98 protein-coding genes and 2 tRNA genes (1 of these 100 cut by a window edge) are annotated in these 114334 nt (G+C 70.2%); 27 read left to right on the top strand and 73 right to left on the bottom strand.

Going from position 1 to position 114334, the window contains the following annotated elements:
- Together ACGFY9_RS18640 and ACGFY9_RS18645 are read right to left on the bottom strand one after the other, a co-directional pair.
- Positions 1-855, bottom strand: partial view of an SCO2524 family protein gene (locus ACGFY9_RS18640; RefSeq protein ID WP_393755369.1) — the 5' end (the start) only. The gene continues 987 nt to the left of window position 1, outside the view; only the first 855 of its 1842 coding nucleotides appear in the window; its start codon is at positions 853-855; the stop codon falls past the left edge of the window.
- 75 nt (positions 856-930) lie between these two features.
- A complete protein-coding gene (locus ACGFY9_RS18645; RefSeq protein ID WP_393755371.1) occupies positions 931-1728 on the bottom strand; it encodes an SCO2525 family SAM-dependent methyltransferase in 798 nt (265 codons plus the stop codon).
- Between the two features lie 343 nt (positions 1729-2071).
- On the opposite strand from ACGFY9_RS18645, the gene ACGFY9_RS18650 reads away from it, so the two are divergent.
- The gene (locus tag ACGFY9_RS18650) at positions 2072-2539 is read left to right on the top strand and encodes a GNAT family N-acetyltransferase (protein ID WP_393755372.1); all 468 of its coding nucleotides are present in this window, start codon (positions 2072-2074) and stop codon (positions 2537-2539) included.
- On the opposite strand, the gene ACGFY9_RS18655 is transcribed toward ACGFY9_RS18650, so the two are convergent.
- The gene (locus ACGFY9_RS18655; protein WP_393755374.1) at positions 2491-3669 is read right to left on the bottom strand and encodes an abortive phage infection protein; all 1179 of its coding nucleotides are present in this window, start codon (positions 3667-3669) and stop codon (positions 2491-2493) included. The genes ACGFY9_RS18650 and ACGFY9_RS18655 overlap by 49 nt on opposite strands.
- Before the next feature lie 147 nt (positions 3670-3816).
- On the opposite strand from ACGFY9_RS18655, the gene bla reads away from it, so the two are divergent.
- The gene (gene bla / locus ACGFY9_RS18660) at positions 3817-4779 is read left to right on the top strand and encodes a class A beta-lactamase (protein ID WP_393755376.1); all 963 of its coding nucleotides are present in this window, start codon (positions 3817-3819) and stop codon (positions 4777-4779) included.
- Here the strand turns inward: bla and ACGFY9_RS18665 are convergent.
- The 3 genes from ACGFY9_RS18665 to ACGFY9_RS18675 are packed head-to-tail and all read right to left on the bottom strand — an operon-like array spanning position 4772 to position 6182.
- On the bottom strand, positions 4772-4942 hold the full coding sequence (locus ACGFY9_RS18665; RefSeq protein WP_393755378.1) for a helix-turn-helix domain-containing protein: 171 nt from the start codon (positions 4940-4942) through the stop codon (positions 4772-4774). The two genes, bla and ACGFY9_RS18665, sit on opposite strands and share 8 nt — an antisense overlap.
- 45 nt (positions 4943-4987) lie before the next feature.
- Positions 4988-5425, bottom strand: a complete 438-nt coding sequence (locus ACGFY9_RS18670; protein ID WP_393755380.1) for a protein-tyrosine phosphatase family protein — start codon at positions 5423-5425, stop codon at positions 4988-4990.
- Positions 5426-5468: 43 nt separating this feature from the next.
- On the bottom strand, positions 5469-6182 hold the full coding sequence (locus ACGFY9_RS18675) for a FadR/GntR family transcriptional regulator (RefSeq protein WP_393755382.1): 714 nt from the start codon (positions 6180-6182) through the stop codon (positions 5469-5471).
- 212 nt (positions 6183-6394) lie between these two features.
- Here ACGFY9_RS18675 and ACGFY9_RS18680 point away from each other — a divergent pair, with 212 nt between their 5' ends.
- The 5 genes from ACGFY9_RS18680 to ACGFY9_RS18700 all read left to right on the top strand — a co-directional run bounded on the left by ACGFY9_RS18680 (position 6395) and on the right by ACGFY9_RS18700 (position 13140).
- A complete protein-coding gene (locus ACGFY9_RS18680; protein ID WP_393755384.1) occupies positions 6395-8029 on the top strand; it encodes an ABC transporter substrate-binding protein in 1635 nt (544 codons plus the stop codon).
- Between the two features lie 18 nt (positions 8030-8047).
- Positions 8048-9007, top strand: a complete 960-nt coding sequence (locus ACGFY9_RS18685) for an ABC transporter permease (protein WP_393755385.1) — start codon at positions 8048-8050, stop codon at positions 9005-9007.
- A complete protein-coding gene (locus ACGFY9_RS18690) occupies positions 9007-10995 on the top strand; it encodes a dipeptide/oligopeptide/nickel ABC transporter permease/ATP-binding protein (RefSeq protein WP_393755387.1) in 1989 nt (662 codons plus the stop codon). Before ACGFY9_RS18685 ends, ACGFY9_RS18690 begins: the two co-directional genes overlap by 1 nt.
- 190 nt (positions 10996-11185) lie before the next feature.
- Complete coding sequence (locus tag ACGFY9_RS18695; RefSeq protein ID WP_393755389.1) at positions 11186-12208, top strand: oligopeptide/dipeptide ABC transporter ATP-binding protein; 1023 nt, start codon at positions 11186-11188, stop codon at positions 12206-12208.
- Complete coding sequence (locus ACGFY9_RS18700; protein ID WP_393755390.1) at positions 12205-13140, top strand: dihydrodipicolinate synthase family protein; 936 nt, start codon at positions 12205-12207, stop codon at positions 13138-13140. Before ACGFY9_RS18695 ends, ACGFY9_RS18700 begins: the two co-directional genes overlap by 4 nt.
- Positions 13141-13230: 90 nt before the next feature.
- Here the strand turns inward: ACGFY9_RS18700 and ACGFY9_RS18705 are convergent, their stop codons facing one another.
- From ACGFY9_RS18705 to leuA, 6 genes are all read right to left on the bottom strand, one after another.
- Positions 13231-14424 carry an exo-alpha-sialidase gene (locus tag ACGFY9_RS18705; RefSeq protein WP_393755392.1) on the bottom strand — a complete coding sequence of 398 codons (1194 nt, stop codon included), beginning with the start codon at positions 14422-14424 and terminating at the stop codon, positions 13231-13233.
- 54 nt (positions 14425-14478) lie between these two features.
- A complete protein-coding gene (locus tag ACGFY9_RS18710; protein ID WP_393755393.1) occupies positions 14479-15144 on the bottom strand; it encodes a response regulator in 666 nt (221 codons plus the stop codon).
- The gene (locus ACGFY9_RS18715) at positions 15141-16295 is read right to left on the bottom strand and encodes a sensor histidine kinase (protein WP_393755946.1); all 1155 of its coding nucleotides are present in this window, start codon (positions 16293-16295) and stop codon (positions 15141-15143) included. The genes ACGFY9_RS18710 and ACGFY9_RS18715 overlap by 4 nt, the downstream gene beginning before the upstream one ends.
- Positions 16296-16337: 42 nt before the next feature.
- Positions 16338-18410, bottom strand: a complete 2073-nt coding sequence (locus ACGFY9_RS18720) for an MMPL family transporter (protein ID WP_393755395.1) — start codon at positions 18408-18410, stop codon at positions 16338-16340.
- Between the two features lie 151 nt (positions 18411-18561).
- Entirely contained in the window at positions 18562-19266 is a 705-nt protein-coding gene (locus ACGFY9_RS18725; RefSeq protein WP_393755396.1) for a TerB family tellurite resistance protein, read from the bottom strand.
- A 196-nt stretch (positions 19267-19462) separates the two neighbouring features.
- The gene (gene leuA / locus ACGFY9_RS18730; protein ID WP_393755398.1) at positions 19463-21196 is read right to left on the bottom strand and encodes a 2-isopropylmalate synthase; all 1734 of its coding nucleotides are present in this window, start codon (positions 21194-21196) and stop codon (positions 19463-19465) included.
- Positions 21197-21542: 346 nt separating this feature from the next.
- Here leuA and ACGFY9_RS18735 point away from each other — a divergent pair, with 346 nt between their 5' ends.
- From ACGFY9_RS18735 to ACGFY9_RS18750, 4 genes are read left to right on the top strand one after another with little or no spacing between them, the layout of a single operon-like run.
- Complete coding sequence (locus ACGFY9_RS18735; protein ID WP_393755399.1) at positions 21543-22610, top strand: M4 family metallopeptidase; 1068 nt, start codon at positions 21543-21545, stop codon at positions 22608-22610.
- Positions 22611-22645: 35 nt separating this feature from the next.
- Entirely contained in the window at positions 22646-22912 is a 267-nt protein-coding gene (locus ACGFY9_RS18740; protein ID WP_019074114.1) for a protealysin inhibitor emfourin, read from the top strand.
- Between the two features lie 46 nt (positions 22913-22958).
- Complete coding sequence (locus tag ACGFY9_RS18745) at positions 22959-24284, top strand: GH1 family beta-glucosidase (RefSeq protein ID WP_393755401.1); 1326 nt, start codon at positions 22959-22961, stop codon at positions 24282-24284.
- Positions 24281-25576, top strand: a complete 1296-nt coding sequence (locus tag ACGFY9_RS18750; RefSeq protein ID WP_393755402.1) for an MFS transporter — start codon at positions 24281-24283, stop codon at positions 25574-25576. The genes ACGFY9_RS18745 and ACGFY9_RS18750 overlap by 4 nt, the downstream gene beginning before the upstream one ends.
- Before the next feature lie 6 nt (positions 25577-25582).
- On the opposite strand, the gene ACGFY9_RS18755 is transcribed toward ACGFY9_RS18750, so the two are convergent.
- Positions 25583-26437, bottom strand: coding sequence for an NAD-dependent epimerase/dehydratase family protein (locus tag ACGFY9_RS18755; protein ID WP_393755404.1), 855 nt, complete (start codon positions 26435-26437; stop codon positions 25583-25585).
- A 119-nt stretch (positions 26438-26556) separates the two neighbouring features.
- Between ACGFY9_RS18755 and ACGFY9_RS18760 the strand changes: the two genes are divergently transcribed.
- Positions 26557-27429: a helix-turn-helix transcriptional regulator gene (locus ACGFY9_RS18760; RefSeq protein WP_393755405.1), complete on the top strand. Its 873-nt coding sequence runs from the start codon at positions 26557-26559 to the stop codon at positions 27427-27429.
- Between the two features lie 118 nt (positions 27430-27547).
- Here the strand turns inward: ACGFY9_RS18760 and era are convergent, their stop codons facing one another.
- Positions 27548-28507, bottom strand: coding sequence for a GTPase Era (era, locus tag ACGFY9_RS18765; protein ID WP_199811129.1), 960 nt, complete (start codon positions 28505-28507; stop codon positions 27548-27550).
- Between the two features lie 153 nt (positions 28508-28660).
- Here era and ACGFY9_RS18770 point away from each other — a divergent pair, with 153 nt between their 5' ends.
- Both ACGFY9_RS18770 and ACGFY9_RS18775 read left to right on the top strand, forming a co-directional pair.
- Positions 28661-30004 (top strand): ammonium transporter, encoded by a 1344-nt coding sequence (locus ACGFY9_RS18770; RefSeq protein ID WP_393755407.1) that lies wholly within the window; start codon positions 28661-28663, stop codon positions 30002-30004.
- Entirely contained in the window at positions 30001-30339 is a 339-nt protein-coding gene (locus ACGFY9_RS18775) for a P-II family nitrogen regulator (RefSeq protein ID WP_393755408.1), read from the top strand. Before ACGFY9_RS18770 ends, ACGFY9_RS18775 begins: the two co-directional genes overlap by 4 nt.
- On the opposite strand, the gene ACGFY9_RS18780 is transcribed toward ACGFY9_RS18775, so the two are convergent.
- The 5 genes from ACGFY9_RS18780 to ACGFY9_RS18800 all read right to left on the bottom strand — a co-directional run bounded on the left by ACGFY9_RS18780 (position 30233) and on the right by ACGFY9_RS18800 (position 34823).
- A complete protein-coding gene (locus tag ACGFY9_RS18780) occupies positions 30233-31258 on the bottom strand; it encodes a WxL protein peptidoglycan domain-containing protein (protein ID WP_393755410.1) in 1026 nt (341 codons plus the stop codon). The two genes, ACGFY9_RS18775 and ACGFY9_RS18780, sit on opposite strands and share 107 nt — an antisense overlap.
- Positions 31259-31336: 78 nt before the next feature.
- A complete protein-coding gene (locus ACGFY9_RS18785; RefSeq protein ID WP_393755412.1) occupies positions 31337-32653 on the bottom strand; it encodes a beta-xylosidase in 1317 nt (438 codons plus the stop codon).
- 184 nt (positions 32654-32837) lie between these two features.
- Positions 32838-33323 (bottom strand): hypothetical protein, encoded by a 486-nt coding sequence (locus ACGFY9_RS18790; RefSeq protein WP_033285965.1) that lies wholly within the window; start codon positions 33321-33323, stop codon positions 32838-32840.
- A 302-nt stretch (positions 33324-33625) separates the two neighbouring features.
- On the bottom strand, positions 33626-33979 hold the full coding sequence (locus ACGFY9_RS18795) for a cytidine deaminase (RefSeq protein WP_393755414.1): 354 nt from the start codon (positions 33977-33979) through the stop codon (positions 33626-33628).
- A 28-nt stretch (positions 33980-34007) separates the two neighbouring features.
- On the bottom strand, positions 34008-34823 hold the full coding sequence (locus ACGFY9_RS18800) for a helix-turn-helix transcriptional regulator (RefSeq protein WP_393755948.1): 816 nt from the start codon (positions 34821-34823) through the stop codon (positions 34008-34010).
- 144 nt (positions 34824-34967) lie between these two features.
- Between ACGFY9_RS18800 and ACGFY9_RS18805 the strand changes: the two genes are divergently transcribed.
- Complete coding sequence (locus ACGFY9_RS18805; protein ID WP_393755416.1) at positions 34968-36392, top strand: MFS transporter; 1425 nt, start codon at positions 34968-34970, stop codon at positions 36390-36392.
- 4 nt (positions 36393-36396) lie between these two features.
- Here the strand turns inward: ACGFY9_RS18805 and ACGFY9_RS18810 are convergent, their stop codons facing one another.
- The 5 genes from ACGFY9_RS18810 to ACGFY9_RS18830 are packed head-to-tail and all read right to left on the bottom strand — an operon-like array spanning position 36397 to position 40737.
- Positions 36397-37431 carry a S66 peptidase family protein gene (locus tag ACGFY9_RS18810; RefSeq protein WP_393755418.1) on the bottom strand — a complete coding sequence of 345 codons (1035 nt, stop codon included), beginning with the start codon at positions 37429-37431 and terminating at the stop codon, positions 36397-36399.
- Between the two features lie 43 nt (positions 37432-37474).
- A complete protein-coding gene (locus tag ACGFY9_RS18815) occupies positions 37475-37834 on the bottom strand; it encodes an MmcQ/YjbR family DNA-binding protein (RefSeq protein ID WP_393755420.1) in 360 nt (119 codons plus the stop codon).
- Complete coding sequence (locus ACGFY9_RS18820; RefSeq protein ID WP_393755422.1) at positions 37831-39138, bottom strand: hemolysin family protein; 1308 nt, start codon at positions 39136-39138, stop codon at positions 37831-37833. The genes ACGFY9_RS18815 and ACGFY9_RS18820 overlap by 4 nt, the downstream gene beginning before the upstream one ends.
- Positions 39139-39171: 33 nt before the next feature.
- Positions 39172-39669: an rRNA maturation RNase YbeY gene (ybeY, locus tag ACGFY9_RS18825; RefSeq protein WP_393755424.1), complete on the bottom strand. Its 498-nt coding sequence runs from the start codon at positions 39667-39669 to the stop codon at positions 39172-39174.
- 12 nt (positions 39670-39681) lie between these two features.
- Complete coding sequence (locus ACGFY9_RS18830) at positions 39682-40737, bottom strand: PhoH family protein (protein WP_393755426.1); 1056 nt, start codon at positions 40735-40737, stop codon at positions 39682-39684.
- 283 nt (positions 40738-41020) lie between these two features.
- Here ACGFY9_RS18830 and ACGFY9_RS18835 point away from each other — a divergent pair, with 283 nt between their 5' ends.
- A complete protein-coding gene (locus ACGFY9_RS18835; protein WP_393755428.1) occupies positions 41021-41746 on the top strand; it encodes an FAD binding domain-containing protein in 726 nt (241 codons plus the stop codon).
- 82 nt (positions 41747-41828) lie between these two features.
- Here the strand turns inward: ACGFY9_RS18835 and ACGFY9_RS18840 are convergent, their stop codons facing one another.
- The 3 genes from ACGFY9_RS18840 to ACGFY9_RS18850 form a co-directional block, all read right to left on the bottom strand.
- Positions 41829-42986 carry a carbohydrate kinase family protein gene (locus tag ACGFY9_RS18840; RefSeq protein ID WP_393755430.1) on the bottom strand — a complete coding sequence of 386 codons (1158 nt, stop codon included), beginning with the start codon at positions 42984-42986 and terminating at the stop codon, positions 41829-41831.
- 196 nt (positions 42987-43182) lie between these two features.
- Positions 43183-44472, bottom strand: coding sequence for a glucarate dehydratase family protein (locus ACGFY9_RS18845; protein ID WP_393755432.1), 1290 nt, complete (start codon positions 44470-44472; stop codon positions 43183-43185).
- On the bottom strand, positions 44469-45365 hold the full coding sequence (locus ACGFY9_RS18850) for a 5-dehydro-4-deoxyglucarate dehydratase (protein ID WP_393755949.1): 897 nt from the start codon (positions 45363-45365) through the stop codon (positions 44469-44471). The genes ACGFY9_RS18845 and ACGFY9_RS18850 overlap by 4 nt, the downstream gene beginning before the upstream one ends.
- Before the next feature lie 147 nt (positions 45366-45512).
- Between ACGFY9_RS18850 and ACGFY9_RS18855 the strand changes: the two genes are divergently transcribed.
- Together ACGFY9_RS18855 and ACGFY9_RS18860 are read left to right on the top strand one after the other, a co-directional pair.
- Positions 45513-46298, top strand: coding sequence for an IclR family transcriptional regulator (locus ACGFY9_RS18855; protein ID WP_393755433.1), 786 nt, complete (start codon positions 45513-45515; stop codon positions 46296-46298).
- 404 nt (positions 46299-46702) lie between these two features.
- Positions 46703-48046, top strand: coding sequence for an MFS transporter (locus tag ACGFY9_RS18860; protein ID WP_393755435.1), 1344 nt, complete (start codon positions 46703-46705; stop codon positions 48044-48046).
- A 579-nt stretch (positions 48047-48625) separates the two neighbouring features.
- On the opposite strand, the gene ACGFY9_RS18865 is transcribed toward ACGFY9_RS18860, so the two are convergent.
- The 12 genes from ACGFY9_RS18865 to hrcA form a co-directional block, all read right to left on the bottom strand.
- Positions 48626-49219, bottom strand: coding sequence for a TetR/AcrR family transcriptional regulator (locus ACGFY9_RS18865; RefSeq protein ID WP_393755437.1), 594 nt, complete (start codon positions 49217-49219; stop codon positions 48626-48628).
- Between the two features lie 93 nt (positions 49220-49312).
- Positions 49313-50635, bottom strand: a complete 1323-nt coding sequence (locus ACGFY9_RS18870; protein ID WP_393755438.1) for an MFS transporter — start codon at positions 50633-50635, stop codon at positions 49313-49315.
- Positions 50636-50781: 146 nt separating this feature from the next.
- Positions 50782-51771 carry an adenosine deaminase gene (locus ACGFY9_RS18875; protein ID WP_393755440.1) on the bottom strand — a complete coding sequence of 330 codons (990 nt, stop codon included), beginning with the start codon at positions 51769-51771 and terminating at the stop codon, positions 50782-50784.
- A gap of 20 nt (positions 51772-51791) precedes the next feature.
- Positions 51792-52697, bottom strand: a complete 906-nt coding sequence (locus ACGFY9_RS18880) for a ribonuclease Z (RefSeq protein WP_393755442.1) — start codon at positions 52695-52697, stop codon at positions 51792-51794.
- Positions 52698-52703: 6 nt separating this feature from the next.
- Positions 52704-53057 (bottom strand): histidine triad nucleotide-binding protein, encoded by a 354-nt coding sequence (locus ACGFY9_RS18885; protein ID WP_393755444.1) that lies wholly within the window; start codon positions 53055-53057, stop codon positions 52704-52706.
- A gap of 96 nt (positions 53058-53153) precedes the next feature.
- Complete coding sequence (locus ACGFY9_RS18890; RefSeq protein WP_393755446.1) at positions 53154-56387, bottom strand: S41 family peptidase; 3234 nt, start codon at positions 56385-56387, stop codon at positions 53154-53156.
- A 45-nt stretch (positions 56388-56432) separates the two neighbouring features.
- Complete coding sequence (locus tag ACGFY9_RS18895) at positions 56433-56993, bottom strand: hypothetical protein (RefSeq protein WP_393755448.1); 561 nt, start codon at positions 56991-56993, stop codon at positions 56433-56435.
- An 88-nt stretch (positions 56994-57081) separates the two neighbouring features.
- Complete coding sequence (locus ACGFY9_RS18900) at positions 57082-57474, bottom strand: VOC family protein (RefSeq protein WP_393755450.1); 393 nt, start codon at positions 57472-57474, stop codon at positions 57082-57084.
- A 16-nt stretch (positions 57475-57490) separates the two neighbouring features.
- Positions 57491-58249: a 16S rRNA (uracil(1498)-N(3))-methyltransferase gene (locus ACGFY9_RS18905; RefSeq protein ID WP_393755452.1), complete on the bottom strand. Its 759-nt coding sequence runs from the start codon at positions 58247-58249 to the stop codon at positions 57491-57493.
- On the bottom strand, positions 58246-59322 hold the full coding sequence (locus ACGFY9_RS18910) for a nitronate monooxygenase (protein ID WP_393755453.1): 1077 nt from the start codon (positions 59320-59322) through the stop codon (positions 58246-58248). The genes ACGFY9_RS18905 and ACGFY9_RS18910 overlap by 4 nt, the downstream gene beginning before the upstream one ends.
- 144 nt (positions 59323-59466) lie before the next feature.
- Positions 59467-60603, bottom strand: coding sequence for a molecular chaperone DnaJ (gene dnaJ / locus ACGFY9_RS18915; RefSeq protein WP_362970311.1), 1137 nt, complete (start codon positions 60601-60603; stop codon positions 59467-59469).
- Positions 60604-61620 (bottom strand): heat-inducible transcriptional repressor HrcA, encoded by a 1017-nt coding sequence (gene hrcA / locus ACGFY9_RS18920; protein WP_393755455.1) that lies wholly within the window; start codon positions 61618-61620, stop codon positions 60604-60606.
- A 173-nt stretch (positions 61621-61793) separates the two neighbouring features.
- On the opposite strand from hrcA, the gene ACGFY9_RS18925 reads away from it, so the two are divergent.
- The gene (locus tag ACGFY9_RS18925; RefSeq protein WP_393755457.1) at positions 61794-62513 is read left to right on the top strand and encodes an MBL fold metallo-hydrolase; all 720 of its coding nucleotides are present in this window, start codon (positions 61794-61796) and stop codon (positions 62511-62513) included.
- A 34-nt stretch (positions 62514-62547) separates the two neighbouring features.
- Positions 62548-63345: a DUF3097 domain-containing protein gene (locus tag ACGFY9_RS18930; protein ID WP_393755459.1), complete on the top strand. Its 798-nt coding sequence runs from the start codon at positions 62548-62550 to the stop codon at positions 63343-63345.
- Here ACGFY9_RS18930 and ACGFY9_RS18935 read toward each other — a convergent pair.
- From ACGFY9_RS18935 to ACGFY9_RS18945, 3 genes are all read right to left on the bottom strand, one after another.
- The gene (locus ACGFY9_RS18935; RefSeq protein WP_393755461.1) at positions 63335-63901 is read right to left on the bottom strand and encodes a Uma2 family endonuclease; all 567 of its coding nucleotides are present in this window, start codon (positions 63899-63901) and stop codon (positions 63335-63337) included. The genes ACGFY9_RS18930 and ACGFY9_RS18935 overlap by 11 nt on opposite strands.
- 100 nt (positions 63902-64001) lie before the next feature.
- Entirely contained in the window at positions 64002-65234 is a 1233-nt protein-coding gene (gene hemW / locus ACGFY9_RS18940) for a radical SAM family heme chaperone HemW (protein WP_393755463.1), read from the bottom strand.
- Between the two features lie 28 nt (positions 65235-65262).
- On the bottom strand, positions 65263-67188 hold the full coding sequence (locus ACGFY9_RS18945; protein ID WP_393755465.1) for a SpoIIE family protein phosphatase: 1926 nt from the start codon (positions 67186-67188) through the stop codon (positions 65263-65265).
- Positions 67189-67290: 102 nt separating this feature from the next.
- Between ACGFY9_RS18945 and ACGFY9_RS18950 the strand changes: the two genes are divergently transcribed.
- Together ACGFY9_RS18950 and ACGFY9_RS18955 are read left to right on the top strand one after the other, a co-directional pair.
- Positions 67291-71430, top strand: a complete 4140-nt coding sequence (locus ACGFY9_RS18950) for a HAMP domain-containing protein (protein WP_393755467.1) — start codon at positions 67291-67293, stop codon at positions 71428-71430.
- 12 nt (positions 71431-71442) lie between these two features.
- Entirely contained in the window at positions 71443-72027 is a 585-nt protein-coding gene (locus tag ACGFY9_RS18955; protein ID WP_393755468.1) for a two-component system response regulator, read from the top strand.
- A gap of 86 nt (positions 72028-72113) precedes the next feature.
- Here ACGFY9_RS18955 and ACGFY9_RS18960 read toward each other — a convergent pair whose 3' ends face one another.
- Both ACGFY9_RS18960 and lepA read right to left on the bottom strand, forming a co-directional pair.
- The gene (locus ACGFY9_RS18960) at positions 72114-73988 is read right to left on the bottom strand and encodes an AMP-dependent synthetase/ligase (RefSeq protein ID WP_393755470.1); all 1875 of its coding nucleotides are present in this window, start codon (positions 73986-73988) and stop codon (positions 72114-72116) included.
- 284 nt (positions 73989-74272) lie between these two features.
- Positions 74273-76147, bottom strand: a complete 1875-nt coding sequence (lepA, locus tag ACGFY9_RS18965) for a translation elongation factor 4 (protein ID WP_393755471.1) — start codon at positions 76145-76147, stop codon at positions 74273-74275.
- 525 nt (positions 76148-76672) lie between these two features.
- Between lepA and rpsT the strand changes: the two genes are divergently transcribed.
- Positions 76673-76939 (top strand): 30S ribosomal protein S20, encoded by a 267-nt coding sequence (gene rpsT, locus ACGFY9_RS18970; RefSeq protein ID WP_019064182.1) that lies wholly within the window; start codon positions 76673-76675, stop codon positions 76937-76939.
- A gap of 201 nt (positions 76940-77140) precedes the next feature.
- On the opposite strand, the gene holA is transcribed toward rpsT, so the two are convergent.
- From holA to leuS, 8 genes are all read right to left on the bottom strand, one after another.
- A complete protein-coding gene (holA, locus tag ACGFY9_RS18975) occupies positions 77141-78130 on the bottom strand; it encodes a DNA polymerase III subunit delta (protein WP_393755473.1) in 990 nt (329 codons plus the stop codon).
- Between the two features lie 171 nt (positions 78131-78301).
- Positions 78302-78547 (bottom strand): hypothetical protein, encoded by a 246-nt coding sequence (locus ACGFY9_RS18980; RefSeq protein WP_033285933.1) that lies wholly within the window; start codon positions 78545-78547, stop codon positions 78302-78304.
- Between the two features lie 69 nt (positions 78548-78616).
- Positions 78617-79444, bottom strand: a complete 828-nt coding sequence (locus ACGFY9_RS18985; RefSeq protein WP_393755474.1) for an arylamine N-acetyltransferase — start codon at positions 79442-79444, stop codon at positions 78617-78619.
- Between the two features lie 4 nt (positions 79445-79448).
- Positions 79449-82130 carry a ComEC/Rec2 family competence protein gene (locus tag ACGFY9_RS18990; RefSeq protein WP_393755475.1) on the bottom strand — a complete coding sequence of 894 codons (2682 nt, stop codon included), beginning with the start codon at positions 82128-82130 and terminating at the stop codon, positions 79449-79451.
- On the bottom strand, positions 82127-83314 hold the full coding sequence (locus ACGFY9_RS18995; RefSeq protein ID WP_393755951.1) for a helix-hairpin-helix domain-containing protein: 1188 nt from the start codon (positions 83312-83314) through the stop codon (positions 82127-82129). The genes ACGFY9_RS18990 and ACGFY9_RS18995 overlap by 4 nt, the downstream gene beginning before the upstream one ends.
- A 284-nt stretch (positions 83315-83598) precedes the next feature.
- Complete coding sequence (locus ACGFY9_RS19000) at positions 83599-84444, bottom strand: DegV family protein (RefSeq protein ID WP_266856636.1); 846 nt, start codon at positions 84442-84444, stop codon at positions 83599-83601.
- A gap of 108 nt (positions 84445-84552) precedes the next feature.
- Positions 84553-85284, bottom strand: a complete 732-nt coding sequence (locus ACGFY9_RS19005; RefSeq protein WP_393755476.1) for a hypothetical protein — start codon at positions 85282-85284, stop codon at positions 84553-84555.
- 186 nt (positions 85285-85470) lie between these two features.
- Positions 85471-88350, bottom strand: coding sequence for a leucine--tRNA ligase (leuS, locus tag ACGFY9_RS19010; RefSeq protein WP_393755478.1), 2880 nt, complete (start codon positions 88348-88350; stop codon positions 85471-85473).
- A 430-nt stretch (positions 88351-88780) separates the two neighbouring features.
- Here leuS and ACGFY9_RS19015 point away from each other — a divergent pair, with 430 nt between their 5' ends.
- Entirely contained in the window at positions 88781-90115 is a 1335-nt protein-coding gene (locus ACGFY9_RS19015; RefSeq protein WP_393755479.1) for a cytochrome b/b6 domain-containing protein, read from the top strand.
- The gene (locus tag ACGFY9_RS19020; RefSeq protein WP_393755480.1) at positions 90112-91725 is read left to right on the top strand and encodes an NADH-ubiquinone oxidoreductase-F iron-sulfur binding region domain-containing protein; all 1614 of its coding nucleotides are present in this window, start codon (positions 90112-90114) and stop codon (positions 91723-91725) included. Before ACGFY9_RS19015 ends, ACGFY9_RS19020 begins: the two co-directional genes overlap by 4 nt.
- A gap of 123 nt (positions 91726-91848) precedes the next feature.
- Here the strand turns inward: ACGFY9_RS19020 and ACGFY9_RS19025 are convergent.
- The 4 genes from ACGFY9_RS19025 to ACGFY9_RS19040 all read right to left on the bottom strand — a co-directional run bounded on the left by ACGFY9_RS19025 (position 91849) and on the right by ACGFY9_RS19040 (position 93911).
- Positions 91849-91921 (bottom strand) — tRNA-Ala (locus tag ACGFY9_RS19025).
- A 133-nt stretch (positions 91922-92054) separates the two neighbouring features.
- A complete protein-coding gene (locus ACGFY9_RS19030; protein WP_003976229.1) occupies positions 92055-92288 on the bottom strand; it encodes a hypothetical protein in 234 nt (77 codons plus the stop codon).
- 3 nt (positions 92289-92291) lie between these two features.
- Positions 92292-92465, bottom strand: a complete 174-nt coding sequence (locus ACGFY9_RS19035) for a hypothetical protein (protein WP_019063265.1) — start codon at positions 92463-92465, stop codon at positions 92292-92294.
- A gap of 69 nt (positions 92466-92534) precedes the next feature.
- Positions 92535-93911 (bottom strand): MFS transporter, encoded by a 1377-nt coding sequence (locus ACGFY9_RS19040; RefSeq protein ID WP_393755482.1) that lies wholly within the window; start codon positions 93909-93911, stop codon positions 92535-92537.
- Between the two features lie 187 nt (positions 93912-94098).
- On the opposite strand from ACGFY9_RS19040, the gene ACGFY9_RS19045 reads away from it, so the two are divergent.
- Entirely contained in the window at positions 94099-94965 is an 867-nt protein-coding gene (locus ACGFY9_RS19045) for a helix-turn-helix transcriptional regulator (RefSeq protein ID WP_393755483.1), read from the top strand.
- Positions 94966-95035: 70 nt separating this feature from the next.
- Here the strand turns inward: ACGFY9_RS19045 and ACGFY9_RS19050 are convergent.
- The 7 genes from ACGFY9_RS19050 to ACGFY9_RS19080 all read right to left on the bottom strand — a co-directional run bounded on the left by ACGFY9_RS19050 (position 95036) and on the right by ACGFY9_RS19080 (position 99455).
- Positions 95036-95108: transfer RNA gene (locus ACGFY9_RS19050), tRNA-Ala, on the bottom strand.
- Between the two features lie 93 nt (positions 95109-95201).
- The gene (locus ACGFY9_RS19055) at positions 95202-95867 is read right to left on the bottom strand and encodes a histidine phosphatase family protein (RefSeq protein WP_393755485.1); all 666 of its coding nucleotides are present in this window, start codon (positions 95865-95867) and stop codon (positions 95202-95204) included.
- On the bottom strand, positions 95864-96307 hold the full coding sequence (gene rsfS, locus ACGFY9_RS19060; protein WP_393755486.1) for a ribosome silencing factor: 444 nt from the start codon (positions 96305-96307) through the stop codon (positions 95864-95866). Before rsfS ends, ACGFY9_RS19055 begins: the two co-directional genes overlap by 4 nt.
- 155 nt (positions 96308-96462) lie before the next feature.
- Entirely contained in the window at positions 96463-98217 is a 1755-nt protein-coding gene (locus ACGFY9_RS19065) for an LCP family protein (protein ID WP_393755488.1), read from the bottom strand.
- A gap of 16 nt (positions 98218-98233) precedes the next feature.
- On the bottom strand, positions 98234-98923 hold the full coding sequence (gene nadD, locus ACGFY9_RS19070; protein ID WP_026151393.1) for a nicotinate-nucleotide adenylyltransferase: 690 nt from the start codon (positions 98921-98923) through the stop codon (positions 98234-98236).
- Between the two features lie 67 nt (positions 98924-98990).
- Complete coding sequence (locus ACGFY9_RS19075; protein WP_033285922.1) at positions 98991-99152, bottom strand: hypothetical protein; 162 nt, start codon at positions 99150-99152, stop codon at positions 98991-98993.
- 141 nt (positions 99153-99293) lie between these two features.
- Positions 99294-99455, bottom strand: coding sequence for a hypothetical protein (locus ACGFY9_RS19080; protein ID WP_327404136.1), 162 nt, complete (start codon positions 99453-99455; stop codon positions 99294-99296).
- A 101-nt stretch (positions 99456-99556) separates the two neighbouring features.
- On the opposite strand from ACGFY9_RS19080, the gene ACGFY9_RS19085 reads away from it, so the two are divergent.
- The gene (locus ACGFY9_RS19085; protein WP_393755491.1) at positions 99557-100687 is read left to right on the top strand and encodes a M48 family metallopeptidase; all 1131 of its coding nucleotides are present in this window, start codon (positions 99557-99559) and stop codon (positions 100685-100687) included.
- 251 nt (positions 100688-100938) lie between these two features.
- On the opposite strand, the gene ACGFY9_RS19090 is transcribed toward ACGFY9_RS19085, so the two are convergent.
- The 10 genes from ACGFY9_RS19090 to ACGFY9_RS19135 all read right to left on the bottom strand — a co-directional run bounded on the left by ACGFY9_RS19090 (position 100939) and on the right by ACGFY9_RS19135 (position 114273).
- A complete protein-coding gene (locus ACGFY9_RS19090; RefSeq protein WP_393755493.1) occupies positions 100939-102027 on the bottom strand; it encodes a hypothetical protein in 1089 nt (362 codons plus the stop codon).
- A gap of 185 nt (positions 102028-102212) precedes the next feature.
- Complete coding sequence (locus tag ACGFY9_RS19095; protein WP_393755495.1) at positions 102213-102821, bottom strand: hypothetical protein; 609 nt, start codon at positions 102819-102821, stop codon at positions 102213-102215.
- 93 nt (positions 102822-102914) lie between these two features.
- Entirely contained in the window at positions 102915-104201 is a 1287-nt protein-coding gene (locus ACGFY9_RS19100) for a glutamate-5-semialdehyde dehydrogenase (protein WP_393755497.1), read from the bottom strand.
- Between the two features lie 94 nt (positions 104202-104295).
- The gene (locus ACGFY9_RS19105; RefSeq protein WP_033285916.1) at positions 104296-104754 is read right to left on the bottom strand and encodes a hypothetical protein; all 459 of its coding nucleotides are present in this window, start codon (positions 104752-104754) and stop codon (positions 104296-104298) included.
- 190 nt (positions 104755-104944) lie between these two features.
- On the bottom strand, positions 104945-106051 hold the full coding sequence (proB, locus tag ACGFY9_RS19110) for a glutamate 5-kinase (RefSeq protein WP_393755953.1): 1107 nt from the start codon (positions 106049-106051) through the stop codon (positions 104945-104947).
- Positions 106052-106316: 265 nt separating this feature from the next.
- Positions 106317-107507 carry a glycosyltransferase family 2 protein gene (locus ACGFY9_RS19115; RefSeq protein WP_393755499.1) on the bottom strand — a complete coding sequence of 397 codons (1191 nt, stop codon included), beginning with the start codon at positions 107505-107507 and terminating at the stop codon, positions 106317-106319.
- A gap of 155 nt (positions 107508-107662) precedes the next feature.
- Complete coding sequence (locus tag ACGFY9_RS19120; RefSeq protein WP_393755501.1) at positions 107663-109747, bottom strand: hypothetical protein; 2085 nt, start codon at positions 109745-109747, stop codon at positions 107663-107665.
- A gap of 58 nt (positions 109748-109805) precedes the next feature.
- Positions 109806-111299 carry an SDR family NAD(P)-dependent oxidoreductase gene (locus ACGFY9_RS19125; protein ID WP_393755503.1) on the bottom strand — a complete coding sequence of 498 codons (1494 nt, stop codon included), beginning with the start codon at positions 111297-111299 and terminating at the stop codon, positions 109806-109808.
- A gap of 150 nt (positions 111300-111449) precedes the next feature.
- Positions 111450-112613: a hypothetical protein gene (locus tag ACGFY9_RS19130; protein WP_393755505.1), complete on the bottom strand. Its 1164-nt coding sequence runs from the start codon at positions 112611-112613 to the stop codon at positions 111450-111452.
- A gap of 109 nt (positions 112614-112722) precedes the next feature.
- On the bottom strand, positions 112723-114273 hold the full coding sequence (locus ACGFY9_RS19135; RefSeq protein ID WP_393755507.1) for an alkaline phosphatase D family protein: 1551 nt from the start codon (positions 114271-114273) through the stop codon (positions 112723-112725).
- Positions 114274-114334: the final 61 nt, after the last annotated feature.

Consider the following 114334-nt stretch of genomic DNA (forward strand, 5'->3'; position numbering starts at 1 on the left):
GTAGAGGTACGGCACGGGGTTGGCGACGCCGACGGGCTGCGTCCCGATGGCCTCCTCGGTCTCCACCTCGGGCGCGTCCCGCACCAGGCTCCAGGCCCAGCCGCACTCGAAGAGCTGGCTCTCGTCCTTGAGTGCCTCCTGGACGTCGAGGCCCAGGATGAAGCTCTCGATGATGGCGGCGCGCAGCGGCCGGAACCGGCGCTGGAACTGCTCCAGCACCTGACGCTGCGACAACTGCCCCTGGCCGAGGAGTTCGCAGAGCGTCTGGCCCTGGGAGGAGTCGGTGTCGTAGACGTTGACCGTGAACGACCGCAGCAGACTCACCATGGCGGCGGTGAGCCGGTTGCTGGTCGCGGCCTTCAGCTCTTTGATCGTCTCCTGCATGTCGCCGCGGCGGGTCTTGGACTCGTAGACCTTGAGGAAGCCGAGCAGGGCGAGACAGAGGGTGATCGACATGGAGAACGAGTCGGTGACGCCGAGTTGGCGCTGCTCCTCGGTGAGGTCCTGCTCCTTGTCCCGGGACTGGAAGTAGTAACCGCCCGCGAACGTGGGCCTCTTGTCGTCGGTGTGGGTGCGCATGAACTCGACCGCGGCCATGACGAGGTTGGCCGGGATCTCCAGCCGTCCACCGGCCCGCTTCAACGTCTGCTGTACGTCGGTCAGCGTGGTGTCGGGGTCGTCCAGCCGGAACGACGGCAGCTCGGTCGCCGGATACAGCAGGCAGAGCAGCCGCTCGGCGTCGGCGACGCTGCTCTCACCGCCCCATTTTCCCCACGCCCACTCCCCTCCGTCGAAGGAGTGGCGGGCGATCGCCTGCCAGATGTCCAGCAGGTGCTGCCGCGGCTTGATCTCCATTCCATGCCCCTCACACAGACCGCACTGCCCTCAGCCGAGGAATATCCCTCTTCTGTTGTTCACCGATCACCCCGGTCAGCGAATCGGAACAGCTACGTCCGAATTCCCGCGCCGGCCACAGGAGAGGATCATTCCGGAATATCCGGAGCGCAGCTTGGGCTCGGTTTTCAGCCGGTACACGTCGAGATCGCTCGCGAATGGCTCAAGACTCGCACGCACCTCGGATTCTCCCACGTCGCACGCCGGAAAGAACTTCTTTCCTGTGTAATAACCCTTTGAATGTTCCATGAAAGCCGCCGCGAAGGGGGCGCCCGGGGCCAGGGCCCGCATGAAGCGCTTCACACCCAGCGTGAACTCCCGGCAGGAGGAGGTCATCGACTCGGCGACGAAGAACATCGTCCCCACGGACCGCAGCGACCCGCCGAACCGCTCAAGATCGAAGATGTTGCCCTTGACGACCTTGACGACCTTGCGAAACTGCAGACGCGGGTCGACGAGGAAGGAGCCGTACTCCTCGTTCTCGCACAGGACGTCCCAGAACTGGTCCCAGTTCGGATCGTAGGAGTCGAGCTGACGCTTGAGGTACCTCACGTTCGCGGACGAACGCTCAAAGAGCGTGACCTCGTCACACCACGGCATCATGGACAGCGCGGGGTAGAGGTTGGCACCCGCACCTACATCGATACCGGAAACCGGGCCGACTCCCTGGTTCCGGAAATGACCAGCGAAATGATCCCGGACAATGTGCAGGATCTCCGCGTCCTCCGCCTGTAAGTCGCGGTAATTATGATCCACATAGGCGATCGGGTCGAACTCGCCCCAGGCGACTTCCGAATTCTTCACCTGGGCGGCCCCCGAAGATCTCAAGGTCATTCGACCAGCGTACCAACATCGCAGGCACGAAGGACCCTCCTCGTCAATTTGCGAGCCACTCTACGCAAAGTCACAGCCACCGCCGGGGCGCACGGGGGGCGCATCGTGGCGAATGCATTCATGCCCTGATTCGGCCTTGAACTGCCGGATTGCCCCCACTCAAGATGGGTGGAACCCTGCCGAACACACCAGAAAGGCAGGGCGCACACGTCTCGCCCGTACCACCCGTACGAGTCGCACGAGCCGTCAACGCGCAATTGACTTCCTACCCTCAGGAGGCAGTATGACGCCCTTTCCGGAGGAACGTTTCCCTTCTGCGGGCCGCCGCGCTGACCAGGCATTCTTGGCCGACCGCACCGACCGACACCTGACCCTGAGAGGCATCACCGAGGCCGACCTGCCCGAGCTCCTGCGCGTGGACAGGGAGGCTTTCCCCGAGGAGCCGTACCCCGCCTTCGTGCTCCGGCAGTTCTGCGACATCCACGGCGACCGCATCCTCGTCCTCGACGACGGTGAGGGCCTTCTCGGCTACATCCTCTTCGTCAACACCTCGGACGGCTACGTGAGTTGGATCATGAGTCTGGCCGTCACGCCCCACCAGCAGGGCCATGGGCTGGGCCGGCGCCTGATGGTCGAGGCCCTGCGCCGGCTGCGCACGGAGAGCGTCCACCAGGTCCGCCTGACCGTGGAACCGACGAACGCCGCCGCGATCGTGCTGTACCGCTCGCTGGGTTTCTCGTCCGAGCAAGGAGTCCTCAAGGACTACTTCGGGCCGGGCGAGCACCGCCTCCTCATGACACTCGCCCTGTGACGGTACTGCCGCGCCAGCGCGTGGAACGCCTCCTTCGGCTCCCAGTGCCAGGGTGAACCCGGGTCGTACGGACGGTCCTTGATGGTCCTGGTGATGGAGTAGCTCGCCATGTCGAGGTCGTGACGGGGATCGTGGGCGCGGTGCGGGGCGTCCGGGGTGACGAACTCGAAGGCCATCGCGCCGTAGAGGTTCATCGACTCGAAGACCTCCAACAGATCGACCACGTACGCCGCTTGGGTGTGTTCGCTGCGGACGAGGTGGCCCTTGATCTCCTCCGGGTCCTTGTCGTGGTCGACGACGTTCCAGCCCATGCCGGCGGTCTTCTCGGCGCCCTTGTACGCGCAGGTGCCGAACTCGGTGATGGCCACGGGCTTGCCCCAGCGCTGGTAGGCCATCAACTCCCGCACATAGTCGGCTGGTTGGCGGAAGTAGGAGTAGTAGTCGATGCCCACGATGTCGAAGAGGTTCCAGTCCACCTCGTCGTCCTGGGCGGCGGCGTAGCTGAGGCCGCCGTGGAAGACGGAACGGCCCATCGCCGCCGCCTTCTTGGTGAACGCGTTCAGCCCGCGCTGCGTCTTCGCCGGGTCGAACGTGCCGTTCAGGATGTTCTGGACGCGATCCAGGACCGTCGCGCCGGGCACGATCCCGGGTACGAACAGCCAGAACTCGCAGCCCACACTGAAGTCGACGCTCGCGCCCTGCCGCCGGAGGCGTTCCGCGAACCGGCCCGTCTCCGCGAGGTGTTCGAGGATGTCCCGCTCCGGGACGTCGGCGAGGGTGGGCTGGAGCCAGATGTGCAGGCCGAGTTCGGCGGCTTCGGCGGCGGTGGCCGCGAGGCGGTCGACGCCGTCGCCGGTGACGTCGACCGTGTCGGCGTGCAACTCGTCGCGGATCGCGCGGAGGTCGGCGCGCATCCGGCGCGGGTTCCAGGCGGTGGCGGGGGTCTCGCCCTCGCCGACCGTGTAGACGACGCCGTGGTGGCGCAGGCCGGGACGCCGGGCATGTGTCGCCTGTGGAGGTGTACGCGGCTGCGCTGACGCCTGTCCCGACGGGAGCAGCGCGCCCGCCGCCCCGAGGGCCACCGACCCCGCCAGGAACTGCCCCCGAGTGATCCCCTGTGTGTTCACCATGCGCCCACTGTGCCGATCCGGCACCCGTACGAGGATCGCCCGATGGTCTACGGCGACGCAACCAAGGGATGAACTGTCGCGTCGGTCACTGGAGAGATCGTTGACGGAAACCGACCGAACGTCGACGCGGACCGAACAAAGGAGAGCGTGATCTCAGGCTCCGAACAGTCCTCTACGACCCCTACGACCCCTACGACTCCTTCGCCCCGCACCGCCACCGCCACCGCCACCCGCCGCACCCTGCTCACCGCCAGTGCAGCCACCGCCGCGGCCCTCCTCGCCGGCACCTCCTCGGCCCAGGCATCAGACGACATCGGCACGGACGTCACGGCAGGCCTGCGCGCCCTTGAGGAGCAACACACCGCCCGTGTGGGCGTGTTCGCGCATCACCTCGGTACGAAGAAGACCGTCGTGCACCGTGCCGACGAACTCTTCCCGATGTGCTCGGTGTTCAAGACTCTCGCCGCCGCGGCCGTCCTGCGGGACCTGGACCGGCACGGCGAGGTGCTCTACAAGGTCGTGCACTACACGGAGGCCGATCTGGTCGACGGTTCCGACCAGACCCGGGCGCACCTGGCCGACGGCATGACGGTCGAGCAGCTCGCGGACGTGGCGATCCGCTACAGCGACAACGGCGCGGGCAACCTGATCCTGCGCGAACTCGGCGGCCCCACCGCCGTTACCCGCTTCGCCCGTTCCCTCGGCGACCGGGTCACCCGGCTCGACCACTGGGAGACCGAGCTGAACTCGGCCGAGCCGGACCGGATCACCGACACCACCAGCCCGCGCGCGATCGCCGGCCTGTACGGCAAGCTCGTCCTCGGCGACGCCCTGCGCCGCCCCGACCGCGACCGGCTCACCGCCTGGCTGCTCAACAACACGACGAGCGCCACCCGTTTCCGCTCCGGGCTCCCCGCGACCTGGACGATCGCCGACAAGACGGGCAGCGGCGACTACGGCACCGCCAACGACGTCGGCATCGCCTGGACGGAGGCCGGTGACCCGGTCGTCCTCGCGGTCCTGACCACGAAGCCGGCCCTGCCGGACGCGCCGTACGACAACGAACTGGTCGCGGACACCGCCAAGTTGGTGGCGGAAGCGATCAGCTAGTGCGGAGCAGACACCACCGCCAGCGCGGGAAGTACTGCCTCGGCGGCACCCCGACCACCCGGTGGAACGCCGCCGTGAAGGAACTCGCCGAGGCGTACCCCACCCGCCGCGCCACGGACTCCACCGGCAACCCTTCGGCGAGGAATGGCAACGCGGCCTGCATGCGGAGAGCGGCGGCCTACGCTTCCGGGCGCGCCACGTGTGACAACTACCCCTGCCCGAACCGCCGTACGTACCGCCGCTGCCACGGTGTCTCCACCGCGTGCCGGTCGTAGTGGGCGCGGACGTAGGCGACCGCCTCCCCCGGCTCCACGCCGTCGAGGACCGCGAGGCAGGCGAGTGCTGTGCCGGTACGGCCCCGGCCGCCGGCGCAGGCGATCTCGACGCGCTCGGTGCGGGCCCGCTGCCAGGCCTCGGTGAGGACTGTGCGGGCCTCGGCGCGGTCGGCGGGCAGTCGGAAGTCGGGCCAGCGCAACCACCGTGCCGACCAAGGGACTTGGGGCGGCGGGCCGCCGAGCAGATACACGCCGTACGTCGGTGCCGGGCCGTCGGCCGGGAGCGGCCGGCGCAGGGCGCGGCCTCGGACCAGGCGGCCGGAGGGCAGCCGTAGGACGCCGGTGGTGGTCGGGTTCCAGGGCTCTGCCATGCGGCCAGCGTAGAGATGACGGGCCGTCCGCTGCCCCGAAAGGTCAGCCCACTCCCCGTGACTCCTGTGCCGCCCGTGCCTCGATCCCGCGGAAGTGGTCCGCCATCGCGCGTTGTGCGCCCTCGACGTCGCGGGCGCGCAGTGCGGTGACGATGTCGCGGTGGCGGCGGACGGTGAGTTCGGGGGCCGGGTCGTCGGTCCAGCCGCGGGCGCCTGCGACGCGGCGGAACACCGTCCAGAAGGCGCCGAGGAGTTGGGGGACGAGTTCGTTGCCGAGTGAGGCGTAGAGCAACTCGTGGAATTCCCGGTCGAGTTCGGGGAAGGGGCGGTCGGCGCGGCCCGCTTCCTCCATGCGGGTCACCACCGCTTCGAGTCTGTCGAGTTCCGGTTCGGTGACGGTGGCAACGACCCGATGAATCAGGCCTTCCTCCAGCACCTCGCGCACCTGGAGGACCTCGGCCAGCGCGTCCGCGTCGTCCTCGTGGCGGGTGAGGGTGCGGAAGGTGAGGCCGTCGACGAGCGGGGTCAGCGAGGCGCGGCCGACGTAGGTGCCGTAGCCGTGTCTGATCTCGACGATGTCGAGGGCCTGGAGGGCTTTGAGGGCCTCGCGGACGGAGTTTCTGCTGATGCCGAGGTCGTCCATCAGCTCGGCCTCGGTGGGCAGGGGCGCACCGGGCTGGAGCTTGCGGTCGAGGATCAGCTGGACGATCTCGCGCTGTATCCGACTGTTCCTTGGCTCCCCGGACATGCGCCGCATCGTAGCCGCATCAGACGTCCCACGTCCCACGTCTGACCTCGGCCCGACCTGATGGGGCGTCAATTGTCGCCGTTCCCGCGCCTTTTCAAACCGCCATTGGTCCGACCTCTGACGGCTACGCCATTCGTGTGCGATGCCTTGACCGTCCCCACGGCCGCTCTTATGGTCGCGCTGACCGCAGGACGTAGGACGTCGTACCTCCTGGAGTAACCATGCGCGAAGACGTGACCCAGAACGTGCCCGCGCTGCACCGCCGGGCGTTCCTGAAGTACTCCGGCGCGCTGGGCGCCGCGGCCGCGATCTCCTCGTCCCTGACGGCCTGTTCGTCGGGGCCGCAGTCGACGAACGACACCGGCGGCGGGGGCACCGGCAAGAACCGGACGCTGACCGCGGTGATCGGCTACGGCAACGACGGCAGCTGGGATCCGACGCAGACGGCGTCGGCGTTCGCCATGGCCGGCAACAACCACATCTACGAGGGGCTGATCGACACCGACCCGATCACCCGCGCGCCCTATCCGGCGCTGGCGACCGCCGTGCCGAAGGACACCGGCGGCACCTCGTGGAAGTTCACGCTGCGGGCGGGCGCCAGGTTCCACGACGGGCAGCCGGTCACCGCCGACGACGTCGTCTTCGTCTTCGACCGCATCCTCGACCCGAAGACGGCGACCCTCGCGCAGGGCTTCTTCGCCGGCTGGCTGAAGGCGGTGCGGAAGATCGACGCCCAGAACGTCGAACTGGTCCTCAAGTTCCCCTTCCCGGAAGGGATTTCACGCCTCACCCTCGCGAAGATCATGCCGAAGCACATCTTCTCGAAGCCGGGCGCCTGGGACGACGCGATCAAGGGCAAGGCGGTCGGCTCGGGGCCGTACCGGCAGACCGCGCACCACCCGAAGTCCAACACCACCTTCGCCGCGTTCGCCGGCTACAACGGCCCGCGCCCGCCCGCCTTCAAGACGATGAACTGGCTGACGATCGTGGACGCGGCACCGCGCGTCGCCAAGATCTCCGGGTCGAGCGCGGGCGCGCAGATCGCCGACAACATCCCGTACGCCAACATCCAGCGGCTGCGGAGCGGCGGGATGACGGTCGGCGGCGGGGCCGGGATGAACAACCTGTTCCTGATGTTCAACACGCAGCACAAGCCCTTCGACGACGTACGGGTGCGCCAGGCGCTCCACTACGCCATCGACACCGGCAAGATGGTCCAGGTCGCCCTGCGGGGCCACGGGAAGCCGTCCTCGTCGTTCCTCAACGAGGCCAACCCGGCCTACCGGCGCGCGAAGACGGTCTACGACTACGACCCCGACAAGGCGAAGGCGCTGCTGAAGGCGGCCGGGGTCAGCGGGCTGAAGATCAACATCATCTCGGTGAACGTGAGTTGGATCGTCGACTGCCTGCCGACCATCAAGGCGTCCTGGGACGCGATCGGCGTGAAGACGACGCTCTCCCCGCAGGAGACCACGGCCGTCTTCACCAAGATGGACCAGAAGCAGGACTACCAGGTGGTCGCCGCCGCCTCCAACCCCAACCAGTTCGGCCTCGACGCGGACCTGATCATGCACTACAACTACGGCCCGCAGAACCTCTGGATGGGCTATGCCCGTTGGGCCGGGAACTCCGTCGCCAAGCAGCTCTTCAAGGACATGGACCAGGCGACGCGGGAACCGGACGCGGCGAAGAAGAAGACGATGATCCAGGACTACATCGACATCGTCGCCGAACAGGCCGTGCTCTACCCCGTCGTCCACAACGAGCTGATGACCGCCTGGGATCCGAAGAAGCTGACGGGGATAAGGCCGCAGCCCTACCCCGGCATCAATGTCCTCCAGGCCAAGTGGGTCTAGCAGCACGGGAGTTGGACCATGGTCACCGTCCTCCGGATTCTGGCCCGCCGTATCGTCCTGCTCGTTCCGCTGATGCTCGGCATCGTGCTGTTCGTGTTCCTGGTGATGCGCTTCTCGGACGTCGACCCGGCGTCCGCGTTCTTCCAGGGCGCGAACCCGACACCGCAACAACTGCACGACTTCCGCGAGCGGAACGGCCTGCTCGATCCGCTGCCTCTGCGCTACGTCCATTTCGTGGGCGCGCTCCTGCGCGGCGACATGGGCACCAGTGCCCTGACCCGGGCACCGGTCGTCGAGCAGGTCACCACCGCACTGCCGCTCACCCTCCAACTCACCTTCCTGGGGCTGGTGATCGCGGTGGTGCTGTCGCTGCTCGGCGGGGTGACGGCGGCCATCTACCGTGACCGGCTGCCCGACCAGATCATCCGGGTCGTGTCGCTGACCGGGGTCGCGGCGCCCGGCTTCTGGCTGGCGCTGCTGATGATCCAGTACCTGGCCGTGGACCAGGGCTGGTTCCCGACCGGCGGCTACATCAACCCGGCGGACTCCCTCACCGGCTGGCTCAAGACGATGGCGCTCCCGGCGCTGGCCCTCTCGCTCCCCGTGGCGGCCCAACTCACGCGTATCGTACGGACATCCGTCGTCGAGGAGCTGGACAAGGACTACGTCCGGACGGCGATCGGCAGCGGGCTGCCACCGCGGGTCGTGGTCGGCCGGAACGTGCTCCGCAACGCGCTCATGAACCCACTCACCGTACTGGGCCTGCGCGTCGGATACCTGCTCGGCGGTGCGGTCGTCATCGAGACCATCTTCTCCCTCCCCGGGATGGGCAAGCTGATGATCGACGCCGTGCAGAACGGCGACCCGGCCGTCGTCCAGGGCGTGGTGCTCACGACGGCGACCGGGTTCGTCGTCGTGAACCTCGTCATCGACATCCTCTATCTGCTGGTCAACCCCCGCCTGAGGGATGCCTCCTGATGTTCACTCAGTTCTCCCGCAAGGGCCTAGCCGAGACCCTGTCCCGGCCCGGCATCCGGCTGCGCGGCTGGCGCCGGCTGCCGCCGCTGTCGAAGGTCGCGGTGTGCTTCCTGGCGGTCGTCGTCCTCGTCGCGCTGTTCGCCCCGCTCCTCGCACCGGACGACCCGCTCGACCAGCAGCTCCCCGTCGACGGCACCGGACACCCCTCCGCCGAGCACTGGATGGGCCAGGACAGCCTCGGCCGGGACATCCTCAGCAGGCTGATGTATGGCGCCCGTTGGTCCCTCGCGATCGGGCTCGGGGCGACCGCGCTGGCCCTGGTCGCCGGCGCGCTGATCGGCGCGGTCGCCGCGACCTCCCGCAAGGGCGTCGACGAGACGCTGATGCGCTGCCTGGACGTGGTGATGGCGTTCCCCGGCATCGCGCTCGCCGCCGTACTGGTCGCGGTGTTCGGCGGCGGGATCACCGTACTGATCTGCGCGATCGCGTTCCTGTTCACCCCGCCGGTCGCAAGGGTCGTACGGGCCAACGTACTTGACCAGTACGGCGAGGACTACGTCACCGCGGAACGGGTGATCGGCGCCCGCACCCCGCACATCGTGGCGCGGCACGTGGCCGTCAACTGCGCCGCTCCGATCCTGGTGTTCTGCACGGTGCAGGTCGCCGAGGCGATCGTCTTCGAGGCGTCACTGTCCTTCATCGGCGCGGGCGTCCGGCCCCCCGACCCGTCCTGGGGCAGTGTCATCGCGGACGGCAAGAACATGGTGCTGACCGGGGGTTGGTGGGCGACCGTCTTCCCCGGTCTGCTGATGCTGATCACGGTCCTCTCGCTGAACATACTGTCCGAGGGAGTCTCGGACGCGTGGGCGGCCCCGGCCGCGCGCGAGGTGGACGTACGGCCCGACGAGGACCCGCTCGACGCGCCCGAGCCCGGCAGCGGCGAGGTGCTCCCGCTCCCCGGCCTGACGGAGGCGGCGCTACGACTCCGGGCCAGGGCACGGCCGTTGCCCGGCCCCGACGGCCAACCGGTCCTGGCGGTCGAGAACTTGGCGATCGGCTTCGATGGCCGGCACCACGGCGTGGACATCGTCGACGGCATCAGCTTCGAGGTGCGGCCGGGTGAAGTCCTGGGCCTGGTGGGCGAGTCGGGCTGCGGCAAGTCGCTGACGGCGCTCGCGGTGATGGGCCTGGAGCCGAAGGGCGCGCGGGTCCGGGGCCATGTCCGTTTCAACCAGCGGCAGTTGGTGGGCGAGCCGATGCGGGTGCGCCGCAAACTACTGGGCCACGAGATGGCGATGGTGTATCAGGACGCGCTGTCGTCGCTGAACCCGGCGATGACGATCCGCGCCCAGCTCAAGCAGGTCATAAGGCGCGGAGGGCACCGCGGGGCAGGCGAGTTGCTGACGATGGTCGGCCTCGACCCCGAACGCACCCTGCGCAGCTACCCGCACGAACTCTCCGGCGGCCAGCGCCAACGCGTGCTGATCGCCATGGCGTTGTCCCGCGACCCGAAACTGATCGTCGCCGACGAACCGACCACCGCCCTCGACGTCACCGTGCAGGCCCAGGTCATAGAGCTACTGCTGCGGCTGCGCGAGGAGTTGGGGTTCGCGCTGATCCTCGTCTCGCACGACCTCGCGCTCATCGCCGACGTCACCGACCGGGTGGTGGTGATGTACGGCGGACAGATCGTGGAGACGGGCGTGACCGCCGACCTGGTCGAGTCACCGGCCCACCACTACACGCGCGGTCTGCTCGGCAGCGTGCTGTCCCTGGAGTCGGCGGCCGAGCGGATGACCCAGATCAAGGGCGTCGTCCCCTCCCCCGCCGACTTCCCGGCCGGCTGCCGCTTCGCGGACCGCTGCCCGCTGGCGAGCGACCTCTGCCGTACGACGGCCCCCGACCTGGTCGGCCCGCGCACGCACACGGCGGCCTGCCACCACCCGGCGATCGATCTGGTGTCGACGGAGAGCGGGGCGGTCACGTGAGCGGGGTGAGCGGTGCGGGTGGGTTGTGGGGCGGGTTGGGGGTGGGTGGTTCGGATCGTGTGCGGAGTGCCGGTGAGTGGGGGCTGGTCGCGCAGTTCCCCGCGCCCCTTAGGGGGTTGGGGTGAACGGTGTGAAGGGTGCGGGAGGTGGGCGATTGAGCGGCGCGGGTGTTGAGTCGGAGGGTGGTCAAGTGAGCGGTGCGCTCGTCGAGTTGGCCGGTGCTCATGTCGTGCACAAGGCGCGTAGCGGTGGTCTGTTCAGCCGGGACCGGGTCTACGCCCTGACCGGCGCCGACCTCACGATCGCGCCCGGCGAGACGGTGGGCGTGGTCGGCGAGTCCGGCTGCGGAAAGTCGACGCTGGCGAAGGTGCTGGTGGGCGTACAGCGGCCGACGTCCGGCACGGTGTCGTTCCGGGGCCGGGACCTGTGGTCGATGCCGGACGGCGAACGGCGGACCGCGGTGGGCACCGGCATCGGCATGATCTTCCAGGACCCGTCGACCGCGCTGAACCGGCGGCTGACGATCCGGCAGATACTGCGGGATCCGCTGGACGTGCACGGCCGTGGGACGAAGGCCGAACGGGAGGACCGGGTACGGGAGTTGATGTCCCTGGTTGGCCTCCCGCGCGCGCTGGCGGACGGCCTCCCGGGGCAGCTCTCGGGCGGCCAGCGCCAACGCGTCGCGATCGCGCGGGCGTTGGCGCTGGACCCCGACCTGGTCGTGGCCGACGAACCGACCAGCGCGCTGGACGTGTCGGTCCGGGCCCAGATCCTCAACCTCCTCCTCGACCTGAAGGAACGGCTGGGCCTGGCGCTGGTGTTCGTGTCCCACGACATCCAGACGGTACGGCGGATGAGCGACCGCGTGATCACCATGTACCTGGGCCGGATCGTCGAGGAGACCCCGGCCGACCAGGTCACCGACCGGGCGCGGCACCCGTACACCCGGGCGCTGTTCTCGGCGACCCCCGGTCTCCTCCACCCCATCGACCCGATCCCGCTGGTCGGCCCGGTGCCGTCGGCCACGCGTCCGCCGAGCGGGTGCCCGTTCCGCACCCGCTGCTGGAAGGCGGACGACGTGTGCGCTTCCGCCATGCCGGACTTCTCGGCCGCGTCGACACCGGGACATTTCTACCGTTGCCACCATCCTGTAGAGGAGGACCTGTCCACCCGCGACCTCGTTCGCCAAAGCCGCCCCATGGAGCCTTCATGACCCTCCCCGCCCCGCTCACCGGTGTCGTACCGCCCGTCTGCACGCCCCTGACACCGGAACGCGAGGTGGACGTCCGTTCACTTCTCAGGCTTGTCGACCATCTGGTCGGGGCGGGGGTGCACGGGCTGTTTCTGCTCGGGTCGACCTCGGAGGCCGCGTATCTGACGGACCGCCAGCGGAGGTACGTGGTGGAGGCGGTGGTGGCTCATGTCGGGGGTCAACTCCCCGTACTGGCGGGGGCGATCGACATGACGACGCCTCGGGTGCTGGACCATGTGGCCGCCGTGACGGACGCGGGGGCGGACGCGGTCGTCGTGACCGCGCCCTTCTACACGCGCACCCATCCCGCCGAGATCGCCCGCCACTATCGTCTGGTAGCCGCCGCGTCGTCGGTCCCGGTCGTCGCCTACGACCTCCCTGCCTCCGTCCACACGAAACTCCCCTCCGACCTCGTCCTCGAACTCGCCGCCGAAGGTGTTCTGGCCGGGCTCAAGGACTCCAGCGGGGACCTCGGGGCGTTTCGTACGGTCGTCACCGGCGCGCGTGTCCATCCGGACATCACCGGGTTCAGCGTCCTCACCGGGTCCGAACTGTTCGTCGACTCGGCGTTGGCGTTGGGCGCGGACGGGGCGGTGCCGGGTCTCGCCAACGTCGATCCTCACGGGTACGTCCGTCTCGACGCGCTGTGCCGGGCCGGGGACGGGTCGCGTGCGCGGGCCGAGCAGGAACGGCTGTGTGCGTTGTTCGGGCTGGTCGGTGTCGGTGACCCTGCGCGGATGGGAGGTAGTTCGTCGGCGCTGGGGGCGTTCAAGGCCGCGCTGTATTTGCGGGGGGTGATCGAGTGCGCGGCGACTGCGGAGCCTCAGGTGGGGTTGTCTGCCGACGAGGTGGAGCGGGTGGGGAAGTTTCTGGCGGGGGCGGGGTTGCTGTAAGGGTTTCCCACCCACCCACCCGTTTACTGGCGTTTAAAGGTGGACCTCTAAAACGCCCGAGACGGGCGGGTGGGTGGGAAACGGGGATCCTCAGCCACCACCCAGCTCAGCCGCCCCCACCCGCCGGAACTCGATCGTGTCGTACGCACTCACCGCCCCCGTCTCATAAAGCACCCCCACGGTGTCCCGCCCCACACCCACCAGATCCGAATACCCCGCCCACTCCCCCGACAACGTGACCGCCTTCACGAAGCTCCCCCCGCCATCCGCACTCCGCCAAATCGCCATCCCCTCCCGCACGTTGGGGACGGACGGCGCCGAGAACAACAACGGAGCCCTCTCCCCCGGCAGTTGAAGAACGCTCCCCTCCACCACAGGCACGTCGTCCAACGTGGGCTGGACCGCGTAGGGCCGATCCAGACTCACACCCCCGTCACTGGAGTACGTGTCGAGCCGATTCCCGGTACTCGTCCCCAGCTGATCCCGGGAGCTGAAATACAGCCGCCCGTCGGGGAGTTCGGCCGCGGTCGACTCATTCGCGTTGTCGACCCCGTCGTACGTTGAGTCCACGAACCCGACCCGCCACGTCTCGCCCCCGTCGTCGCTGTACAGGTCGTGCCCGCCGTAGTACTTCGCCTCCTGCCCGGTGTCGCTCGACCCGGCGGCCGGCGCGGCGGAGTGGTTGGCCGGGACGACCAACCGCCCCGCGTGCACGCCGCGCGTCAGGGCGACCGCGTGACCGGGGCCGGTCGCGTACCAGCGCCAGGTCGGCAGCTTCACCTCCGCCGTGATGTCCCGAGGGGATGTGAAGTTACGGCCGTCGTCCCAGCTCCGCTGCACGAACACCCGGCGACTCTGTTCCGCCGTGACTTCGCCCCGCATGATCTGGCCCTCGGTCACGGCCCCGCTGTTGTAGGAGGTGACGAGGACGATCGCGCCGGTGCGGGGGTCGACGACGGGGGCGGGGTTGCCCCGGGTGTCCCCGTCCCCCGCGGCCACCACCGCCAGCGGACCCCACGTGCAGCCGCCGTCGGTGGAGCGCCGGAGAACGACGTCGATGTGGCCGGTGTCGCCCGCGCTGTTGTGGCGTCCCTCGGCGAAGGCCAGGACGGTGCCCTGGTCGGTGACGACGGTCGCCGGGATGCGGTAGGTGTCGTAGCCGCCGTCTCCGGAGACGTACGGCACGGACGACGTGCAGCCGGAGCGCGCGGAGGCGTGCGCGGCGAAGGTGATCGGAGCAACCAGTACGGCTGCCACGAGAAGCGTGCGGCTCAGGATGGTCATCGCTCTCCCTCACGGAGGTCGCCCCTCGCGGAACGACGCCGACCTGTCTGTCCGTCACAGCCTCCCCGGTGTCACCATCCCCGACTCGTACGCCACGATCACCAGCTGTGCCCGGTCCCGCGCCCCCAGCTTGCCCATGATGCGGCTGACGTGCGTCTTCGCGGTGAGCGGACTCAGGCCCAACGCTTCGGCCACTTCGGTGTTGTTGAGGCCGCGCGCGACCAGCGCGAGCACTCCGCGTTCGCGTTCGGAGAGGCATGCGGGGCCGCCGGTGGCGGGCGCGACGGGGCTGCGCAGGAACCGGGCGATCAGCCGGGACGTGGGGCCCGGTGACAGAAGCGCCTCTCCGGCCGCCACCGTACGGATCGCGTCGAGGAGTTCGGCCGGACGGGTGTCCTTGACCAGGAATCCGGACGCGCCGGCGCGCAGCGCCTCGACGACGTTCTCGTCCGTGTCGTAGGTCGTGAGGACGAGGATCCGCACCCCGGCGAGGTCCTCGTCGGCCGCGATCAGGCGGGTCGCCTCGATGCCGTCCAGGTCCGGCATGCGGATGTCCATCAGGACGAGGTCCGCGCGTGACGTGCGGGCGAGCGCGACCGCCTCGCGTCCGGTCGCGGCCTGCCCTACGACCTCCATGTCCCGCGCCGACTCGACGAGCATCGCGAACGCGGCCCGTACGAGGGTCTGGTCGTCGGCGAGCAACACCCGGATGGCCGTCATCTCGCCTCCTCTCCGGGCGCTCGCAACGGCAGTACGGCACTCACCGCGTAGCCCTCCTTCTCCTCCAACGGCCCGGCATCCAGCGTGCCGCCGACACTGCGGACGCGTTCTCGCATGCCGACAAGACCGAAGCCGGGGGTGCCGTCACCTGTACCCGCGCCGTCGTCCGTCACGTCCACACACAGCGCTCCGTCCCGCTCGTACACACCGACCCGGACCGTGAGACCGGCGCGCCCGCCATGTCGTACGGCATTGGTGAGCGCCTCCTGGACTATCCGGTACGCGGCCGCGCCCACGGCCGTCGGCACCACCTTGGCCACCACCGCCAGGTCCACCTTCGCCCCCGCCGCCCGGGCCGTGGCGGCCAGGTCAGGCAGTCCGTCGAGGCCGGGCAGTGGGCCGCGTTCGTCGAGGGGGCCGTGGTCGCGGAGCACCTCCAGCGTGGTGCGCAGTTCGCCGCGTGCGCTGCGGCAGGTGTCGGCGATGTCGTCCAGGGCCTTGGCCACGGCGGCCCGGTCGAGGCGGCCGGGGTCCTCGGCCAGTACGTGTGCGGCCACCGAGGTCTGCACGCCGATGAGGGTGATGCTGTGCGCGAGCAGGTCGTGCAGGTCGCGGGCGATGCGCAGGCGTTCCTCGGCGACGCGGCGGCGGGCCTCCTCCTCGCGGGTGCGTTCGGCGCGCTCGGCGCGTTCCAGGGCCGCCTCCGTCAGCTGACGATGGACGCGGAGGTAGCCGCCGAGGACGAGCATGGACACGACCCAGCCGGCGATCTGGAAACTCTCGGCGACGCCGGCCATGCCGTCGCTGAGCTTGAGCACCACCATCAGCACGACGACCGCGCAGCCGACGATCACCGTGCGCCGGACGCTTCCGGTGACCGCCACCGTGTAGAGGAGGACCATGGACGCGCCGGTCGGCGCGGAGTGGTTGTAGTCGTGCTCGTGGAAGGTCGCGATCAGCGGGACCATCACGCACAGCACCGCCATCGGGGCGCGTCGCCGCCACACGAGCGGGACGTGCAGCGCGAGCAGCAGCGTCCAGCCGAGCGCGTCCGGCCGCCGTCCGCTCCCGAAGCTGACGGCGACGACGGACGCGAGCACGGCGAGCCCGACGGCGAGGACCACGTCCTGCCGCCGGGCACTCAGCCTCATCGCTTGCACGGGGTCATCCTCCGCCGGCCCCGTCCGAGGCCCTCACACCGGCTCCGGCTGGCGCTCCGGCCGTACGGTCTCGGGCTCCCGGGACAGCCGCCCCGGCCACCACACCTTCCGCCGCAGCAGCACACTCGCGCTGGTCACCAGGTACGTCCGCACGAGGAAGGTGTCCAGCAGCACGCCCACCGCGATCACGAAGCCCAGCTCGACCAGTTGCACGAGCCCCATGTTCGTCAGCACCGCGAAGGTCGCGGCCAGCACCAGCCCGGCGGAGGCGATGACCCCGCCCGTCGTCCGCAGGGCGGTCAGCGCGGCGGCGACCGGTTCGGCGCCCCGGATCGCCTCCTCCCGCATCCGGTGCATGAGGAAGATGCCGTAGTCGACGCCGAGGGCGACGAGGAACACGAAGGACAGCAGCCCCGTCCCCGGATCGGTCCCGGCGAAGCCGAACACCGGCCCGAACACCAGCCCGCCGATGCCGAGCGCCGCGCCCCACACCGCGATCACGGCGGCCACGAGCATCAACGGCGCGACCAGCGACCGCAGGAGCACGATCAGGATCAGCAGTACGGACACGAGCACGATGGGCACGACGACCATCCGGTCCCGCGCGTTGGTGTCCCGGAGGTCCAACTGCTGAGCGCTGGGCCCGCCGACGTAGGACCCCTTGAGCGCGTGCCGCAGATCGGTGATCGTGCGCGTCTCGGCCGCCGACTGCGGCGCGCCTGCGGCGGTCACGGAGATCTCCGCCCAGCCGTTCCCGCTACGGCCCCGCTGGGCGCCCGCGACACCGTGCGTGGCCCGGATCGTGGCGAGGGTCGCGTCGGTGCGGGCGGCCGGGGTGATGACGTCGATGGGCTGCGCGGAGCGTTCGGGGTAGGCCGCAGCGAGGGTGCGCATCGCGGTGACGGAGTCGGGGCGGTCGACGAAGGAGTCGTCCTGCTTGAGGGAACCGGGGAGGTTGAGGGTGCCCAGGGCGAGTGCGCCCAGTACGGCGGCGCCGGCCACGAGGACGAGCAGCGGGCGGCGTCCGGCGGAGCTGCCCATCGCGGTGAACAGGGACCGGCGGGCCTTGGGTGTGGAGCCGTAGGCCGGGACGAGCGGCCAGAAGACGCGGCGGCCCAGGAGGACGAGGAGTGCGGGGAGGAGCGTGAGCATCGCGGCGAGCGCGGACAGGACGCCGACCGTGCCCAACGGGCCCATTCCGCGGCTGGAGTTGAGGTCGGCGGCGAGCAGGCAGAGCAGTCCGGCGGCGACCGTGCCGGAGGAGGCGAGGACGGCGGGGCCGCAGCCGCGGAGGGCGGCGCGCATCGCGTCGTAGGGGCGCTCGACGCGGCGTAGTTCCTCGCGGTAGCGGGCGATGAGCAGGAGGGCGTAGTCGGTGCCCGCGCCGAAGACGAGGATCGTCATCACGCCTGTGCTCTGGCCCGAAATGGTCGTCCCGAAGGCGTGGTTGAGGCCGTAGGAGACGCCCATGGAGAGGAAGTCGCCGACTCCGGCGACCGCGAGCGGGACCAGCCAGAGGACCGGGCTGCGGTAGATGATGATCAGGAGGACGGCCACGACGGCGACGGTCGTGTAGAGCAGGGGGCCGCCGAGCGAGTCGAAGACCTTGCCGGAGTCGGTGGCCAGAGCGCCGGGGCCGCCGACATCGACCGTCAACCCGCCGGTGTCGTGGGCTACTTGGCGGATGTCGTCGACGAGGGCGGTGCGCTTCTTCTCGTCGGTGCCGGGCCAGTTGCTGGTGAGGGGGTACATGAGGGTGGTGCCGTCGGCGGAGGGGACGCCTCGCGGGGTCGCGGCGAGCGGGTGCAACGTGCCGATCCGCGTGAGCTGTTGGGCCGCCGTGGCCTTGTCGGTGGGCGTGAGTCCGGTGTCTCGGTGGTAGACGAGGACCAGTTCGGTGGTCTGGCCGCCCGGCAACTCCTGCTGGATCCTGGCCACTTGGGTGGAGTCGGCGCTCGCGGGCAGGTAGTCGGTCACCCCGTCGTGCGTGACGTCGCCGAGCTTCGACGCGAACGGCGAGGCCAGCGCGAGCACCCCGATCCAGAGCGCAAGCACCACCCAGGGGATGGCTCGTCGCCGTGTGCTGTTCCTCTGTTCGGCCCTCATGGAACGGGCTCCCCTCCGGCGCGGATGTCTGGTTGCGCTCTCCAGACTTCCGGCGCGATAGGGGCGATTCGTCGCGCGGGAGGGCGAGTTCGGGACTACTGCCAGGGGTGTCCGTGCGGCCGTATTACTCCCTGGGGAGTACTGGCCGGGGTTATGAGGGTGTCCGGGCCGCCGCCAGCAACCGGGTCACGTCGTCCGAGCAGATGGTGAGGGCGGCGCCGACCGTGGCGAGGGCGTCGCGTTCCGCGGGGGTGTAGGGGCCGTCGGCGAGGGCGATGCGGGCGCCCTGGAGGAGGATCGACTCGCGTCCCGCGGGGGCGAGATGGGGGGCGAGCGGGTCGAGGGCCTCGTGCAGCTCTATGGCGAGGCCCGCGCCGCTGGGTTCGCCGAAGACGCGGCCGGTGTCGGCGGCCAGGGCCTCGACGAGGGCGCCGAGCTGTTCCTCCGTGCACTCCTGGAAGCCGGCGGCGCGCACGGTGCCCGCGGCGGCCTCCAGGGACGTACGGGCGCAGCTGCCGCCCGCCGCGAGGACCGCGAGGGCGACCGTGTGGACGGCGTCGCGGAGCATCGCGGAGAAGCGGCTCGTGGTGGGGTGGTCGAGGACGTCGGTGCCGTAGTGGCCCTGGCAGGCCGCGCACTCGACGACCGGGCCGGTGTCGCCGCGCGGCAGCACCGGCATGCCGAGCACGGTGAAGCGGCGGCGCCCGGTGAGCCGCTGGAAGTTGCGGTCGCCCCCGCATCCGGGGCAGAAGAACTCGCCGTCTCCGACGCTGGTCCACGCGGTACGGATGCCCAGCACGCGCGCCGCACGGCCCTCATGGACAACTCGGCCGTCTCGTCCCCGTTCAGGCAGCACGTCGCACCTCCGTAACGCCGCGGCAACATCGCCGCGCTGGCGTGATGTTAGCCACATTGTCGAGCCGGAGTCAGTACCCCTGACGAGACCTCTCCGTGACCTGCACACGGAATGGCCGGGAAACGACGGGGCCCCGCCCGCCGGAGACCGGCGTACGGGGCCCTTCGACGACGGGTAAACCGCCGGTCAGGATGGTTCAGCGGGTAGCGCGGTTGACGGCGGAGACGACGGCCTTCAGGGACGCACGTGTCGTATTCGCGTCAATGCCGATTCCCCACAGGATCTTGTCGTCGATCGCGCACTCGATGTACGACGCGGCCTGCGCGGAGGCTCCCTCGCTCATCGTGTGCTCCTGGTAGTCCAGGAGCCGTACGTCGATGCCGACGGACTGCAGGGCGTCGAAGAACGCGGAGATCGGGCCGTTGCCGGAACCGGTCAGGACGGTGTCGACGCCTTCGACGGTGGCCTCCACCTTGAGCGTGTCCACGCCGTCGGTGTCGGTGGTCGACTGGCCGTTCTTCACCTGGATACGGCCCCAGGCGTTGTCCGGGTTCGGCAGGTACTCGTCCTCGAAGGTCGCCCAGATCTGCTTCGGGGTGACCTCGCCGCCCTCGGCGTCCGTCTTGGCCTGAATGAGCTTGGAGAACTCGATCTGCATCCGGCGCGGCAGGTCCAGCTTGTGGTCGTTCTTCAGGACATAGGCGATACCGCCCTTGCCCGACTGCGAGTTGACCCGGATGACGGCCTCGTAGGACCGGCCCACGTCCTTCGGGTCGATCGGCAGGTACGGGACCGCCCACTCGATGTCGTCGACGGTGACGCCCTTGGCCTTCGCGTCGGCCTCCATCGCGTCGAAGCCCTTCTTGATGGCGTCCTGGTGGGAGCCGGAGAAGGACGTGTAGACCAGGTCGCCCACGTACGGGTGGCGCGGGTGGACCTCCATCTGGTTGCAGTACTCCCACGTACGACGGATCTCGTCGATGTCGGAGAAGTCGATCTGCGGGTCGACGCCCTGCGAGAACAGGTTCATGCCCAGGGTGACCAGGTCGACGTTGCCGGTGCGCTCGCCCTGGCCGAACAGACAGCCCTCGACGCGGTCGGCGCCGGCCATCAGCGCCAGCTCGGCGGCGGCGACGGCCGTACCGCGGTCGTTGTGCGGGTGGATCGACAGCACGACGTGCTCGCGGCGGGACAGGTGGCGGCCCATCCACTCGAAGCGGTCGGCGTGCGTGGACGGGGTCGAACGCTCAACGGTGGCAGGCAGGTTGAGGATGATCTCGCGGCCCGGGCCGGGCTGCCAGACGTCCATGACCGCCTCGCAGACCTCCAGCGCGAAGTCCAGCTCGGTGTCCGTGAAGATCTCCGGCGAGTACTGGTACCCGAACTCGGTCTCGGGGCCCAGCAGCTTCTCGGCGTACTCCATCACCAGGCGGGTGCCGTCGACGGCGATCTGCTTGATGTCGTCCTTGGAGCCGCGGAAGACCACGCGGCGGAAGACGGGCGCGGTCGCGTTGTAGAGGTGCAGCGTGGCGCGCTTGGCGCCCTTCAGGGACTCCACGGTCCGCTCGATCAGGTCCTCGCGGGCCTGCGTCAGCACGGAGATCGTGACGTCGTCCGGGATCGCGCCCTCTTCCTCGACGATCGAGCGCACGAAGTCGAAGTCGGTCTGCCCCGAGGCCGGGAAGCCGACCTCGATCTCCTTGTAGCCCATCTTGACCAGCAGGTCGAACATCGCGCGCTTGCGCGCCGGTGACATGGGGTCGATCAGGGCCTGGTTCCCGTCACGCAGGTCCGTGGAGAGCCAGCGGGGGGCTACGGTGATCCGCTGCTGGGGCCAGGTGCGGTCGGGGATGTCGACCTGCTCGTACTGGCCGTACTTGTGGATCGGCATGGAACTGGGCTGCTGGCGATTGGCGCGGCTGGTTGCCATGATGCGGGGGCTCCTCGTGGTGTCCTGAAGGACGGCCGACGGCGCAACGCCAGACTCCGCGGGGAGGGGGTCGGCCTACGACTACAGGCCCTCGCCGCGGCAGCTAAGGAGAAGCAGCCCGATACGCATGATGCGAAGCATGCTAGCCGAGCCACCGTGGACACGCGGCCCCGTATCAACATGCGGGACTACAACCCCCCAGGGGCGCGGGGAACTGCGCGCCAAGCCACACTCGGCCGTCGCCCGATAACACAGAGCGACCATCCCTGAGTGGAGCATCCTCACATTTCACCAATCAAGGTCGCGCGTAGTGACATGTCGCTAACGGAGTGCCATCGTGCCGGGCATGACGACTCACGGGGGCTTCGAGCCCGTCTTCTGCACGATCGTCCCGCCGCATGTCCTCGACAGGCTCGCCCAGCACGAGGACCCCGCGCTCGCCGGTCCCGCCCGCGAGACCCTGGAGCGCGACGCCTACGAGCGCACCCACCGCCGGCTGACCACGGTCATCGGCGCCCCGACCCTCGCCGCGCCGGCCGTGACCGACAAGCCGCAGCGGACGATCTACGACGCGAAGCACAAGCAGGACCTGCCGGGGAAGAAGGTGCGCGCCGAGGGCTCCGACCCCGGCAAGGACGCCACCGTCAACCGCGCCTTCGCCGGGCTCGGCGCCACCTTCGAGCTGTACCTCAACGCCTTCAACCGCCACTCCATCGACGGCCAGGGCCTGCCGCTCAACGCGTCCGTCCACTACGACGTGAAGTACGACAACGCGTTCTGGAACGGCGAGCAGATGGTGTTCGGCGACGGCGACGGCGAGCTGTTCCTCGACTTCACCATCCCGGTCGACGTCATCGGCCACGAACTCACCCACGGCGTCACGCAGTACACCGCGAACCTGACCTACTTCGGCCAGTCCGGCGCCCTGAACGAGTCGATCTCCGACGTCTTCGGCTCGCTCATCAAGCAGTACACGCTCGGCCAGACCGCCGCCGACGCCGACTGGCTGATCGGCGCGGGCCTCCTCGCCCCGCGCGTCTCCGGCGTCGCCCTGCGCTCCATGAAGGCCCCGGGCACGGCCTACGACGACGACGCCCTCGGCAAGGACCCGCAGCCCGCGACGATGGACGACTTCGTCAAGACCGGCAGCGACAACGGCGGCGTGCACATCAACTCCGGCATCCCCAACCACGCCTTCTACCTGGTCGCCGACGCGATCGGCGGGCACGCCTGGGAGAAGGCGGGCCAGATCTGGTACGACGTCCTGACCGGCGGCGAGCTGAAGAAGGACGCCCTGTTCGCGGACTTCGCGAAGCTCACCGTGGCCGCCGCGAAGACGCGGTTCGGGGACGGCGGCGAGGAGTTGCGGGCCGTGACGAAGGCGTGGGAACAGGTCGGGGTGCCGACCTCGTAGTCGCGCGGCACCCGTATCCGTACTAGACAGGACTCATGCGTATTCAGGTACGGCGCACGGGTGGGTTCGGTGGCATCGAGCGCCGCGGCGAGGTCGACACCTCGGCGCGGCCCGACGCCCATGAGTGGCACGCGCTGGCCGAGCGGGTGGTCGCCGACGGCCGGCGCACGCCGAAGTCCGGTGTCCCGGACGGCTTCCACTACGAGATCACGGTGGACGGGAAGACCGTGTACACGGCGGACCCCAGTCTTACGGAGGAGCAACGGACGCTGATCCAGAGGGTGTTGAAGGAAGGTGCGTAACTGCTTGTTCACGCCCGCCCGTTGACACCCGTTACCGCCGGTACCGATGATCCGGCGCATGGCGATTGATGCAGGCAACCCGATACCTCGGTTCCCGGCCGACTTCCTCTGGGGCGTCTCGACCTCGGCCCACCAGATCGAGGGCGCGGCGGACGAGCGCGAACGGTCCGTCTGGGACACGTTCGAGGCCGAGCCGGGCCGGATCAAGGACGGCTCGACGGCGGCGGTGGCCTGCGACCACTACCACCGCCACCGCGAGGACGTGACCCTCCTGGCCGACCTGGGCGTGGACGCGTACCGCTTCTCCATCTCCTGGCCGCGGGTGAACTCCCCCGGCGGCCTCGACTTCTACGACCGCCTCGTCGACGACCTGTGCGCGGCGGGCGTACGCCCGGTCCCGACGCTGTTCCACTGGGATCTCCCGGTGACGCAGGACTGGCTGCGGAGGGACACGGCGTCACACTTCGCCGAGTACGTGTCGGTGGTCGCCGACCGCCTGGGCGACCGGGTGAAGAAGTGGATCACCCTCAACGAGCCTGCGGAACATACCCTGTTGGGCCACGCGCTGGGCGCCCACGCCCCCGGCAAGGCACTCCTCTTCGACGCGCTCCCGGTGGCCCACCACCAACTCCTGGCCCACGGCCTGGCGGTACGGGCGCTGCGCGCGGCCGGTGCCACCGACATCGGAATCGCCAACTCCCACGGCCCCACTTGGCCGGCGTCGCAGGAGCCGGAGGACATCGAGGCGGCGAACTTCTACGACCTCCTCCTGAACCGCCTGTTCGCCGACCCCCTGCTGCTCGGCGAATACCCGTCCGGGCTGGGCGAGTTGATGCCGGGCGACGTCGAGTCCGACCTGAAGGTGATCGCCGAGCCGATCGACTGGTACGGCATCAACTACTACGCGCCGAGCAGGGTCGGGGCGCCCCAGGGCGCGGAGATCGAGTTCGGCGGCCTGACTCTCCCGGCCGAACTCCCCTTCTCGGTAAGGGAGATCGAGAACGTCCCGGTGACGGACTTCGGCTGGCCGGTGGTCCCCGAGGGCCTCACGGAACTCCTCACCACCTTCCGCGACCGCTACGGCGACCGCCTCCCGCCCGTCGTCATCACCGAGAACGGCTGCTCCTACGACGGCGTCGACGACCAGGACCGGATCACCTACCTCGACGGCCATGTCCGGGCGCTGCACGGGGCGTTGGAGGCGGGCGTGGACGTCCGCGGGTACTTCGTGTGGTCGCTGCTGGACAACTTCGAGTGGGCGGAGGGCTACGAGCGCCGCTTCGGCCTCGTACACGTGGACTACGAGACACAGGCGCGCACTCCGAAGGCGTCGTACGGCTGGTTCCAGGGCATGCTGCGGGCCCAGAGATGACGACGACGGGGAGTTCGGTGGACGACGGCAACCCGGCTCCCGTCACGGCCACTTCGGCGCTCGCCCTGGCCGAACCCGTCGAACGCGTGGGCCGGGGCTGGACGTCCGCGCTGTCGCTCGCCAACGGGGCGATCTGGGTGGGCTGGTACGGCCCGCTGCAGATCCTGCTGGCGTCGCAGGCCAAGGACTTCGCGCCAGGCACCGGCATGTCCAAGGAGACGATGCTGGCGTGGGTGACGGGCGCGGGCGCGCTGGTGTCACTGGTCGCCAATCCGCTCTTCGGCGCGCTGTCCGACCGTACGACGGCGCGGTGGGGCCGCCGTACGCCGTGGATCGTGGGCGGGGCCGCGGGCGGGGCACTGTCGTTGCTGCTGCTCGCGGGTGCCGGCGGGGTATGGACGATGGCGGCCGGCTGGTGCCTGGTCCAGCTCACCCTGAACGCGGCCTTCGCGGCGGTCACGGCGGCCGTGCCCGACCGGGTGCCGCGACTCCAACGGGGTTCTGTAGGCGGCTGGTTGGGCGCCGCGCAGATCCTGGGCGTGGTCGGCGGTACGGGTCTGGCGACGGCGGCCGGGGGCATCGGGGCGGGCTATGTGGCGTGCGCGGTGTTCACGGCGGTGGGCGTGCTGCCGTACGTGCTCCGCCACAAGGACCTCCAGCTCCCGCCGGAGACCCGCCCGCCGTGGTCCTGGCAGGGCTTCCTGCGGGGCTTCTGGCTGAGCCCGCGCCGCTATCCCGACCTGGGCTGGGCCTGGTTGACCCGCTTCCTGATCAACCTGAGCAACGCGCTGGTGCTGCTGTACCTCCTGTACTACCTGCGCGACCGCCTGCACTACCACGACCCCGACCAGGGCGTCCTGATCCTCACGGCGGTGAACGGTCTGACGCTGCTGGCCACGGTGGTGGTGGGCGGGGTGTGGTCGGACCGGGTCGGCCGCCGCAAGCCGTTCGTGATCTGGTCCGGTGTGCTGATGGCGGTGGCGACGGCGGTCCTCGCGGGCTGGCAGACGTGGCCGGGCGCGGTCGTCGCGGCGGCGGTCCTGGGCATCGGCTTCGGCGTCTTCACGTCGGTGGACTTCGCCCTGATGACGGATGTCCTCCCGAAGGCCCTGGACCGCGGCAAGGACCTCGGCGTGATCAATGTGGCGAACGCGCTGCCCCAGGTCGCGGCGCCCGCCCTCGCCGCGCCGATCGTGACGTATCTGGGCGGGTACCGGGTGCTGTATCTGGTGTCCGCGGTGATCGGGATGGCGGGGGCGTTGCTGGTGCGGCGGATCCGCGGGGTGGACTGAGGCGGGTCAGAGAACGCCCGCGTCCCGCGCCGACCACGCCGTCGGGAACAGCGGGCGGTAGCCCAGCTCGCGGCGGATGCGTTCCGTGGACATGATGCCCAACCACGGGTCGGGGTCGGTGCGTTCGTGGAGTTCGGCGGGGATCTCGACGCCGTTGAGCAGGTGGAGTTCGACCGCGGTGACGGGGGCGTCGTCGGCGATGTTGTAGATCCGGCCTGCGATCCCCGGGGCGTGCAGGACGCGGAGGAGGCCCTGGGCGACGTCCGCGTGGTGGCCCATGTGGAGGCGTTGGTTCGAGGCCCAATGTGCCGCCCACTGGAGGGAGTTGGCGAGGTGGGGGTCTCCCTCGCCGTAGACGAAGGGGAGTCGGGCGACGCGGACGTCCATGCCGTCCAGGGCGAGCAACTCCCGTTCCGCCGTCGCCTTAGCGTCGGGGTAGGCGCCCCACATATGGCCGCCGGGGCGGCTCTCGTCCTCCTCGGTCATGGGGCGGCCCCGCCCGGTGCCGTACACGAGCCCCGTGCTGACCTGGACGAAGCGCCGTACTCCGGAGGCGAGTGCCGCGTGCCCCAGGGCGACCGCCGCCGCGTGGTTGACGGCCCAGGCCTCCTCGTCCGGTACGCCGCGGAAGGACGCGGCGACGTTCACGACCGCGTCCACGGCGGCGACCGCCTTGCCGAGGGCGTCCTCGTCCCGCAGATCGCCGAGTACGACCTCCGCGCCCAGGTCCGCGAATCGCTCGCCGCGGGCCTCGTCCCGCACCAGCACGCGCACCCGCTCCCCCGGCCTGGACTGCGCCAGCAGCCTCGGTACGAAGCGGCGTCCGACCTGGCCCGTCGAGCCTGTCACCAGTGTCAACATGTTGTGCTCCTCTCGTCTCCGACCAGCTTTGGGCAGGCGGGCCGGTGCCGGGAGAGACCTTCCGGTCGGGGGATCGGCAGTCCCTGGATAAGCCGGGTGGAGTGCCGCACCCTGGAAGCGTGAACCGAGCCGAACTCGCCGACTTCCTGCGCCGCGGCCGGGCCCGCCTGGACCCCGCCGACGTGGGCCTCACGGCCGGCCCCCGCCGCCGTACACCGGGCCTGCGCCGCGAGGAGGTGGCCCAACTGACCGGTATGTCCGTGGACTACTACACACGCCTGGAACAGGCCCGCGGCCCGCACCCGTCCCGCCAGATGCTGACGGCGCTGGCCCGCGCTCTACGCCTCACGGAAGACGAGCGCGACCACCTGTTCCACCTGACCGGCGAGGAGCCGCCGCGCCGGGGAGGCGGGTCCTCCCACCTGCGGCCGGGGCTTCTCCTGGTCCTGGACCGGCTGCACGACACCCCGGCGCACGTGTCGAGCGACTGCGGCGAGATGATCGCGCAGAACGCGATGTCGAGGGCGCTGACCGGCGACGTGTTCGCCCGCCCGCCCCAGGACCGCAACCTGCTCCGCCGTTTCTTCCTGGACCCGACGGCACGGGAGATGTTCCCCCCGGAGGACATCCCGGACCACGCGCGCTCCCACGTGGCGAACCTGCGCGCGGTGGCCGCGGCCCGCCCCGACGACCCCGAGCCGGCCGCGCTGGTGGCCGAACTCCGGTCGTCCAGCAAGGAGTTCGCGCGCCTGTGGGAGGAACACGAGGTGGCGGTACGCCGTCAGTCCACGAAGCGCTTCCGCCACCCGCTGGTCGGCCTTCTGGAGCTGGACTGCGAGATCCTCCTGAACCAGGACGCCCACCACCTCCTGATCATCCACACGGCCCGCCCCGGCACGGAGTCGCACGAACGGCTGCAACTCCTGCGCGTAATAGGCCTACAGGACATGACCCAAGATCCAGCCCGCAAAATCAGCCCCTCCGGCGTTTGAGGAGCGGGGGTCCGGGGGCTGGCCCCCGAATCGGGGTCGAAGGGGCAGAGCCCCTGGAGGATGGGACGGGTAGGGGCGGCGGGGGCGAGGAAAAAACCTCGGACCCCCAACTCCCCCTCTAGAAGCCGAGCTTCCTCAACTGCCGAGGATCCCGCTGCCAGTCCTTGGCCACCTTCACATGCAGGTCCAAGAAGACCGGCGTCCCCAGCAACGCCTCGATCTGCTTACGCGACTTGATACCGACCTGCTTCAGCCGCGCGCCCTTCGGCCCGATGATGATGCCCTTCTGACTGGGCCGCTCGATGTAGACAAAGGCGTGGATATCCAGGAGCGGCTTGTCCGCAGGCCGGTCCTCGCGAGGCAGCATCTCCTCGACCACGACGGCGATGGAGTGCGGCAGTTCATCCCGAACCCCCTCCAGCGCGGCCTCCCGGATCAACTCCGCGATCATGACCTGCTCGGGCTCGTCGGTGAGGTCACCCTCGGGGTAAAGGGCCGGCCCCTCCGGCAGCAGCGGAATGAGCAGATCGGCCAGCAGATCCACCTGCTGGTCCGCGACCGCCGACACCGGCACGATCTCGGCCCACTCGAACCCGAGCTCCTTGCCGAGCTGATCGATGGCAATCAGCTGCTCGGCAAGGGTCTTCGAGTCCACGAGGTCGGTCTTCGTGACGATCGCGATCTTCGGCGTCTTCTTGATGGACGCCAGTTCCTTCGCGATGAAACGGTCACCCGGGCCGAGCTTCTCGTTCGCCGGCAGGCAGAAACCGATGACGTCGACCTCGGCCCAGGTCGTACGCACGATGTCGTTCAGCCGCTGCCCGAGCAGCGTGCGCGGCTTGTGCAGCCCAGGCGTGTCCACCAGGATCAGCTGCGCGTCCGGCCGGTGGACGATGCCGCGCACCGTGTGCCGCGTGGTCTGCGGCTGGTTGGCGGTGATCGCCACCTTCTGGCCGACCAGAGCATTCGTAAGGGTGGACTTGCCCGCGTTGGGGCGGCCCACGAAGCAGGCGAAGCCGGCGCGGTGAGGGGCCTCGGACGGCTTGGATGACGGGGTACGAACGCTCATGGCGCCCATTGTCCCTGATCCACAAGCTCCCGCCGCACAACAGTCCACCCGAGCCCGGCACGGTGAGCTTTCGGAAACCCAGCCGCAACGAAACGTCACGGAAACACCCCCGTGCACAACCGGAAACCCGCACCGGTGACCCTCTGACGAGCCCCCACACCGTTGGAGACGACCGTGCCCCTCTCCGTCACCGAAGCCGCCGCACTCGCCGACGGGCGTATCGACACCGGCGACACCGCCTGGCTGCTCGCCGCCACCGCTCTCGTCCTGCTGATGACCCCGGGCCTGGCCCTCTTCTACGGCGGCATGGTCCGCACGAAGAGCGTCCTCAACATGCTCATGATGAGCTTCGTGTCGATCGCCCTGGTCACGGTGGTGTGGCTGGCGGCCGGTTATTCGCTCGCGTTCGGCGACGACGTCGGCGGCGGACTCATCGGCGGCCTGAAGCACGCGGGCATGTCCGGCCTCGGCCCGAACGCCGTCCACGGCACCGTCCCCACCCTCCTCTTCGCCACCTTCCAGCTCACCTTCGCGATCATCACGGCCGCGCTGATCAGCGGCGCGGTCGCGGACCGCGTGCGGTTCGGCGCGTGGCTGGTCTTCGTCCCCGTCTGGGCGCTGCTCGTATACGTTCCCGTCGCGCACTGGGTATGGGGCCCGGGCGGCTGGATCGCGACGCACCTCGGCGCCCTCGACTTCGCGGGCGGCCTCCCCGTCGAGATCACCTCGGGCGCCTCGGGTCTCGCCCTGTGCCTGGTGGTCGGCCCGCGCCTCGGCTTCAAGCACGAAGCCATGCGGCCGCACAACCTCCCCATGGTCATGCTGGGCGCGGGCCTGCTCTGGTTCGGCTGGTTCGGCTTCAACGCCGGTTCCGCGCTCGGCGCCAACGGCCTCGCCGCCGCGGCCTTCCTCAACACCCTCACCGCCGGCTGCACCGGCCTCCTCGGCTGGCTCTTCGTGGAGCAGAAGCGCGACGGCCACCCCACCACCCTGGGCGCGGCCTCCGGCGCGGTCGCCGGCCTGGTCGCGATCACCCCGTCCTGCGGCTCGGTCTCGCTGCTCGGCGCGCTGGTCGTCGGCCTGGCCGCCGGTGCCGTCTGCTCGTACGCGGTCGGCTGGAAGTTCAGGCTGAACTACGACGACTCCCTCGACGTCGTCGGCGTCCACCTGGTCGGCGGCATCATCGGCACCCTCCTGATCGGCGTCTTCGCCACCACGGAACTGACCGGGAAGACGGACGGCCTCCTCTACGGCGGCGGGCTCGCCCAGCTCGGCAGGCAGCTGGTGGCCGTGGTCGCCGTAGGGGCGTACGCGTTCCTCGTGACGTACGGCATCGGGAAGGTGCTCGACAAGGCGATGGGGCTGCGGGCGAGCGAGGAGGAGGAGCGGACCGGGCTTGACCTTACGGTGCACGCCGAGAGCGCATACGATCACGGCGTCCTGGGCCACGGAGCCCCGGTCGGCGCAACCCTCCCCTCCGCTCAGAAGGTCAGCACCCAGGCATGAAGCTCATCACCGCGATCGTCAAGCCGTACCGCCTCGACGAGGTCAAGACGGCGCTCCAGGAGCTCGGCGTGCACGGCCTGACCGTCACCGAGGCCAGCGGCTACGGCCGGCAGCGCGGCCACACCGAGGTGTACCGCGGCGCCGAGTACCGCGTCGACCTCGTCCCCAAGGTACGGATCGAGGTCGTCGTCGACGACGCGGACTCGGACGCCGTGATCGACGCGATCGTCAAGGCCGCGCGGACGGGGAAGATCGGGGACGGGAAGGTGTGGTCGGTCCCGGTCGAGACGGTGGTACGGGTTCGGACGGGCGAACGCGGCCCCGACGCGCTCTGACCGCCAGCGCTCCCCCGACGAACCCGACCGCGAGCAGCAGCGCCGCCGCGAGCCACGGCAGCGCGAAGAACGACGCGCTCGCCGACTGCCGCGTGCCCGGCGCGCTCGCGGTCAACGTGATGTCCCCCCAGTCGAGTTGGGGCGACCCCTTCCACGGCTCGCTCAGCTTCACGCTCTGCCCCGGCAGCAACTCGGCCGGAATCCTGGTCAGTCCGCGCGACAGCAGCGTACGACCGAACAACCCCTGCGCCTTCAACGTCACCTTCGGATCGAGGGTGACGTTCCCGGTGTTGTGCAGCGTGTAGGAGATCGTCGCGCCACTGCCCCCCAACCCCGGTACCAGCGGCTGGTGATGGGACACCTGCACGTGTTCCACGGCGAGTGCGGGCAGCGTCGGTCCGCTGACCCGGAGGTAGACACGGGCGCCGACGGCCCGCTGCACGCCGAGCGCGAGCGATCCGTCCCCCTTGTCGACGCGTTCGTCGAGGGCGACCAACGCGCCCGGGTGATCGCCCGGTTCGGCCCCTTCGGGCACGTGCAGCGCGAACGGCACGGTAACTGTCTTGTGGGCGGGCACAGTTACCCGGGACTTGGCGGGCTTCGCCCATGCACCCACGCCCCGCATCGTCTCCGTCACGGTCCGCACGGCGAACCCGCCGTCACGCGCCGTGTTGTAGGCATCGGCCGCGTACAGCCGGAAAGTCAGCGGCTTCGCCGTCTTGTTGGCGACGACCACCTTGTCCTGGATGGTCTGGCCGGGGTCGGCGGAGAGGTAGAAGTACGGCCGCGCGGTGACCTGCGAGGCGGCCGGGTAGACGGACCAACTGCCGTTGTCAGCCGCGTAGCTGGAGGGCGCGGCGAGCACTCCGAAACAGAGGCCGAGGCAGAGGCTCAGGAGGAGGACGTACAGCTTGCGCATGGGTGCGGACCCCCACGGACGAGGTGTGTGGCGGTCGGGCGGGTGCGGGCGCCCGGCCACCGGAGGTGAGGCGGACGGTCAGGTGAGCGTCAGCGTGAGCACGCCGGAGTACGAGCCCGGAGGCGTGAACGCCGGTACGTTCAGGGAGAGTCCGGCGTCGACGGTGAACTGGCCGCCGGTGACCGTACCGTCGGGCGTGGACGCGAGCGTCGCTCCCGAACTGCCCACCGTGCCCGCCGAACCGGCGGCACACGTGCTCGGGCTGCCCGCCTTGGTGGCGCAGGCGGGTGTCCAACTCAGCGCCCCGGCATCGATCTTGGCGCCGGGACCGGTGAAGTCGGTGACCTTGCCGGTCAGGGACCAGCCCGCGGGTCCGCCGCGGAAGTCCTGGACCGTCACCGTGTTCAGGGCGCCCGTGGAGGCACCGCCCTTGCCGAAGTCGACCGCGGACAGGCCCACGGCGTCCCCGGCCTGGGCCATCGACAGCGTGCCCGCCTTGACGGTGGTCGTCAGCTTCTGACTCCCCGGCGGAACGGGCGTGGTGTCGTTGACGACATAGGCGGCAGGACCGGCACCGAGGTCAGCACTCCACGCACTCCCCTCGTAAGCCACGACCCCGGTGGTCGTCTTGTCGTTGACGACGAGAGAACCGCTGATGGCACCGCCGGCACTGGCCGTGACGGTCGCCGTGTCCGCGGTCTGGGCGGTCCCGGACCGTCCGGCCAGGGTCACTGTGGCACCCGGGGTGAAGTTGCTGCCGGTCACGGTGACGCTGTCACCGGCGTTCCCGGAGGCCGAACCCAGGCTGATCGCACGGGTGTTGACCGGGGTGGTGGCGGTCGCGGTGACGGTCTCGGAGACCGGCGCCGGCGGGCTCGTCACCGTGCAGGGGGTGTCCAGCTCCAGGATGTAGCTGGTGTGGATGTTGTAGTCGCCGGGCGAGAGGGTGATCGCGCCCGGGGTGGTGACCGTGAAGGTGCCGGTCATGGAGAACGACGGGAAGGCGCCGTTGCCGGGCACCGGGTCGTTCTTCTTGGGCCCGGCCACCGTGACGCTGCCGGTCTGGGCACCGCCGAGGGTGACCTTCCCGGTGGGCGTCATGATGTCGGCCGGCAGGGCGATCGCGGTCGGGTTGCTGGCGGCCGGCTTGACCACCGTGTACGTCACGGTGACGGTGTCGCCGACCTTCGGCGCGGTGTTGTCGACCGTGATCGCGGCGGTCGTGGTGCCGTCGATCGGCGGGATGCCCGCGACCGCCGGCGGGATGCAGTGCGTGGCGAAGTCCACGTTCGTGGACGCACCGGCCGGACAGGCCAGTGCACCGCCCGCGGCGACCGCGAGCGCGGTCACCCCGAGCAACGACGCCCAACGGCGTCTTCGGAATGTCGTAGCCATGGCTGTGCCCCCTCCTGAGGACGGTGGGCGCAGCGGCTCCTCCGCGCCCACAGGGGGCATTGATGTGGGGATCGCGTGAGAAGTCAATGGACACGGTGAAATAAACTGATGGGCCGTCAGTTCTCGCCCAACAGCGGGAACCGACGGCCCAGTTGAGCCCGTGGGGGGATTCTCAGGCGACTTCTCAGTCGAACACGAACGGACCCGGTGACTGCGGTCCGGTGGCCGTGCACGTGACGGCGATCCCGAAGATCGTCATCTGCAGCGACCCGCCGTACGCCTCCAGGCTGTCACCGGAGGCCACGGTCCCGTCGAGCGGACCGACGGTGACGGCGTCGCCGGTCGCCATGGCCGGGTTCTTCGTACCGCTGAAGACGGTGGTGCCACCGCTCGCGTTCTCGAACGTGAAGGTGGAAGAGATGGAGTCCTGCGACAGGGCGAGCGGCGCCGTGATGGAGGAGGTGATGGTGACCGTGGCCGCGGTGCCGTCCTGCGTGGCGGTGAGCGTTGCCGCGCCTCCGCCGAAGATGCCGCAGTCCGCGGTGATCGTCGCCGTCTGGGGAGTGACGGCGAGCGCGCTGGGCGCGAACGCCAGCGAGGCGGCCGCGAGGACCCCCGTCACCAGTGCCGCACCCGTTCCGATTCGCTTGCTTCTCAGCTTGCCTTTCATGGGTCTGGTTCCCTTCCCGTGTCTGGGAATGCCATGTGGGGATGGACGGGAGAAACACCGCAGAGCCCCCTCCCGGACGCGGTGCGGTGCGCCACGAGAGCGAGAATCTGACGGTCCGTCGGAAACTACGGTTCCATTGATGCGCGGGGACGGGGGGAGAGCAAGGGCGAAATCCGGACGGGTTACTTCCGGACAGGGGGCTGTTGAAGCACCGGTCGACACGATCCAGCCCGTCCGGCGTTTGAGGACGAGGCCCCTTCAGGGCCGACCGGGGGTCTGGGGGCGGAGCCCCCAGCACCACCTCAGCCAGCAGCGACCGTCAGACGAACAACCCCGTCCGGCGAAGCCACGTGCACCGGCGTCTCTGGCCCACCAAGATCCCGTACGGCCGCCAGATCCTCCGCAGCCACGGACTCCGCCTCAGTAACAACCGCCGCCGCCTCCAACGACTTCGCCCCGGAAGCCACCGCCATGGCCACAGCCGTCCGCAACGCGCTCAGCCTCAGCGAGGAAAGGGCAACGGTCCCGGCGACGTAAGTCCGCCCCGTCTCATCCCGTACGGCCGCGCCCTCCGGCACACCATTACGGGCCCGAGCCGAACGGGCCAGGGTGACGATCTTGCGGTCCTCGGGATCAAACGCGCTGCTCTCGGTCATGACCAGAGCATACGAAGAAGTACCGGCGCTATCCGGCCACGGGGTACATCGCACCCCGCCGCCCCTCCGGAGAGGCCAGCCACTCCAGCTTCCCCACGGTGTTCGCCTCGTCCAACGGCGTGTGCAGCACGATCGTGAGATCGGGCCGCGCCGGCACCTTCAACGCCGTCGACTCGACACACAGCAACCCGACCAGCGGATGGTCCAGCTCCTTGCGGATCACCCCGGCGTCCTGGATGTCCCGCCGCGCCCACAACTCACCGAACTCCGGGCTCACGGAGGTCAGTTCGGCCAGCACGGCCTGCAACCCCTCGTCGTCGGGCCGGTCCGCGCACGCCGCCCGGAACTGCGCGACGACCGTGCGCGCGTTCCGCTCCCAGCTCTGCGAACGGGCCCGGTAGAGCGGGTCGGTGAAGAAGTCGACGAGGCAGTTCTGCGTGTTCTCGGGCCGCATGCCGAGCACCCAGCCCGCCGCGTCGTTGTACATCACGCAGTTGTAGTAGCGGTCCATGATGTGCGCCGGAAACGGCATCCACGCGTCGATGAGCCGCCGCATGCCCTCACATCCGTGATCGGCGGCAGGTTCGGCCGCGGGCGGATTCAGTCCGGCCAGCGCATACAGATGCCGCCGCTCGGCATTGCTCAGCCGCAGCACCCGGGCGACGGAGTCGAGGACCTGCGGCGACACGGAGATGTCCCGCCCCTGCTCCAGCCACTGGTACCAGGACGCGCCCACACCCGCGAGCACGGCGACCTCTTCCCGCCGCAGCCCCGGCGTACGGCGCCGCGCCCCACCGTCCGGGAGCCCCGCCTCGGCCGGGGAGACCCGGGCCCGGCGGCTCATCAGGAACTCGCGCAGTTCGCTCAGCCGACGGCTCTTCAGGGCATCCTCAGCCACGTACACATCCCCCTCGTGCTGCCTGGTGGTGCCACCACCAGCACAACTTCCGGCTCCCCACGCCTATTCCGACGGCCGGAAGCTCTTCCCATGGCGACCGACACGACCACTCCCACCATCCACGAACCACTCGGCACTCCGAAACTCTCGACGCGCGACAAGCTCGTCCTCTTCGTCCTCTGCGCGGCCCAGTTCATGGTCGCCCTGGACTTCTCCGTCCTCAACGTGGCCCTGCCCACCCTCGGCGCCGACCTCGGCATGAGCCAGTCCGCCCTCCAGTGGGCGGTCACCGCGTTCGCGCTCCCGTCCGGCGGCTTCCTGCTCCTGTTCGGCCGCATCGGCGACCTCTACGGCCGCCGCCGGCTGTTCCTCACCGGCCTGGCCCTGTTCGGCGCGGCCTCCCTGCTGGCGACCTTCGCCTGGGACCCGGCGTCCTTCCTGACGGGCCGGGCGCTGCAAGGCCTGGGCGCGGCAACGATCGTCCCCACCGGGATGAGCCTCCTCACCACCACCTTCCCCGAGGGCCCGGCCCGCGACCGCGCGCTCGGCATCTCCGGCACCCTGCTCTCGCTCGGCTACACGACCGGCATGGTGGCCGGCGGCGTGCTCACCGACACCCTCGGCTGGCGCTCGACGATGGCCCTGCTCACCGTGTTCGCGGTGATCGTCCTGTCCCTGGCCCCCGCCCTGCTCCCCGAGTCCCGCACCCCGGACCGCCCCCGCCTGGACGTCCCCGGCGCGATCACGGTCACCGGCGGGCTGCTGTCCCTGATCTACGCCCTGTCGACGGCGGCCAACCACGGCTTCGCCCGCACCGACGTGATCACGACACTTATCGCGGGCGTCCTGCTCCTCACGGCCTTCGCGTACATCGAGTCGCGCACGCCCCAACCCCTGGTCTCCCTCCCGATGCTGCGCCGCCGCACGGTGGCCTGGGGCAACCTGGGCGGCCTGGTCACCTTCTCGATGATGTCGACGGTGGTCTTCGTCCTGACCCTGTACCTCCAGGAGATCCTGCACCTGTCGTCCTTCGAGACGGGCCTGGTCTTCGGCGTCCAGGGCGTCCTGTCCGCGGTCGCCGGCACCTACGCCCCGAAGGTCATCGGCCGCATCGGCGCCCGCCGCACCCTGATCGCCTCGCTCACCGGCCAGGCGGCCTTCGTGTCCACTCTCCTGACCCTGAACACCCACACCTGGTCTGTCTGGGTGGCGACGGCCGCCGTCTCCCTGGCGAGCATGTGCCACCTGGGCGCGATCATCTCCTACGGCCTGACGGTCACCTCGGGCGTCCCCGACGAGGAACAGGGCCTGGCCACCGGCCTGGTCACCTCCACCCAGCAGGTCGGCATCACCGTCGGCATCCCGCTCCTGGGCGTCCTCGCCACCACTTCGGGCGACCTCATGTCGGGGGTCCACACAGTGGTCGGCATCGACGCGGCGATCGTGCTGGGGGCGGCGGTGCTGGTCGCCGTAGGGCTCGGCAGGAACCGGAGGGCCGACCCGGCCGCCGTATGAGATGTCAGTCCAGGATCTGGATGATCTCGGAGCGCGTGGCCGTGTGGACGACCCGGCCGCGCGCTCCGTTCACGAGCGGCAGATAGGGCGAGACATGACCGCACTCGACATCGGCGACCACCGGCACGCCCAACGGTCCGAGCGCGTCCATGACGGCCTCGTACTGGGTGAGCGTGGGGCTGTCGGGCGCGTGGGTCCGGCCGACGAGCACGGCGTTCGCCGCGTCGAAGAACCCGGCCAGTCGCATGCCGTGCAGGTTCCGGCAGATGGTGAACGCGTTGTCCTCGCAGGCCTCGACATACATGAGCAGCCCCTCGGGGGCCGCGCTCCGCGCGAAGGCGGCGACGTCCAGGTACGGCGTCCCGGCGAGATTGGCCAGCGTCTCGACGCAGCCGCCGATCAGCCGGCCCTCGATGTCGACGTCGCCGTCACCGTCGAGGCGGATCCAGCGCCCGGGGACGTCGAGGGTGAGGTCCCGGACCTCCGGGTGACCCGCGAAGTCGTCCCGGCCCGGGCTCCGATGACGGTCCGGCGGGGTCTGCGTGAACGGTTCGCCCTGCGGCGCCGCGACGATGTCGAGCCAGGACAGCAGCCCCTCGGGCGCCCGATAGGGCGTCTCCATAAGGGAGTTGCCGTGCACGGTCGCGGTCCCGGTGAGCAGGGTCAGGGGCGTCAACAGGGTCGAGATGTCCGAGTAGCCGACCACCCAGGTCGGTTCGGCGCGCCCGATCCGCTCGAAGTCGAGCAACGGCACCAGGTCGATCGCGGTCTCCCCGCCCCACGGGGGCACCACGGCCCGGATGCCGGGGTCGGTGAGCATGTCCGTCAGCTCGGCGGCCCGCTCACCGGCCGGGGCACTGACATGGCTCGTCCCCTCCATGCACCGGCCGACGACGACCTCGTACCCGCGCGCCTCGACAGCACGGATCGCGACGTCGAGGCGCTTGCGCAGCGCGTCCGGGACCCCGCTGGACGGAGACGTGACACCGACACGGTCGCCGGGGCGCAGAGGACGCGGATATCGCACAGCAGCAGCCATAGGCCGGATTCTGACACGCCTTCAACAGCCGCTCACCGGGATTTTACGGCCGGTCGAGCCGCAGCCGCTCCGCCCTCGGCAGACCGGCCACGACCAGGTCGTACGAGTCCTCGATCAGTTCCCTGACCAACCGGTCCGGGAGTTCCCCGTCCACCGTCACCGTGTTCCAGTGCCGCTTGTTCATGTGGTACCCGGGGATGATCAGCCCCTCGTACTCCTCCCGGAGTCGGATCGCGTCCTCCGGGTCGCACTTGAGGTTGACCGTGAGGGGGCGGCCGTCCAGCCGGGTCAGGGCGAAGAGCTTGCCCAGCACCTTGAAGACGGACGTGTCCGGGTTGAACGGGAAGTCCTCGACCGTCGCGTTGAACGACAGGCAGAACGCGCGCAGTTCCTCGGGGCTCACTCCGGCTTCGTCTCCTCCTCGGCCGGGCCGGCCGGATCCACCGGCTCGACCAGCACCGTCACGATCTTGTTCCTGCGCCCGGCCGAGGCCTCCGCTGTCAGCCGCAGCTCACGCCCGTCGGGCAGTTCCACGACGGAGGAGGCACCGGCGATGGGAACGCGCCCCAGCGCCTTCGCCAACAGCCCCCCGACCGTCTCCACGTCCTCGTCGTCGTAGGCCTCGAAGCCGTACAGCTCGCCGAGGTCGCCGATGTCGAGGCGGGCGGTGACCCGGTAGCGGTCGTCGCCCAGTTCCTCCACCGGAGGCAGTTCCCGGTCGTACTCGTCGGTGATCTCGCCGACGATCTCCTCCAGGATGTCCTCGATGGTCACGATGCCGGCCGTGCCGCCGTACTCGTCGATGACGACGGCGACGTGGTTCCGTTCCTGCTGCATCTCGCGCAGGAGGTCACCGGCGTTCTTGGTGTCCGGCACGAAGCTGGCGGGCCGCATGGCCGTGGAGACCAGCTCGGACTCGGCGTCCCGGCTGATGTGCGTCTTGCGGACCAGGTCCTTGAGGTACACGATCCCGACGATGTCGTCCTCGCTCTCCCCCGTGACCGGGATCCGCGAGAAGCCGGAGCGGAGCGCGAGGGTGAGGGCCTGACGGATCGTCTTGTACCGCTCGATGACCACCAAGTCCGTGCGGGGGACCATGACTTCACGCACAAGGGTGTCGCCGAGTTCGAAGACCGAGTGCACCATCCGGCGCTCCTCGTCCTCGATCAGCGACTCCTTCTCGGCGAGGTCCACCAGCGCCCGCAGCTCGGCCTCGGACGCGAACGGGCCGCGCCGGAAGCCCTTTCCGGGAGTGAGCGCGTTGCCGATGAGGATCAGCAGATACGGGATCGGGCCCATGATCCGCGCGAGCGGCAGCAGGACGTACGCCGCCGCCGTGGCCGTGTTCAGCGGATGCTGGCGCCCGATCGTGCGCGGGGAGACCCCCACCGCGACGTACGACACGAGGACCATGACGCCGATCGCGGCGAGCAGCGCGGGCGCGGTGCCGTGGATGACGTGCAGGCACTCGTAGGTGACGAGCGCGGCGGCGGCCATCTCGCAGGCCACCCTGACCAGCAGGGCGACATTGAGGTAGCGGGTCGGGTCGGCGGCGACCTGCGCGAGCTTGGCGCTGCCGCGCCGGCCGGACCGTACGGCCTCCTCGGCGCGGAAGCTGGAGACGCGCGCGAGGCCCGCCTCCGCGCAGGCGGCGAGCCAGGCGACAACGACAAGGGCGATGGCCCCGACGACGATCTGAGGACTCATGTGGCGTACTTACCTGTGCCCTTGACCCGTGCCCTAGGAGACCGTCGGAGCCGGGGAGGGGCCGTCGACGCCCTTCTCCGCGCGCCAGCCGTCCACGATGGCGGCCTGGAGACCGAACATCTCGGCCTTCTCGTCCGGCTCCTCGTGGTCGTAGCCGAGGAGGTGCAACACACCGTGGACGGTGAGGAGTTGGAGCTCCTCGTCCATGGTGTGCTGCGTCTCGGCCTCGGCCCCCTGCTTCGTGGCGACCTCCGGGCACAGCACGATGTCACCGAGCAGCCCCTGCGGGGGCTCCTCGTCGTCCTTGCTCGGCGGACGCAGCTCGTCCATCGGGAAGGACATGACATCGGTCGGCCCGGGCAGGTCCATCCACTGGATGTGGAGCTGCTCCATGGCGTCCTCGTCCACGACGATCACCGAGAGCTCGGAGAGCGGGTGGATGCGCATCCGCGCGAGGGCGTAGCGGGCGATGTCGAGGATCGCCTGCTCGTCGACCTCGGTTCCGGACTCGTTGTTGACGTCGATCGACATGGTCGTGCTGATCTACTTCCGCTTGTCACGGGCACCCTTGTGGGTGCCGTTCTCCGTACCGTTCTCGCTGTCGTACTTCTCGTACGCGTCGACGATACGGCCGACCAGCTTGTGCCGGACGACGTCCGCCGACGACAGGCGGGAGAAGTGCACGTCGTCGAGCCCCTCCAGGATGTCCTGCACCTGCCGCAGCCCCGACTTCGTGCCGCTCGGCAGGTCGACCTGCGTCACGTCACCGGTGATCACGATCTTCGACTCGAAGCCGAGCCGGGTGAGGAACATCTTCATCTGCTCGGGGCTCGTGTTCTGGGCCTCGTCCAGGATGATGAAGGCGTCGTTGAGCGTCCTACCACGCATGTATGCCAGCGGTGCGACCTCGATCGTGCCCGCCGCCATCAGCTTCGGGATCGACTCCGGGTCCAGCATGTCGTGCAGCGCGTCGTACAGGGGGCGCAGGTACGGGTCGATCTTTTCGTAGAGGGTGCCGGGGAGGAAGCCCAGCCGCTCGCCCGCCTCGACCGCCGGGCGGGTCAGGATGATCCTGCTGACCTGCTTGGCCTGCAGGGCCTGGACCGCCTTGGCCATGGCGAGGTACGTCTTGCCGGTGCCGGCGGGGCCGATGCCGAAGACGATCGTGTTCTTGTCGATCGCGTCGACGTACCGCTTCTGGTTGAGGGTCTTGGGGCGGATCGTGCGGCCTCGCGAGGACAGGATGTTCTGGGTGAGCACCTCGGCCGGTGTCTCCTCGGGACCATTCCCGTTCTCACTCGCCCGCAGCATGGCGATCGAGCGTTCCACTGCGTCCTCCGTCATCGGCTGCCCCGTGCGCAGCACCAGCATCATCTCGTCGAACAGGCGCTGGACGAGGGCGACTTGGCGGGCGTCGCCGACCGCGCTGATCTCATTGCCCCGGACGTGGATGTCGGCCGCCGGGAAGGCCTTCTCGATCACGCGCAGGAGGGCGTCTCCGGACCCCAGGACGGTGACCATCGGATGCTGGGCGGGGACGGTGAACCGTGCCTTCGCCTGCTCCTGCGCGGGGCTGTGAGCTGTGGGTGTCTGAGTCATGGGCCGGCTCTGTGGCCTTGCTCGTCCTCCTCGAAAAGACTCGCCCGCCACAAGGGCGGCCTGGTGGTTTCCAGGGTACGCCGGGCCACTGACAACGCCGTAGGGCTTTTCGGTGACCGTCGGGCCACGAAATACGGGCCCGTCCTGCACTGGCTCGGGAGCGGGTCCGGCGCAGGGGAGGCGCGTGGGGTGACGCCGTGAGCCCTGTTCGCGCCCCCTCGTTTGTACGGACAATGCGCTGTGTCCGCCAGGTAAGCCTTGCAGGGAAAGCAGGTCGGCCGCTGTGCTCGTGCGTCTGCCCAGGTCCGTGTCCGAAGCACAGTCGTGCCTGGCTGAGGGGGCGGTGCCCGTCGGTGGGGCGACCCTGGTCTGGGCCGGCTGGCAACGGGACGGTTTCCCCGAGCAGGCGGTGTCCCTGCGGGAGCTGCCCGAGGCGAAGGTGATCGGGGACGGGACGCTGGGCGCGGCCGTACTGCTGCACGAGATCGACGAGCGGGTGCCGGAGGTGCTGCGGCGGGCCGCGGCGGGCGTCGGGACCGGTGCGGTGCGCCGGACCGCCACCGTCGGCGGCAACATCGTCGGCAGCACGCTGCGCTGTCTGCTCCCGGCCGCGCTGGTGCTGGACGCCCGCGCGGTTGTCCTGGAGCCGGACGGTCCCGTCGAGACCGACCTCGCCGAGCTGCTCGCGAAGCGGCCGGTGCTGTTGAGCCTGCGCTGGGCCGAGCCGGTCGCCAGCGGCTATCGCAAGCTGACCGGTGTGCTGCGGGGCGCGGTTCCGTTCGTGGTCGCGGTGGCGGTGGGCGCGGCGGAGGGCACGGAGGCGCGCGTCCTGCGGGTCGCGGTCCGTGACGGCTACGACGTGCTCAGCGACACCGTTCCCTACGACACGGACACCGGCCGGATACTCCGCGCCCTGGCCCTGACACCGCTCGGCACGCTGCCCGAAGCGGTCTTCGAGGCCGTACGGGAAGAGGTCACCGGCGTGCTGGAGCGTGCGGGGGCCCGCTGAGCGGGAACGGTTCGCCTCCGGGGCCCCGGAACCCCGGTGCGGGCGACGGGTGTCCCGCCGCTCTCGGCCCTCGTCGCCGCTCCTAGGCCGACCGGCCGAACCCGATCGTCGGCACCGCCCGCCGCAACGGCCACGGACTGCCGCTGCCCTGCTCCTCCGGTACGAGTCCCGCCAGGAACGCGTACCGGCGCAGGGCCGTCGGGTCCTGGCCGTCGACCGACTGCACCTTGCGCCACCAGGCGCCGATCTCCGACCAGCCCGGTGCGGAGAGGGAACCGCCGAACTCCTGGACGGAGAGGGCGGCGGTGAGTCCGGCGAAGGCGAGGCGGTCGGCGAGCGGCCAGCCGGCCAGGGTGCCGGTGACGAAACCGGCCACGAAGACGTCACCCGCGCCGGTGGGGTCGAGTGCCTCGACGGCGATCGCCGGGACCTCGGCGGACTCCCCGGTACGCCGGTCCACGGCGTACGCGCCGTCCGCGCCGAGGGTGACGACCGCGAGGGGTACGTGTTCGGTGAGCGCGTGGGCGGCGGCGCGGGGACAGTCGGCGCCGGTGTAGCGCATGGCCTCCTCGGCGTTCGGCAGGAACGCCTCGCAGTGCGCGAGGTCGGCGAGTCCGGCGAGGTCCCAGGCGCCGGTGTCGTCCCATCCGACGTCGGCGAAGATCCGGGTGCCCTCGCTCGCGGCCTGGGCGACCCAGGGGGCCTGCTTGCCGGGGGTGAGCGAGGCGACGGCGGCACGCGCGCGTGGCGGGCAGTCAGGCGCGCCCCCTTGGCCGAACACGACCTCCGGGGGCGGCTCGTGGCCGTGCGACACCATCGTGCGCTCACCCTCGTAGGCCATCGACACGGTGACCGGCGAGTGCCAGCCGGGGACCGTGCGGGAGGCGGAGAGGTCGATGCCCTCGCCCTGCTGCAACGCGTCCCAGCAGTACTCGCCGTAGTGGTCGTCGCCGAAGGCCGCGGCGAGGGAGGTCCGCAGCCCGAGCCGGGCCAGCGCGGTCGCCATGTTGGCGACGCCGCCGGGGCTCGACCCCATCCCGCGCGCCCAGGACTCGGTGCCGCGCACCGGCGCGGATTCGAGGCCGGTGAAGATGATGTCGAGGAAGACGGTGCCGGTGAGATACACGTCCCAGGGCGGATCGTCCGCCGCGCGCAGCCCGGCCAGCGGATCGACCCCGCAGGACGGCCCTTCGCTGCGGGACGACGGTCCCTTTCCGGTGGACGCGTTGGACGCGGTCACGGTGCGCTCCCTGACGTGATACGGATCAGGCCAGTGTGCACCACCACGCGCGCGTGAGGGCGGCTCCCGCTCCGGGACCACCCGTCGCACCGGTGTCGGGCAACCGCAGGTCCGGGCTCTACGGCGCGTGCCGCGGCCGGTGCCGCCCCGCCCACGGACACCGCATCGCACGCGTCCGGATCCGGTCACCCGGTTCCTACCAGCGCGGCATCGACGGCGTCACCCACTCCGGGTCGGTGATCCGCATCGCGGCCGCGTCGTCGCGTTCGCGCAGCGCACCGTCGTCGTCGAGCCAGCGCTGGTGCAGGAACTCCAGTTTGGCGCGGTCGAGTTCGACGCCCAGGCCGGGTGCGTCGGAGACGGTGACCTTGGCGTCGGTGAAGGTGAGGCGTTCGGTGAGGACGTCCTCCGACTGCCAGGGGTAGTGGGAGTCGCAGGCGTGATGGAGGTTCGGGACGGTCGACGCGACGTGGGTCATCGCGGCGAGGCTGATCCCGAGGTGGGTGTTGGAGTGCATGGAGATGCCGACGCCGAACGTGCGGCAGACGGCGGCCAGTTGCTGGGTGTTGCGCAGCCCACCCCAGTAGTGGTGGTCGGAGAGCACCACCTGCACGGCGTCCTTCGTGAAGGCTTCCTTGATTTCCGCGAACGTCGTCACGCACATGTTGGTGGCGAGCGGCACGTCGGTCCCCGCGGACACCTCGGCCATCGCCGGGGTGCCCAGCGCCGGGTCCTCCAGGTATTCGAGGACGTCCCCCAGTTCCTTCGCGACCTTCAGTGAAGTCTCCACGGACCAGGCGCCGTTGGGGTCGAGGCGGAGCGGGTGGCCGGGGAAGGCCGCCGCCAACGCCCGTACGGCGGCGATCTCTTCTTCGGGCGGGAACACCCCGCCCTTGAGCTTGAAGGAGGTGAAGCCGTACCGCTCCTTGAACTTCCGTGCCTGCTCGACGACTCCGGCCGGGTCGACGGCGGCGCCCCAGTCGTCCTTCTCGGCCGTCACGCCCTCGGGGTGGTCGGCCCACTTGTAGAAGAGGTACGCGCTGTACTCGACCGCGTCCCTCACCTTGCCCCCGAGCAGGGCGTGCACGGGCAGCCCGAGCGTCTTGCCGAGCGCGTCGAGGCAGGCGACCTCGAAGGCGGAGACGACGGACAGGCGCAGCTTGTCGGCGGTCTGGACACCGCGCAGCCCGCCGACATCGACCTGCCCGGAGACCCGCGAACTGTCGACGGCCAGCTCGTCGACGACCGTGAACAGGCCGTTCAGATCACTGACTTGACGGCCGATCAGTTTCCCGGCGAAGGGGCGGGCCAGTTCCAGGTACTTGGTGTCGCCGTAGGTCTCGCCGAGGCCGGTGATCCCGTCGGCCGTCTCGATCTCGACGATCAGGCGCGGGGTGTAGGGCTGGTGGACGCCCTGGGTGTTCAGGAGGGGCGGGTCGGCGACCAGGATCGGGGTGAGGCGGACGTCGGCGATGGTGAGGTTCACAGCGCGGCTCCTACGAGGTCGAGTCCGGTGGCGAGCAGGGTCGTGAGTTCGGCCAGGTCGGCGGCCGAGGGGTCGGTGAGCGGGGCGCGCACGGGTCCCACCGGCTGGCCGCGCAGCCGGGCCGCCGCCTTGACCAGCGACACGGCGTATCCCGGTACGCGGTCGCGGAGTTCGACGAGCGGGACGTAGAACTCGCGCAGCAGTTTCTCGACCGCCTTGTCGTCGCCGTCCCGCAACGCCGTGAAGAAGGCGTTCGCGATCTCGGGGGCGAAGGCGTGGACGGCGGAGGAGTAGGCGGGAACGCCGACGGTGGCGTAGGCGCGGGCCTGGATCTCGGCGGTCGAGGCGCCGTTGAAGAACAGGAAGCCCTCGGGGGCGGCGAGCGTGAGGCGTTGCAGGCGGTCGAGGTCGCTGTGGCCGTCCTTGAGGCCGATGACGCCGGGGATCGCCGCGATCCGCTTCAACGAGCTTGCGGTGAAGGCGACTTGGCCGCGCTGGTAGGCGATGAGCGGGAGCCGGGTGCGGGCGGCGAGCTGCTCCAGCTGCGCCACCAGGCCGTCCTGCGGAGCGGCGACGAGGTAGTGCGGCAGGACGAGGAGTGCGTCGGCTCCCGCCTCCTCCGCGATGCGTGCGAAGCGGGCGGCCTGCGCCCAGCCGTAGCCGACACCGGCGACGACGGGGACGCGGCCGGCCGCCTCCTCGACGGCGATGGTGACGACCGTGCGGTACTCGTCCTCGTCGAGCGAGAAGAACTCGCCGGTGCCGCAGGCGGGGAACACGGCGCCGGGGGCGGTGGCGATCCGGGCCGCGACATGGGTGCGGAAGCCGGCGGGGTCGAGGGAGCCGTCGTCATGGAAGGAGGTGAGCGGGAAGGAGAGCACGCCGCCCGCCATCCCGTCCCGGAGCCTGCGCACCACGGTCTCCGTGTCGCCGTTCACTGTGCCATCTCCCTATGTAGACGTCATCCATGTATGAAGACAGAGGTTAGATACGCGAACCTCGACCGTCAATGGGGCACCCGCGCTCGCTAACATCGCCCCATGTCAGAGCCCGGTGGCGTCCGCGAGGTGAAGTCCGCCGCCCGTACGGTCGAGCTGCTCGAACTGCTCGCCGCGCGCGGCGACCGTCCCGCACGCCTCCAGGAACTCGCCGACGACCTGGGCGTACCGCGCAGCTCGATGTACGCCCTCCTCCAGACCCTGATCGCCCACGGCTGGGTCCGCACCGACATCACCGGCTCGCTCTACGGCATCGGCATCCACGCCCTGCTCACCGGCACGACCTATCTGGACTCCGACCCGCGCGTGCGGGTCGTACGGCCGTATCTCGACGAGGCGTCCCAGGCGCTCGGCGAGACGATCCATCTGGGGCGGCTGGACGGGCGGGACGTGGCGTATCTGGCGACGCGGGAGTCCCACGAGTACCTGCGGACCATCAGCAGGGTGGGGCGGCGGCTCCCGGCCCACGTCGGCGCCCTCGGCAAGGCGCTCCTCGCCGAGCGGCCGGACGCCGAGCTGCCGGCCGGGCCGTACGAGGCGGCCACCCCCAACACCCACACGTCCCGGGACGCGTTGGCCGCGGACCTCGCTTCGATCCGCGCCCGGGGTTACTCGATCGACCGTGAGGAGGGCGTCGTAGGCATCGTCGGTTTCGGCTTCGCGCTGCGGTACGACAGCCCGCCGCTGGACGCGATCAGCTGCTCGGTGCCGGTGGCTCGGCTGACGCCGGAGCACGAGGGGCAGATCGTTGCGGTGATGCGGGAGATCCGGGCGAAGATCGAGGGTGCGTCGTCGCCTGCGGCTGGCGGATCGGTGCATTGGCGTTAGCGCCGGTCGAGTTGGCGCCCTGTGCTGGTGTGAGCGCCTTCTGGGGGCTGCGCCCCCAGACCCCCATCGGCCCTGAAGGGGCCTCGTCCTCAAACGCCGGACAGGCTGAGTAATGCCGGCCTGCGTTGAAAGGCACAGGCTCTGAAAGACGCCGGACGAGCCGAGCCTGCCGGCCTGCGCCGAGACTCACCAGGCCGACCGAATGACGCCCCCGGCACCGGAAATTGAGCGCTCTTTTACCCGGTCCCCCGGGCCCCAAACTGAACGTGCCCCAGATCACACCCCCCGCCCTTCTTTCGCGAACCGCGTGCTTGATACAAATTGGCCGCGCGTTCCTGTCCGTCGACGGTCGTCGCCCAATCCCCCTTTTTGAGCCGCTTCTTTCGCATGCCCTGGGAACGCCCGTGTTCGCCCGCAGCACCACCACGCCCTGGCCCCTCGTCGCCCTTTTCACGGCCGGGTATCTGGCCCCCTATCTCCTGCCCACCACCGTCGGCCGTCTCGACGCCGGGCTTCCGCTCTCCGCCACACAGGCCGGTGCCGTCGGCAGTGCGCTGCTGCTGAGTTCGGCCGCGGCGGGGTTTCTGCTCGCCTCGCGGGTCGACCGGGTCGGCCCGCGCACGCTCGCGCGGATCGGTCTCGCGCTGGCCGTTCTCGGGTACGGCTCGGCCGCCCTCACGCACGCCGTCCCCGCGGTCATCGCGGGCGCGGTGGTCGGCGGGTTCGGATCGGGTACGGCCACCACGGTCGCCGCGTCCGGGATCGCCGCCGAACGGGACCCTCATCGCGCTTCCACGCTCGGCCTGTTGTGCGTGTCCGCGCTCGCGGGTGCCGTCTACCTGACGGTCCCGCACCTCGGCGCGGGCCACGGCCAGCCGCTCGCCGCGATCGCGCTCACCGCACTCGCCGTATGGCCACTGACCGGACGCCTCCCGGTCCGTACGACGACGGCGCACACGCGCGTGGAGACCGCCGGACTCCCCCACCGCCGCGCCGGCCTCGTCCTCGCCGGCACCTTGCTCTGCTGGTCCCTCGCCCAGAACTCCCTCTGGGGCGTCAGCGGCCGCATCGGCATCGGCCAGGCGCACCTCTCCGAGGTCACCGTCGGCGCGGTCTTCGCGATCGCGCTCGGCACGGGGCTGGTGGGCGTGATCGGGGCGGGTGCGCTGGGGGCCCGGCTGGGGCGCGCGGTGCCGATCGGGGCGGGCACGGCGCTCATCGCGGGCTGCATCGTACTGAGCGCGTCCGCGCACGACCTGAGGACGTTCGCGACCGGCGAGATCGCCTGGAACACCCTCTACCCGATCGTCCTGTCCTACGTCCTCGGCCTCGCCGCCTCCCTTGATCCGCGCGGTCGTTGGGCCGTCCTCGTCGGCTCGGCCTCGTCGCTGGGTACGGCGGCGGGGCCACTCGCGGGCAGCGTGCTGTCGGCGCGGGCCGGGTTCCCGGCGATGGGCGCGATCCTCGCGGCGGGGCTGGTCGTGATCGCGGTACCGATGACCTGGGTCGCTCTCCACACCGGCGGCCGACTGCTGGTGCCGGGCACGGTCCGGCGGCGCGGGGGCACCCCGGGCGCCGTGGTCGCCGCGTCGACCGGCTCACCCTGCGGCACGGTCCCGCAGATCGGCGCCCCCGAGCAGCCGGTCGTCGAGATCCCGCTGGACACCGCGGCCGTCCCGGCCCAGGGCGACTACTACACGGCGGGCCCCTGGCACGCGGGTGCCACAGCCACCGGCAGCGGCGGCTAGATGATCGATTCCAAGGGGTCAGTGGTCGTAGGCGGTCAGCGGTCGTAGGCGGTCAGTGAGCGTGGGACGGGCTGTCGGGTGTGGCCGTTGTGCCGGATCGCGGCGGTCAGCGCGAGGATTCGCCGCATGACGCAGCGTGGCGGAGCCGGCCGGACTCGGGGGTGAAGCCGGGCACGGCCCGCGCCATCGCCATCGCCAGGGTGACCAGCTCGGCGTGGTGAGCCGCGGGGTGATCCCCACGGCCGGCCGCCATGGTGCGAGATGCCGGGATGCCTTCAGCAGGTCGTCGGTCTGCGCATGGAGTGCGATCGCGAGGGTGTCCAACTCCGTCTTCACACACTGCCGTTGGGCGCCCTCGTCCCCTGCGCGCAGCCGATCCCCCGGAATCGATCATCAAGGGGTGCCGCGTCGGGAAACCGGCGGACAGACGTCGGCCGAGCGGGCCGCGGCGCACCGTCCGCGGATCGGGCCCGACCGGAGTCGGCGGCCCGGTGCGTTGGCCCGGGCCGCGCTGCCGACGCCACGCCAGTGTCCCTGTCCCTGGACGCTCGCGGTCCCGGCCCGCGTGCCGGGCGCCGCTCAGGCCTCGGCGGATGTGCCCGTCGCCGCCGCGATCAGGGCGGCCGCCGCCGCGCGGGTGGCCGCGGCCACCGTGGAGTCGTGGTCCATCAGGGCGGAGATGCCGGCGCCGTCGTAGAGCATGTGGAGCTGGTGGCCCAGGGCCTCGGGGTCGGCGGCGCCGGCCTCGGCGGCGAGGCGGGTGAAGAGTTCGCGCATCCAGCCGCGGTAGGCGTCCGCCGCCTCCTGGACCAGCCCGCCGGGGCCGGCCTCGGCGCCGGCTCGGATGAAGGCGCAGCCGCGGAAGTCGGGCCGGTCGAACTGCCGTCCCTGGGTCTCGAAGATCGCCAGCATCTGCTCGCGGGGCGTCTCGTGCTCCGCGACAGCCCGGGTGATCCGGTCGGCGGTGCCCGCGCGCCGGGTGTCGAGGTAGGCCCGGACGAGCTGCTCCTTGCCGCCGAAGGTGTTGTACAGCGACGCCTTGGCCACGCCCGCGTGCTCGATGACCCGGTCGATCCCGACGCTCTGCACGCCCTCGGCGTAGAACAGTTCGTTCGCGGCGGCGAGCAGGCGCTCACGCGCCGACGGCTTCGCGGTGCTCTGGACACTCGCCATGACGGTCACTCCTTCAGACAGATCTGTCTACATTATGCGCCGGTCGCGCCCCTCCGAGGGAGTCCCCACCGTGTCCCGGCCGGAGGCCGCCCCTCAGGCGCTGCCGCCGACCCGCTCGCCCGGCAGGACCGCCGCCCCGCCCCGGCCGCCGCGCACCAGCCCGAGCAGCGCGAACGCCGCGAGGACGATCACGGCGACGCCGTACTCCTGCGCGGTGGCGGTCAGTCCGCCCGCGTGGACGACGAGGAACCCGGCGATCACGGCGGGCACCCCCATGCCCAGGTAGGAGACGACGAAGAGCAGCGACAGCACCCCGGAACTCTCGTGCGGCCGGGCCAGCGGCATCACCGTACGGATACCGCCCTGGAACCCGCTGCCGAAGCCGACGCCTGCGATGGCGGTGCCAACGAAGAAGCCGGTGGGGGACGAGTCGCGGATCGAGACGAGGGTGAGGGCCACCCCGGCGATCAGCGCGAGGATGCCGGTGAGCATCACCGTGCGGGTCGCCGCCGTCCGCAGGACCAGCACCGAGACGGCGGCCACTCCGGCGAGCACGAACAGGCTCAGCCCGCCGAGGACTTCGGAACTGGAACCGGTCAACTGCCGTGCGAGGGACGGGCCGAGCGACCCGTACAGCCCGGCCAGCGCCCAGACGGCGAACAGCACCGGCGCGGCCACCAGCATCGGGCGGCGCACGGCGCGCGGCAGCTTGATCTCCGGCGCCAGGCTGGCCAGCGCCCCCGGCTTGCGGGTCACGGTCTCCGCCATCAGCGCGACGGCGACGGCCTGGAGGACGAAGAGCGCCAGCAGCCCGAGGTAGACCAGATGCGTGGGGGCGGGCAGGAACTGGACGACGAGGCCCGAGACCAGCGCGCCGGTCGCCGTGCCGATGCCCGGGACGACCGCGTTGGTGATCGTGCCGCGCGGCCGGTCGATGTCCATCATCCCCGCCCCGATCGCGCCGAGCGCGGCGCCGGTCGACAGTCCCTGGACGATCCGGGCGACCATCAGCCCCGATACGCCGTCGGCGGTGGCGAACACGATCATCGAGGCGGCCTGCGCAGCCAGCGCGGCCAGCAGCACCGGCCGCCTGCCGACGTGGTCGGAGAGCTTGCCCATGGTGAGCAGCCCGAGCAGCACGGCCACCGCGTAGACGCCGAAGACCACGGTGACGGTGATCGGGTCGAAGCCCCATTCGGCCTGGTAGACGGCGTAGAGCGGGGTGGGCGCGCTGGAGGCCGCCAGGAACGAGATGGTGATCGAGGCGAGTACGTACAGCGCCACTTTCGGCGGCAGCCGTCGGCCCCGCGCGGATACGGCGGCGGTGTCGGATCCGGAAGCGGATCCGGCGTCGACGGGCGCCGCATCCGAGGTGCGCGCCAGTGTGGACGCCGGGACGACCGAGAGATTCGTCATGACCATTCCCGTCCGAAGCATGAGTAGACCTGTCTGTCTAGTCGTGCATCAGATTAGACAGACAGGTCTACTCAAGTCAAACGGGAGAGGCGAGCGCCGCTCGGGGCGGGCTCATGGGCTCACGGGCTCACCTGCGAATTGGCCAGCTAGAAGACGTACGCCTCGACCTCGGCGAGGTAGCCTGCCCGACGCTCCTCGTCGTCCTCCAGGAAGGACGCGACGAAGGAGTTGCGGGCCAGCTCGCGCAGCCGGTCCTCGGTCAGGCCGAGGGCCTCCCGCACCGCGTCGAAGTTGTCGCCCGCGTAACCCCCGAAGTAGGCCGGGTCGTCGGAGTTGACCGTGCAGAGCAGGCCCGCGTCCAGCATGGCGGGGAGGGGGTGCTCGGCGAGGACGTCCACCGCGCGCAGCCGGACGTTCGACAGGGGGCAGAGGGTGAGCGGGACGCGGTCACGCACCAGGCGCGCCACCAGCTCCTCGTCCTCCATGCAGCGCAGCCCGTGGTCGATCCGCTCGACGCCGAGGACGTCCAGCGCCTCGGTGATGTAGGCCGGCGGGCCCTCCTCACCGGCGTGCGCGACGCGTCGTAGGCCCAGCGCGGCGGCGGCCTCGTAGACCTCGCGGAACTTCACCGGCGGGTGGCCGACCTCGGCCGAGTCGAGGCCGATGCCGGTGATCCGGTCGAGGTACGGCTTGGCCGCGTCCAGGGTCTCCAGGGCCGAGTCGGCGGACTCGTCGCGCAGGAAGCACAGGATGAGGCGGGTCGATATGCCGTGGTTGGTCTCGCTGCTGCCCAGCGCCCGCCACAGGCCCTCCACCACCGTGCCCATGTCCACGCCCCGCGCGATGTGCGCCTGCGGGTCGAAGAAGATCTCCGCGTGCCGTACGCCCTGCGCGGCGGCGCGGGCGAGATAGGCGCCTGCGAGGTCCTCGAAGTCCCGCTCGGTGCGCAGGACGGCCATCAGCTCGTAGTAGAGGTTCAGGAAGGTCTGGAGGTCCTCGAAGAGGTACGCCTTCCGGAGTTCCTCGGTGTCCGCGTACGGCAGCTCGACGCCGTTGCGGGCCGCGAGCGCGAAGGCCAGCTCGGGCTCCAGGGTGCCTTCGATGTGCAGGTGCAGTTCGGCTTTGGGAATGGGCATCGAAGTATCGTACGGGTGTTTTACCGCCGTTTCGGAACCGGCACCCTGAGTAGATCGTGCGCCACGGTCAGCTCCCCCTCGAACCCCGCCGCCCGCGCCTGCCGCTCGAACTCCTCCGGCTCGGAGTAACGCTGGCTGAAGTGCGTCAGGACCAGGTGCCGTACGCCCGCGTCCCGCGCCACCCGGGCCGCCTGCCCTGCGGTCAAGTGCCCATGGTCCACGGCCAGTTGCTCGTCCTCGTCGAGGAACGTCGACTCGATCGCCAGCAGGTCGCAGCCCTCCGCGAGGGCGTGCACCCCGTCGCAGAGGCGGGTGTCCATGACGAACGCGAAACGCTGGCCGTGCCGTACCTCACTGACGTCGTCGAGCGTGACATCGCCGATCGCGCCCTCGCGCTGGATGCGGCCCACGTCCGGGCCCTTGATGCCGTGCGCGGCGAGGCGGTCGGGGAGCATGCGGCGGCCGTCGGGCTCGGTGAGGCGGTAGCCGTAGGACTCGACGGGGTGGGAGAGCTTGCGGGTCTCCAGGGTGTACGCGGGAGTGGTGGCGAGTACGCCGTCGTCCGACACCGGGGACTCCGTGATGCCCACCGTTTCGCGGTACGCCGTGGCGTAGCGCAGGCGGTCGAAGAAGCGCTGGCCCGACTTCGGGTAGTGGGCGGTGACCGGGTGCGGGACGCGGTCCAGGTTGATGCGCTGGATGACGCCCGCGAGGCCGAGGGAGTGGTCGCCGTGGAAGTGGGTGACGCAGATCCGGTTGAGGTCGTGCGCGGCCACCCCGGCGCGCAGCATCTGGCGCTGGGTGCCCTCGCCGGGGTCGAAGAGGATGCCCTCGCCGTCCCAGCGGAGGAGGTAGCCGTTGTGGTTGCGGTGGCGGGTGGGGACCTGGCTTGCCGTGCCGAGGATCACCAATTCACGTACGGACATGGCGAGTTACCCGGGCGGCCACTGCATGCCGCGGCCGCCCATGACGTGGGCGTGGGCGTGGAACACGGTCTGGCCCACGCCGCTGCCGGTGTTGAAGATGACGCGGTAGCTGTCGAGCTTCTCGTCGGTCGCCACCTCGCCGGCCTCGCGGAGTATGTCCGCGGCGATTGTCGGTGCGGCGGCGGCGAGGGAGGCGGCGTCGGGGTAGTGGACTCGGGGGATCACCAGGACGTGGGTCGGGGCCTGGGGGTTGATGTCCCGGAACGCGACGGTGGTGGGCGTCTCTCGGATGATCGTCGCCGGGATGTGGCCGGCGACGATCTTGCAGAACAGGCAGTCGTCCTGCGGGTCCCCTGACATGGCGTTCCCTCCGAGGCTGGGGGTGCTTTACGCGAGGCATCGTATCGTCGTTGGGTGCGGGCGCGTGGGGGCTGGTCGCGCCGTTCCCCGCGCCCCTTAGGTGGGCAAGGTTGGCGGGGTTTTTGCCGGGACGGTCTCCAGTTTCTCCAGTGCCAGGCGGATTGCCTCGTCCAGCTGGGTGTCTCTTCCCGCCGCGTAGTCCTGTGGGCGCTGGACCACCTCCACATCCGGGTCTACGCCATGGTTCTCCACCCCCCACCCATAACCCTCAAGCCAGAACGCGTACTTGGGCTGGGTGATCAGCGTGCCGTCGACCAACCGGTACCTGCTGTCGATGCCGATGACGCCGCCCCACGTGCGCGTGCCGACGACCGGGCCGATGCCCAGTGCCTTGATCGCCGCGTTGACGATGTCGCCGTCGGAGCCGGAGAACTCGTTGGCTACGGCTACGACGGGGCCGCGGGGTGCGTCCTCGGGGTAGCTGTACGGGCGCAGGCCTCGGGGGAGGTCCCAGCCGACGATGCGGCGGGCCAGCTTCTCGACGACCAGCTGGGAGGTGTGGCCGCCGCGGTTCTCGCGGACGTCGACCACCAGGCCCTCGCGGGCCACCTCCACGCGCAGGTCGCGGTGGATCTGGGCCCAGCCGGGGGCCTGCATGTCGGGGACGTGGAGGTAGCCGAGGCGGCCGCCGGACTTCTCGTGGACGTAGGCGCGGCGGTCGGCGACCCATGCGTGGTAGTAGAGGGGTTCCTCGTCCGCCAGGGGGATGACGACCGCGTGGCGGGGGTCGCCGCCGCCGGCCGGGGAGATGGTCAGCTCGATCGGTTTGCCCGCCGTGCCGACCAGGAGGGGGGCGGGGCCCGTCACCGGGTCCACGGGTTGGCCTGCGACGGCGAGAATCGCGTCTCCCGCGCGGACGGCTACGCCGGGAGCGGCCAGCGGGGCGCGGGCGTTCGGGTCGGAGGTCTCCGAGGGGAGGATGCGGTCGATGCGCCAACTGCCGTCCTCGTGGCGGGAGATGTCGGCGCCGAGCAGGCCCTGGCGTTCGCCGTGGCCGTGGCCGCCGCGCGGGGTGACGTAGGCGTGCGAGGTGCCGAGTTCGCCGTGCACCTCCCAGAGGAGGTCGACCAGGTCGTCGTGGGTGGCCACGCGGTCGAGGATCGGGCGGTAGCGGTCGAGGACTCCGGTCCAGTCGACGCCGCTCATGTCCGCGCGCCAGAAGTTGTCGCGCATGATGCGGCCCGTCTCGTCGAACATCTGGCGCCACTCGGCGGCCGGGTCGACGGTCTGACGGATGCGGGACAGGTCGACGTTGATGTTCGTGTCGTTGTCGTCGTCCTCGGAGGAGGCTCGGCGGTCGCTCGGTACGACGCGGAGCTTGTGGTCCGTCCAGAGGAGGACGCGTTTGCCGTCGCCGCTCACCTCGAAGTGGTCGGCGTCCCCGGCGAGGTGCTCGATGCGCTGCTGGGCGAGGTCGTAGCGCTCCAACTCCGTTTTGGGGTCCGGGTCTTCGGGGGTCGCGCGGGTGGCGCCGAGGACTCCCTGGACCGGGTGGCGCAGCCACAGGACGCCGTCCTTGGCCGTGCGGAGGTTGGAGTAGCGGCCGGCCTCCACCGGGAAGGCGACGATGCGGTCGGCCAGGCCTTCGAGGTCGACGCGGGTGGTCGGGCGACCCTCGCTGTCGGGGGTCTCGTCCTTGTCGGGGGCCTCGAAGGGGCGGCCGTGCCGCTGCGGGCCGAACGGGGACGGGGTCGTCGCGGCGAGGGTGATCAGGTGCGGGCGGTCGCCGACCACGAAGGCCAGGTCGAATACGTGCTCGTCGTAGACCGGGTCGAAGGAGCGGGTGGAGAGGAACACCAGGTGCTTGCCGTCGAGGGTGAAGGCGGGGGCGTAGTCCTGGAAGCGGAGCGGGGTCGCCTCGGTGACCGACAGGTCCGTGGTGTTGGCGAGTTTGAGTTGGCGCAAGGGGCGCGGGCCCGGGTGCGACCAAGCCAGCCATGCCGAGTCCGGGGAGAAGGCCAGGCCCGACGCGTCGCCGTCCTCGCTGCGGTCGACCTCGCGGACCTCGCCGGTTTCCCGCTCCACGAGGAGGACGCGTCCGTCGTGCGACCCCACGGCGACCCGGCTGCCGTCGGGGGCCACCGTGAGGGCGAGGACACGGCCGAGCTGTCCGGCGGCGAGTCTGCGCGGGGTGGCGCCGGGGGCGAGGCCGGTGGCGGGGGCGAACTCCAGGGCGTCGTCGCCCTCCGCGTCCGTCACCCACACCACCCACTCCTCGCCGTCGGCGCGGAAGGTGCGGGGCAGCCGGGCGCGGACGCCGGGGGTGGCGGCGAGCGCGCGGGCCGGGCCGGAGCGGTGGGTGACCCAGTGGACGGCGCCGCGCACGGCGACCGCGCTGCCGCGCGCGGTGTGGTCGGGCGACGCGGACCCGAACCAGCGGGCCGCGGACACCGGGAACGGCTGCTGGTCGATGCGCTGGCCGCCGAGCCGGATGCCGAGGCGGCGCGGCTCGGCGCCGTCCAGGTCGTCGAGGAGCCAGAGTTCACCGGCGGAGGAGTAGACGATCCGGGTGCCGTCGCCGGACGCGTGCCGGGCGTAGAAGCCGTCGAGCGGGGTGTGGCGGCGGAGGTCGGAGCCGTCGGCGAGGGAGGAGTACAGGGCGCCGGTGCCCTCGTGGTCGGAGAGGAACGCGATCCGCTCCCCCGCCCACACCGGGTACTCGATGTTGCCGTCCAACTCCTCGTGCAGGCGCGTGAATTCGCCGGCACCCTCCCCGTCGCGGACGGCGCGGTCGATCCACAACTTGCCCGCCGTACCGCCCCGGTAGCGCTTCCACCAGGCCGCCTCGCGGCCCATGGGGGCGGAGAGGAGGACCGTGGCCGTCTCACCGCGGGCTACGTCGCCCACCCAGCCGTACGGGAGGGTCGTCGCCGGTCCGCCGTCGAGCGGGACCGAACGGGCCCAGCTGCGGCGGAGGTTGGCCTGGCCGTGGGTGCTGGTCACGAGGACCTCGCCGTCGGCGGTCCAGCCGCGCACCTGGGTGCGTGAACTGCCCCAGTACGTCAGGCGCTTGGCGGGTCCGCCGTCGACCGGGGCGATGTGCACCTCGGGGGCGCCGTCGCGGGTGGAGGTCCAGGCGACGGTGGTGCCGTCGGGCGAGATGCGGGGGTGGGTCACCGGCACGTTCTCCGCGCTGACCCGCCAGGCCCGGCCGCCGCTGTCGAGGGACGCCAGCCACACGTCGTCCTCGGCGGTGAAGGCGACCAACTCGCCGTGCAGGTGCGGGAAGCGGAGATAGGCCTGGGCTGCGGACGCTGAGGGCTGAGTCACCTGATCAGGTTATGCATCGACGGTATCCGCCGACAGCCCTTTGGATCACTTGCCTTCGACAGGCCAGCAGGTCGGGTCGCCCTTGCACCAGATCGTCTTGGTGACCGTGACGGTCGGTCCCGGGCCGTAGGTCAGCGTCGGATTGGGGTTGTTCACGGACGACGGCGTCGCCGCGTTGCAGTCGCCGAGCCCCGTCACGTGGAAGACCTGCTTGCCGGCCACCTTGCCGACGAGGTCACCGCGCACACACGCGCCGTCGACGGCCCGGGTGACCTTGCCGGTGACGGTGATGTCGCGGTTGTCGTTCGTCTGCCCCTGGCAGTCGACGCTGACGACCGTGGTCTCGGTCGGCGAGGGCGTCTTCCCTGGCGTGTAGGGCTTGTTGTTGCTGCCGTAGTTGCCCGTGCAGGTCAGCCAGCGCACGCTGACATGGTCCCGCTTGAACTCCGCGGTCGCCGTCTTGTCGGTGGTGTACGCGACGGTCGCCGAGCTGAGATCGCCGGGCTGGCACGCGACGGCCCCGCCCACGGTCACCACCGCGAGCCCCGCCACCGCGGCCACCCGCCGCCCGCGCGGCCGAAGCAGGTTCCGTCTCAACGCCCTCATGGGCGGCAGCCTGTCACCGTCGGAGCGCACACGGAAGAGCGCATACGGCCACCCGCGCGCCGGGGGCGCAATTCCCCGGCGGACCGCCTCAGCCGCGCAGCAGCAGCCACTCCTGAAGCTCCACCACATTGCCCTCGGGGTCCTTGAGATGGGCGACTCGCATCCGGTCCGTCATCGGCGCGGGCCCGTGCAGCAGTTCGACACCGTGGCCGGTGATCTGCTCGCAGTACCCGTCGAGGTCGTCCACCCGCAGCACCACCAGCGACCGGTGCCCGGTCGCCAAGTCCCCCAGTTCGCCGAGGACTTGGGCCATCATCGCCCGGTCCTGCAGCGCGATCCCGGCGGACCCGATCGCGGGGCTGAACTTCTCGTACGGCCCCTCGGCCGCCCCCGACTGGGGCTTCAGGCCGAGGACTTCGGCGTAGAAGCGGTAGCAGGCGGTGAAGTCGGTGACGAGCAGCCGCACTTGGGCGAGTTCCACGGCGATCCCCCCTGGTTCAGGACCAGCGTCCGGTACGGCCCAGGAGCAGGGCGGTCGCCGCGGTCCCGGCCGTCGATGTACGCAGCACGCTACGCCCGAGCCGGTAGGCCTTCGCGCCCGCGTCCTCGAAGAGCGCCAACTCCTCGGGGGAGACGCCTCCTTCGGGGCCCACGACCAGGACGATCTCGCCCTCGGCGGGGAGTTCGGCGGTGGCCAGGGGCTCGCTGCCGTAGTCGCGGTCCTCGTGGAGGACGGCGGCGAAGTCGGCTTTGGCCAGAAGTGCCGCAACCTGTTTGCTCGTTGCCGCGTCCGCGACCTCCGGGAAGCGCAGTCGGCGGGACTGCTTGCCGGCCTCCCGTGCGGTGGCGCGCCACTTGGCGAGGGCCTTGAGACCCCGGTCGCCCTTCCACTGCGTGATGCAACGGGAGGCCGCCCAGGGGACGATCGCGTCGACGCCGGTCTCGGTCATCGTCTCGACGGCCAGCTCGCCGCGGTCGCCCTTGGGGAGGGCCTGGACGACGGTGATGCGGGGCCGCGGCGCGGGCTCCTCGCTGACGGACTCCAGGTCCATGACGACGAGCCGGTCCTTGCCTTCGGCCGCCTTGACGACACCCTCCATCCACCGGCCGCGTCCGTCGGTGAGGACGATGTCCTCACCGGCCCGCATTCGCCGCACGGACACCGCGTGGCGCCCCTCGGGGCCGTCGAGGACGATCTCACCGCCGCTGAAATCCGGGATCTTCAGGGGGTCGAGGATGAACACCGGCGCGGTCATCGGAGGTCGCCCCCGGACGACAACGCTGTCCGGGCGGAGGCCAGTTCGGCGACCAGGACCTCGACCAGCCGTCCGGCGGGCAGTTCGCGGGCCATGCGGTGGCCCTGTCCGGCCCACAGTGCCATGCCCTGAGGGTCGCCGGACGCGGCGGCCTGCTTGCGGAGCGGGGAGGTCAGGTGGTGGATCTCCGGGTACGCGGCGGGGGCGTACGGGCCGTGCTCGCGCATGAAGCGGTTGACCAGGCCGCGGGCCGGGCGGCCGGAGAAGGCGCGGGTCAACTCGGTACGCGTGAACAGGGGGTTGGTGAGTGCCTGCTTGTGCAGGACGTTGGCGCCGGACTCGGGGGCGGCGAGGAACGCCGTGCCGAGCTGGGCCGCGCTCGCGCCCGCCGCGAGGGCCGCGGCGATCTGGCTGCCGCGCATCAGACCGCCGGCGGCGACGATCGGGAGGTTCACGGTCTCGCGGATCTGGGCGACGAGGGAGAGCAGGCCGAGGCTCGCGCCGTCGTTCTCCGGGAGGTCGCGGTGGGTGCCCTGGTGGCCGCCGGCCTCGACGCCCTGCGCGATCACCGCGTCGGCACCGGCCCGCTCCACGGCGAGGGCCTCCTCGACGGTGGTCGCGCTGACGAGGGTGAAGGTGCCGGCCCGGCGCAGCGCGTCCAGCACCTCCGGCGTCGGGACCCCGAAGTGGAAGGAGGCCACCGGCACCGGGTTGTCGAGCAGGACGGACAGCTTGGCGTCGTAACCGTCCTCACGGCCGCTGTCCGGGTCGCCGAGCTCCGTGTCGTACCACTGGGCCTCGCCGGCCAGCTGGTGGGCGTAGACGTCGACCGCGGCCTTGTCCGCGTACTCCGGCTGCGGCATGAAGAGGTTCACGCCGAAGGGGCGGCCGGTCAGGCTCCGCAGCTGCTTGATCTCCTGGTACATGCCGTCGGCCGTTTTGTACCCGGCGGCGAGGAACCCCAGCCCGCCGGCCTCGGCCACGGCAGCCGCGAGGCGCGGGACGGAGACACCGCCCGCCATCGGGGCCTGCACGATCGGATGAGGGAAGAGATCGGTCAGTGCGGAGGACATGACGGCATGTTGTCACGTCCTCCGAACAAGTCCGAATCCGGCCTTGGCCCTGGCACATGCCACTACTTTCAGCCGGTCCGGCCTTGGCGGACGCGGCCGTCCGGAGTGAAGAGAGGGTCCGGGGGCGGCAGCCCCCGGACCCTCTCAGCGACCGTTGAAAGCGTCCTTGAGGCGCGAGAACAGCCCCTGCTGACCCGGCTGGAACGTCCCCATGGGCCGCTCCTCGCCGCGCAGCTTCGCCAGTTCGCGGAGCAGACGCTCCTGCTCCACGTCGAGCTTGGTCGGGGTGGTGACCTCGACGTGGACGATGAGGTCGCCCCGGCCGCCGCCGCGCAGATGTGTGATGCCGCGGGTGTGCAGCGGGATCGACTGGCCGGACTGGGTGCCCGGGCGGATATCGACCTCCTCCATGCCGTCCAGCGTCTCCAAGGGCACCTTCGTGCCCAGGGCCGCCGCCGTCATCGGGAGGGTGACCGTGCAGTGCAGGTCGTCGCCGCGGCGCTGGAACATCGCGTGCGGCAGCTCGTGGATCTCGACGTACAGGTCACCGGCGGGGCCGCCGCCGGGGCCGACCTCGCCCTCGCCCGCGAGCTGGATCCGCGTGCCGTTGTCCACACCGGCCGGGATCTTCACCGTGAGGGTGCGCCGCGAGCGGACGCGGCCGTCGCCGGCGCACTCCGGGCACGGCGTCGGCACGACCGTGCCGAAGCCCTGGCACTGGGGGCAGGGGCGGGATGTCATGACCTGGCCCAGGAAGGACCGGGTCACCTGCGAGACCTCACCGCGACCGCGACACATGTCACAGGTCTGCGCGGAGGTGCCGGGGGCCGCGCCCTCGCCGTTGCAGGTGTTGCAGACGACGGCCGTGTCGACCTGGATGTCCTTCGTCGTGCCGAAGGCCGCCTCGTCGAGCTCGATCTCCAGCCGGATCATCGCGTCCTGGCCCCGGCGGGTGCGCGAGCGCGGTCCGCGCTGCGACGCCGTGCCGAAGAACGCGTCCATGATGTCCGAGAAGTTCCCGAAGCCGCCCGCGCCGAAGCCGCCGGCTCCGCCGCCGCCCGCCTGCGAGAGGGGGTCGCCGCCGAGGTCGTAGACCTGCTTCTTCTGCGGGTCCGAGAGCACCTCGTAAGCGGCGTTGATCTCCTTGAACCGCTCCTGGGTCTTCGGATCCGGATTCACGTCCGGGTGCAGCTCGCGCGCGAGCCTACGGAAGGCCTTCTTGATCTCATCCTGCGACGCGTCGCGACGCACGCCGAGAACGGCGTAGTAGTCCGTGGCCACTTAGGACTCCGCCAGGATCTGTCCGACGTACCGTGCCACTGCGCGTACCGCTCCCATCGTTCCCGGGTAATCCATGCGGGTCGGTCCGACCACGCCCAGCTTGGCGACTGCCTCGCCGCCCGAACCGTAGCCGACCGACACCACCGAAGTGGAGTTGAGCCCCTCGTAGGCGTTCTCGTGACCGATCCGTACGGTCATGCCCGAATCCCCCGCCTCACCAAGCAACTTGAGGAGGACGACCTGCTCCTCAAGAGCTTCCAGGATGGGGCGGATGGTGAGGGGAAAGTCATGTCCGAAGCGGGTGAGATTGGCGGTGCCGCCGATCATCAATCGCTCCTCGGTCTCCTCGACGAGGGTCTCCAGGAGGGTGGAGAGCACCGTCGTGACCGTGCCGCGGTCCTCGGCCTCGAAGGCCTCCGGCAGGTCCTGCACGAGCTGCGGCACGTCCGCGAAGCGGCGGGCCGCGATCCGGCTGTTGAGCCGCGCGCGTAGATCCGCGAGCGAGCTCTCCCCGAAGGGCGCCGGGCAGTCGACCATGCGCTGCTCGACCCGCCCGGTGTCGGTGATCAGCACGAGCATCACGCGCGCGGGGGCCAGCGACAGCAGCTCCACGTGCCGGACGGTCGAGCGGGTCAGCGACGGGTACTGCACGACGGCGACCTGCCGGGTGAGCTGCGCGAGCAGCCGTACCGTACGGCCGACGACGTCGTCGAGGTCGACCGCGCCGTCGAGGAAGTTCTGGATGGCCTTGCGCTCGGGTCCGGTCATCGGCTTGACGCCGGCGAGCTTGTCGACGAAGAGCCGGTAGCCCTTGTCGGTCGGAATCCGTCCGGCGCTGGTGTGCGGCTGGGCGATGTAGCCCTCGTCCTCCAGGGCCGCCATGTCGTTGCGCACGGTCGCCGGGGAGACGCCGAGGCTGTGCCGCTCGGTGAGCGCCTTGGACCCCACCGGCTCCTCGGTGCCGACATAGTCCTGGACGATGGCGCGCAGCACCTGAAGCCTGCGTTCGCTGAGCATCGCGCACACCTCCAGTTCTGGTCGCCGTTTTGGTACCGGGCTGCCCTTTCCTGGCACTCTGTGCGCGCGAGTGCCAGCGTTCCCCGGCCCAGTGTACGGCCGTGAGGTACACCCCGGGCAAGGCCGGTCCTGCGATGTCATGCCCTGAGTGCCGTCACCGTTAGCGTCGCCGTATGACGGTGACTTGGGAAGAGGCGGGGTGGGAGCGGCTGGCCGCCGGGGTGGGGCGGTGCCGGCTGCCTGGCTGGGACTGCACGGTCGGGCTGGTGACCGGCGGGGACTCGGCGCTGCTGATCGACGCGGGGTCGAGCCTGGCGGAGGGCGCGCGGTTGCGTAGGCAGGCGCAGGCGCTCGCCGGGCGCCGGGTGCCGCTTCTCGCGCTCACCCACCCGCATTTCGACCATGTCCTGGGGGCGGCGGCCTTTGCCGGGGCGACGGTTTTCGTGGCCGCGGGCGCGGACGAGGTGTTCGAGAGCGGTGCCGAGGAGCTGCGGGCCGACGCGGTACGCAACGGGCTGGACCCGCGGGCGGCGGAGAACGCGGCGGACATCCTCGTACGCCCCCGCGAACATGTGTGGGGCCCCACACTGCTCGAACTGGACGGCGGCCCGGAGGTCCAGCTGGTCGCGATGCGGGGACACACCGCCCACGATCTCGTGGTCGTGGTGCCGGGCGACCCGCCGGTCGTGTTCTGTGGCGACCTGGTCGAGGAGTCCGGCGAACCCCAGGCGGGCCCCGACGCCGTACCGGGTCTCTGGCCGGCCGCCCTGGACCGTCTCCTCGAACTGGGCGGGGAGGACGCGCTGTACGTGCCCGGTCACGGAGCGGTGGTGGACGCGGGGTTCGTGCGGGCCCAACGGGACGCGTTGGCAACGCGTTTCGGCGTGTCGTGACGGTGGTCGGCCCGGTTCTCCTATCGTCATCCGAATGCGCCAGTACTCCGCCGACCTGACCCCGCCGTGGAAGAAGCCCAAGCCGGCCCCCGAGGTCCCCGCGGAGCCGGGCCTCGTGGTCGAGGAGCCGGGCACCGGTTTCTGCGGCGCGGTAATCCGCTCCGAGGCCGGCACGGTCACCCTGGAGGACCGCTTCGGCAAGCACCGGGTGTTCCCGATGGAACCGCGGGGCTTCCTCCTGGAGGGCAGGGTCGTCACCCTGGTCAGGCCTGTGTCGAGTCCGCTACGGCCCACGCGTACGGCTTCCGGTTCGGTGGCCGTCCCGGGTGCACGCGCGCGCGTGGCCCGCGCCGGGCGGATCTACGTGGAGGGCCGGCACGACGCCGAGCTCGTCGAGCGGGTGTGGGGCGACGACCTGCGCATCGAGGGCGTGGTGGTCGAGTACCTGGAGGGTGTCGACGACCTCCCGTCGATCGTCGCGGAATTCGATCCCGGCCCGGACGCCCGCCTCGGCATCCTCGTCGACCACCTGCTCCCCGGCACCAAGGAGTGGCGCATCGCCCAGTCGGTCACCAGCGAGCACGCGCTCGTCGTGGGTCACCCGTACATCGACATCTGGGAGGCCGTGAAACCGTCCTCCGTGGGCATCGCCGCCTGGCCCCGCGTACCGCACGGGCAGGACTGGAAGACGGGCGTGTGCCGGTCCCTGGGTTGGCCGGAAAACACCGGTGCGGTGTGGCAGGCGATTCTGGCCAAGGTGGGGTCGTACAAGGATCTTGAGCCGGAACTGCTGGGGCGGGTGGAGGAGTTGATCGACTTCGTCACGGCCTGAGACGCGGCAGGGTGGCGAATGCGGTCGTACTCAGGTCGATGCCCACGATCGGCAGCGTTACAAGGTCACCGAACTTGCGCGTCCGCTCCGACTGATAGTCCGCCGACAAGCCGGTCCCGATCGGCTCCGTCAGCACCACACACCTGGCCTCGAACGGGTCGATGATCAGGTAGACGGGAACGCCTCCTGCCGCGTAGATCGACCGCTTCTCCACGTAGTCCCGGTGGGCGCTGGTCTTCGATACGACCTCGACGAGCATCGTCACGGCGGGAGCGGGTACGAGTCGTCCCGGGCCGTCGTCCGCGCCGATCTCCATGACTACGAGATCCGGCTGGGGTTCGCTGTTCTCGCCAGGAAATGCCACATCCTGCGTCTGGAGGCGCTCCCACCGACTGGAGGGAATCTGGTCCTGCACGGACTGCACGATGCGGTTGTGGACCTTGTCCGGCCCCGCCATCATCACGATGTCCCCCCGGATGAGTTCAGCCTTGAAGCCCTCGGGAACCTCAAGATTCTCGAACGCCTCACGCACTCGGCGATCATCCACAGCAGTCATCTCCGTGGCCCTCCGCATCCGCCGCGTTCTGTCGACGGCAGCCTAGGAAACAGACTAAGGACCGAACCGGCGTTCTGCTTGGATTCACCCGCCCGAGTGATCAATCCACCAGGTCCCGCACCACCGCGTCCGCCAGCAACCGCCCCCGCAACGTGAGCACGGCACTCCCCTCCTCGTACGGCCCCGCCTCCAGCAGCCCGTCCCCCAGCGCCCGGCGCGAAGCCGCGAGCCCTTCCGGTCGGAGCAGGTCCAGGGGGGCGCCCTCCCGGAGGCGTAGCTCCAGCAGGATGCGTTCCACCCTGCGGTCCTCCGCCGAGAGGATCTCCCGCCCCGCGCCCGGTGACCGGCCGGAGGCCAGCGCCCCCGCGTACGCCCCCGGATGCTTCACGTTCCACCACCGCACGCCGCCCACGTGCGAGTGCGCTCCGGGGCCCGCGCCCCACCAGTCGGCGCCGCGCCAGTACAGCTCGTTGTGGAGACAACGGCCGGAATTCGACGTCGCCCAGTTGGACACCTCGTACCAGTCGAAGCCCGCCGCCGACATCACCTCGTCGCCGATCAGATAGCGGTCGGCGTGGACGTCGTCGTCCGTCATGGGGACCTCGCCGCGGCGGATGCGGCGGGCGAGCTGGGTGCCCTCCTCAACGATCAGGGCGTAGGCGCTGATGTGGTCGGGGCCGGCGCCGAGGGCGGAGTCGAGGGACGCTCGCCAGTCGTCGTCGCTCTCGCCGGGAGTGCCGTAGATCAGGTCGAGGTTGACGTGGTCGAAGCCGGCCGCGCGGGCCTCGGCGACGCAGGCCTCGGGGCGGCCGGGGGTGTGGGTGCGGTCCAGCACCTTCAGTACGTGCTGTTTCGCGCTCTGCATGCCGAAGGAGACGCGGTTGAAGCCGCCGTCGCGGAGGGCCGCGAGGTAGGCGGGGTCCACCGACTCCGGGTTCGCCTCCGTCGTGATCTCCGCGTCCGGTGCCAGGCCGAACTCGTCCCGGACCGCGCCCAGCATCCGTACGAGATCGCCCGCCGCGAGCAGCGTGGGGGTGCCGCCGCCGACGAAGACCGTGCGGACCGGGCGGGGGTCGTCGCCGAGGACCTTGCGGGCCAGGCGGACCTCGTCGATCAGGGTGTCCGCGTAGTTGTCGCGGGAGGCCAGCACTCCGCCCGTGCCGCGCAGCTCGGTCGCCGTGTAGGTGTTGAAGTCGCAGTAGCCGCAGCGGGTCGCGCAGTACGGGACGTGCAGATAGAACCCGAGGGGGCGGTCGGCGGTCCCGGCGAGCGCCTGTGCGGGCAGTGAGCCGTCTTCGGGGACGGGATCGCCGTCGGGGAGTGCGGAAGGCATGCCTTCCATTGTCCAGCACCGGCGAGGGCTACTCGGCCTGGAGCACCAGCAGCGCCATGTCGTCCTCCGGCGGACGGCCGCCGAACTCGTGGACGAGGCGTTTGATCCGCTCCGCGATCAGCTCGGCGCTCAGCCCCGCGCACCCGGCGAGCGCGGTCGCGAGCCCGTCGCCGTCGTCGAACTGGACCGACCCGGAGCGCCGCTCGGTCACCCCGTCGGTGACGCACAACAGGCTGTCGCCGGGCCGCAGTTCGAAGGTCTCGCTGGTGTACGTGACGTCCTCGATGACCCCGAGGATGGTCTGCGGGCGGGCTGCCGTGCCGACGCTGCCGTCCGGGCCGAGGAGCAGCGGCAGCGGGTGTCCGGCGGAGGCGAGGGTGCAGCGGACGCCGCCGTCGAAGGGGACCAGCTCGCCGTAGAGGAGGGAGAGGAAGCGGGGGCCGTCGCCGACCGGGCCCGGCATGCCGCCCGCCGCCACCATCGCGTGGGCGGCCGCGTCGGCGGCCTCGGTGGCGTCGTCGAGGAGGAGCTGGTTGAGGCGGTCGAGGACGTCGGCCACGCCGTAGCCCTCGCGGGCGAGGAGCCGTAGCCAGGGGCGCGCGAGTCCGATGACCACGGCGGCCTCGGGGCCCTTGCCCTGGACGTCGCCGAGGGCGAAGCACCAGCGGCCGTCGCCGGCCGGGAAGAGGTCGTAGAAGTCGCCGCTGGGGCCGCCCTTGTCGCACGGTTCGTAGACGAGGGCGCTGTGCACGCCGGGGATCTCGGCGACCGCGCCGGGCAGCAGGCCGCGCTGGAGGACGCGGCTGATGGTGGCCTGGCGGGCGTACTGGCGGGCCGCGCCGATGGCGAGCGCGACGCGGCGGCTGAGGTCCTCGACCAGGCCGGTGACCTCGTCGGGGAAGCGGGGCAGCCCGGACCGTCCGATGACGAGTGTGCCGAGCGGACGGCCGCCCGCGATGAGGCGGTACGCCAGTGCCGCGCCGTGCGTGCCGTGCGGGCCCAGCGCGTCGGCGGGCCAGGGGTAGGACACGGGCCGCAGGGTGTCCGGCGGACGGGGCGGGTCCTTCTCCAGGGCGCCGCGCAGCTCCTCGATGCGGTTCTCGCTGCCGTGCCAGACCCGGGCGAGGCGCGGCCCCGCGCTGGTGCCCTCGCCCCAGCCGCCGCCGCGGCCCATCGCCTCGTCCTCCAGCCATACGGCGCACCAGTCGGCCAGCCTCGGCACGATCAGCTGTCCGGCGAGCGCGGCGACGAGGTCCTCGTCGAGCTGTCCCGCGAGGAGGTCGGAGGCCTCGGCGAGGAAGGAGAGGGCGCCGCGGCCGAGCCAGTTCCGGTCGTGTTCGGCGCGATGGGGGTCCCCCCGCCTGAGCGTGTTCGGGGGTGGGGGCGGTTCGGGGGCGAGGATCTCGGCGACGCGGAGGCCGCGTTCACCCGTGTAGGTCTCCAACTCCTCGGCTGCTGCGGTGCCTTCGGCGGGCAGGCGGGCCCATACCGTCTTGACGCCGGTGCGGTAGGTGACGCCCCAGGCCTCGGCGAGCGTGGAGACGAGGCGCAGGCCGCGGCCGAACTCCGGTGTCTCGTACGCCGTTTCGGCGCTGTTGTCGCGCGGGGCGCGGGAGGGGTGGTGGTCGGCGACCTCGACGACGATCGAGTCGGAGTCCTCCAGCCGGCACACCAACTCGACGTCCGTGCCCGCGTGGACGACGGCGTTGGTGACGAGTTCGCTGACGACGACCATCGCGTCGTCGGCCAGCCGGTCGGTGAGCTTCTCGGTGCCGGGCAGGCCGAGTTCGGCCCACTCACGGAGCGCGGCGCGCACCAGGCCGCGGGCGGAACCGGGCGCGAGGGGGCTGCCGGAGAGCGTGGCGCGCACCGTCGTACGCCGGTCCGCGCCGTGGTGCGCGGGCGCATCGGGAGCACGCGAAGTGGTCTCCCGTTGCGTCGGTATGGCCCCCATGCGCAGCTCCCCGAGCAGTTCGGACGAATACGCCTCGATCGATGCGGACAGAGTGACAGACTGACCGCGGCCATAAGCGCCGAGTTACCGAAGTGGGCCGCCATGAGTGAGAACAGTGCTACGCGTGTGCTCGAAGACGGTCACAAAGACGACTGGATTCGAGCATCCGATCTCCGTCCGCTGCTCGCCGTGATGACGGCCGCCCGCGACGGGGATTTCACGAAGGCGCCGGAGACGGGCCATGGCATGGTGGCCGAACTGACCGCCGCCTTCAACCAGATCATGGACCGCAGCACCCACTTCAACTCCGAGACGCAGCGCGTCAAACGGGAGCTGATCCGCCACGGCCGCCTCGACGAACGCCTCTCGGCCAGCCCCGGCCAGGGCGGCTGGACCTCCCGCGTCAACGACGTCAACCAGCTCCTCGACGCCCTGGTCGCCCCTGCCGCGAACGCGACCCGGGTCCTGGACGCGGTGGCGGGCGGCGACCTGACCCAGCGGGTCGATCTGCACGACGGCAGCAGGCAGTTGCGCGGTGACCTACGACGGCTCGGCCGCGCGGTGAACAAGATGGTCGACCAGCTCTCCCTGTTCACCGGGGAGGTGACCCGGGTCGCCCGCGAGGTCGGCACCGAGGGCAGGCTCGGCGGCCGCGCCAAGGTGACCGGCCTGTCCGGCAGTTGGCGTGATGTGACCGAGGCGGTCAACACGATGGCGTCCCGGCTGACCGCACAGGTGCGGGACATCGCCCTGGTGACGACGGCGGTGGCGCGCGGCGACCTGACCCGTACGGTCACGGTCGAGGCGACCGGCGAGCTGCTCGAACTGAAGCTCACCGTGAACACGATGGTCGACCAGCTCTCCGCCTTCGCGGACGAGGTGACGCGCGTCGCCCGAGAGGTGGGCACCGAGGGCCAGTTGGGCGGTCGCGCGCAGGTGCGGGGCGTGTCCGGGGTCTGGAAGGACCTCACGGACAACGTCAACTTCATGGCGTCGAACCTGACTTCACAGGTCCGCAACATCGCCCAGGTCACCACCGCCGTCGCCAACGGTGACCTCTCGCAGAAGATCACCGTCGACGCTCAGGGCGAGATCCTCGAACTGAAGTCGACCATCAACACGATGGTCGACCAGCTCTCCGCCTTCGCCGACGAGGTCACACGCGTGGCCCGCGAGGTCGGCACCGAGGGCAACCTCGGCGGACGCGCCCAGGTGCGGGGTGTCTCAGGGGTCTGGAAGGACCTGACCGACAACGTCAACTTCATGGCGGACAACCTGACTTCACAGGTCAGGAACATCGCGCTGGTGTCCACCGCCGTCGCGCAGGGCGACCTCGGCAAGAAGATCACGGTGGAGGCCAAGGGCGAGATCCTGGAGCTGAAGTCCACGATCAACACGATGGTCGACCAGCTCTCCGCCTTCGCGGACGAAGTGACGCGCGTGGCCCGCGAGGTCGGCACGGAAGGGAACCTCGGCGGTCAGGCGCAGGTGCGGGGCGTCAGCGGGGTCTGGAAGGACCTCACGGACAACGTCAACTTCATGGCCCTGAACCTGACTTCGCAGGTACGGAACATCGCGCAGGTCACCACCGCCGTGGCCAACGGCGACCTGTCGAAGAAGATCACCGTCGACGCGCGCGGCGAGATCCTCGAACTCAAGGACACCGTCAACACGATGGTGGAGCAGCTGCGGGCCTTCGCCGACGAGGTGACCCGGGTGGCCCGCGAGGTCGGCACCGACGGCCGACTCGGCGGCCGGGCCCAGGTGTTGGGCGTCTCGGGTGTCTGGCGCGACCTGACCGACAACGTCAACTACATGGCCGACAACCTGACTTCACAGGTCAGGAACATCGCCCAGGTCGCGACCGCGGTGGCGCAGGGCGACCTGTCGAAGAAGATCGACGTGGACGCGCGCGGCGAGATCCTGGAGCTGAAGACCACCATCAACACGATGGTCGACACCCTCTCCTCCTTCTCCTCCGAGGTCACCCGGGTGGCCCGCGAGGTCGGCTCCGAAGGCCAACTCGGCGGCCAGGCACGGGTGGAGGGCGTCTACGGCACCTGGAAGCGCCTGACGACCAACGTGAACGAACTCGCGCTCAACCTCACCACGCAGGTCCGCGCGATCGCCGAGGTGGCCTCGGCGGTGGCCCAGGGCGACATGTCCCGCTCGATCACGGTGGAGACCCAGGGCGAGGTCACCGAGCTCAAGGACAACATCAACCTGATGGTGGCCAACCTCCGCGAGACGACCCGCGCGAAGGACTGGCTGGAGTCCAACCTGGCCCGCCTCGCCGCCCTGATGCAGGGGCACCGGGACCTGATGGAGGTCGCCGACCTGATCCTGCGCGAGCTGACGCCGCTGGTGAACGCGCAGTACGGGGCGTTCTTCCTGGCCGATCCCGACGAGGACAGTCTGCGAACGGCCATCCCCGCCAAGGGACTTGCGTTCATCGCCGGGTACGGGTCGGCGCAGGCCGCGACCGTGGACACGGGCGCCATGCCGGTGCACGGACTGGTGCGGCAGGCGGCGCGGGAGAAGAAGCGGATCCTGGTGGAGGAGGCCCCGCCGGACTACATCAAGATCAACAGCGGGCTCGGGGAGGCCGCCCCGGCGAGCGTGGTCATCATCCCGATCATCTTCGAGGACAAACTCCTCGGCGTGATCGAACTGGCCTCCTTCTCCCGCTTCTCCGACGTCCACCTCGCCTTCTTCGACCAGTTCGTGAACACCATCGGCGTCGCGATCAACACCATCATCGCCAACTCCCGCACGGAGTCCCTGCTCGGCCAGTCCCAGCGGCTGGCCACGCAGCTGCAGGAGCGCTCGGACGAACTCCAGAAGCAGCAGGCCGAGTTGCAGCGGTCCAACGCCGAACTGGAGGAGAAGGCGGCCCTGTTGGCGACCTCCTCGCAGTACAAGTCGGAGTTCCTGGCCAACATGTCGCACGAACTCCGCACGCCGCTCAACTCGTTGCTCATCCTCGCCCGGCTGCTCTCCGACAACCCGGACGGCCGGCTCTCCGAGCAGGAAGTGCAGTTCGCGACCACGATCCACCGCTCCGGCTCGGACCTCCTCCAGCTCATCAACGACATCCTCGACCTGTCGAAGATCGAGGCCGGCCGCATGGACGTACGCCCGAAGCGGCTCCCGCTCATCAAGCTCCTCGACTACGTCCACGCCACGTTCCGCCCGCTCACCCTGGACCGGGGGCTCTCCTTCGAGGTGTCGGTCGGCGAGGACGTACCGCGTGAACTCTGGTCCGACGAACAGCGGCTCCAGCAGATCCTGCGCAACCTGCTGTCCAACGCCATCAAGTTCACCGCCACCGGCCGCGTCGAACTCCGCGTCAACCGGGTCAAGGACCCCGAGCACCGCTACTCCGACGACAGCGACGAGGTCATCGTCTTCGCCGTCTCCGACACCGGGATCGGCATCGCTCCGGAGAAACTCCCGGTGATCTTCGAGGCGTTCCAGCAGGCCGACGGCACGACCAACCGCAAGTACGGCGGCACGGGGCTGGGGCTGTCCATCAGCCGTGAGATCGCGGGCCTGTTGGGCGGCCGTATCGTCGCCGAGAGCGAGCCGGGGCGAGGATCCACCTTCACTCTCTACGTCCCCGTCGTCAGCCCCGGACATGCGGCGGGCGGCGCGCCGCTCACCGAGGACCGCGAACTGCCGCTGCTGCCCGAGCAGTTGTCCAGCGAACCGTTCACCTCCACCGAGGTGGACGACTCGTGGCCGACCCCCACCAAGCTGGAGGCGTGGAAGGCCGGGCGGGCAGGCCAAGTGCTGCCCGGGCGGCGGGTGTTGATCGTGGACGACGACATCCGCAACGTCTTCGCACTCACCCATGTGCTGGGGCGGGTCGGCATGCCGGTGCTCTACGCGGAGAACGGCCGCGAGGGCATCGAGACGCTGGAGCGCAATCCCGACGTCGAACTCGTGCTGATGGACATCATGATGCCGGAGATGGACGGGTACGAGACCATCGCCGCCATCCGCCGCGCCCCACGCTGGACCGGGCTGCCCATCGTCGCGCTCACCGCGAAGGCGATGCCGGGCGACCGGGAGAAGTCCATCGGGCGGGGCGCCAACGACTACGTACCGAAGCCGGTGGACGTCGATCAGCTGCTGACCGTCGTCTGCGCGCTGCTGGATCCCGAGGCCGCGTCCGAGGACATCACGGTGACGGATCCGGGTACTTCAGGGGAGACGGCGGCACCGCCGACGACTGAGTGAGGCACAGTCATCATGAGCGCTGAGGCAACGACCGACGAGAGTGCCGGCATCCTCCTGGTCGACGACATGGAGGACAACCTGGTCGCGCTGGAGGCCGTCCTGGGGTCCCTCAACGAGCCGCTGGTACGGGCTCGTTCGGGCGAGGAGGCGATGAAGGCGCTGCTGCGGCAGCGGTTCGCGGTGGTTCTGCTGGACATCCGGATGCCGGGCATGGACGGGTTCGAGACCGCGGCCAACATCAAACGGCTCGACCAGACCAAGGACGTCCCGATCATCTTCCTGACCGGCACGGACGCGGATGCGGGGTATGCGTTCCGTGGGTACGCCACGGGTGCCGCCGACTACTTGACCAAGCCGTTCGATCCCTGGGTGCTGCGGGCCAAGGTGAGCGTGTTTCTCGAACTGCACCGTAAGAACCAGCTGTTGGAGCGGATGCTGGCGCGGGAGCAGGGGCAGTTCGATGAACTGGCGTTGCGGCTCAAGGAAGTTGAGGAGCGGATGGCGGCCAGCACGGTTGATGAGGTGGGGGAACTTCGGGTTCAGGTGCGGGAGATGGGGCTGCTGGTGCGGGAGTTGCGGCGGCGCTCGACCAGGTAGGTGCGTTGTTGTGTGCGCGTTCGGTGGGGGCTGGGCGCGCAGTTCCCCGCGCCCCTAGGGAGTTGGGCCCGGCCCCCGCCGAACAGTCACGCTTCGCGTGAGCCCGCGTACATCTCGTCGATCAGGTGCTTGTACTCGCGTTCCACCACCGGGCGCTTGAGCTTGAGGCTCGGGGTGATCTCGCCGTGTTCCACGTCGAGGTCGCGCGGGAGGAGGCGGAACTTCTTGATGGTCTGCCAGCGCTGGAGGCCCTCGTTGAGTTCCTTGACGTAGGCCTCGATCATGGCGACCGTCGCGGGGGCGGCGACGACCTCGGCGTAGGACTTGCCCGCGAGGTCGTTGTCCTTGGCCCACTCCAGGATGGACGGTTCGTCGAGGGAGATGAGGGCGGTGCAGAAGTTCCGGTCGGCGCCGTGCACCAGGATGTTGGAGACATACGGGCAGACGGCCTTGAACTGGCCCTCGACCTCGGCCGGCGCGATGTACTTGCCGCCGGAGGTCTTGATCAGGTCCTTCTTGCGGTCCGTGATGCGGAGGTAGCCGTCGGGGGACAGCTCACCGATGTCGCCGGTGTGGAACCAGCCGTCGGACTCCAGGACTTCGGCGGTCTTCTCGGGCAGGCCGTGGTAGCCCTCCATGATGCCGGGGCCGCGCAGCAGGATCTCGCCGTCGTCCGCGATGCGCACCTCCGTGCCGGGCAGCGGCTTGCCGACCGTGCCGGTGCGGTAGGCCTCGCCGGGGTTCACGAAGGAGGCGGCGGAGGACTCGGTCAGGCCGTAGCCCTCAAGGATGTGGATGCCGGCGCCGGCGAAGAAGTAGCCGATGTCGGGCGCGAGCGCGGCCGATCCGGAGACGCACGCGCGCAGCTTGCCGCCGAAGGCCTCGCGGATCTTCGCGTAGACCAGCGCGTCGGCGACCTTGTGCTTGGCGGCGAGACCGAAGGGCGCGGTGGCCACGCCGGTGCGGCGGAAGTTGTCCTGGGTGACCTTCGCGTACTCGCGGGCGACCTCGGCGGCCCACTGGAAGATCTTGTACTTGGCCGGGCCGCCGGCCCGCGCCTTGGCCGCGACGCCGTTGTAGACCTTCTCGAAGATGCGCGGGACGGCCGCCATGTACGTCGGCTGCACGACCGGCAGATTCTCGATGATCTTGTCGACGCGGCCGTCGACGGCGGTGACGTGCCCGATCTCGATGTGCCCCGACGTGAGCACCTTGCCGAAGACGTGCGCGAGCGGCAGCCAGAGGTACTGCACGTCGTCGGGGCCGAGCAGCCCGGTCGCGGCGATGGCCTTCGCCAGGTAGGACCAGTTGTCGTGCGGGAGACGGACGCCCTTGGGGCGGCCTGTCGTACCCGAGGTGTAGATGATCGTCGCGAGCTGGTCCTTGGTGATGGCCCCGACCCGCTCCTTGATCAGGTCCGGGTTCTTCTCCAGGTACGCGGCGCCCCGCTGCTCCAGCTCCGCGAGGGTGAGCACCCAGTCGCCGGTCTCGACGCCGGTCGGGTCGATGACCACGACGTGCGTCAGCTCGGGCAGTTCGGCGCGCTTCTCCCGTGCCTTGGCGAGCTGTGCGGCGTCCTCCGCGATGAGGACCTTGCTGCCGGAGTCGGCGAGGATGAACGTCGACTCGTCGGCGTTGGTCTGCGGGTACACGGTGGTCGTGGCGGCGCCGGCGCACAGGATGCCCAGGTCGGCGAGGATCCACTCGACGCGGGTGGCGGAGGCGAGTGCGACGCGCTCCTCGGGCTGTACGCCCAGTTCGATCAGTCCGGCCGCGATCGCGAAGACCTGCTCGGCGGCCTGCGCCCAGGTCAGCGACTTCCAGTCGTCGGGGCCCTCACCGGAGGCCGCCGGCACCGGGTAGCGGTAGGCCTCGGCGTCCGGCGTGGCCGCCACGCGCTCCAGGAAGAGGCCCGCCACGGACGGCGGACGGTTCTCGATCAGGGTCTGTGTGTCGCTCACGACATCCTCCGGGGCCCGCGACAGTGCGGCTACTGGCTCATTGCTGCGGCGGTTGACTCACTGCGGCTGGTGGCTCATGTGGCTGTTGTTTAACTCACGAGTAACTATCGAGCAGTGATCAGAGTAAGCCGCGACCGGCCGGTGCGTAAGGGGCGGTGGACGGTCACTTCGAACAGAGCCATGACCACTTCGTACAGAGCCAAGACTCAGGGCCCGCGGCGCCTGAGCGCAACGGGCCCTGTGAATCGTCTGGCTATCGTCCGGAATTTCGGTGTACGGGCCCGCTACTTCTTGCCCTTGGCGCCGCCACCGCTGTCGTCGCTGGACAGCACCGCGATGAAGGCCTCCTGGGGAACCTCCACGGAACCCACCATCTTCATCCGCTTCTTGCCCTCCTTCTGCTTCTCCAGCAGCTTCCGCTTACGGGAGATGTCACCGCCGTAGCACTTCGCGAGGACGTCCTTGCGGATGGCGCGGATGGTCTCGCGGGCGATGACCCGGGAGCCGATGGCGGCCTGGATGGGCACCTCGAAGGCCTGCCGCGGGATGAGTTCCCGCAGCTTGGCGACGAGCCGTACGCCGTACGCGTACGCCGCGTCCTTGTGCGTGATCGCCGAGAAGGCGTCCACCTTGTCGCCGTGCAGCAGGATGTCCACCTTGACCAGGCTGGACGTCACCTCGCCGGTGGGCTCGTAGTCGAGCGAGGCGTAGCCGCGGGTCTTGGACTTCAGCTGGTCGAAGAAGTCGAAGACGATCTCCGCGAGGGGGAGCGTGTAGCGGATCTCGACGCGGTCCTCGGAGAGGTAGTCCATGCCGAGCAGGGTGCCGCGCCGGGTCTGGCACAGCTCCATGATCGCGCCGATGAACTCCGACGGCGCGAGGATCGTCGCCCGGACGACGGGCTCGTAGACCTTGTCGATCTTCCCCTCGGGGAACTCGCTCGGGTTGGTGACGACGTGCTCGCTGCCGTCCTCCATCTCGACCCGGTACACCACGTTCGGCGCGGTCGCGATGAGGTCGAGCCCGAACTCGCGCTCCAGCCGCTCCCGGATCACGTCCAGGTGCAGCAGCCCGAGGAAGCCGACGCGGAAGCCGAAGCCCAGCGCGGCCGAGGTCTCCGGCTCGTAGACGAGCGCGGCGTCGTTGAGCTGGAGCTTGTCGAGGGCCTCGCGCAGCTCCGGGTAGTCGGAACCGTCCAGCGGATACAGACCCGAGAAGACCATCGGCTTCGGGTCCTTGTAACCGCCGAGCGCCTCGGTCGCGCCCTTGTGCAGGGTGGTGATCGTGTCACCGACCTTGGACTGGCGGACGTCCTTCACGCCGGTGATCAGATAGCCGACCTCGCCGACCCCGAGCCCGTCCGCGCCGAGCATCTCCGGCGAGTTCGTCCCGATCTCCAGCAGCTCGTGCGTGGCGTTCGTGGACATCATCCGGATCTTCTCGCGCTTGGTGAGCTGTCCGTCGATGACCCTGATGTACGTCACGACACCGCGGTAGGAGTCGTAGACCGAGTCGAAGATCATCGCGCGGGCGGGCGCGTCCGCGTTCCCGACGGGCGCCGGGATCTCCTTGACGACCTTGTTCAGCAGCGCGTCGACACCGATACCGGTCTTCGCGGACACCCGCAGCACGTCGTCGGGCTCGCACCCGACGAGGTTGGCCAGCTCCTCGGCGAACTTCTCGGGCTGCGCGGCCGGCAGGTCGATCTTGTTCAGTACGGGGATGATCGTGAGGTCGTTCTCCATCGCCAGGTAGAGGTTGGCGAGGGTCTGGGCCTCGATGCCCTGGGCGGCGTCCACGAGCAGCACGGTGCCCTCGCAGGCGGCGAGCGACCGTGAGACCTCGTACGTGAAGTCGACGTGTCCCGGGGTGTCGATCATGTTGAGGATGTGGGTACTGCCCTGGTCGTCCCCGAGAGTCGGGGCCCACGGCAGACGCACGGCCTGGGACTTGATCGTGATGCCACGCTCGCGCTCGATGTCCATGCGGTCGAGGTACTGAGCACGCATCTGCCGCTGGTCGACCACTCCGGTCAGCTGGAGCATCCGGTCGGCGAGCGTGGACTTGCCATGGTCGATGTGCGCGATGATGCAGAAATTGCGGATCAGCGCCGGGTCGGTACGGCTCGGCTCGGGCACATGGCTGGGGATCGCGGGCACGCAGGGTCCTGATTCTTGAGGCGTCCGCAGTCTCTGCGGTCTCGGGTCGGATCGATACGTAGGCTCCATCGTCCCACGCGTGGGAGGTGCGGTCCGGTTTGGGCCGGTGCGGGTGGGTAACCATGGGCGTTTTCGCGGGTCGGTTCGGTGGCGGGTTCGGGGGCTCAGGGGCTTCTCGGGGAGTGGGAGGGAGTGGTCAGGTATGTCTGGGGCTGCTCTGGGACTCGGGGAACGGTTCAGGTAGGCCTGGGACTGGTCGGGAGTCGGGTCAGGGGCCTGGCCTGGGCCGACGGACGAAGGGTGCGGTCCGGTTCGGGACGGTGCGAGAGGTTCGCCGGAGGCCCCTCGGGGTCCGGCCGGATGCCTCTCGGGGACCGGTTTGGGTGGGCCGGTGGGCGGCTGGTAACCTGGGTGGCTGTGCCTCGTCCCTGACCGGAATCCCCGCTCGGTGCGAGACACACCCCAAGAAAAATCATCGGCCCGGGACCCGTGCGGCCCCGTGCCAGAACCTGCAAAGGCTCATTCGTGGCGAACATCAAGTCCCAGATCAAGCGGATCAAGACCAACGAGAAGGCTCGGCTGCGCAACAAGGCCGTCAAGTCCTCCCTGAAGACCGCGATCCGCAAGGCCCGCGAAGCCGCTGCCGCGGGTGACGTCGAGAAGGCCACCGAGTACCAGCGCGCTGCCGCGCGTCAGCTCGACAAGGCCGTCGCGAAGGGCGTCATCCACAAGAACCAGGCCGCCAACAAGAAGTCGGCGCTTGCTTCCAAGGTCACCGCGCTCCAGGGCTGATCCTCCGCACTTGCCTCGGCCCGCGCTCGCGCGGACCGGGCCAGTAGCAATCCACCGTGAGGACAACGTCGAGCCCTCTACCTCGATTCACGGACAGACATCGTGGTCGCCACGCCACGTACAGTGCCCCCGGACCCACTTCGGGGGCATTGCTGTTTCCCGGGGCTCTTGCGCCACTTGGGAGTCGAGGCGGAGCCGGGGTCAGGCCTGACCCCGGGACCGGGCCGCCCGGGCGATCGTGACGACCGCCTTCTCCAACGCGTACTCCGGATCGTCCCCACCGCCCTTCACTCCCGCGTCCGCCTCGGCCACCGCCCGCAGCGCGACGGAGACCGCGTCCGGTGTCCACCCCCGCATCTGCTGCCGTACCCGGTCGATCTTCCACGGCGGCATCCCCAGCTCACGCGCCAGATCCGCCGGCCGTCCCCCGCGCGCGGACGACAGCTTCCCGATCGCCCGCACCCCCTGCGCCAGCGCACTGGTGATCAGCACCGGCGCCACCCCGGTGGACAGCGACCACCGCAACGCCTCCAGCGCCTCCGCCGCCCGCCCCTCCACGGCCCGGTCCGCGACCGTGAAGCTCGACGCCTCGGCCCGCCCCGTGTAGTACCGCCCGACGACCGCCTCGTCGATGGGCCCCTCGATGTCGGCGACCAACTGGGAGACGGCGGACGCCAGTTCGCGCAGATCACTGCCGAGGGAGTCGACCAGCGCCTGGCAGGCCTCCGGCGTGGCCGATCTCCCGGTCGCCCGGAACTCACCCCGCACGAACGCCAGCCGGTCCGCCGGCTTCGTCATCTTCGGGCAGGCCACCTCCCGCGCCCCGGCCTTGCGCGCGGCATCGAGCAGCCCTTTGCCCTTGACCCCGCCGGCGTGCAACAGCACCAGCGTGATCTCCTCGGCGGGCGCACCGAGATACGCCTTCACGTCCTTGACCGTGTCCGCGGACAGATCCTGCGCATTGCGTACGACCACGACCTTGCGCTCCGCGAAGAGCGACGGGCTGGTCAACTCGGCGAGCGTGCCGGGCTGCAGCTGGTCGGAAGTCAGGTCACGTACGTCCGTGTCGGCGTCGGAGGCCCGAGCAGCGGCCACCACCTCCCGCACGGCACGGTCGAGCAGGAGGTCCTCCTGGCCCACGGCAAGCGTCACCGGGGCGAGAGGGTCGTCATTCGCAGTCTTCCTGGCCATCTCGTAAAGCATCGCACGCGCCACTGACAACGAGTCCCGCGTGCCGGGTCGGGCGGGGTGCCGGAGCCTCGCGTCGGCACCGGTCCGGGTGCCGGGTGGGGCGCGCGGCGTGCGGTGTGGGCAGGGCGCGGAAGTACGGGGGTGCGAGTCCGACAGCGGCTTCGGCCACTGCTACGGCTCCTCGCGCCAGCCGTCCCACTCCCCCGCGAACGCGTCCAGCTCCGCGGGGTCGAGCCGCCCGTCCTCATCCCGCAGGACGAGCAGCCACTGCGCGTCCTCGGCGTCGTCCTCACCGGCCAGCGCGTCCCGCACCAGCCGCGGCTCCTCGTCGAGCGCGAACCGCTCCCCGAGCACCTCCGCCGCCTCCTGAGCCGCGTCACGGTCGGGCAGCACCAGCACATGTCTCACATCGCTCACGGGGACATTTTCCGGTACGGCAGCAGGCTCACGCGAACTCACCCCGGGCCCGTCCGGGGTCGGGCGGGCCTACGCGGGTTCACGCACCGTCGGCACCACCCCCAGCTCGATCCCGAACCGCTCCCGGTACACCGCCAACACCTCCTCGTCCGTGGTCAGTTCACGTACGTCCCGCGTCCCGTCCGCACCCGTGACCGTCAGACCTCGGCCGCTGAGCGTGACCCGCCCACCGTCGTCCGTGAGCCGTGAGCAGACCAGTGACCGAGTGAAATGCGACGCGGGCGAGGTGCTGTGCCACCACGCTCCGGCCACGAAGTCACCGAGCACCCGGGGCCGCACCTCCAGGCGGTACTCGGGCCGTCCGTTCCGCACCACGTCCAGGTCGGTCGCCTCCCCCGCACCCGCTCCGGACGCCCCGGCCGCATCCGGTTCCGACGCGACGACCCTGAACGTGCCGCCGGGATCCTTCTGTTCACCCCGCTCCTCGAAGGCCAGCGGGTAGTGGCTGTGCGTCCCGAAGCCCACGTCGGCCAGCCACGTGCCCCCGTCCACCGTCCGCACCCGGAGTGCGAGATGGTCGTACGGAATCCCCGTCCGCCCCTCGTCCCCGTACACCCGCGCCGCGAGCAGCGCGACGTCGAAGCCCAGCGCGGTGAGCAACGCGCCGAACAGTCCGTTCAGTTCGTAGCAGAACCCGCCCCTGCCCGCGCCCACCACCTTGTCCAGCAGCCGGTTCTCCTCCAGCACGATCTCCTCTCCCAGATGGATCGACAGATTCTCGAACGGCACGGTCTGCAGATGGCGCAGATGCAGCTCGCGGAGGACGTCGACGGTGGGCGACGCCGGGCGCTGGACTCCCAGCCGGCGGAGACAGGCATCAACCTGTGCGGGATTCATGCCCTCAGTCTCGCGCCACCCGCAGCCCGTCTCCTTCCCCGCTCACCGCCAGCGCCCCGTCCACATCCGTCCGCAGGACCACCGCGCCCATGGCCCGCAGCGCCGCGACCGTGCTGGGGGCGGGGTGTCCATAGGTGTTGTTCTCTCCGCAAGAGATCAACGCCAGCCGCGGGGCCACCCTGCGTATCAGGTCCGGATCTTGGTAGGCCGAGCCATGATGGGCGACTTTGAGTACGTCCACGCCTCCCAGCAACGCGGCCGCCGGTGATCTCAACAGCTCCTGCTGGGCCGGGGGTTCGAGGTCCCCGAGCAACAGCAGTCGCAGGCCGGCCGTCCGTACCAGCAGGGCGACGCTCGCGTCGTTCGGCCCGTCCGGGTCCGGCGCCGGGTGCGGTGGGGGCCACAGCACCTGCCAGGACAGCGGACCGGTGCGGCGCTGCTCCCCGGCTACCGCCCGGATGATCGGGATGTGCCCTTCCGCCGCCGCCCTCCGTACGGACTCGACCTGGTCCGCGGGCTCTTCGAAGGACGTCGTCTCGATCGCGCCCACCGAGCGGCCCCGCAGCACCCCGGGCAGCCCCGCGACGTGATCGGCGTGGAAGTGGGTCAGTACGACGAGCGGGATCCTGGTGATGCCGAGCGTGCGCAGACACTGGTCGACCAGCTTCGGATCGGGCCCGGCGTCCACGACCACACCGGTGCCCTTGCCCGCCGCGAGCACCGTCGCGTCACCCTGACCGACATCGCACATGGCGAATCTCCAACCCGGCGGCGGCCACCCCGTGATCACCCGGGTCAGCGGCGCCGGTGCCATCACGATCAGCAGCAGCGACAACCCGCAGACGCCGCACAACCAGGGGTGCTTCAACAGCCGCCGCCCGACCAGCACGAGGGCCGCGACGGCGAGCGCGAGCAGCAGCGCCCCGGTCCAACTGCCCGGCCAGTCCACTCCCCCGCCGGGCAGCGCCGCGCCGGTCCGGGCGACGTCCGCGATCCACCCGGCGGGCCAACTCGCGCCCCAGGCAAGGACCTTGGCCACCGGCATCGCCACTGGTGCCGTCGCCAGCGCCGCGAAGCCCAGCACCGTGGCCGGTGCGACGGCGATCTCCGCGAGCAGATTGCACGGCACCGCCACCAGACTGACCCGCGCCGACAGCACGGCCACGACCGGCGCGCACAACGCCTGAGCGGCGGCAGCGGCGGCCAGTGCCTCGGCCAGCCGCGGCGGAACCCGGTGCCGACGCAGCGTCTCGTACCACCGCGGCGCGAGCGTGAGCAGGGCACCGGTGGCCAGCACGGAGAGCAGAAAGCCGTAACTCCGGGCCAGCCACGGGTCGTAGAGCACCAGCAGCAGTACGGCCGTCGCCAGTGCCGGGATCAGTGATCTGCGGCGCCCGGTCGCCAGGGCTAGCAGCGCGACGGCACCGCAGGCCGCGGCCCGCAGCACGCTCGGGTCGGGGCGGCACACGACGACGAACCCGAGCGTGAGCACCCCGCCGAGCAGTGCGGTCGCCCGGAGGGAGATGCCCAACCGCGGTGCCAGACCCCGGCGTTCGATGTGCTGGGCGAGACCGGGTGGTCCGATGAGGAGGGCGAGCAGGATGGTGAGGTTGCTTCCGGAGACGGCCAGGGTGTGCGCGAGGTCCGTCTCCTTGAAGGCCTCGTCCAACTCGGGCGTGATCCGCGCGGTGTCCCCGACTACCAGCCCCGGCAGCAACGCCCGCGCGTCCGCCGGCAACCCGTCGGTGGCCTCGCGCAGCCCGGCCCGCAACCGCCCCGCGAACCGCTGCGCTCCGGACGGCTCCCCCACCACTTCCGGCACCGGCTGGTTCCGCACCCGCAGCACGGCCGCGACCCGGTCCCCGCCCGTCAGCGAGGGCGCCAACCGCGCGGTCACCTTCACCCGCGTCGACGGAAGCAGCCCGAGCCAGGGCGAACGCTCCGGCCCGCCACGGGAACCCCCTGTCCCGCCCTCGCCCTTGGAGGACGAGCCCGGGTCCACGATCAGCAGCACCGGCGCCCGCGTCTCCACGACCGCCCCGTCCATCTCCTCGACCCGCCGCACCTCGGCGTCGATCAGCACGGAGACCGGAGCCGCGTGATCCCCGCTGATCCGGGGCCGGGTCAACCGTGGATCGGAACCGACCTCCACCTCCGCGGTCACCATCGCGTATTGCTCCGCCAACTCGGGCACCGGCCCGCGCCGCAGATCCGCCCCGTGCAGCCCGGCGGAGGCGGCGGCCGCGGCGATGGAGAGGAGCAGGGCGGCGATCGAGACCCGGGGCCATGCGGCCTGCCGCCACGAAGGCGCGGGGTGAACTCCCTCCAGTGAAACGTCTTCCGGTAAGAGGCCGGCGTCCGGCTGTGACGGGGCGTGGCCGGCGTCTGCCCCTGCCCTGTCCCGTCGCCGCGTCACCAGCAGCACGAGCGCCACGGTCAGCGAGGCGACGGCGACTCCTGTGACCCAGCCCGGTGACGCGTCCAGCGCCAGTGCCGCCGTCGCCCAGGCCGCGAGCGCGGGCGGTACGAGTCGTAGGTCCGTCGGTCCTTCCTGTCGGGGGTGTGCGGCACCCCGCCGGCTTCCGGAGTCGGCGTGAACAGTCCGGCGGGCCGGCGAGGAGAGGTCGTCCTGTGCCGTGCGGCGAGGAGTCGTGGGCTCGGGCGGATCGTCGTGAACGCGGGTCATGGCTGGACCAGATCCCGCAGATCGGCGAAGCGGCGGTCTCCGATGCCGTTGACCTGACGCAGCTCGTCCACCGAGCGGAAACCGCCGTGCTCGGTGCGGTAGTCGATGATGTGCTGGGCCAGCACCGGGCCCACACCGGGCAGGGTGTTGAGCTGATCCGCAGTGGCCGTGCTGAGGGAGACCGGAGCCGTCGGTGCGGCTCCCGCGGCAGCGCCCGCCACCCCCGTGGTGTTCGCACCTCCAGCACCAGACGCCGCCGCGGGGGCCGGACCGCCGACGACGATCTGCTCCCCGTCCACGAGGAACCGAGCCCGGTTGAGCCCGTCGGTGTTCGTGCCCGGCCGCACCCCGCCCGCCGCCCGCAACGCATCGGTCACCCGTGAACCGGCCGGAAGCCGATGAACCCCGGGCTCCCGGACCTTGCCGCTGACGTCCACGACGATCTCGGTACCGGCCACACCCGAAGCACCCTGCGCTCCCACCGACGAGGCACGCGGTCCAGCCCCCTTCCCCGCAGCCGCACCCCCGCCACCGTCCCTGCCTCCACCCCCTGCTCCGAAGGGAGTTGCCGCCCCCACCACCTCCGGGGCACGCACGGGCTGCGTCCGGCCCACCCAGAAGTGCTGCACGGCGAAGACAGCGGCCACCACGAGCAGTACACCGAGCGCCACCACGTTCCGCCGCTCCAGCCCACACCGCGTCTGCACCCACACCGGCATCCGCTCCCGCAGAGCCGCCCCGGCCCGCTCCCGCCAAGCCCCGGCCACACGATCCCGCCCGATGCCGACCTCGCCGGTGCCGCTGAACTCCCCAGCCTCTCCAGCCACTTCGGCCCCGCCGGTGTACGAGAAGCCATCGGGCTCCAGGGCAACACCCACCGGTGAACCCACCCGGACCACCCGCTGCCCCGACCCCAACTCCGCCCCTGCCCTCGGCTCCGGCTCCCGCTCCGGAACAGCCCACGGCCCGGCATCAACAGGCGCCGGAAAACGAAGCCCCGCCGCCCTGACCACAGGCGGCACAGGCAGCACAGACGACTCCGACGGCACCGACGGAGCAGCCTGCCCCCTCGCCTCAGCCACCGGCAGAACAGGAGGCTCTACAGGCTCGCCCCCACTCCCACCGCCACCCGGCGGCCCATTCCCCAACTCCCCCCGCTCCCCGTCACGTTCGCCAAAGAGCAGTTCCGCCCGCCGCCGAAGCTCCTCCGCCGAAGCCTGACGATGTGCACGCCCCCGTGCGGGCGCGCGGCGATGCCGAGTTCGGCCGTCGGAGGACGGGGCGCGGCCCGGGCCGCTGGTCGCAGTCGCTGTGTGTGAGCGTGATCGAAGTGCCATGCGCCGAGGATCGGATATTCCGCGACTTCGCGATGATCTTGTTCAATTCCCGGGGACGACCGCCCAGTTGTGGATAACTCCATCACCCGAACGAGTGCCACCCGCCCAAGGAACCGTCCCGGCAAACCCCGTCACCGAGGCGAAACCACAGCCCCCAACAACCCAGGCCCGGTGTGCGCCCCGATCACCGCCCCGACCTCGCTCACATGCAGATCGGCCAGCCCCGGCACCCGCGCCCGCAACCGATCCGCGAGCGCCGACGCCCGCTCAGGCGCGGAGAGATGGTGAACGGCGATGTCGACCTGCGCGCTGCCCGCCCGGTCCGCCGCGAGCTCCTCAAGACGGGCGATCGCCTTCGACGCCGTCCGTACCTTCTCCAGGAGTTCGATGCGTCCGCCCTCCAGCTGGAGCAGCGGCTTCACGGCGAGGGCGGAGCCCAACAGGGCCTGTGCCGCGCCGATACGGCCGCCCCGGCGCAGATAGTCGAGGGTGTCGACGTAGAAGTAGGCGGAGGTGCCGGCGGCCCGCTTCTCCGCGGCCGTGACCGCCTCGTCCACCGTGCCGCCCGCCTCCGCCGTCTCGGCCGCGGCGAGGGCGCAGAAGCCTAGCGCCATCGCGACCATCCCGGTGTCCACGACCCGCACCGGCACCGGTGCCTCACGCGCGGCGACGACCGCCGCGTCGTAGGTGCCCGAGAGTTCGGCGGAGAGGTGGAGGGAGACGATGCCGGTGGCGCCGGACTCGGCGACCTTGCGGTAGGTCTCGGCGAAGAGCTGGGGGCTGGGGCGCGAGGTGGTGACCGGTCGGCGCTTCTGCAGGGCCTGGGCCAGGGAGCGGGTGGAGATCTCGGTGCCCTCTTCGAGCGCCCGGTCGCCGAGGACCACGGTCAGCGGCACCGCTGTGATGCCGTGGCGCTCCATCGTCAGCGGCGGCAGGTAGGCCGTTGAATCGGTGACGATCGCGACATGGCGGGACATGAGCTGGAGGTTACCTGCCGTAGCGGCCGGGCGGCAGCCCGACCCCTTTCACCTGGGCCGGAACCGGCCGGATCACCACACGTCGCACACGCACACCGTGCCGCGCGATCAAGTCGTGCTCTCGGGGCGGGCTTTCTTCTGCCAGGGGTAAGCGGGACGCCGTCCCGGCGGGGTGATGGCGGACGGAGCCGGTTCCCCGGCGGCGGGGCGGGAGCGCGGGGGCTCCGGCCAGGTCTGCTGGCCCGTCGTGGCGTCGGCGGGCGGGGCGTCCGGCCACGGGGGTGTCGTGTGCTCCGCCTTCGTCCAGTGGCGGAGGGCACCGGCCTCCATGTCTATCTGGGCGCTCAGCGTCTCCAGGTCGTCCTCCGCGAAGCGCCCGGCGCGGTCGCGGGCCGCCCAGCGCAGTGAGTCCGCCGACTTCGTGATGCGCTCGGTGCGCTCGCGCAGGGCGGGCAGCCGCTCGGCGAGTGTCCTGCGGTCCGGCTCGGACTCCAGGCGCCTGAGCTCGCCGTCGAGTTCACGGCCGTGGGCGCTGAGCCGCTGGAAGAGGCCCAGGGACTCCTTGAGCGACTCGTCCTCGGGCACGCCCGCGTGCAGCGCGTCCTGGGTCGCGCGCATCGATGTGCGCAGCGCCAGCCGGAGTTGGGCCACCTGACCCTGCGGGCCGGGCTGGGCGAAGGACTTGGCGCGCAGGGTGTGGTCCTCGACCGAGCGCCGGGCCTGCGCGACCGTGCGGTCGACGCCGCGCTTGGCCGCGCCGATCGCCTTGACCGCCGCGTAGCCGCCCGCGACCACGAACAGCAGGAAGAGAAGGGCGAAGACTGTGATCACGGCTTCCAACGCTCCTCCACCGGCTCCGGGCGGCACACGCCGCGCCGCTCTTCAACGGTAAACGCTACGGGCAGGTCCGGAGTTCCACAGGAACCCTGGACCTGCCCGTAGGGGACTACCCCGAGGCAGCCGCCCCGCCCCCGCGAAGAACTCGCCGAGGCTCTCGCCCCGACCCCGGCGAAGGGCTGCGCAGAACTACGCCGGAACGATGTTGACCAGCTTCGGCGCCCGCACGATGACCTTGCGGATGCCCGCGCCCTCCAGCGCGGCGACGACCTTCTCGTCGGCCAGCGCGACCTTCTCCAGCTCGGCGTCGGAGATCGTCGGGGAGACCTCCAGCCGGGCCTTGACCTTGCCCTTGATCTGCACGACGCAGGTCACGCTCTCGTCCACGACGTACGCCGGGTCGGCGACCGGGAAGTCCTGGTGGACGACCGTGTCGGTGCGGCCCAGCTTGCGCCACAGCTCCTCGGCGACGTGCGGGGCCAGCGGCGCGATCAGCAGCACCAGCGACTCGGCGACGGAACGAGGCACCGCGCCGCCCGCCTTCGTCAGCTGGTTGTTCAGCTCGGTGATCTTGGCGATGGCCGTGTTGAAGCGCAGCCCCTGCAGGTCCTGACGGACGCCGTCGATCGCCTTGTGCAGGGCACGCAGCGTGTCCTCGTCGGGCTCGGTGTCGACGACGGTGACCTCACCGGTCGTCTCGTCGACGACGTTGCGCCACAGCCGCTGCAGCAGCCGGTACTGGCCCACCACCGCGCGCGTGTCCCACGGCCGGGACACGTCCAGCGGGCCCATGGCCATCTCGTACAGGCGCAGGGTGTCGGCGCCGTACTCGTCGCAGATCTCGTCCGGAGTGACCGCGTTCTTCAGGGACTTACCCATCTTGCCGAGCAGCCGGGAGACCTTCTCGTCCTGGTAGTAGTAGGCGCCGTCGCGCTCCTCGACCTCGGCGGCCGGCACCGGGAAGCCGCGGCTGTCCCTGTAGACGTAGGCCTGGATCATGCCCTGGTTGAACAGCTTGTGGAACGGCTCCGGGGACGAGATGTGCCCCAGGTCGAACAGCACCTTGGACCAGAAGCGCGCGTACAGCAGGTGCAGTACGGCGTGCTCGGCGCCGCCGACGTACAGGTCGACGCCGCCGTGCGGCATGCCCGCGCGGGGGCCCATCCAGTACTGCTCGATGGCCGGGTCGACCAGCTTCTGGTCGTTGTGCGGGTCCAGGTAGCGCAGTTCGTACCAGCAGGAACCGGCCCAGTTCGGCATGGTGTTGGTCTCGCGGCGGTACTTCTGGGGGCCGCGGCCGTCGCCCAGGTCCAGGGTTACGGCGACCCAGTCCTCGTTGCGGGACAGGGGCGTCTCCGGGGACGTGTTCGCGTCGTCCGGGTCGAAGGTGCGCGGCGAGTAGTCCTCTACCTCCGGCAGTTCCAGGGGCAGCATCGACTCGGGCAGCGAGTGCGCGATGCCGTCCTCGTCGTAGACGATCGGGAAGGGCTCGCCCCAGTAGCGCTGGCGGCTGAACAGCCAGTCGCGCAGGCGGAAGTTGACGGTGCCCTCGCCGATGCCCTTGCGGGCCAGCCACTCCGTGATGCGGGCCTTGGCCTCGGCGACGGGCAGGCCGTCCAGGGAGATGTCGCCGTTCGAGGAGTTGATGATCTTCGCGTCGTACGACCCGAAGGCGTCCTCCCACGTGGACGTGTCCGTCCCGCGGCCGTCGGTCGGCTCGACGATGCAGGTGATCGGCAGCTCGAAGGCGCGCGCGAAGTCGAAGTCGCGCTGGTCGCCCGCCGGGACGGCCATGATCGCGCCGGTGCCGTAACCCATCAGTACGTAGTCGGCGATGAAGACCGGGATGCGCTCGCCGTTGACCGGGTTGGTCGCGAACGCGCCGGTGAAGACACCGGTCTTCTCCTTGGCGTCGGCCTGCCGCTCCACGTCGGACTTGGTGCCGGCCTGCGCGCGGTACGCGGCGACGGCCTCCACCGGGGTGGCGTGCCCCCCGGTCCACGCGTCGCGTGTGCCCTCGGGCCAGGTGTCCGGCGTGAACGTGTCGACCAGCGGGTGCTCGGGTGCCAGCACCATGTAGGTCGCGCCGAACAGGGTGTCGGGGCGGGTGGTGAAGACGGTGATGTTCTCGCCGTCCACGGGGAAGTCGACGCGGGCGCCCTCGGAGCGGCCGATCCAGTTGCGCTGCTGCAGCTTGATGGCCTCGGGCCAGTCCAGCTCCTCCAGGTCCGCCAGCAGCCGGTCGGCGTAGGCGGTGATGCGCATGTTCCACTGGCGCAGCTTGGCCTTGAAGACGGGGAAGTTGCCGCGCTCGGAGCGGCCGTCGGCGGTGACCTCCTCGTTGGCCAGCACGGTGCCCAGGCCGGGGCACCAGTTGACGGGCGCGTCGGAGGCGTACGCCAGGCGGAACTCGCCCAGGACGTCGGCGCGTTCGGTGGCACTCAGCTCGGGCCACGCGCGCGTGTGTCCCGGTACGGCACGCTCACCGCTCTCGAACTGGGCGATCAGCTCGGCGATCGGGCGGGCCTTGCCGGCCTCGTCGTCGTACCAGGAGTTGAAGATCTGCAGGAAGATCCACTGGGTCCACTTGTAGTACTCGGGGTCGATCGTGGCGAACGACCGGCGCTTGTCGTGGCCCAGGCCCAGCGCGCGCAGCTGGGACTTCATGTTGGTGATGGCGGCCAGGGTGGTGATCCTGGGGTGCTCGCCGGTCTGGACGGCGTGCTGCTCGGCGGGCAGGCCGAAGGCGTCGAAGCCCAGGGTGTGCAGCACGTTGTGGCCGGTCATCCGCTGGAACCGGGCGAACACATCGGTGGCGATGTAGCCCAGGGGGTGGCCGACGTGCAGGCCCGCACCGGAGGGGTACGGGAACATGTCCATGATGAACTTCTTGGGGCGGGCGGTCAGTTCGGGGTCGCCGGCCAGGTCACCGGTCGGGTTCGGCGCCTCGTAGGTGCCCTCGGCATCCCAGAAGTCCTGCCAGCGTGCTTCGATGTCCGCGGCCATCGCGGCCGTGTAGCGGTGCGGGGCGACCACCTCGGCGGCGGCAGCGGGGTTCGTCTCGCTCATGATCCTCAAAGCTCCATCGATCGTCTCTGCCAGCGGCTGCGACATTCAGGGTGTGACATCCACCAAATGAAAAATCCCCTCGCACAGGAGGGGACGCCGCGCTGATTCCGACCTCACCGTTCACCGGTGGTCGGGACTGATCAGCGCGGCTCGCTAAGCAGAAGGCGTACGGCACGCATGGCGTCAGAGTACCGCAGCCCTTGAGCACAACGCGACGCGCTTCCGTATCACCCTTGGCACCCTGTCCACACCGGCGTGGACTGACCCCGGTTCAAGGATTACCTTCGCGTACCACCCACTACGGGACATCACAGCAAGCGCATTGTCGTTTGATAACAACGCAATAACTCAAACCTCGTACCCACCGGTATGGAGCCACTTAGAGTTCGGCAGCGGGACCGCTTTCCCGATACTGCTCGGAGTTGCCCCCATGAACGCTCGTCGTAGTACCAGTTCGCTCCCCAAGCCGGGCCGCTCGGCCTATGGCGTGGTGAGCCTCGTCGTCCTGATCTTCATACCCGTGTTCGTGCTGGCCGGAGGCAGCCAGGTACAGGACTTCCTCAACTTCGGTGCGGGCGTTCTCTCGCTCGTCTCCCTGTCCTGCTCGGTGATCTGGGGGCTCGTCGCCCAGGACCGGGTCATCCTCAACATCCGCCAGCGGATCGTGGCGCAGGGCATCCACCGGGTGACCGCCGTCGGCTCGATCGCGTTCCTCGTGGTGCACATCACGGTCAAGCTGGCGCTCGACCACACCGTCCTGATCGCCGCGCTGATCCCCTTCAGCCTCGGCGTGAAGGGCAGCGCCGGGCTCATCGGCCTCGGCTCCCTGGGCGGCCTGCTCATGATCTTCGTGGGCATCACCGGCGCCCTGCGCAACCAGTTCGCGTCCCCCGCGCCGGTCGCCGCCCGCTGGCGCGCGATGCACATGCTGGCCTACCCGGCCTGGTGCGCGGCGCTGATCCACGGCCTGTTCGCGGGCCGCGCGGCGAAGCCCTTCTTCATGATCTCGTACGAGCTGTGCCTGGTCGGGGTCGCCGCGGCGCTCGCCCTGCGCTCGGCACCGCGCCCGTTCAAGCGGAAGTTCGCCGACAAGGTCGCCATGCTCCTGGGCAACGAGGAGCGGCCGGGTCTCGACGAACTGGACGCGAGCCGGGGCCGCGTCGGCGAGTCCACGCTGCCGGGCTTCGAGAGCCGGCGCCCGGCCGAGGGCCGCCGGGCCGAGCGGCAGCCCTCGTTCACCGAGACCGGGTCGGTGCCGCGCGTTGACCCCGCCGGCGCGTACGAGACGAGGTCCATGACCCCGGAGGCCGACACGAACAGTTTCGCGGCCGCCTACCGCACCGCCTCGCCGGAGTCCACCGGTCAGATGCCGTTCGTCACCGACCAGACCTCCCGCATGAACGTGCCGATGGACATGCAGAACACGCAGGCCGTCCCGCGCGCGGACAGCGGCGGCAGCACCTCCGGGAGCTGGCCGGTCCCGTCACCGCCGCCGGTCGGCGAGGCGCCTCCGTCGGCCTACGACCCGCTCCAGGACACCGGGTACAACATCCCTACGTACAACAACAATTCGGGCGCGGGCGGCTACGGGGAGGGATACGTGTACCCCACCGGTGAGTCGAACGGCACCTCCGGTACGTACAACCCCAATGACACGTACAACAGCGGTCCCGCCACTGATCAAACACCCAACGCTTCGTACGACTTCGACGCGCAGGGTGGCTCGGGCGAACCTTGGAACACGCCTTCCGGAGGCTATAGGTGAACGAGGCCCTGCCCGACGTCCCAGAAGTCCGCGTGGTCGGGCTTCCTCAGCTCACGTCAGGCTTCGACCTTGTCGAGAGACTCGACCTGCCCATGCACCTGAAGGTGCACGGGCCGCTCGAACCGATGGGCGGGGAGCAACTCGCGAAGCTCTCCGAGGCCATCAACCTGAAGGGCCGCGGCGGCGCGGGCTTCCCCTTCCACAAGAAGCTGCGCTCGGTCGCCGAAGCGGCGATCAAACGCGGCGTACGACCGGTCGTCGTCGTCAACGGCAGCGAGGACGAGCCGGCCTGCCGCAAGGACACGGTGCTCATCAACCGTGCCCCGCACCTCATCCTGGACGGCGCGCTGCTGGTCGCCGAGGCCCTGGGTGCCCGCACGCTCGTGGTGGGGGTCACCCGTGAGTCGACGCAGCGCTCCATGGAGGCCGCGCTCTCGGAACGCGGCCTGAGCAACACCCGCCGTTCGGCACTGAAGGCGTTCGTCCAGCGCAACCCGGTCCGCATGGTCACCGGCGCCGCCGCGTCGCTGATCCGCTCGATCGACGGCGGCCCGGCCATCCCGCCCGGCCGCAAGGTCAGCGCCTCCCAGAACGGCGTCGGCGGCGCCCCGACCCTGCTGTCGAACGCCGAGACGTTCGCCCAACTCGCCATCGCGGCCCGCATCGGCCCCGAGCGCTACGGCAACACCGGCCTCTACGACGAGCCCGGCACTGTCATGCTCACGGTCTCCGGAGCGGTCGCCCGCCCCATGGTGATCGAGGTCCCCACGGGCGTACCGCTGCGCTACGTCCTGCAGCTGGCCGGCGCCCCGCCGGTCCCCCAGGGTGTGCTGACGGGCGGTTACCACGGCAAGTGGATCGACGCGGCGACGGTCAACGAGGCGATCGTCTCCCGCAACTCCCTGGACGCGGTGGGCGGTGCGCTCGGCGCGGGCGCCATCATGCCCATCACCCAGGAGACCTGCCCCCTGGGCGAGTCACTGCGCGTGGCCCAGTGGCTGGCCGACGAGAGCGCGGGACAGTGCGGTCCCTGCTACCTCGGTCTGCCCGCCGCCGCGCGCGGCATGGAGGACATCCTCAACGGCGGCGGCCCGGCCGCCCTGGAGGCGCTCAAGCAGGTCGCCAAGGCCGTGAAGCGGCGCGGCGCGTGCTCGCACCCGGACGGCTCCGCGATGTTCCTGGAGTCGACCATCAAGGCGTTCACGGACGACCTCGCCGCCCACGTCCTCGGAAACGGCTGCGGAAGGCCCGTGGAGGGCGTTCTGCCGCTCTTCGAGGGCGGCCAGCTCCCCGCGGGCATCACGAGCGGCGCGGAGCCCGAGGACAACGGTCCCAGCCGTCAGAAGATCTACGTCGACTGGACGCTGTGCCGGGGCCACGGCCTGTGCGCGGACATCCTCCCCGAGGTCTTCGAACTCGGCGCGGACGGCTTCCCCACCGTCGCGCAGGCCCAGGTGCCGCGGTACGCGGAGGCGAAGGCGCTCCGCGCGGTGCGCCGTTGCCCGGCGCTCGCCCTGCGCCTGGAGGAGGAGACCGCGCGGGACAAGAGCCCGTCCCGGAACCTGCCGGTCCTGTCCCAGGGCCGCGGCCGGCGGGCCCTGGGCCGCTGAGCACACGAACAGCGGGCCGCCTTCTTAAGAAGAGGGCGGCCCGCTGTTCCGTGAACGGCGCCAACTCCCCCTGAACACACCGAAGGCGGGTCATCCCATCGGATGACCCGCCTTCGACTTCTGTGGAGCTAAGGAGAATTGAACTCCTGACCTCCTGCATGCCATGCAGGCGCTCTACCAACTGAGCTATAGCCCCGCGCGGTGCGCTACCGGGTCTCCCCGGCTGCGACGCAAACATTACCGGTGGACCCTCTGGACCACCAAATCGTTTCCGTCCCCGTCACCGTGACCGTGATCGCCGGGACCTCCTCGCGGGGTCCCGGCCGGGGTCAAGCGGTGACGAAGGAATAGAACCGTTTCAACGTGCAGTGCTCTTCCAGGAGTCGACCGTAGATCGGCTCGCCCTCAAGTTCGCGGTACGTCTCGATCGGATCGCCTTTTATGATCAGCGCCCGCGCGCACTCCTCGCACCAGTACTGGTAGTCGGGATTCACCGGTTCCATGTCACGGACGATCGGCGTCCCACTGCCGCACCAGTCGCACTTTCGCCTGTGTGCACCCATCGATCAGCTCCAGCTGTGGCCGCAGGCCGTGCACACGTAGGAAACTCCGCCGTTGTCACCAAGGACTTGGGCCACGTGGGCGGAACCGCAGGAAGGGCAGCTCAGGCGGGTGATCGTATCCCGTATCAACGCCGCATCGAAGAGGTGGTCGACCTCCTCGATGATGCTCGCAGGCATCGCTACTCCCTCCCGTCGGGCCGCGCCCCCTTCCGGCCGTTTGATTCTGCCACGGCCGGACCAATACGGTCAGCGACGCCTCAGTACCAGTCCGGACACGGCACCCACCGCGGCCGTCCCCGCCAGCGCGAACATGCACGCCAAAAGCGCCTCCGCAGAGGTATACGCCCCCGGGGCCCCAAGTGACTCAAGCCGGTTCAAGAACAGTGTGCCGAAAACCGCGACCCCGAGCAGCTGGCCCAGCTGCGCGACCGTGGAGAGCAGACCGCTGGCGTCCGCCGCGTCCTCGGGCCGCACGGTGGCCAGGGCCCGGGTCAGCGTCGGACTGAAGGCGAGCGCGAGCCCGGCCCCCACGCCGACGTACGCCACGTACAGTACGGCCCCGCCGCGGTCGCCGCCTTCGAACGCCAGCCCGACTCCCGCCACGGCCGGGATCGTGATCACGAAACCGAGCGGGGTCAGCGCCCGCTGCCAGGCCGCCGGCCACCTGCGCCAGGTCAGACCGACCGCCCCGAAGACGACCGCGGTCGGCGCGAAGGTGAGACCGGCGCGCAGCGCGCTGAAGCCGAGGCCGCCCTGGACGTGCAGGGTGAGCGCGAACAGGAAACCGGCGTTGACGGCCATCACGGCCAGGATCCGGAAGACGGCTAGACCCATGCCCGGGTGACGCAGCACACGCGGTGCGATCAGCGGGGCTCCCCCGCGCCGGGCGAGCCGGGACTCGTACACGCAGAACGCGGCGAAAAGCACCGCCGACACGATCAGCGACAGCCACGACCACAGCGGCCAGCCCTCCTCCTGCCCCAGCACCAGCGGCACCGTCAGCAGCGAGACCGCCGAGGCGAGCAGCACCAGCCCCGGGATGTCGAAGGCCCGCGCCCGCTCCGGCTCCGCCCCGCCGTCCCTCGGCAGCACGCGCCTGCCGAGGAACAGGAGTACGACGCCCACGGGCACGTTGACGAGGAACACCGGCCGCCAGCTCGTGCCGAACAGGTCGGCGCTGACGAGGACGCCGCCGACGATCTGCCCCGCCGCGGCGCCGACGGCAATGATCGCCGAGTACATGCCGAGCGCCCGCACCCGCGCCTCGCCGGTGAAGTTCCGCTGGATCAGGCTGAGCACCTGAGGGAGCATCAGCGCCGAGCCGGACCCTTGCACCAGGCGGAACACGATCAGCTCGGTCGAGCCCTGGGCCAGACCGCAGGCGAGCGACGCGGCGGTGAAGAGAGCGAGCCCGGTGAGATGGACCCGGGCGTGCCCGAGCCGGTCGCCGAGCCGGGCGCCGGTGATCAGCAGCACCGAGTACGTGATGGTGTAGCCGGCGATCACCAGCTGCAAGTCGGCGCCGGAGGCGTGGAGTTCGGTGCCGATGGTGGGGGCGGCGACGTTCACGATGAACACGTCGAGCAGCGCCATGAACAGGGCCGCGAGCAGTACGGCGAGCATCGGCCCGCGGCGATTGTCAGTGCCAGGGTCTTTACTGGTGGCAGGAGTTGGAACGGGTGCGGAATCCGGTTCCGTACGGGGTGTTGTCGTCATGCCGTCGAGCGTGGGGGCGCTCCGGTACGGGTGCCGAGAGCCCGCTGATGCTGGTACCGGCAGCACCTGGCAGGGACCGAGTCGGGCGCCGAACATGGGGGATGTGACGACGGAGATGGGGACGACACAGCGCCGCCGGCCCGAGCTGGCCGCGTTTCTGCGCAGCAGGCGCGCCAGGGTGACACCGCACGACGTCGGCATGCCGCCGGGCTTCCGACGGCGCACGCCGGGGCTGCGCCGCGAGGAGGTCGCCCAGCTCTCCGGCGTGGGCGTCACCTGGTACACGTGGCTCGAACAGGGGCGCCCGATCAACGCCTCCGCGCAGGTCCTGGACGCCGTGGCACGCACGCTCCGGCTCGACGCGCCGGAGCGGGAGCATCTGTACCACCTGGCCGAGGTGCCGTACGCGCATCCTCCGGAGGCGACCGTGCAGTCGGTGGGGCCTGAGATCCAGGGCATCCTCGACGCCCTGGAGCCGCGCCCGGCGGTGGTCTACAACTCGCGGTACGACATCCTCGCGACCAACTCCCCCTACCGGACGGTGTTCTGGCCGGAGCCGCTGCCGTCGGGCCCGATGCCGAACGTGTTGTGGAAGCTGTTCACGGTGCCGGAGGAGGAGTGTCCGCTGCTGTACCGGGATACGGAGCTGCCGGTGATGGTGGCGACGCTGCGCTCGGCCTACGGGGTGCATACCGGCGAGCCCGCCTGGGAGGAGTTCATACGCGGGCTGTCGGCGGCGAGTCCGCTCTTCGCGCGGCTGTGGAGGAGCGGGGACGTGGCGGAGCCGGGGCGGCGGGTGAAGACGTTCCGGCACGCAGAGGTGGGCGAGATGCGGATGACGTCGGTGTCGTTGTCGGTCAACGGCATGCCGGAGTGCCGGATCGTGGTCTACACCCCGGCCGACGAGGAGACTCGGCTCCGCGCGCAGGCGCTGACAACGACGAAAAGATCCCACCCCTGAAAGGGATGGGATCTCATCGATTCGATCGTGGACGACTCTCGATCCTTGACAACTCAAGAGTGTCGATCTGTGGAGCTAAGGAGAATTGAACTCCTGACCTCCTGCATGCCATGCAGGCGCTCTACCAACTGAGCTATAGCCCCGCGTGTTCTTCCCGCTCGGCGGGCGAACAAGAAGAACTTTAGCCTGCGACCTGCCGGAAAGTGAAATCCGGGGCCGGGGCCCTGGAGGGCCGCTCAGTCGTCGTCGCCGAGCACCGGTTCCGGGAGCGTGCCGGCGTTGTGTTCCAGCAGGCGCCAGCCGCGGGCGCCCTCGCCGAGCACGGACCAGCAGCAGTTGGAGAGGCCGCCGAGACTCTCCCAGTGCTGGGACTCCAGACCGAGGAGGCGCCCGATGGTGGTGCGGATCGTGCCGCCGTGGCTGACCACCACGAGGGTGCCGTCCTCGGGCAGCTTCTCGGCGTGCCGCAGCACGACGGGGGCGGCCCGGTCGGCGACCTCGGTCTCCAGCTCGCCGCCGCCGCGGCGCACCGGCTCACCGCGCTTCCACGCGGCGTACTCCTCGCCGTGGCGGGCGATGATCTCCTGATGCGTCAGCCCCTGCCAGACGCCCGCGTAGGTCTCCCGCAGGCCCTCGTCGTGGGTGACGTCGAGGTCGGTGAGGGCGGCCAGCTCGGCGGCCGTGTTCGCCGCCCGCTTCAGGTCGGAGGCCACGATCGCGTCCGGCTTGAGGGAGGCCAGCAGCCGGGCCGCGCGGCGGGCCTGGCCGATGCCCGTCTCGGTGAGCTCGACGTCCGTGGTGCCCTGGAAGCGGCGCTCCACGTTCCACGCGGTCTGGCCGTGCCGCCACAGGATGACGCGTCGGCCCCGGCCCGCCTTGCGGCCGTCCGCGCCGGCGCTCACCGGACCTCCCCGAACTCGGAGGCGTCCTCCTCGGCCTGCAGCTTGGCGTGCTCGGCAGCCTTGCCGCGGGTGGCCTTGGCCTCGGCGGGGAGGTCCAGCTCGGGGCAGTCCTTCCACAGCCGCTCCAGGGCGTAGAAGACACGCTCCTCGCTGTGCTGGACGTGGACGACGATGTCGACGTAGTCGAGCAGGATCCAGCGGGCGTCGCGGTCGCCCTCGCGGCGGACCGGCTTGACGCCGAGTTCCTTGTTGAGCCGCTCCTCGATCTCGTCGACGATCGACTTGACCTGACGGTCGTTGGGAGCGGAGGCCAGCAGGAAGGCATCCGTGATCGACAGCACATCGCTGACGTCGTAGGCGATGATGTCGTGCGCGAGCTTGTCGGCGGCCGCCTGGGCGGCGGCGGAGATGAGCTCGATGGAGCGGTCAGTGGCGGTCACTACGCGGCTTTCGGTCGGCGGTCAACAGACCTCAAGGGTCTCACGGACCGCGGACGGCACCCCACGTGAATGACGGATCATGCCCCGGACGCCGGTCGGGACACCGGCTCCGGCCTCCGGGGCATGCTCTCCGCCATCCGGCCACTACGCCGCCGTCATGATGACGACGACGGCTTGTAGTCCTCTCCGAGGACCACCGAGACATCCGCGTTCGCGGAGACTGTGCCCTTGGTCACGGTGCTGGTGGGCAGGCCCAGGGTCTTGGCGACCTCGGTGGCGTTCTCCTTGTCGGCCGCGTCGGAGTACGTGATCTTGGACGTGGCCGAGGTCCCGGACGCCGTGCCGGCCTCCAGGAAGGTGAAGCCGCCGTTGAGGAGGACGACGCGGGCCTTCTCGGTGTCGTCCTTGACGCCGGTGGCGTTCTGGACGGCGACCCGAACCGCCGAGCCCTCGTCGGGGCTCTTCGCGGTGCCGCCCAGGATGTCCTTGACGACACTGGCCGAGGCCTGCGCGGTCAGGGTGCCGTCGTTCTGGACGGGCAGCAGGGCCGTCTTGTAGTCGCCGCTCTTGGCGAGGTCGGCGAGCTTGGCGAGGAAGGTGCCGAGATCCTTGTCGGTGAGGGGCGGGTCGAGGATCTGGGCCAGTGTCTGCACGGTGGTGGTCGCCGCCGTCGGGTCGGAGGTCAGCTGGCGCAGCACGCCCTGCATGACCTGGCCGAACCGCTCCAGCTGGGCGTTCTGGGCTTCGCCGGAGGCGCGGTAGGTGGCGTAGGCGACGGCCATCTTGCCGCTGAGGGTCTGGTCCTTGCCCTTGTGGACGAGGGGCGCGGCGTTCTTCTTCGTCGCGTCCGGGTCGGGCACGTCGGCATTGGTGTCGAGGTCGATGTTGCCGACGAGGTCGACCAGGTTCTGCAGGTAGGGGGTGTCGAGGCGCCAGGTGCCCTCGATGTCGGTGCCGAGGACCGTGTTGAGCTGGTCGACGGTGCCGGAGGTGCCGTCGTCGTCGACCGACTTGGCCAGCGTCGTCGTGTTGCCGTCGTCGTCCGTGAGGGCGAGCGAGTTGGGCAGCAGCACGGTGGTGCCCTGCTTCAGGGTGGTGTTGTCGACGAGCAGCACCGAAGAGGTGCCGCCCTTCGCGGTGTTGTGCAGGTGGACGACGATCACGTCGCGGTTCTGGGCGCCCGCGGCCGTCGTGGTTCCGGACTTCGAGGATGACGAGGACACTCCGGGGAGCTTCCCGGCGTACCAGAGGTAGCCGACACCGCCGGACGCGACCAGCGCGAGGACCACGACGAGGGCGACCATGCGGCCGCGGGCGCGGCGCTTGGCCTCCTCGCGGCGCTCAGTGCGGTTCTCGGTGAAGTTCAGCCAGTCGATGACGTCCTCGGAGTCGTCGGTCGGCTCCTCCACGAAGGCGAACTGCTCGGTGCGGTAGTCCCGTTCACCCGCCTCCGGGGTCTTCGGGGCTTCCGTGTCCTCGGCCGGGCCGCCCTGCTGCGGGATGTAGGCGGTCTGCTCGGCGACCCGGGGCTGCTGTCCGCTGGTCGCGGTCTGCCCGTAGGGGTCGTAGGCCGTCGTCGTCCCGGTGGCGTACGGGTCGTAGCCGGACCGGGGCGCCTGCCGGCCCGTGTCGTAAGGGGCGGTGGGCTGTTGAGAACCGGTGTCGTAGGACGACGGGGTCTGCGGCTGGGTGCCCGTGTCGTACGGGGGCTGCTGCTGGCTGCCGGTCGCGTACGGGTCGTAGGCGTAGCCCTGTTGTTGCTGCTGCCCGTACGGGTCGTACGGCTGCTGCTGCGGGGGCTGTTGGGTCTGCTGGGCCGGGACCTGCCGGTAGACAGGCTGGTTGTACTCGTCGTAGCCGACGAGTTCGTACTGGTCGCCGCCGTACCCGGCGTCGTATCGGTCGTTCACCGGTGCCCCTCTCGGCTCACTCGCCGCGGTACAGCTCGCGCTTGTCGATATAGCGCACGACTCCGTCGGGCACCAGGTACCAGACGGGATCACCCTTCGCGACTCTCGCACGGCAGTCTGTTGAGGAGATGGCCAGCGCGGGAACCTCGATCAGCGAGACGCCGCCCTCCGGGAGGCCCGGGTCGGTCAGCGTGTGGCCGGGGCGGGTGACCCCGATGAAGTGCGCGAGGGAGAACAGCTCCTCCGCGTCCCGCCAGGTCAGGATCGCGCCGAGGGCGTCGGCGCCGGTGATGAAGAAGAGGTCCGCGTCGGGGTTGAGCGCGCGCAGGTCGCGCAGGGTGTCCGTGGTGTAGGTGGGGCCACCGCGGTCGATGTCGATACGGCTCACCGAGAACTGGGGGTTCTCGGCGGTCGCGATGACCGTCATCAGGTAGCGGTCCTCGGCCAGGGCGACCTTGCGGTCGGTCTTCTGCCACGGCTGACCGGTCGGGACGAAGATCACCTCGTCCAGGTGGAACTGCGCGGCGACCTCACTGGCCGCCACGAGGTGCCCGTGGTGGATCGGGTCGAACGTTCCGCCCATGACGCCGAGACGGCGCTTGCCGGGGTTCGACGGGCCGTTGTTGCGCGGGCCGTTCGCCATTCGGATCTCCGTGCCGCGCGTCGTGTCGTTCGCCGGACCGGTAGGCATGTCCTGCTCTCCCATGCGTGCAGACCCTACCGGCCCGGTGTGAAGGCCCCGAGACCCGTCCGGCGGACAGAAGGGACAGACCCTAGCGGTCGCGGTTGAAGCGGGTGGTGATCCACAGCAGGAGCATCAGGACGATGAACGCGCCGCCACCGGTGATGATCGGCTGGAGGCTCTCGTGGTTGCCCCCGCCCTCCCCCTCGGCGGCAAGAGTGACCAACTGGGCAGCAGTGCCGTGGATGCTCATCTTCAGCAGAACCTATCCGGTGTGGGCGGGATAAAGATGTCGGCCCATGGTAAGCGGGCGCCCCCGCGACGATCACGCCGACTCCGCCATTGGAAGCCGACGGCAGCCGACCTGGACGCGGCAGGGAACTCGACGGGCGCCTCAGTCGTCCTTCTGTTTGTACCCGCGCAGCAGGAACCACGCGGTCAGGATGCAGCCGAAGAACATGACGATCAGTACGACCTTGAGCAGGTCCCCCGATCCTTGCCGGGGGGCGGCGTTCGCGGCCTCTGCGAGCCAGGCGGCTGCGGAATGGGGCTCCATGCGTTGACTCCTTCGCTGTACTGCCCGTCCACGGTATCTCCGCCTAGGCTGGGCTCTGCTTCGGGGGCACTCAGGGCACACACACGCACTTGGGGGACCACATGTCCGAAGACGGCCACGAGCAGAACGGGCACGAGAACGTACCGAGCAGGCAGCGCAGGCGCTTCCCGGGGATCTCCTCGCGTGCGTACGAGCACCCGGCCGACCGCTCCGCCCTGGTGGCGCTGCGCAAGCTGACCGGGTTCGACACGGTGTTCAAGGCGCTCAGCGGGCTGCTGCCCGAGCGCAGTCTGCGGCTGCTGTTCCTGTCCGACTCGGTGCGCGTGTCGGACCAGCAGTTCGCGCACCTCAACGACATGCTGCGGGACGCCTGTTACATCCTGGACCTGGAGAAGGTCCCGCCGATGTACGTCACCCAGGACCCGCAGCCCAACGCGATGTGCATCGGCCTGGACGAGCCGATCATCGTCGTCACCACCGGCCTGGTCGAGCTGCTCGACGAGGAGGAGATGCGGGCGGTCGTCGGCCACGAGGTGGGCCACGCGCTGTCCGGCCACTCCGTGTACCGCACGATCCTGCTGTTCCTGACCAACCTGGCCCTGAAGGTCGCCTGGATCCCGCTGGGCAACCTCGCGATCCTGGCGATCGTGACGGCGCTGCGCGAGTGGTTCCGCAAGTCGGAGCTGTCCGCCGACCGCGCGGGTCTGCTGGTCGGCCAGGACCTGCGGGCCTCGATGCGCGGCCTGATGAAGATCGCTGGCGGCAACCACCTGCACGAGATGAACGTGGACGCGTTCCTCAAGCAGGCCGAGGAGTTCGAGTCGGGCGGCGACCTGCGCGACTCGGTGCTGAAGATCCTGAACGTGCTGCCCCGCTCCCACCCGTTCACCACCGTGCGGGCGGCCGAGCTGAAGAAGTGGGCCGAGTCCCGCGACTACCAGCGGATCATGGACGGCCACTACCCGCGGCGCAGCGAGGACAAGGACACCTCGGTCACGGACTCGTTCCGCGAGTCGGCGGCGAGCTACGCGAGCAACGTCAAGAACTCCAAGGACCCGCTGATGAAGCTGGTCAGCGACTTCGCCGGCGGCGCGGGCGATCTCGGCGGCCGGGTGCGGCGCGGCTTCGGCGGCTTCGCGAGCTCCACCCCGCAGGACGAGCCGCCGTCGGGTTCGGCCAACGGCACGGAGCAGCCGCCCACGGACACGGACGACACACCGCCGCGCGACTGAGGACCGGCCGAGCCTACGGACGGGGCCGGCCTCGCGACCGCGACGGTGCCGGCCCTCGCGGCGGGGGTCGACCTCGCCACGGGAAGGGCGGCCTCACGCCGGGGCCGGCCCCGCTCACGTGCACCCGCCGCGTCCGGCCCCTTCCGGGCACGGCCCCGGCGGGTGCGAAAAATCAGGAAACTCACACCTTCGGACTCCAGGAACCCGTACCCCCGGAACCCGGAAACCCGCACCCTCGGAGCGCGGGAAACTCACACATTCGGCTGTGCACTCGTCGCCAGCGTCCCGCACAGAGCCGTCGCGCTGCCCGTCGCGTACGGGTCCGTGCCGGCCGGGCCGCCCGCCTTGGCGGTCTGGCCGGCGAGCAGGGGACGCAGATGGGTCACGGAGTCCTCGGCGCAGGACAGAGGCCCGGCCTGGACATAGGAGACGACGATCTGGGCCTGGTGCATGCGCAGGTCGTCGCGGTCGAAGCGGAAGTGCAGTTCGCGGCGGACGGTGAACAGGGACACCTGGGCCTGGTCGCCGGAGCCGGCCGAGGCCGTCGAGCCGGTGGGCCGCAGCGCGTAGACGAAGGTTCCGTCGGCGGTGACTTCGAGGGTGGACGAGTCGATCTCGGTGGCCGCCAGGGTGCCCTGGACGCGGATCTTGCGGTCGGCCAGTTGGACGCGTGAGGGGTCGAAGCGAACCAGCCATCCGGTGGGCTCGTGCCGGCCGTCGGCGGTCGGGTGCTCGAAACTCTGGTCGAACTGGTCGAGTTGGTCCGGGTCGACGAGGACGCGCGCGGGGCGGATCTGTCCGCCGGTGAGGACCGCCGGGTAGAGCGAGGACTCCACGATGTAGTCCTTGGCGGTGCTCAGGGCGGCGATGACCTGGCTGTCCGAGAAGTGCGCGGTGCGCCGCGCGGCCGGCAGCGGTACGCCCTCGGCGCCGACGCTGAACTGCGCGGCGGGGCTGTGCGCGTAGAGGTCCTCGGCGGCGGCCGCGCCCGGCACCGCGCCCTGGGGGGACAGCGGGATGACGGTCATCCGCAGCGGTTCGACGGGCTGCTGGGCTGTGGGGGTCGTGTAGGGGTGCCGTACGCCCATGTAGATCGCGGTGCCGAAGGCCACGGCGATCAGCATGACCAGGATCAGGGCCTGACGGGAGAGACCGCGGCGCAGGGCCGGGCGGCGGCGGACGGCGGGGGCGTGGTCGGCCAGGCGCTCCTGCGCGGAGAACTCCTGGAGGCGGGCAGCGCGGACGAACGACTCGTCGAAGACGACGGATCGGTACTCGTCCTCACCACCACCGGGAGCGCCCTCGGGCGTGCCCTCAGGTGGGTCTCCTGGACCGCCCATACTTTCAGAGTAGGTCTCTGGAGCCTCAGGTAAACGCCCTGGTACACGACAAGTTCTGACAGGTTCTCACCCAGGGTCTGTCCGGCGGACCCTGTCGCAGACGCGGGGCTCACCGGCGCTGATCAGGCACCGCCCATTTCCTGCGACCTGATCCGCCGGACAGGCCCTAGCCGCTCACAACTCGCTCAAGGCGTGCGCGGTACGGCGGACAGTGGTGGCTGGGAGTTGTCGGCGGATGCGGAGGGTGCCGCCGCCGTGCCCTGTTCCACGCCGGTGGAGGCCGGGGGCGGGACGCGGTCCCTGCCGCCCGAGGACGCGCCGCGGTAGACCGCCGAGAAAGCCAGGGCGACCATGCCGATGCCCATCACGAGGGCGAGCAGCCAGGCGACGGGGCGGTGCCAGCGGACCTGTTTGCCGTAGGTCCCCGGGGCGCCGTAGCGGCCCTCGACGAGATCGGCGTCGTCCAGGTCGTCGAGTTCCGGATCATGGCCGAATTCGCGTCCGTAGGCGTCCTCGAACGGATCGTCGTCGCCTCGTGCGCGTCTGCCGTGCTGGGCGCGACGGGCTTCGGCCTCGGAGGCCTCGGCTCTGGCCTGGGCAGCGGCAAGGAGGCGTTCGACGGCGGTCGGCTCGTGTACCACGGCCGCCCGTATGAAGGCCTCGTCGAAGACCACGGATGCGAACTCTTCGTCCGACATTCCGCGGTCGTGGTCGTCGTCGGGCTCCCAGCCGTCGGGAAACGGCCTGCCCCCCACGTCCTCCGGCACCTCTCCAGAGTAGACCTGGGGGGTCAATTTGGGCAGACGGTCGGGAAATTCATCCGTTGTGTGAGACGTCTCTCCCCCGACGAGGCGTTATGCCCGCCGCATATGCCGAACGGCAGGATCTCAGCGGCGGATGTGCCCGTCGCCCGTGACGATGTACTTGGTGCTCGTCAGCTCCGGCAGGCCCATCGGGCCCCGTGCGTGCAGCTTCTGGGTGGAGATCCCGATCTCGGCGCCGAAGCCGAACTGGCTGCCGTCCGTGAAGCGCGTGGAGGCGTTCACGGCGACGGTGGTGGAGTCGACCAGCTGGGTGAAGCGGCGGGCGGCCTGCTGGGAGCCGGTGACGATCGCCTCGGTGTGGCCGGAGCTCCACAGCCGGATGTGCTGGACGGCCTTGTCGAGCGAGTCGACCACGGCGGCGGCGATGTCGTAGGAGAGGTACTCGGTGTCCCAGTCCTCCGGGGTGGCCTCGACGACCGTGGCCTCGGAGTCCTTGGCGTAGGCGAGCACGCGCTCGTCGGCGTGCACGGTGACGCCGGCCTCGGCGAGGGCGTCCAGGGCGCGCGGCAGGAACTCGGGGGCGATGTCCTGGTGGACGAGGAGGGTCTCGGCGGCGTTGCAGACGCTGGGCCGCTGGGCCTTGGAGTTGATCAGGATGTCGATCGCCATGTCGAGGTCGGCGTCGGCGTCGACGTAGACGTGGCAGTTGCCGACGCCGGTCTCGATCACGGGGACGGTCGACTCGCTGACGACGGTCTGGATCAGGGAGGCGCCGCCGCGCGGGATGAGCACGTCGACGAGGCCCCGGGCGCGCATCAGTTCGCGGACGCTCTCGCGGTTCTCGCCGGGCACCAACTGCACGGCGTCCGCGGGCAGTCCGGCGCCGCCGACGGCATCGCGGATGACGCGCACGAGGGCGGTGTTGGACTCGTAGGCGGAGGCGGAGCCGCGCAGGAGCACCGCGTTCCCGGACTTGAGGCACAAGGCAGCGGCGTCCACGGTCACGTTCGGGCGGGCCTCGTAGATGATGCCGACGACGCCGAGAGGGACGCGGACCTGGCGCAGGTCGATGCCGTTCGGGAGGGTCGAGCCGCGGACGACCTCGCCGACCGGGTCGGGCAGCGCGACGACGTCCCGTACGTCCGAGGCGATGGCCCGGACGCGCTCGGGCGTGAGCGTCAGCCGGTCGATGACCGTCTCGCTGGTGCCGGCCGCGCGGGCCTTGGCGATGTCCTTGGCGTTGGCCTCGACGATCTCGCTCGTCCGGACCTCCAGCGCGTCCGCGATGGCGAGCAGCGCGTCGTCCTTCTCGGCGCGCGGCAGCGGCGCGAGGTCGGCGGCGGCGGACTTGGCGCGGTACGCGGCCTGCGTGACCGGGGACAGGGAGTCGTACGGCGAGAGCGTGGTCATGAGGGAAGGGTAGTGCGCCCTGCGAGGGCGTCCACCGGCTATCCCAAACCGCGAGACAAGCACGGAAGGGCCCGAAGACGGCTCAAACCAGACGTCAGAACGGATGTACGCCGACCGGGGTCGCGGGCAGCGGGCCGTATCCCTCGGAGATGCGCTGGTGGTAGGTCTCGCGGTCGATGACCTCCAGGCCGACGATCTCCCACGGCGGCAGCTTCGCGGTCTGGCGGTGCTCGCCCCACAGGCGCAGCGCCACGGCGGCCGCGTCGTGCAGGTCGCGGGCCTCTTCCCAGTAGCGGATCTCCGCGTGGTCGTTGGCGTAGCGGCTGGTCAGCAGAAAGGGGTGGTCGTGGGCGAGCTGTTCCAGACCGCGCCGCACCTCCTTCAGCGGGGCCTCGCCGCCGGAGACGCTGAGGGTGACATGCCACAGCCGGGGCAGGTCCTTGGGTTCCTCGCCCTCGTACCGGGCGCCGGCCGCGACGCTCGTCAGCGTGCGCTCCTCGCCGGGCGCGCGGGAGGTGGTACCACCGCGGGACGCCGCCGCCCCAGGGCGCACTCGTCTCACGACGGCCTCCTTACGCAATGGTCGAGCTGCGGTGCTCGCGCGGATGTGTCCCTGAGCAAAGTTGAGCAGGCCGAAGGCGTCCGCGTGGCGCTTTTACGGAAGGTCCACCTCACGGCTGTCGCCTGGGGCGGGCGTTCCCGCTCTTTTCGACCGCGGGCCCTGGGCGGGTGCTTCAGTTGTTCTACGGGTGCAGGATCACCAGGTCGTCCCTGTGCACGACTTCCCTCTCGTACGACGGTCCCAGCTCCCGCGCCAGTTCCCTGGTGGAGCGGCCGATCAGCTGGGGGATCTCCTTGGCGTCGAAGTTGACGAGACCCCGGGCGACCGCGTGCCCTTCGCCGTCCCGGAGCTCGACGGGGTCGCCCGCGCTGAACTCGCCCTCGACGGCGGCGATTCCGGCCGGCAGCAGCGACATCCGGCGCTGGACGACCGCGCGCACGGCACCGTCGTCGAGCGTCAACGAGCCCTGCGGGGTGGACGCGTGCTGCAGCCAGAGCAAGCGGTCGGCGGACCGCTTCCCGGTGGCGTGGAAGTACGTCCCCGTGTCGCCACCGCTCAGCGCGTCGGTCGCGTGGACCGCGCTGGTCAGTACGACGGGGATGCCCGCGGCGGCGGCGATCCGCGCGGCCTCGACCTTGGTGACCATGCCGCCGGTGCCGACGCCGGCCTTGCCCGCGCTGCCGATCTCGACGTGCGCGAGGTCGGCGGGCCCCCGGACTTCCGCTATCCGCGAGGTGCCCGGCTTGCTCGGGTCGCCGTCGTAGACGCCGTCGATGTCGGAAAGGAGGACCAGCAGGTCGGCGTGGACGAGGTGGGCGACGAGGGCGGCGAGCCGGTCGTTGTCGCCGAAGCGGATCTCGTCCGTGGCGACAGTGTCGTTCTCGTTGACGATCGGGAGGGCGCCCATGGCGAGGAGTTTGTCGAGGGTGCGGGAGGCGTTGCGGTGGTGGGAGCGGCGGCTCATGTCGTCGGAGGTGAGCAGCACCTGTCCGACGCGGATGCCGTACCGGGCGAAGGAGGCGGTGTAGCGCGCCACGAGAAGCCCCTGCCCCACACTGGCGGCGGCCTGCTGCCGGGCCAGGTCCTTGGGGCGGCGGCGCAGTCCGAGCGGGGCGAGTCCGGCGGCGATGGCACCGGAGGAGACGAGGACGACCTCTTTCTCTCCCCCGCTGCGGCTCTTGGCGAGGACGTCCACGAGTGCGTCGACCCGGTCGGCGTCCAGGCCGCCGGCCGCGGTGGTCAGCGAGGAGGAACCCACCTTGACGACGATCCTGCGGGCCTCGGTCACGGCCTGCCTTGCCCCTGCCACGTGCGACGTCCCCTCGGGTAGATGCGGCTGGCAATCTACGCGAACCGGGTCTGCCTGTGCACGTTGGTCCAGGTCGCGGACAGATGGGTTGAGTTCCGGGTGCGGGTGCGTTGTGGCTGGTCGCGCAGTTCCCCGCGCCCCTTAAAAGCTCAGGCCGACCGGTGTCTTTTTAGGGGCGCGGGGCTGTGACATTAGCGGCTTCGCCGCGGGGCGCGACCAGCCCCCACCGGGCCGCACTATGAACTCAAGCGGCTCTCAACATCCGACGCGCTTTCCTTGTTACCCGGCGCAGAAAAACGCCCGCCGCGCCCTCCCGGTACCCCTCGACCTCGCGGGCCTCCCGGGGTTCGGCCAGGTAGAGGGAGTCGGGCAGGGCCGCCTCCGTGGAGCGGAAGTGGGGATACGCCAGGTAGACGCGGCGGCCACCCCTCTCCAAGACGGCGTCAGGGCGCTTCTTCGACTTGATGAACTCGACCACGTCCAGCAGGAGTTCGGGGCGTTCCTCGGCCACCAACTGCAAGCGCAGCCGTTCGTCGACCTTGAGGCGTACGGCCACCTCGGGCGTCCAGTGGGCCGCCATCAACGGCTTGGCCAACTCGAACTTCTGGCGTCGTACCCGCTCGCTGTCCCTCACGTACTTCGGGCCGAACTGCGGGAGCAGGGTGACCAGGAACGGGCGGACCATCAGCTTGTCGCGCTCCACGCCCGGTGGGACCATCTCCGCGATGAGATTCATCAACGCGCGCGCGGAGTCGAAGCGGAGGGTGTAACTCCCGCTCTTCGTCACGTGTTTACCGTCGTCGCGGCCCACCAGGTAGTAGCAGGTGTGGTCGGCGATGACGGAGACGCCGTCGGCCCGCAGATAGGCCTCCATCGTGAACAGCGCGTCCTCGCCGGTGAACAGCGACTCGTCGAACCGCATGCTGTGCCGCTCCAACAGCGCCCGCCGGAACAGCTTCTGCGCGCTCAGCGTGAACTTGATGTTGGAGTGGAAGACGTCGGTGCGCTCCAGCGTCTGAACCCAAGCCGCCTTCGGCGGGACCCTGTTGATGCCCTCGACCTTGCCGAGCACCACGTCCGTGCCGTTGCGGTCGGCCATCGCGACCATGCGCTCCAGCGCCTCCGGGGCGAGCCGGTCGTCGGCGTCGAGGAAGAAGACGTAGCGCCCGCTCGCCTTGCCGAGGCCGACGTTGCGCGGGGAGCTGGGGCCGCCGGAGTTCGCCTGGTGGATCACGGTGACGTGGGTCGCGGCGCGGGCCGCGAACTCCTCCAGGTACTCCCCCGTGCCGTCCGTCGAACCGTCGTCCACGGCGATGACCTCGATGCGGGCCGCGTCCAGCGTCTGCGCCTCGACCGAGCGCAGGCACTCGACCAGGTACGGCATCGCCTCGTACGCCCCGACGACCACGGTCACATCAGGCTGCGTCACGGTCACGCGCCCCCCTTTGTCCATTGAACCGCCATCTGGAAGACGGCCGACCCTGTGGATCGGTTGTGCTCCGTCAGCAGGGGATACGCAAAAGAGCCCGGTTTTCGAGGATCACTCCCCAAAAACCGGGCTCTTCTTGACCAAGTTCTGACTCGCGCGGGTCAGCCGACCGTGGGGTCCGCCGACAGATGCGCCTCGGCCGAAGGCGGACTCGCTCCCTCACCGCTCGCCGCCGCCCGCTCCTGCCCGACGTTGCGCGTCTCGGACTTGAGCGCGAGGTTCTTCACCGCGGTGTTGAACTGCTCGATCGACGTGGGCTCGTCCGGGCCGAGCAGGTACTCCTTGAGTTCCTTGCGGTCCTCGGCCATCGGGTCGGCGTCCGGGGTGCGGACCGCCGCGAGCAACTCGCCCAGTTCCGCCGCCTTGTTGGAAAGGATCACGGCCGCGCGCACCGCCGTGTTCTGCCGCTTGAACTCCTCCACGCCCAGCTTCGCGGAGTCCGTGACCGCGTACGGCTTGCCGCTCGCGATGAAGTCGGAGACCACGCTGGAGATGTCGGAGACCATCGCGTCGGACACGTTGAAGCAGTCGTACAGGCGCGGCTCGGAACCCGAGATGACGCGGTGCTCGAAGGTGCCGACGGAGGTCCAGTACGCGTCGTTCCACTCGGCGCGCAGCCGGGCGATCTCCTCGTACTTGACCAGGTCGACCACGCCGTCGCGGGTCAGCTCGGCCTCGTCGCCCTTGTCGGCGGCGCCGCCGGAGAGTTCGGCGATCCGGGCCTCGATGCGGGCCAGGTCGGCCTTGGCCTTCGTCTGGGCGGCCGCGTCGGCGGTGAAGCGGGGGTCGGTCGCACGCTGGGCGGCGGCCTTCTCGACCAGGGCGACGACCTTGCGGTGCGCGGAGCCGGCCGCGGGGCTGACCGTGCCGGTGAAGGGGTGCGGCTTGTACAGCACACGGACCGGCGGGTCGGCCTTGAGCAGCTTCTTCACGATGTTCTCGCCGGCCAGGAGGAGGGAGGTGTTGCCTGGGTCGTTGTCCCAGCCCTCCCAGGTCGGCGCGTAGAGGACCGTGGGGATACGGCCCTCGGGGACGCCCTGCCAGGTCTGGATCGGGGCGAGCTGCGGGCGGCCGACCTCGACGATGTCGTCGTCGCGGACACCGACGTCGGCGATGGCGTAACGGTCGCGGCCCGCCCGGCCGGCGGTCCACACCTCGTCGTAGACCTTGCTGAACGGATTGACGCTGGCCAGCTTGTCGCTGTCGCCGTGGCCGATGAAGACGTGCTTCATGGTGGGGACGCGCAGCAGGTGGATGTTCTTGCCGACGTTGGCCGCGTAGAGCGCGACGCGCACGGTCGAGAGGTCCATGTTCATCAGGTGCACACCGCCGGGCACGCAGATGACGGGGGCCTTGGTGGGGGCGAGGTTCTGCAGTATCACGCGCTCGCGGAGCAGTACCAGCGGCCGGGTGTCCAGCTGCTCCATGGTCTCAAGCCACATGTTGACCTGGTACGCCGAGTCCTTGGAACCGGAGAAGTAGAGCACCGTCTGCGGCTTGTACTCGTGCAGCCAGTCGTCGACGGCCGCGAGGATGACCTCGGGCGTCGGCGGGATCTTCGTACCCCTTATGTACGGCAGGAGCGCACCGACGTAGAGGCTGCCCAGGAACAGGGTGACGCCGATGCCGACGAAGGCGGCGACGGCTGAGTCCAGCTGTGCGGAGATCAGCAGGCCCACGACGGCGAACAGGTCGAGGTGGAGCATCTTCTCGGCGGAGCGCTCCAGCAGGCCGAACGGCGGGGCGTCCGGGATGTTGATGCGCGAGCCGAGGTCGACGTTGCGGGTGGCGACCGGCATCCGGCGGCGGTTGCGGATCAGCGTGACGACGGCGCCGTGCGGGGCCTGGAGGCCGTAGAAGGCGATGAAGCAGGCGATCGCGCCGTAGAAGATGAGGTTGTCGGAGAGGTCCATGCGGGCCAGCAGCAGGATCAGCAGCAGCTGGCGGATCAGGAAGCGGATGGAGAGGCCCGCTCTGACCTTGCTGAGGCGGTTGATCAGGTAGCTGGCCTGGCGGTGCAGATAGTGGTCCGCGACGTACGTCACGACGGCCGCGGCGGCGAAGGCGGGGACGCTCGGGATGAGGGCGGCCACCATGAGGGCCGGGTATCCCAGCACCATGAGGACGGCGGCGGCCAGCTCAGCCGCGCTGCCCACCCGGGCCACGCGAATAGCGGTGGAAATCACTGATAAACCTGCTCTTGGGGGTTTCGAGTAATTTACCGGAGCTCAGAGTCAGGCTTGATTAAACGCCGTCCTGGACGTCCAGGACCGAGGCGAGGGCGGCCTCGAAGCCGGAGGCCCTGGCCGCGCCGGCCGTCGGGTCCTGCTGGCGGACGTCGATGACATGGCCGGTCAGCTCGGACAGCAGCACGTCGAGTGAGGTGCGGGCCACGGCCTCGGAGGACAGCAGCGTGCCCGTGGGCTCCTGGCCGAAGGCCTTGGTGCGCATCGGGGTGGCGGTGCGCTCCGGGTTGATGCAGTTCACTCGGATGCCGTCGCCGGCCCACTCGTCCGACAGGGCCTGGGTGAGGTTCACCATCGCGGCCTTGGTCGAGGAGTACAGGCTGTACTCGGCGCGGCCGCGCGTGTAGCTGCTGGAGGTGTAGAGCAGCAGCTGGCCCTTGGTCTCGGCCAGGTACTTGTACGCGGAACGGGCGATCTGCACGGGCGCCAGGTAGTTGACCTTCAGCGCCTCCTCGATCGTCGCGTTGTCCGTCTCGGCCAGCTTGCCGATGCGCAGCACGCCCGCGGTGTTGATGACGTAGTCGATGCGCCCGGTCTCGCCGTACGCCTTGGACAGCGCGTCGTCGACCTCCTCCGGGTTCTCGACGTGGGTGCCGGTGGTCGAGCGGCCCAGCGCGTACACCGTGGCGCCGTAGCCCTCGGCGACCTCGGCGATGTCCTTGCCGATGCCGTACGAGCCGCCGAAGACGACCAGGGTCTTGCCGGTGAGCAGGTGACGGTAGGCGTCCTCGTCGACCTGCTCGGGGGCGGCCGTGGAGGCGAGCTGGAAGAGCTTGTCGGCGATGAAGACGTCGACGGGCTGGGTGACCTTCATGTTGTACTCGTCGCCCGCGACGACGTGGATCGGCACGTCCGGCAGGTACTTGAGCACGACCGAACAGTCGTCCGTGGCCTGGAAGTTGGGGTCCCCGGCGGCGACCTCGTAGGCGCGGCGGATCGTGGACAGCTTGAACGCCTGGGGCGTCTGGCCGCGGCGCAGCCGGGAGCGGTCCGGGATCTCGGTGATGAACTCGCCGTCGTCGCCGTGCGTGCGGGTCACGATGATGGTGTCCGCGGACGGGATGGCCACGTCGACGGCCTGGAAGCGCTCCAGGGCCACCACGCAGTCGTCGATCACGCGCTGCGAGAGCAGGGGGCGCACGGCGTCGTGGAAGAGGACGTTGCGGTCCTCGCCCTCGGCCAGGCCCTCACCGAGCGCGGCGATGGCACGCTCGGTGGTCTCGTTGCGCGTGGAGCCGCCCTCGATGATCCGGGTGACCTTCTCGAAGCCGGCCTTGGCGACGATCTTCTCGACGTCCGGGACGTAGCCCGGCGCCATCAGCACGATGATGTCGTCGATCGAGGCGGCGTTCTCGAAGGTGGTCAGGGTGTGCTCGATGACTGCCTTGCCGGCGATCTTCAGCAGCTGCTTGGGGATCGAGAGACCCACCCGCTGGCCGGTACCGCCGGCCAGGATCACTGCGGTGGTGCGGGGCTTGGCTATGTGCGACACAGGTGACCTTGACCTACCTCGGGACAACGGGGGAACTCGCAAATGGTCCCACTCGCGGTTACCGCAGTGCAAGGCGAGTGACCTCCACCGCATATGTGCGCGACACCTGCCATTCATCTTGCACTGCAGGTAACCATGCGATGACAGAACTCAGCGGCGACGGAGCTTCTTCAGACAACGGTGACCGAGAACTCGTACGAGTTCCTTCGACGACGTCTGGTGCACCGTCCGCGCCTTCGCCGGCGCACTGTGCCGCACGGGCGCCGAGGCGGCCGCCGCGAGCGCCCCGTAGAGCGCCTGCGCGGCCACTTCGGGAGCGATCCGCGGCGCCCCGGACGCCTTCCCCACGGCCTCGGGTACGGCCGAGAGCAGTGCCGTGTCCCCTACGATCCGTACACCCGTGGCGGCAATGGTCTCCGCCATCTCGGCGCCGATCGCGCCCGCGGCCTCGACCGCCCACTGCGGCGTGGTGATCTTCACGTCCTGCGGGGTCGGGCTGCACGCATTCTTCATATGCATGACCGCGCCGTTGCGCACGAGCTTGGAATACAGCTCGTCGGGGAGTCCATTGCCGCGGAATTCCACGTTGAGCTTCCGCAGCATTTCGGTCTCGGCGAGGGTAAGAGAACGGTTCGCCGCGTCCGGAACCGGCTGCAGGAGATGCGCGGGCAGTCCGAGCAGTGTCTCGAAGGTGCGCAGCAGTCCGTCCCGGTCGCTGTCGTCGACCACGACGACGGTCACACGCTCGGGCCCGACGACCCGGGCCCAGCGCTCGACCAGCCGGTCGTGCCGGTGCCGGCGCCAGAAGCTGGGGTTGGGCTGCTCGTACGGCGCCTTGCGGAGCATGTGCTCAAGCCAGTTGTCGTAGCCCATGCGCAGGCCGTTCTGCACGTACTGCTGCCACTGCGAGGGCATGATCCTCGCCAGCGGGCGCAGGGTGATGAGGATGTGCACGCGCTCGCCGCCGAGCTGCTCCACGATCCTGGCCAGCGTCTCGTCGTCCTGGGCGTCGGCGAAGAACTCGCTGCTGATCACCGAGGTGCGGTCGCCGGTGGCCCGCACGGCGTCGAGGAGGCGCGTCCAGTGCTTGTCGGTGGGCACGGTGTCGCCCATCATCGCGGGCCGGGCGCAGGCGGCGAGGGCCGCTTCCATCGGGTGTCTGCTGTGCGCGGGGAAGTCGACGCCGTGCGCGGGCATCGTGTCCTTCGCGGCGAAGAGCGCGCCCTGGATGGCGGTGGTCCCGGTCTTGTGCGGGCCGATGTGCAGCAGCCGGGTCCCGGCGGGCAGCGCTTCCTTAATACAATCCGTCTCCATGGTTAACGGACGGTAAGAGTTGTTCCTGAGTTTGCCCTGAGAGGAGCCTGGGACACAGATGAGTCCCAGGCTCCGGCCACACAGGGTTCACGAACTTCTGTACGACCTTCTATACGACGCTGACGCCCGGGTCGTCCGACTCCACCCGGAGTGAGGCGTACGTGCTCGGCGTCGCCGTGGGCTTGAGCACGGTGTCCACGACCCTCACCTTCGCGTCGATGCCGTCCTTGCGGATGTCGAACAGGTGGTAGCCGCGGTGGGCGTCGATCACCTTCCAGTGCGGGTTGTCCGCCATCAGCGGGTCCCACTGGGCGTGGAAGGCGGCCTGGTCCTGGTCGCCGTTGCTGGAGATGGACGTCCCCACGAACTCGGCGCCGACGACATCGGAGTCCGGATCGGCGAAGTCCTCCTTCAGATCGCTGATCATCGTGAGGTGCCGGTCGCCGCTGAGCACCACGGGGTTGCGGACGCTCTTGAAGTCCTGCAGCAGGGCGTTGCGTTCGACCTGGTAGCCGTCCCAGGCGTCGTAGAACCACTGCTTGCCCGCGCCGAGCAGGATGTCGGTCTCGGCCATCATGATCTGCGAGGCGATGACGTTCCAACGGGCGGGCGAGTGCCGCAGCCCGTGCAGCAGCCACGCCTTTTGCACGGCGCCCATCATCGTCATCGCCGGGTCCTCGGCGCCAGCCTGCGTGGTGGCCTGGTCGCTGCGGAACTGCCGGGTGTCGAGGACGTTGAGCCGCATCAGCCGGCCGAATTCGAGGCGACGGTACATCTGGATGTGCGGCCCGTTCGGTACGGCGGTCGCGCGCACCGGCATGTGCTCGTAGTACGCCTGGAAGGCCGCGGTCAGCCGCGCGACGAACGCGTCGTGCGACTGCTTGTCGGGGTCCTGCGGGACCTCCCCCGCCCAGTCGTTGTCCACCTCGTGGTCGTCGAAGGTCACGACCCAGGGGGTATTGGCGTGCATGGCGAGGAGATCGGGATCGCTCCGGTACTGCGCGTACCGATTGCGATATTGAACGAGGCTGTACGGCTCCCCGGTCCCCTCATGCCGACGCGGCCCCGCGTTCGACGGCGCCGACTCATAGATGTAGTCACCGACGAAGAGCACGAAGTCGGGGTCCTGGGCCAGCATGTCGGCGTACGGCGTGAAGTAGCCGTTCTGCCAGTTCTGGCAGGAGGCGAGCGCGACGCGGAGCCGGCCGCCGGAGCTGTTCGTGTGAGGCGCGGTACGAGTACGTCCGGTGGCGGAGATCTGCCCACTGACACGGAAGCGGTACCAGTAGTCGCGGCCGGGCCGCAGTCCCCGTACATCCACGTGAACGCTGTGCCCGTACTCGGGCCGCGCGGGGGCGACTCCGCGGCGCACACTCTTTCTGAAACGGGCGTCCTCTGCGATCTCCCACTCCACGGGGACCACTTGGTCGGGCATCCCGCCGCCGTTCAGCGGGTCCGGGGCGAGCCGCGTCCACAGCACGATGCCGTCGGGCAGCGGGTCGCCGGAGGCGATGCCGAGGCTGAACACCCCGTCGGGCAACGGTGTTTCGGCAGCCCGGGCGGAGGTCGGCAGCCAGAGCTGAGCGGACGCGGCGCCCCCGAGCACCGCCGCACCGGCCGCGAGAAAACGTCGTCGATCGGGTGATACGGCTCCGGTCATCGGTGAACTCCCTTGCGACGTTGGCCTCTTGGGTCACTTGGAAGCCTCACAGTGCGCGGAG

Source organism: Streptomyces sp. NPDC048504 (assembly GCF_043200035.1).
GTDB lineage: Bacteria > Actinomycetota > Actinomycetes > Streptomycetales > Streptomycetaceae > Streptomyces.

What these genes read in the sequence shown, in the direction of transcription:
- ACGFY9_RS18645 (WP_393755371.1), bottom strand. Translation starts at nt 1,728, where the DNA reads ATGACCTTGAGATCTTCGGGGGCCGCCCAGGTGAAGAATTCGGAAGTC.
- ACGFY9_RS18655 (WP_393755374.1), bottom strand. Translation starts at nt 3,669, where the DNA reads ATGGTGAACACACAGGGGATCACTCGGGGGCAGTTCCTGGCGGGGTCG.
- ACGFY9_RS18665 (WP_393755378.1), bottom strand. Translation starts at nt 4,942, where the DNA reads ATGCAGGCCGCGTTGCCATTCCTCGCCGAAGGGTTGCCGGTGGAGTCC.
- ACGFY9_RS18670 (WP_393755380.1), bottom strand. Translation starts at nt 5,425, where the DNA reads ATGGCAGAGCCCTGGAACCCGACCACCACCGGCGTCCTACGGCTGCCC.
- ACGFY9_RS18675 (WP_393755382.1), bottom strand. Translation starts at nt 6,182, where the DNA reads ATGCGGCGCATGTCCGGGGAGCCAAGGAACAGTCGGATACAGCGCGAG.
- ACGFY9_RS18680 (WP_393755384.1), top strand. Translation starts at nt 6,395, where the DNA reads ATGCGCGAAGACGTGACCCAGAACGTGCCCGCGCTGCACCGCCGGGCG.
- ACGFY9_RS18685 (WP_393755385.1), top strand. Translation starts at nt 8,048, where the DNA reads ATGGTCACCGTCCTCCGGATTCTGGCCCGCCGTATCGTCCTGCTCGTT.
- ACGFY9_RS18690 (WP_393755387.1), top strand. Translation starts at nt 9,007, where the DNA reads ATGTTCACTCAGTTCTCCCGCAAGGGCCTAGCCGAGACCCTGTCCCGG.
- ACGFY9_RS18700 (WP_393755390.1), top strand. Translation starts at nt 12,205, where the DNA reads ATGACCCTCCCCGCCCCGCTCACCGGTGTCGTACCGCCCGTCTGCACG.
- ACGFY9_RS18705 (WP_393755392.1), bottom strand. Translation starts at nt 14,424, where the DNA reads ATGACCATCCTGAGCCGCACGCTTCTCGTGGCAGCCGTACTGGTTGCT.
- ACGFY9_RS18710 (WP_393755393.1), bottom strand. Translation starts at nt 15,144, where the DNA reads ATGACGGCCATCCGGGTGTTGCTCGCCGACGACCAGACCCTCGTACGG.
- ACGFY9_RS18715 (WP_393755946.1), bottom strand. Translation starts at nt 16,295, where the DNA reads ATGAGGCTGAGTGCCCGGCGGCAGGACGTGGTCCTCGCCGTCGGGCTC.
- ACGFY9_RS18720 (WP_393755395.1), bottom strand. Translation starts at nt 18,410, where the DNA reads ATGAGGGCCGAACAGAGGAACAGCACACGGCGACGAGCCATCCCCTGG.
- leuA (WP_393755398.1), bottom strand. Translation starts at nt 21,196, where the DNA reads ATGGCAACCAGCCGCGCCAATCGCCAGCAGCCCAGTTCCATGCCGATC.
- ACGFY9_RS18735 (WP_393755399.1), top strand. Translation starts at nt 21,543, where the DNA reads ATGACGACTCACGGGGGCTTCGAGCCCGTCTTCTGCACGATCGTCCCG.
- ACGFY9_RS18740 (WP_019074114.1), top strand. Translation starts at nt 22,646, where the DNA reads ATGCGTATTCAGGTACGGCGCACGGGTGGGTTCGGTGGCATCGAGCGC.
- ACGFY9_RS18745 (WP_393755401.1), top strand. Translation starts at nt 22,959, where the DNA reads ATGATCCGGCGCATGGCGATTGATGCAGGCAACCCGATACCTCGGTTC.
- ACGFY9_RS18750 (WP_393755402.1), top strand. Translation starts at nt 24,281, where the DNA reads ATGACGACGACGGGGAGTTCGGTGGACGACGGCAACCCGGCTCCCGTC.
- ACGFY9_RS18755 (WP_393755404.1), bottom strand. Translation starts at nt 26,437, where the DNA reads ATGTTGACACTGGTGACAGGCTCGACGGGCCAGGTCGGACGCCGCTTC.
- era (WP_199811129.1), bottom strand. Translation starts at nt 28,507, where the DNA reads ATGGGCGCCATGAGCGTTCGTACCCCGTCATCCAAGCCGTCCGAGGCC.
- ACGFY9_RS18775 (WP_393755408.1), top strand. Translation starts at nt 30,001, where the DNA reads ATGAAGCTCATCACCGCGATCGTCAAGCCGTACCGCCTCGACGAGGTC.
- ACGFY9_RS18780 (WP_393755410.1), bottom strand. Translation starts at nt 31,258, where the DNA reads ATGCGCAAGCTGTACGTCCTCCTCCTGAGCCTCTGCCTCGGCCTCTGT.
- ACGFY9_RS18785 (WP_393755412.1), bottom strand. Translation starts at nt 32,653, where the DNA reads ATGGCTACGACATTCCGAAGACGCCGTTGGGCGTCGTTGCTCGGGGTG.
- ACGFY9_RS18790 (WP_033285965.1), bottom strand. Translation starts at nt 33,323, where the DNA reads ATGAAAGGCAAGCTGAGAAGCAAGCGAATCGGAACGGGTGCGGCACTG.
- ACGFY9_RS18795 (WP_393755414.1), bottom strand. Translation starts at nt 33,979, where the DNA reads ATGACCGAGAGCAGCGCGTTTGATCCCGAGGACCGCAAGATCGTCACC.
- ACGFY9_RS18800 (WP_393755948.1), bottom strand. Translation starts at nt 34,823, where the DNA reads ATGAGCCGCCGGGCCCGGGTCTCCCCGGCCGAGGCGGGGCTCCCGGAC.
- ACGFY9_RS18805 (WP_393755416.1), top strand. Translation starts at nt 34,968, where the DNA reads ATGGCGACCGACACGACCACTCCCACCATCCACGAACCACTCGGCACT.
- ACGFY9_RS18810 (WP_393755418.1), bottom strand. Translation starts at nt 37,431, where the DNA reads ATGGCTGCTGCTGTGCGATATCCGCGTCCTCTGCGCCCCGGCGACCGT.
- ACGFY9_RS18820 (WP_393755422.1), bottom strand. Translation starts at nt 39,138, where the DNA reads ATGAGTCCTCAGATCGTCGTCGGGGCCATCGCCCTTGTCGTTGTCGCC.
- ybeY (WP_393755424.1), bottom strand. Translation starts at nt 39,669, where the DNA reads ATGTCGATCGACGTCAACAACGAGTCCGGAACCGAGGTCGACGAGCAG.
- ACGFY9_RS18830 (WP_393755426.1), bottom strand. Translation starts at nt 40,737, where the DNA reads ATGACTCAGACACCCACAGCTCACAGCCCCGCGCAGGAGCAGGCGAAG.
- ACGFY9_RS18850 (WP_393755949.1), bottom strand. Translation starts at nt 45,365, where the DNA reads ATGGCGGGCGGCGTGCTCTCCTTCCCGCTCACCTCCTTCCATGACGAC.
- ACGFY9_RS18855 (WP_393755433.1), top strand. Translation starts at nt 45,513, where the DNA reads ATGTCAGAGCCCGGTGGCGTCCGCGAGGTGAAGTCCGCCGCCCGTACG.
- ACGFY9_RS18865 (WP_393755437.1), bottom strand. Translation starts at nt 49,219, where the DNA reads ATGGCGAGTGTCCAGAGCACCGCGAAGCCGTCGGCGCGTGAGCGCCTG.
- ACGFY9_RS18870 (WP_393755438.1), bottom strand. Translation starts at nt 50,635, where the DNA reads ATGACGAATCTCTCGGTCGTCCCGGCGTCCACACTGGCGCGCACCTCG.
- ACGFY9_RS18875 (WP_393755440.1), bottom strand. Translation starts at nt 51,771, where the DNA reads ATGCCCATTCCCAAAGCCGAACTGCACCTGCACATCGAAGGCACCCTG.
- ACGFY9_RS18880 (WP_393755442.1), bottom strand. Translation starts at nt 52,697, where the DNA reads ATGTCCGTACGTGAATTGGTGATCCTCGGCACGGCAAGCCAGGTCCCC.
- ACGFY9_RS18885 (WP_393755444.1), bottom strand. Translation starts at nt 53,057, where the DNA reads ATGTCAGGGGACCCGCAGGACGACTGCCTGTTCTGCAAGATCGTCGCC.
- ACGFY9_RS18895 (WP_393755448.1), bottom strand. Translation starts at nt 56,993, where the DNA reads ATGAGGGCGTTGAGACGGAACCTGCTTCGGCCGCGCGGGCGGCGGGTG.
- ACGFY9_RS18905 (WP_393755452.1), bottom strand. Translation starts at nt 58,249, where the DNA reads ATGACCGCGCCGGTGTTCATCCTCGACCCCCTGAAGATCCCGGATTTC.
- ACGFY9_RS18910 (WP_393755453.1), bottom strand. Translation starts at nt 59,322, where the DNA reads ATGTCCTCCGCACTGACCGATCTCTTCCCTCATCCGATCGTGCAGGCC.
- hrcA (WP_393755455.1), bottom strand. Translation starts at nt 61,620, where the DNA reads ATGCTCAGCGAACGCAGGCTTCAGGTGCTGCGCGCCATCGTCCAGGAC.
- ACGFY9_RS18925 (WP_393755457.1), top strand. Translation starts at nt 61,794, where the DNA reads ATGACGGTGACTTGGGAAGAGGCGGGGTGGGAGCGGCTGGCCGCCGGG.
- ACGFY9_RS18930 (WP_393755459.1), top strand. Translation starts at nt 62,548, where the DNA reads ATGCGCCAGTACTCCGCCGACCTGACCCCGCCGTGGAAGAAGCCCAAG.
- ACGFY9_RS18935 (WP_393755461.1), bottom strand. Translation starts at nt 63,901, where the DNA reads ATGACTGCTGTGGATGATCGCCGAGTGCGTGAGGCGTTCGAGAATCTT.
- hemW (WP_393755463.1), bottom strand. Translation starts at nt 65,234, where the DNA reads ATGCCTTCCGCACTCCCCGACGGCGATCCCGTCCCCGAAGACGGCTCA.
- ACGFY9_RS18945 (WP_393755465.1), bottom strand. Translation starts at nt 67,188, where the DNA reads ATGGGGGCCATACCGACGCAACGGGAGACCACTTCGCGTGCTCCCGAT.
- ACGFY9_RS18950 (WP_393755467.1), top strand. Translation starts at nt 67,291, where the DNA reads ATGAGTGAGAACAGTGCTACGCGTGTGCTCGAAGACGGTCACAAAGAC.
- ACGFY9_RS18955 (WP_393755468.1), top strand. Translation starts at nt 71,443, where the DNA reads ATGAGCGCTGAGGCAACGACCGACGAGAGTGCCGGCATCCTCCTGGTC.
- holA (WP_393755473.1), bottom strand. Translation starts at nt 78,130, where the DNA reads ATGGCCAGGAAGACTGCGAATGACGACCCTCTCGCCCCGGTGACGCTT.
- ACGFY9_RS18985 (WP_393755474.1), bottom strand. Translation starts at nt 79,444, where the DNA reads ATGAATCCCGCACAGGTTGATGCCTGTCTCCGCCGGCTGGGAGTCCAG.
- ACGFY9_RS18990 (WP_393755475.1), bottom strand. Translation starts at nt 82,130, where the DNA reads ATGACCCGCGTTCACGACGATCCGCCCGAGCCCACGACTCCTCGCCGC.
- ACGFY9_RS19000 (WP_266856636.1), bottom strand. Translation starts at nt 84,444, where the DNA reads ATGTCCCGCCATGTCGCGATCGTCACCGATTCAACGGCCTACCTGCCG.
- leuS (WP_393755478.1), bottom strand. Translation starts at nt 88,350, where the DNA reads ATGAGCGAGACGAACCCCGCTGCCGCCGCCGAGGTGGTCGCCCCGCAC.
- ACGFY9_RS19015 (WP_393755479.1), top strand. Translation starts at nt 88,781, where the DNA reads ATGAACGCTCGTCGTAGTACCAGTTCGCTCCCCAAGCCGGGCCGCTCG.
- ACGFY9_RS19030 (WP_003976229.1), bottom strand. Translation starts at nt 92,288, where the DNA reads ATGGGTGCACACAGGCGAAAGTGCGACTGGTGCGGCAGTGGGACGCCG.
- ACGFY9_RS19035 (WP_019063265.1), bottom strand. Translation starts at nt 92,465, where the DNA reads ATGCCTGCGAGCATCATCGAGGAGGTCGACCACCTCTTCGATGCGGCG.
- ACGFY9_RS19040 (WP_393755482.1), bottom strand. Translation starts at nt 93,911, where the DNA reads ATGCTCGCCGTACTGCTCGCGGCCCTGTTCATGGCGCTGCTCGACGTG.
- ACGFY9_RS19045 (WP_393755483.1), top strand. Translation starts at nt 94,099, where the DNA reads ATGGGGGATGTGACGACGGAGATGGGGACGACACAGCGCCGCCGGCCC.
- nadD (WP_026151393.1), bottom strand. Translation starts at nt 98,923, where the DNA reads ATGGGAGAGCAGGACATGCCTACCGGTCCGGCGAACGACACGACGCGC.
- ACGFY9_RS19075 (WP_033285922.1), bottom strand. Translation starts at nt 99,152, where the DNA reads ATGAGCATCCACGGCACTGCTGCCCAGTTGGTCACTCTTGCCGCCGAG.
- ACGFY9_RS19080 (WP_327404136.1), bottom strand. Translation starts at nt 99,455, where the DNA reads ATGGAGCCCCATTCCGCAGCCGCCTGGCTCGCAGAGGCCGCGAACGCC.
- ACGFY9_RS19085 (WP_393755491.1), top strand. Translation starts at nt 99,557, where the DNA reads ATGTCCGAAGACGGCCACGAGCAGAACGGGCACGAGAACGTACCGAGC.
- ACGFY9_RS19090 (WP_393755493.1), bottom strand. Translation starts at nt 102,027, where the DNA reads ATGGGCGGTCCAGGAGACCCACCTGAGGGCACGCCCGAGGGCGCTCCC.
- ACGFY9_RS19100 (WP_393755497.1), bottom strand. Translation starts at nt 104,201, where the DNA reads ATGACCACGCTCTCGCCGTACGACTCCCTGTCCCCGGTCACGCAGGCC.
- ACGFY9_RS19130 (WP_393755505.1), bottom strand. Translation starts at nt 112,613, where the DNA reads ATGGAGACGGATTGTATTAAGGAAGCGCTGCCCGCCGGGACCCGGCTG.
- ACGFY9_RS19135 (WP_393755507.1), bottom strand. Translation starts at nt 114,273, where the DNA reads ATGACCGGAGCCGTATCACCCGATCGACGACGTTTTCTCGCGGCCGGT.